This window comes from Rhizobium sp. 10N427, assembly GCF_056394605.1.
Window position 1 is genome coordinate 56679 of record NZ_JBFTID010000008.1, and the last position, 111617, is coordinate 168295.

Consider the following 111617-nt stretch of genomic DNA (forward strand, 5'->3'; position numbering starts at 1 on the left):
CAACGTTGCGGGTGCCGATCCCGAGGGTCGGGCCGGCCAGTCCACCAATGGCGCCACGCATCTGATCAAAGTCGCCTGCGAAGCGGCTCTCGGCAAGCGCGACAGCGTCGCCGTCTATGGCATCGACTATCCAACGCATGATGGCACCGGTGTGCGCGACTACATCCACGTCACCGATCTCGCCGAGGCGCACCTGAAGGCGCTACAGCACCTGCGCAAGGGCAAGGGTTCGCTGGTCGCCAATTGCGGTTACGGCTCGGGCTATTCCGTTCTCGATGTGCTGAACATGGTCACCCGCGTCCACGGCCACTCGTTCAAGATCCACATGGCGCCACGCCGCCCGGGCGATTCCGCCAGCGTCGTTGCCGATGCAACGCTGGCGCGACGCCTGCTCGATTGGGCTCCGAAGCATGACTCGCTGGAAACCATCGTTCGCAGCGCGCTCGATTGGGAATTGGAACTGACCCAGCGCCGCGTCGGCGATCTTCAGGGCATCTACCGCGAACTCGCCGCCGCATCGTTCTGATCGCGCTAACATGGTGTTTACCATCTGTCTGAGGATAGAGGGCTAGCGCTGGCGTAAATAAGAAAAAATCAAGCTTTCTCTGGCTGTTTTATGGTCAAGGGAAAAGGGACAATGAAAAGCTTCATCGCTTCGCTACGGCTGCAAAAAGACAACCCGAAGTTCTTGATGGCACAGTTTCAGGCTCTGTCCACACAGATCCCGATTCTCTATGTCCTGCTGATCATCAATTCGCTGGCTGTCGCGATCACCCACATCAAGACCGCGCCGCTCTGGCTGTCGCTCTATATCCCGACCGGCCTCAGTGTCGCCTGTCTGTTCCGCCTCTGCTGGTGGGAGATCAACGGCAAGGAAAACGTCACGCCTGAACGCGCCTACAAGGTGATGCGCGTGACGATCGCCGGCTCCTGCATTCTCACCATCGCCTTCGGCGCCTGGGCCGTCGCGCTCTACAGCTACGGCGATGCCTACCAGCAGGGCCAGATCGCCTACTTCCTCGTCGTGACAGGTATTTCCTGCGTCTTCTGTCTCATGCACCTGCCGGTCGCGGCGATGATCACCACGGTCATCACCTTCACGGCCATGGTGCTGACCTTCCTGTCGTCAGGAAATCCTGTCTTCATCGCCACCGCCGTCAGCGGTCTGTTCCTGATCCTTCCGTTCCTGCGGGTGATCAACAGCTACTTCCAGAATTTCGCCGGTCTCGTGCAGATGACCGAGGAGCTGGAGAAGAAGCAGGCCGAAGCCCATGAGCTGAACCTCGTCAACAGCCGCAACGCGCTTCAGGATCAATTGACCGGCCTTGCCAATCGCCGCAGCTTCTTCCTATCGCTGGAGCGCATGCTGCAGGAGCAGCCGAAGGAACCGCCGGTTATCGGCATCATCGACCTCGATGGCTTCAAGCCCGTCAACGATATCTTCGGCCATTCGGCGGGCGATCTGGTGCTCAAGGAAACCGCTCGCCGCTTCACAGCGCTTGCCGGCAGCGAGGCTGTCGTTTCCCGTCTCGGCGGCGATGAGTTCGGTATCATCTTCCCGCAAGGCATCAGCCGCAGAGCGACTGCCGATCTCGGCCAGGCTCTCTGCGCTTCGGTCCACGAGGCCTTCGAAATCCCCGACGGCTCGGTGCGCGTCTCGGGATCCTGCGGCATCGTCTATCCCGAGGGTGGCGATCTCTCCGCCGAAGACCTCTACGAGAAGGCTGACTTCGCGCTCTATCAGGTGAAGAGCAAGCGCCGCGGCGGCGTCGAGTTCTTCTCGTCGGAACACGAGAAGATACTAACCCAGCGCTATCTCATCGAGCTTGAGCTGCAGGCCAACGATTTCGCCAGCGAGCTATCGCTCGAATATCAGCCGATCATCGAACTGAAGACCGGCCGCGTTGTCGGCTACGAGGCCCTGGCGCGCTGGGACAGCGCCCGCTTCGGCCGCATCAGCCCGGATGCGTTCATCCCTGCCGCCGAGCGCACTGCCGTCATCGGCCGGATGACCCGCGTGCTGTTCGGTCAGGCGCTCGACGCGCTGAAGCAGATCCCCGATCATCTGCGCCTGTCGTTCAACCTTTCGGCCCGCGACATTTGCGACCACGAAACGTCGATGGCGCTCCTGGCGATGATCCATCGCTCAGGCGTCGATCCCAAGCGCATCGAGTTCGAGATCACCGAGACGGCGCTGCTTTCCGATTTCGACACGGCCGACCAGGTCATCGGCGTCCTGCGCGCCGCCGGTATATCGATCGCGCTCGACGATTTCGGCACCGGCTTCTCCAGCCTCAGCCACATCCATCGTCTCGCCTTCGACAAGCTGAAGATCGACAAGGCCTTCGTGATGAATTTCGATCGCGATATCCGTTCGATGAACATCACCCGCTCCGTCGCCAATCTCTGCCAGAACCTCGGCATCGCATCGGTTGCCGAAGGCGTGGAGAGCGAAGAGGTTGCCGACGGTCTTCGGGCGATGGGCGTGCGGCTGGCGCAGGGCTACCATTTCTCGCGACCGCTGAAGCTCGATGCGGCGATCGACTATGCGCTGCAGCGCGACGGCCTGATGATCGGCCAGGAACCTCTGCACGCGATGCTGCCTTACTGATCCCACTGGAACGAAGTGCCGCGCCTGTCTATTGATATCTGATCAACAAAGGCGCGGTGACCATGCACAAAACATCCGACCGGGAAGTCTTCATCGAACGGCGCGGCAGCGCGGGCATCATCCGCCTCAACCGTCCCAAGGCGCTGAATAGCCTGACGCTGACCATGGTGCGCATGCTGGACGCGGCGCTCGACGAGTTCGAAGCCGATCCTGCCGTTGCAAGCATCGTCGTCACAGGAGAGGGCGAGCGCGGCTTCTGCGCCGGCGGCGATATCCGCGCTCTCCACCAGAGCGGCCTTGCGGGCTCAGAGGAGGCTGAAACCTTCTGGCGTGAGGAATTCGCGCTCAACCATCGCATCGCCAATTTCACCAAGCCCTACATCGCGGTCATGGACGGTATCACCATGGGCGGCGGCGTCGGTCTTTCGGCGCATGGCCGCCACCGGGTTGTAACCGAGCGCACGCGGCTTGCCATGCCGGAAACCGGGATCGGCTATTTTCCGGATGTCGGCGCCACCTGGCTGCTGCCGCGCATGCCCGGCGAAACCGGCACCTGGGCAGGGCTGACCGGCCTGGAAATGAATGCCACGGACGCGCTCTATGCCGGGCTTGCCGACGTCAAGATTGCCTCCGCCCGCTTGCCGGAGATGATCGATGCGCTGGCCCGCATGCCAGTCGGATCGTCGTCGACCACCGTCGATGCCATGCTGAAACATCTCGCCAATCATCCCCATGCCGGCCATCTGGAGCACAACCGGGCGATCATCGACCGCGCTTTCCGCTTCGACAGCGTCGAGGACATTCTGGCGGCACTGGAGGCAGAGGAGGGAGCCTTCGCCGCCGAGACGCGCACCGTCATCGCCAAACGCTCGCCGACCAGCCTGAAGCTGACGCTGCGTCTGCTGCGGGCGGGCAGGGCGAGCGCCAGCCTGGCAGAATGTCTGAACCGGGAACTGGCTGCCTGCATGCAGATCCTGAAGACGCCCGACTTCTATGAGGGCGTCCGCGCCGCCGTCATCGACAAGGATCGCAATCCGAAATGGAAACCGGCGGATGTCTCGGCGGTCGGCCCTGAAGCCCTCGCGCCGTTTTTCGGCCGCGTCGAGCCCTTGGCCCTTTAGCGCCACATGCCGCGCATGCGTGCGCCGACATCGATCCGCACCTGGCGCGCCTGCTGGCTGGCCGCCGTTTCGGCCTTCGCTTGCTGCCAACCGCAGACCTCGAAGAATTGCAGCAGCGTTGCCGGGATGAAGCGGGTGCGGGAGGCATAGACATGCCGGTCACCCTGCGCATTCTGTCCGTGGGTGAAGAAGCGCTGCGGCACGACGAGATCGAGATTGTCCTTGGCCCGCGTCATCGCGACGTAAAGCAGCCGCCGTTCTTCCTCGATCTCAGCACTGCTGCCGACTGCCAGATCGGATGGTATGCAGCCATCCACGACGTTCAGCATGAACACCTTGGTCCATTCCTGGCCCTTGGCCGAATGGATGGTGGAAAGGATCAGGTAATCCTCGTCGAGCAGCGGCACGCCGGCCTGATCGCTGGTCGCGTCCGGCGGATCGAGCGTCAGTTCCGTCAGGAAGCGCTCGCGGGACGGATAACCCGCCGCGATCTGCTCGAGCTGCAGCAGGTCGGCCTGGCGCGTCGAGGCATCCTCATGCAGCCGTTCCAGATGCGGCTGATACCATTCCCGCACCAGCCCGATTTCGGCAGGCCATCCGGCCTTGCCGGTCTTCAGCTCCTGCATGACGGACACGAAAGCCGTCCAATCGTCGCCCGAGCGCGGCGGTGCGGTCAGTTCGGCAAGCGCCTGGATCGGGCTCGGATCAGCGGCCATATGATCCAGCGTCTTTTGCGCCGTCGAGGGGCCGACGCCCGGCAGGATCTGCATCAGCCGGAACCCGGCGACACGGTCGCGCGGGTTCAGCGCAAAGCGCAGCGCCGCGAGCATGTCCTTGACATGCGCGCTGTCCAAAAACTTCAGCCCGCCGAATTTGACGAAGGGAATGTTGCGCCGTGTGAGTTCAACCTCCAGCGCGCCGCTGTGATGCGAGGCGCGAAACAGCACCGCCTGGCTCTTCAGCTTGACGCCTTCTTCGCGGTTCTCCAGCACCTTGTCGGCGACGAAGCGCGCCTGATCGGCTTCGTCGCGCACAGTGACGAGACGCGGCCGCTCGGCCGATTGCCGCTCCGTCCAGAGGTTCTTGGTGAAACGCTCGGAGGCAAGGTCGATGACGGCATTGGCGGCTGCCAGGATCGGCTGCGTCGAGCGGTAATTGCGGTCGAGCGTGACGATATTGGCGGCAGGCGTAAACGAGGCCGGGAAGTCGAGAATGTTGCGCACCGTCGCGGCACGGAAGGAATAGATCGACTGCGCATCGTCGCCGACGACGGTCAGTCCCTGTCCGCCCGGCTTCAGCGCCAGCAGGATCGAGGATTGCAGCCGGTTGGTGTCCTGATATTCGTCAACCAGAACATGATCGAAGCGGCTGCCGATATCCTCGGCAATCATTGGCTCTGCCACCATCTGCGCCCAGTAGAGCAGCAGGTCGTCGTAATCGAGCACGTTTTGCGCCTGCTTGGCTTCGACATAGGCGCCGAAGAGATCGCGCAGCTGGTTCTCCCAGGTGGCGCACCAGGGAAAGGCATCGCGCAGCACCAGCGGCAGCTCACCCTCCGAATTGACCACCCGCGAATAGATCGCCAGGCACGTTCCCTTGGTCGGGAAGCGGTTCTCGGTCTTCGAGAAGCCGAGATCGTGCCGGATGATGTTCATCAGATCGGCGCTGTCTTCGCGATCGTGGATGGTGAAGGCCGGATCGACACCGATCTGCTCTGCATAGTCGCGCAACAGCCGCGCGCCGATACCGTGAAACGTGCCGCTCCAGGCGAGCGCATCGGCCATGATGCCGGAATTGGCGCCGAGCACTTCGGCGCAAATGCGCTCGACGCGCCGCGCCATCTCGGAGGCGGCCCGGCGCGAGAAGGTCATCAGCAGGATGCGGCGCGGATCGGCGCCCTTGACGATCAGATGCGCGACACGGTGCGCCAGCGTGTTGGTCTTGCCGGAACCGGCACCGGCAATGACCAGCAGCGGTCCCGCGACATGGCTGCCCTCGGTGAGGGTTCCATGCTCCACGGCCATGCGCTGTTGCGGGTTGAGCTTCTCGAGATACATCCAGCCGTCCGGTTGGCGCCCGCGCGGCAGAGCGGCACGGACAAATAAGACGTTCCTTGAATGTTCTTGATAGTGATTCCTGTCAAGCGCGCGTCAGTAGACGAAGTCGGAAACCACTTCCTGGCGCGTCAGTTTCAGTGTCCTGTCCGGCTGCAGGATATAGGTCTCCTGCACCTTCTGGCCGCTCGAATTGTAGAAGCTGTTATAGACATAGCTGCCTGGTGGCGATTTCGTCAGCTTGGAGCGGGCAGGGCCGCCATAGGTGAGGCTGCCCGGGATAGGCGTCGGCCCGGCGCCGCTATCGGCAGCGCTGCAGGCCACCAGCATGGCGGCGGCGGTGAAAACCGGAACGATGACCTTGAACATGACAGTTGCCCCTTCAGCCCCTTCATTGATATGGCGCCAGAGATCCGCTTCGCCAAGTAGAGAGCGTTGAAATTTGCGGGGGCAGAATGGTGCGCTACTTTGGCTCCGGCTGCTGGATCGTTTTCGGCGGCGTGTCATCGTTGCTGCCGCCCTGCTCGAAGGGCTTGATGACGAGAATACTGAGAACGGATGCCACCATGAGCGCGACGATGATCAGCATCAGTGTTTTCATGATTAATTCTACTTCGTCCGGTCACGTTGTTCTCAACCCTATTGAACAGACCGGCTGCCCGAAAAGTTCCGGCAAGTGCGCGTGAAATCGTGCGAAGAAAAGCGGGGAACCAAAGCCGCCCTTCAAGGGTTGATTGGGCGGATTTCAACGCTGGAGATAGTCATGAGGACCTGCATCCGTCTGGGGGTTCCAGCCCTGTTTATTGCATGCGCCGCATTTGCCATTCCCGCATCCGCCTCTCTCGAAACCGATGTCGATTATTACTCGGCCCTGCCTCAGGATCAGATGGCGCTCAACGAATATACCAGCACCGTCGCCTGCCAGCCGGCCGAGGCGCATTACGTGCCGTCCTTCATCCGCGCACCTGATGGCACGATCATGGGCGTCGGCTATGTGGAAGTCGAAAGCCAGAGCGATACCGGCTGCTGAAAGCGTGAAATATCCGAAGTATTTCCGCAAATTATCTCTGTTCGAGGCTCGTCTGCATAAGCAGAGGGTGACGAGCCTCTGACCATCATCATGATGGCTGCCGATGTTTTATTGTCGGCCTGCGCCGGCGCGCAACGGCAATACTTGGGCTATCCAGCCCGTCCTTCACCGTTGGTTAAATGAAAATAAACAGCCGTCCCGTTCCGGCACGCAGCCGTCAGGGTCGCTGTTTAGGGCCGAAGCTGTCGCCGGTCAGTGAAGCCTGAGCTTCGCCTCTTCGGCCGCCGCCACAAACTCCAGCCGCGCCTCTTCCGCCGTCTTGCGGCCATCGAGTGCTGCACGGCAGGTGCTGCGGGCTTTCAGATAGCGCAGACCGCGCGCCGCGGGCCAGAGATCGGCAAGGCACTTCAATGCATCGAACGGACCGTTGACGGTACGGGCATCGGTATCCTCGAAGCCGACCTTGACCGGACTATCCCATCTGTCAGTTGCCATAGGCGTATTCCTCCAGTGTTTACGCCAAACGCGCACAACGCCCCTCGTGTTCCTCCCGAAAGGCTCGTGCTGAGAGTATATTAGCGGGTTATTCATTGGTCGCAATGGGGGATTTGAACTGAACTTGGCCAGATCGGCCATCTCACATTGGAGGAGATGCCGAGGGCGAACGTGTGGCCGTGCTCCGTGTGGGAATTGTGGCCCGGCAAAAGCCGGGCCCCCGATCCTAGAAGACAGCTAGGTATTTCAGCAGCGACACGATACCGATGATGATCACGATAATCTGCACGATCTGCCGTGTGCGGCCATCGATCGGCAGGCGTTGAACCAAGTACAATACGAGAATGATGACGAGAAACGTGATCAGAATACCGATCAGTATCGAAGCACCCATTTATCCCCACTCCTATCCAAAAAGCCTTTCGGCGACAGGGATTTAACTATGGGGCAACAAGTCAAAGAAAAGGGGGAGGTCTGAAACTTGATAAATTGCTTTGTCGGAGCGGTGCCGCCATTCATGTTGGCGACGGCACATTCCAGGTGACCGTGCAGGATCAGCCTAAGCCTAAGCCTAAGCCGGGGGTGCGTGGATTATCTGAAGAAAAACTGGTGCTGCCGAGTGGGATTGAACCACCGACCTCACCCTTACCAAGGGTGTGCTCTACCACTGAGCTACGGCAGCAGGACCAGGAACGCTTCGAGCCATCAGGCTGTGTTGCGTGGACGGGGCGCCTATTGCCACAGGTTCCGGACAAGCGCAAGCCGCAATTTCGAACTTCACGTGGATTAACGAGGAAGGCCTTTTGGCGGGAGCGGGAATCCGCTAAGCAGAATGCATGGAAGACAATAGCGAAAAGCCTGTAAATGGCCGCAAGGCGGCAATCGAGGAGCAGGCGCGGCTGAGGCGCGAGCGGGCTGCGGAAAAACTCCGGGAAAATCTTTCGAAGCGCAAGCAGCAGGTCCGTGCGCGCCGTTCCGGGCAGGCCGACGAGACGATTGGCCTGCCTGCCGCAAAAATGGACGAATCGTAATGTTGGCTCCGCGGCGAATTGAAGCGTCGCGGGAATTCGTCTAAAGACCCCCATCCCTTTTAAAGGCAGAACTTTCAGGAAAGGCGGGCGCAGCCCGTAAGCCCCCATGGATCGTATCAGAATTGTCGGCGGGAATGAGCTTAACGGCATCATCCCGATTTCCGGCGCCAAGAATGCCGCACTGCCGCTGATGATCGCGTCTCTGCTGACCAGCGACACGCTGACGCTCGAAAACGTGCCGCATCTGGCCGATGTCGAGCTGCTCATGCGCATCCTCGGCAATCACGGCGTCGACGTTGCCGTCAACGGCCGCCGCGAGCGCCAGGACGACGCCTACTCGCGCACCATCCATTTCACCTGCCGCACCATCGTCGATACGACCGCCCCTTACGAGCTGGTCTCGAAGATGCGCGCCTCCTTCTGGGTCATCGGTCCGCTGCTGGCGCGCGAGGGACAGTGCCGCGTTTCGCTGCCGGGCGGTTGCGCCATCGGCACGCGTCCTGTCGATCTCTTCCTCGAAGGCCTGACGGCGCTCGGCGCCAACCTGGAAATCGACAGCGGCTATATCAACGCGACGGCGCCGAAGGGCGGCCTCATCGGCGCCAAGTACACCTTCCCGAAGGTCTCGGTCGGCGCCACCCACGTGATGATGATGGCGGCAACGCTTGCCCGCGGCACGACGGTGATCGGCAATGCCGCCCGCGAGCCTGAAGTCGTCGATCTCGCCAACTGCCTGATCGCCATGGGCGCCAAGATTACCGGTGCCGGCACGCCGACCATCACCATCGAAGGCGTGCAGTCGCTCTCGGGCGCCCGCCACCGGGTTCTGCCGGACCGTATCGAAACCGGCACCTATGCCATGGCCGTTGCCATGACCGGCGGTGACGTCGTTCTCGAGAACACCGACATGGCGCTGCTCGAAACCGCATTCGAAACGCTGCGCCGCGCCGGTGCCGATGTGTCGGCGACGAATAGCGGCGTGCGCATCAAGCGCAATGGCGCCGGTATTAAGCCCGTCGACGTGGTCACCGATCCCTTCCCGGGCTTCCCGACCGACCTGCAGGCACAGTTCATGGCGCTGATGACCCGTTCGTCCGGCGTCTCGCATGTCACCGAAACCATCTTCGAAAACCGCTTCATGCATGTGCAGGAGCTGGCCCGCCTCGGCGCCAAGATTTCTCTGTCCGGCCAGACGGCGAAGATCGAAGGCGTTCAGCGGCTGAAGGGTGCGCCTGTGATGGCGACCGATCTGCGCGCCTCCGTCTCCCTCGTCATCGCCGGTCTTGCGGCTGAAGGCGAGACCATGGTGTCGCGCGTCTATCACCTCGATCGCGGCTTCGAGCGGCTGGAAGAAAAGCTCACCCGCTGCGGCGCCATCGTCGAACGCGTCAGCGAATAAGGGAAGGGCGGTTTCCGCCCTTTGCTTTCCCCTGCGGGCATTGCGCATAGCTGTTGCGCATTGCCCTCAGGCGTCCTATTTCCCTTGTCTAACGCATCGCCATACCGGCGATGCGGCATCATCGACCGGGGGTACAGCCTGCATGACCGATCTGAAGCTTCTTGCACTCGACAGTGAAGACCTCGCCGTGGTCTCCGCGCATCTGCAGGACGCCGTTTTCAAGATCGGCGACATCGCCTGGTCCCCCAAGGACGGCCAGTTCGCCTTCGCCGCGAACCGCTTCGTCTGGGAAGAGGCTGGCGGTAAGCGCAAGGGCTTCGAGCGCCGCCGCGCCGCCCTCGTTTTCAAGCGCGTTCTTGCTGTCCGCTCCACCGGCATCGACCGCAAGCGCCGCGACGAAGTGTTGTCGCTGCTGTCAGTCGTCTTCGAGCCGAAGGGCGAGGGCCCCGAGGGCACGATCGAAATCACGCTGTCGGGTGCGGCCGAGATCGTTCTCGATGTCGAATGCATCGAAGTTCAGCTTGCAGATATCGGCGGAGCATGGGAAACCGCCTCCAAGCCGCGCCATCCGGGCGCTTGACGATCGTCTCTGCGCGGTTTGATGTTTAGCGTTGGTTTGGAAGGAAATTGAGCGTGGCAATCTGGCTGGATCAGGCATCGGATGGTTTCGAGCAGCGTTTCGCCGCTTTTCTGACGACCAAGCGCGAGGTCTCCGAAGACGTCAACATCGCGGTGCGCGCCATCATCGATGACGTGCGCGCCCGTGGCGACGTGGCCCTTGCCGAATATTCGAAGAAATTCGATGGCATCGACTATGCCAAGGTGCCCATGCGCGTCACCGAGGCCGAGATCGACGCTGCCGTCGAGGCGGTTCCCGCCGAAGTGCTGGGCGCGTTGAAGGTCGCCGCTGTCCGCATCGAATCCCATCATGCCCGCCAGCTGCCGAAAGACGATATCTACGAAGACGCCATGGGCGTCGGCCTCGGTTCGCGCTGGACGGCAATCGAAGCCGTCGGCCTCTATGTTCCAGGCGGTACGGCGAGCTACCCCAGTTCGGTGCTGATGAATGCCGTTCCGGCCAAGGTCGCCGGCGTCGATCGCATCGTCATCGCCGTTCCGGCAACCGGCGGCGTCGTCAATCCGGCCGTATTGGCCGCTGCGAAGCTCGCAGGCGTCTCCGAAATCTACCGTGTCGGCGGCGCGCAGGCGATCGCCGCACTCGCCTATGGCACGGAAACCATCGCACCCGTCGCCAAGATCACCGGTCCCGGCAATGCCTATGTCGCCGCCGCCAAGCGCCATGTGTTCGGCACCGTCGGCATCGATATGATCGCCGGTCCCTCCGAAGTGCTGGTGATTGCCGACAAGGACAACAATCCGGACTGGATCGCGGCCGATCTGCTGGCCCAGGCCGAACATGACGCCAGCTCGCAGGCAATCCTCGCCACCGATGATGCCGAATTCGCCAAGGCCGTCGAAGCCGCTGTCGAGCGCCAGTTGAAGACGCTGAACCGCGCCGAGACCGCCGCCGCCAGCTGGCGCGATTTCGGTGCCGTCATCCTCGTCAAGGATCTGAAGGACGCTATCCCGCTTGCAAACCGCATCGCGCCGGAGCATCTGGAGCTGGCGGTCGTCGATCCCGATGCGCTTCTCCCGGGCATTCGCAATGCCGGCGCGATCTTCATGGGCGCGCATACGCCTGAAGTGATCGGCGATTATGTCGGCGGCTCCAACCACGTGCTGCCGACGGCGCGTTCGGCGCGCTTCTCGTCCGGCCTTGGAGTGCTCGATTTCGTCAAGCGCACATCGATCCTGCGCCTCGGCCCGCAGCAGCTGCGCGAGCTTGGCCCGGCGGCGATCGCTTTGGCGGTGTCCGAAGGCTTGGACGCTCATGCGCGATCGGTCGCGATCCGCCTCAATCTCGAAAGGTGAGGCATGGCGAAGGGCGACTTCCGGCTTTCTGATGTCGTCCTCGACGACACGATCGGCCGTTCGACGCCCGATGTCGAGCACGAGCGCGCCGTCGCCATCTTCGATCTGATCGAGGAAAACACCTTCGAGCCCGCCGGGCACCCGGGCGGACCATACAAGCTCAACATCTCGCTCGTCGACAGCAAGCTGGTCTTCGTCATCAGGACGGAGGAGGGCGGTGATGTTGCCACCCATATCCTGTCGCTGACGCCGTTCCGCCGCATCGTGAAAGACTATTTCATGATCTGCGAAAGCTATTACGAAGCGATCCGTTCGGCCTCGCCAAGCCGCATCGAAGCGATCGACATGGGCCGTCGCGGCATCCACAACGAGGGCTCGCAAACGCTGAAGGACAGGCTGAAAGGCAAGATCGACGTCGATTTCGACACGGCCCGGCGCATCTTCACGCTCGTCTGCGTGCTCTACTGGCGCGGATGACCGGGATGGAGCCCGCTCCGCTCACCGCAGAAGGCAAGGCGCCGGGCGCGATCCTCTTCATGTGCGGCATGAACGCCATCCGCTCGCCGATAGCCGAGGCAATCGCCCGGAGCATTCTGCCTGCCAACATCTATATACGCTCGGCAGGCGTTCGCGCCGGCGAGCGGGATCCCTTTGTCGATGCCGTGCTTGAAGAGATCGGCCTTTCGCTTGGCCGCCACCTGCCGAAGACGCTGGACGAACTCGAGGACGACTATTTCGATCTGATCATCACGCTTTCGCCGCAGGCTCATCACGCAGCGCTGGAACTGACGCGTGCCAACGCCGTTGAAGTGGTGTATTGGCCGACCATGGATCCGACCGGCGAAACCGGCAGCCGCGACCAGATTCTCGATGCCTACAGAGAGGTGCGGGATCACATTGCGGCGCTGATCGAGAGCCGGCTACTCAGACGAAACGGCATTGCCGCGCAATCGGCCTAAAACAAAAGGAAGAAAGCCCGATCAACAAGGTTCACAAATGACCGTTGATTGTGTAGTTTCCGCCCAAATTTTAAGGTGGCGCAAGTCCGCCATCTCAACCGACAGGAAGAAAAGCCTTATATGCCTAAAGAAGAAGTCCTTGAATTTCCGGGTATCGTGACCGAACTTCTGCCGAACGCGACCTTCCGCGTGAAGCTTGAAAACGAGCACGAAATCATCGCCCACACGGCCGGCCGTATGCGCAAGAACCGCATCCGCGTTCTGGCGGGCGACAAGGTTCTTGTGGAAATGACCCCCTACGACCTCACCAAGGGCCGTATCACCTACCGTTTCAAGTAAGCTTGGGCCGCAAGCCCTCGAGGCTTCCTTTCCGGTCGAGGTTCCATGGCGCTCACATACAAGCTCATCCTGGCTTCCGGTTCTCCGCGACGTGTCGACCTGCTCAATCAGGCAGGCATCGAACCGTCGCGCCTGATGCCGATGGATATCGACGAGGCGCCGAAGAAATCGGAGCATCCGCGCTCGCTGGCCCGCAGGCTCTCGACCGAGAAGGCCGAGGCGGCGCTGTCGGCGATCAAGGGCGATCTGGCCTGGAAGGGCAGCTATATCCTCGCGGCCGATACGGTCGTTGCCGTCGGCCGCCGTATCCTGGGGAAGGCCGAGTTTGCGGATGAGGCCTCCGCCTCGCTCAATCTGCTTTCCGGCCGCAGCCACTGGGTTTATACCGGTGTCTGCCTGGTAACGCCCGATCGCAAGGTCCGCCAGAAGATCGTCGAAACCAAGGTGCGCTTCAAGCGCCTCTCCGGTTTCGAGATCGAGAGCTATCTGGCCTCGGGCCAGTGGCGCGGCAAGGCGGGTGCCTATGGCATCCAGGGTCTTGCCGGCAGCTTCGTCCAGAAAATGGTCGGTTCCTACACCAATGTGGTGGGCCTGCCGCTTTATGAAACTATCCTCCTGCTGACCGGCGAAGGCTTCGATGTGCATAGCCGGTGGCCTGAGGGCTAAGCCGGGGGCATCGTCATGTCCGAAGACGAGAATAGAACCACCGCCAAGGTCGAACCGCTTCGCAAGACGCGGCCCTGCCCGGAATGCGGAAAGCCATCTCACCGCGAACATTATCCGTTCTGCTCGAACCGTTGCCGTGAGGTCGATCTCTCACGCTGGCTGACGGGCGCTTACGCCATACCCGTTGCCGACGATGAGAAGAAAGCCGAGTACGACGACGAGGAATAGCCTGTAAAACCACTGGCGAAGTCATTCAATTCACTCAGGAATTTGGAAAAATTCCACAAGCCTCAAAAAACTGTCATTTGACGCTTGCCATGTCCCGACAAGATGCTATAACCCCGCTCGCTTCCGGGGCACACCAAACCCTCCGGTTCTTTCTTCGAAAGAATGCAGGCCGAAGCAGGAATGCCCAGATAGCTCAGTTGGTAGAGCAGCGGATTGAAAATCCGCGTGTCCGTGGTTCAAATCCGCGTCTGGGCACCACTCTTTCTCCTCAAAAAAGCTTGATCAGTCGCTTCGCATTTCGCGGCAGTTGCATATCGCGGATTAGCCCATTTTGTACTTTTGGCTGAATTGCGCCCGCCCGCCATCGGCCTACCCTTCACCCATGAACAAGATGCTTCTCGTGAGAGTGGCCGCCTGGCTGTCGCTGGCCGCCGTTATCTTTGTGACCGTGTGTCCGATCGAGTACCGGCCGCACGATATCATCGACGTCGATGTCGATCGCGCCATGGCCTTCATGGTGATGGGCATATTGTTCGTCACCGGTTATCCGCGGCGGGTCGTTCTATGCGCGGTGCTGCTGGTCATCGGTGCCTTCGCGCTGGAGACGCTGCAATTCCTGTCTCCGACGCGTCACGCGCATTTCGAGGATGCCGCGACCAAGAGCATGGGCGCGCTTTTTGGCGTCTTCCTGGCGGAGGTCGTCAACCGCATCAGGGGTATCCGGCACAAGGCGGGATAGGCGCGGGCAGTGTTCAGTCGCGGTCCAGCCACGCAAGCATACCCTGCGCTGCCGCCTTGCCCGTCGCCATGCATGCGGTCAGCAGGTAACCGCCTGTCGGAGCTTCCCAATCCAGCATTTCGCCGGCGGCGAAGATGCCGGGGATGGCCTTCAGCATATAGCCGTCATCGATAGCATCCAGCGCAATGCCTCCGGCCGACGATATGGCTTCGGCAATCGGCCGGGTCGCGGTCAGCGGGATCGCCAGCGCCTTGATCCGTGCAGCAAGTTGCTGCGGGTCCTTCAGCACGTCGTCGCCTGCAAGCTCCCGAATCAGCCCTGCCTTGACGGGGTCGAGACCGGCGCCCTTGCGCAGCCGGTTGGAGAGGCTTGCTTTCCGGTCCTGCCTGGCGAGGTCGGCTGCCAGCCGTTCGACCGATCGCCCGGGAGCGAGGTCGACAAGCAACGAGACAGCGCCATCGCGCTCTAGATCGTCGCGAAGGGCCGCTGCATGGGCATAGACAAGGCTGCCCTCGATTCCATGCTCCGAAATCACAAATTCACCGGGAAATGTCCCGGCCGCCGAGGTGGCTGTCACCGCCTTCAACGGCGCCCCGGCAAAGCGCTCGCGAAACACTCCGCTCCAGTTGACATCGAAGCCGCAATTGGCAGGGCGGAAAGGGGCCATATCGACGCCTCGCTCACGCAGCCACGGCACCCAGGCGGCATCGGAACCGAGCTTCGGCCAGCTCGCGCCGCCAAGCGCCAGCAATGCCGCATCCGGCTGGATGACCATCCGGCCTTCCTGGGTTTCGAAAATCAGGCCGCCATCAGCAAAGCCGATCCAGCGGTGGCGTTTTGCGATGACCACGCCTTGCGTCTCCAGACGGGCTAGCCAGGCGCGAAGCAGCGGCGAGGCCTTCATGACCGTCGGGAAGACGCGCCCCGATGACCCCACGAATGTCTCTGTGCCGAGTTCGCCGGCCCAGCGGCGGATATCGTTGGGCGTCAAGGCATCGAGCGCGGGACGAAGGCGCCCCGAAGCGCTGCCGAAGCGGGCGGCGAACTGCGCGTAGTCCTCGGAGTGCGTTATGTTCAGCCCGGATTTTCCAGCCAGCAGAAACTTCCGCGCCACCGTCGGCATGGCGTCGTAGACGGTGATCGCGTGGCCGGATCCGGCCAGCGTTTCCGCCGACATCAGGCCCGCCGGGCCGCCGCCGATGATCGCGATCTGTTTTTTCTTCATGGGCTGCCTGATACAGCATTCAAATGCGTCCGTCTCCGGATTTGAGAGAAGCCGTTTCGTTGCGTGTCGCGGCCAAACTCACTATCTCAATCCCATCTCAAATGGAGTGTCGCGGCATGGCCGATCTCAAAGCAAGACCCAGACCCACAGGCGCCAAGGCCGTCCTCGGCCGAACCGGATTTCCGCATGTCACCTCGGCGACGAAGGGCGAGATCGATATCGTCACCAGCCCGTCTCAGCCAGGCTTCAATCCGCTCGATCTTCTCTATTCGTCGCTTTCGGCCTGCCTGGTGCTGAGCGCCCGTATCGCCGCCAGCAATCTGGGCGTCCTCGACAGGATCACCGAGATCACCGCTGACGTCACAGGCGAGAAGGCTGCCGAAGGCCTGTCGCGCGTCCAGAAGTTCAACATCGCCTTCTCGATCAAGGGGGATATCGACGAGGAGACGCGGCAGAAGATCGCGCATCTGGCCGAAGACGAGATCTGCACGGTCAGCAACACGATCCGCGGCAACCCGGAATTCTCGACGGTTATTTCCGGTTGAGCTTTTGTGTCGCGGGTGTCGTTCCCGCGCTATCCTCTTTCGGTCCGATCTGATAATTCGCATCCCGGCTGGCGTCTCAATCATGGCTGGCCGGGAAAGCATAGAGATCATGTCGCAGGCCGCCGCCCCTTCCACAGAAGCCGCTCCTTCACAACGTTTCGCGCTGACGGCGCTCATCCTTGGCGGCGCTGCCATCGGTGGTTCGCCGATCTTCGTGCGGCTCTCCGAAGTGGGGCCGATGGCGACGGCCTTTTGGCGCGTCGCGCTGGCGCTGATCCCGATCTTCATCTTCTCGCTGATCAAGAAGGATTCGGGCCCGAAGCCTGAAAAGCTCTCCGATTATGCCATGCTGATCCTGCCGGGCGTCATCCTCGCGGCGGATCTCGCGGCCTGGCACCTGTCGATCACCATGACCTCGGTTGCCAATGCGACGCTGCTCGCCAACCTCGCGCCCGTCTTCGTCACCGTCATCGGCTTCGTCGCCTTCCGCGCGCCCGTCTCCCGCATTTTCGTGCTGGGACTGGCATTGGCGCTGGCGGGCGTGGTGATCCTCAAGGGCGGACCGGCGGCACTCGGCAACGGCGATCTGCGCGGCGATGGCGTGGCGATCATCGCAGCGATCTTCTATGCAGGCTACATCCTGGCAATCGGCCAGCTGCGCAGCCGTTTCGATACGATCCGCATCATGCTGTGGAGCACGGCATCGGCCGCTATTTGCGTCTTCCCGCTGGGCTTCTTCTTCGAGGCACATATGCTACCCCCGACGGCCTATGGCTGGGCGATCGTCTTCGGCCTCGCCTTCATCAGCCACGCAAGCGGCCAAGTGGCAATCGCCTTCGCGCTCGCCTATCTGCCGGCCGCCTTCTCGTCGCTGACGCTGCTCCTGCAGCCGGTCGTCGCAGCCATTCTTGCCTGGGTGCTGCTCAACGAGGCGATTGGCCCGATGCAGGCCATCGGCGGCCTGGTGGTGCTCGCCGGGATCATGATCGCCCGGCGAGGCTGAGCCTCAGGCGACGGCCGCCGGCTGCATGCGCCGCGCATCGAGAATACCGAGCGCTTCGTCGACGGTTGCCGCGATCGCCGCCTTTTCCGTATTGTTGCAGGTGCCCCACGCCTCGATGAAGCTGCTGGTCTTGCCGTAGCTGTTGTCGAGCACGCAGTGATCGGCGCCGATCAGCACGCACATGATGTGGCCGTGCATGCGGTCGGTAATCACCTGCCGGGCAGAACCCAGCAGCGCCACGCCGCGGTCGAAGCGCTGCTGCGCCCGCTCGCGATAGGCAAGCTCGGTCATCCGGGCACGTCCGCCGATTCGGCCGGAAAGCAGCCCCTTCAGGATCGCCGCACGCTTCGTCTGCTTCTGGAAATCGGCAGGCTCATCCGGCCAGTCGGATTTCACCGTGCCCGGGCGGCTGGTCGCCGCCGTCAGGTCCTGCGGCGCGCCCACTTCCTGGTCCTCGCGCAGATTGAGCAGCAGCTCGTGCTGAGGCGCCGGGCGAGTGACCGGGCCGATGCAGAAGGCCATGTCGGGGCAAAGCCTGACATCGCACTGGAACCAGCGCTTGGCGAATTGGAAGCTCTTGTGGTCGCGTACCAGCAGCGTGAAATTGCCGTGCTTCTCGATCGCGCGGGCGGTGCTGTCGATCCCGGCCTGTTCCTTGAAGTGGATGGTCTGCGGCATTTGGACGATCGGCCGGCCCTTGTATTTCGTCAGCATGTCCTCGCGGAACTGCCGGTAGCCCGCCCAGATATCCCCGAAATTGCCGCCACCATGCAGGAATATCCGGCCATCGCCGATCGCTGCCAGCATGCGCTCGTCGTCATAGGTGGGGATTTCGGTCACATAGGCCGGCCGCGTCTTGCGGCGGTCGAAATAGGCAAGCTCCCCGAGCCAGATGGCGCTGTCACCAATATTGTAGTGGTTCGGGAAATCGAGCAGCGCAAAGCGCTCGGCCGGATCGACGAGGTCGGAAAGGCAATTTGCGATCAGTCCCTGAAGGCGGTTGATGATCGTAATGTTGGTTTCCTGCATATAAGGCTCCTGTTGAAGAGTCTGGCCCAGCCCCGGCGGCTAGGCCTCGGCCCGTTTTCCGAACGGCAGCAAAGACTTGCCGAGCGCGATGTAAGGGCGGATGGCGGATCTGCCGAAGACCGGCAGAAAGGCGAGATAGACGACGGCGCCGAGACCGATGCTGAGACCAAGCGACAGCCATCGGCTCTGCAGATGTTCGGCGATGACGGGATGTGCAAACCAGACGCAGACAGCCATGACGGCGCTGCCGCAGAAGGGCAGGGCGACCGACTTGAAGGTGCCGAGCGAATCGATGCCGGCATAGCGATGCAGCACATATTGCTGATAGGGCATGGTCAGCCAGGCGCGCAGCACGTAGCCGGCGGCAACGGCGAGGATGCCGTAGGGTACCAGCAGCCAGGTCAGCAGCAGGGTCGCGGCAAACTGCAGTGCTGCGACCGAGAGGATCGATTCTGCGCGATTGACTGCCGATAGCGCCGACGAGGCAAAGAAGTTGGTCACGAACGGCACCGACATCAGCACCAGCACGGTGGCGATATCGCCGGCATTGCCCCACTTGTCGCCGAAGAGCAGCGCGATCATGTCGTTCGACAGCGCGCCGAAGCCGAAGAGCAGCGGAATGGTGCCGAGTGCGGCGGCGCCGACGATCTTGTTATAGGCGTTGCGGAAGGCGACGCGATCGTTCTGCAGGCGTGACAGGGTGACCAGCGAGACGCTGCCGATCGGCGCCAGAACGGCCTGGCCGATGAGTTCGATCAGCCGCCAGGCGATGCGGTAACGGCCGACTTCGACGGCGCCGTACCAGCGGGAGATGAAAATGTCCTGGACGCGGGCGAGCAGCATCCACATCAGCTGGGTGACGACGAGGCTGACGCTGAACAGGAAGACCGAGCGGAATTTCGCAACATTGAACCGCAGGCGCGGCATCCAGGGATAGGCGACCCAGCCGAGAACAACTGTGACCGCAGCGTTGACGGCGGTCTGCGCGACCAGTGCCCAGATGCCCCATCCGAGATAGGCGCAGACGACGGCAGTGATGCCGGACAGGAGGCTGGCTGCGATGCTCTGCGCCGCAAGGTTCTTGTGGCCGAATTCACGGGCGAGACGCGCATTGTGGATGACAGCCAGCGACGAGACGGGCAGCAGCGGCGCCAGCCAGCGGAGAATGCCAGACACGGATTCGTCGCGCACCAGCTCGCCGTAATAGGGCGCGAACACGAAGACCACGGCGGCAATGATGGCGCTGAACGCAACTGTGGCCCAGAAGCAGGTATCGGCCAGCTCCTCATCGAGATCCAGCTGCCGGGTGATGGCATCGCCAAGCCCTGCATAGGCAAGCACACGGCCGATTTCGACGAACAGGCTGGCGAGCGCAAAAGTGCCGAAGTCGCCGGGCCCGAGAATGCGCGCCAGAATGACGAAGATGACGAAGGTCGCAATCGTGCTCCAGGCTACGCGAACGACCGACCAGAGGACGGATAGTGCCGTCTTCTTCTTCAGATCGGCATGCGCAACTGCATGTTCTGCCATTCATCATCCTATCGATTGCAGCCGAAGCTTGGGTCATCGGCGCAAAGAGTGTGCGGGGTGTCAGGTGCGGACTGTGTTGGGCGACTTGCGGCGGGTGCTCTGCCAGTAGGCGATCATTCCCGTCAGGTTGTCCCGGAGCTGCCGGCGATAGGTCAGTCCCATCTCCTTGCTCATCGGCTGGCCGCCGATCGCTTCGCGGACAGCCTGGCGGATATCCCAGCGCAGCATGCCGCGCATGTTCGAGCGCTTGTCGAACAGATATTTCGCGTAGAGCGCACCGTTGCCGAAGGCATAGCCGGCATGCAGGCGGTGGATGTCCTCGATCTTGCGGCGGCCGTGGAAATGCTTGACCACCAACTCGGGCACATATTCAACCCGGATACCGGCATTGAAGGCGCGGTGAATGTAGTCGGTGTCCTCGCCGGAGCGGAATGCGGCGCCAGCACCGAAGCGCGGATCGAAATCGCCGACGCGATCGACCAGCGCGCGCGGGAAAACCATGTTGCAGCCATGTATGAAGCCGCCCGCATGCAGCTCGTTGTTCAGCACGGCCGGTTCCAGCTCCGTCTTGATGGTGACAGGGAGGTCGCGGGCATCGCCAAGCTCGACCCGGCCGCCGCGCATGACGATCGCATCGTCGGCAGCAAACAGAGCCGCGATGGTGGTGAAGTAGTCCGCAAACACCTCGCAGTCGTCATCCGTGAAGGCCAGCAGGTGGCCGGTTGCCGCCGCGATGCCGGAATTGCGGGCATTGGCCAGCCCCGGCAGCGTCTCATGGACAAGATTGGTGTGAAGAGGCGCGACAGCCGCCCACCGGCGAAAGACCTCGGACGTATCGTCCGTCGAGCCGTTGTCGACAAACACGAGTTCCAATTGCAAATCGCCCGCCTGCCGGGCGGCATTCGCAATGGCATCCAGGCAGTTCAACAGGCCGCCAGCCCGATTTCTCGATGAGATAATCAGGCTGATATCAACGGGCCGAGGAGGCATGCAATTTCCCCTTCTGCGATCGATGTCCGGGCCAAGATAGGTCTGATATCAGAACTCGGCAAGGACTTTTTGCAATGCAGCAAAATAGAACAGGCGCAGAAGAAACAGAAAGAATGAGGTAATTTATAGGCGAGTGAATTTTAGGTAATTAAATTCACGAATGTATTGTCAGACTATTGTAATAAATCGTGATAAGTATGGTTACAATTGCTGATTTGATATTTTCACTATCATCAGCCATTGAAATTATGGTGTAACTACGCAGGAGTTTTGCTGGAGTATAAATAGAAATATGAGAATTTTACATGATGAGAATGCCGTAAAATATCTCCCTTTCTTTGGTGCCGCTTTGCGCTGCACAATAGAGAGTTGCAGTCCGTGAAGGCCGAAGATTTAGCGCATGGCGCGCAGTGTAAGCCAAGCTTTCCGGCGGTGATCGCACCGGAAAAGCTTCCGCAAGAGTAGGGATGAAAGAACAAATTCCGTCATCGCAAGTCTTTCGCGCCGCGGCTTGCTACTGGCTTTCCTTCAACAGCCACTGCTGAATGATCGGCACGTCGGCATCGCCGAGATCGTGACCGCCGGGGATGACGTCCGAATCGACGGTCGCGCCCGAGGTTTTCAACCGTCCCTCGAGATCGTTGGCATATTTTCCATAGGCGTCGGTCTTGCCGCTGATGACGAGCAGGTCGGTGCCCTTCAGATCGGCATGCGGATAATTCGTCAGAACCGGCATGGAGCGCAGCAGAACCGCCTTATGGATCAGCGACGGGTGCAGGTAGATCAGCGAGTTCAAAAGATTCGCGCCGTTGGAATAGCCGACGAAGACGATCTTCTTCGGATCCAGCCCATAGGATTTGACCGCGCCGTCGATGAAGGCGGCAAAGGCTTCCGCTTCGCTCTTGATGTCGTCCTGGTCGAAGGAGAAGGGCGTGATCCGCTTGTACCAGCGCGGAAAGCCTTCTTCGGTCGCCCGGCCGCGCACCCCAAGCAGTGTTGCCCGCGGCGCCACCTTGTGCAGCAGCGGCATCAGCGTCGTCTCGTTGCCGCCGGAGCCGTGCAACAGCACGAAGACGCTGCCATCCGGATCCGGCGGCGTGTAGAAGCGGTGCACGAAGGGCAGATCGCGGTAGTTGACCCTTGGCTCGCCTGGCATCGAAAATTGAGGCAGCACGACCTTTAGATCCTTCAGATCCTTGATCGAATCCTTCGGGGGCAGGAAAAGCTTGGTGCCGAGCGTCGGCGCCGGCTCATCCACCAGCATGCCCGGCTTGTCGGTCGCAAGCTCGATCAGCGTGCCGCCGGGCTCGCGGACATAGAGCGATTTGAAATATTTCCGGTCATGCATGTTGGTTGCCGAGTCCATCGACGTGGCAAGCGCATCATGAACAGATGTCAGCTCGGCCTCATCCGCGGCGCGGAAAGCAACGTGATCGATCGTCCCCGTGCCCGGCGCACCGGACCAGAAGCCCTTTGCGTTGCGCACGTCCATGACATCGCCGGAATCGGAGACCAGCCTGTCGATGGCGCCCTTGTTTGCCTGGAAACGATAGCCGAAGTGGCTCTCGATGAAGGCGCGGCTGGCATCGGGCGTTTCGGTCAGCATCGTCGCGCCACGGACCCGTTGTACCGCGTGTTCGATCGGAACCGGTCCGTTTGCCCAGGCTGCGGCGCTTTTGAGCCCCTTGTTGCCGGCAAGCTTCAGGATGATGTTGTCGGGATCCTTGAGGCGCAGCACCGGCTCGCCAAATTCGTCGGACGGGCCTTCCATGCGGATCCCGAAGCTCATGGCCCGCGTCAGCCAGTAGCCGATGCTGGTCGGGTCGATTGCCAGCGCGATCTCGCTGATCTGACCGAAACCAGCGCGACCCTGCGAGCCGTCTTCCCAGGCAAGGAAAGTCAGCAGCGAGCCGGGCGTACCCTCTCCATCGCCATAGAAGAGATGCAGTTGGGTTTCGTCCTCGAAACCGGCGGTCTGCTTGACGAGCCGCATGCCGAGAAAACCGGCATAGAAATCCACATTCGCCTGCACTTTGCGGGTGATGGCGGTGATGTGATGTATGCCAGAAATCATCGAAAGCAGTCCGTATTGCTGGGGAGTGGCGAGAAGCGCCAGAACTAATGCGGATACTAAAGTCATACCAGTGCCGTTGGAGATTGCCTCGATTGTTCTACACAAAGAACTAGGGCATCGCCGCGCGGCTGCAATTCCAAACTATCGACATCTGCCAAGGCCTGTTCCAGCTGCTGCAGCGTCGGCGGTTTGATCATGTAGGCGAGAGCGCCGAGTTCCTTGGCCCTCTGCATGTCGCTCTCGTCGCTGGATGTGCTGAGGATGCAGACCGGTATCTGCTTCAGCCGGATATCGGCCGAAAGCGCGTTCAGCACCTCGAAGCCGTCCATGATCGGCATGTTGATATCGAGCAGCATCAGGTCCATCGGCGGCTGGCTGAGATCGATGGCTCGCTCCTCCAAAAGCCGCATGGCCTCGCGCCCGTTGGTCGCCACATGCAGGTTGAAGCTCACTTTCTCCCGCCGCATCAGCTTGAGCTTCAGAAGCTGTATGTCGGCGGGGCTGTCTTCGACGAGAAGCACTTCGGCAAGACGGCCCTTGGCTTCCTGAGGCTGTTCGATTGCCCGGACCGCCTGCGGCCCCGTCTGCGCTGCAGCCTCGGCGGACATGCTGTTTGCGAGCGGCAATTCGAGCACAAAGGTCGCGCCGCGTCCCGTCTTCGCCTCGCACCAGATCGCGCCGCCATGCAGCTGCGCAATGCGGCGGCAAATCGCAAGGCCAAGCCCCGTTCCTTCGATGCCGCGTCCGACCAGACGCTTGAAGGGCTGGAAGATCAGCTCCCGGTGGTCGGGATCGATGCCCGGTCCATTATCGCTGACCAGCAGACGGCAGAGCCCTCCGCCGGCAGCCGCGGCACTGACGCGCACCTGAGGGCGCTGGTCTTCGCAATAGCGGATAGCGTTGGAGATCAGGTTTTGCATCAGCTGGATCAGCAGCGTCCCGTCGCCCATCACCTCCGGCAGATCGCCGCTGACGATGGTTGCCTGCCTGCTCTCCATCTGTTGGTGCAGATTGTCCTCGACCTGCCCGAGAACGGCGGCGAGCGATACGGGCTTCAGTTCCAGTTCGCCGGAGACATCAAGCTTGGTGAAGCCTGAGACCTTGACGATCAGGTCTTCCATATGGTCGGCGGCACTCAGGATATAGTCGAGAAGCTCGCGGTCCTCGGCCGGCAGCGAAGCCGAGCCGTGCAGGATCTTGCTGAACGACTTGATGGTGCGTAGCGGCTCCTTGAGGTCGTGCGCCATCGCCCGGGTGAAGATCTCGAGCGATTGCCGCTTCTGCTCCAGCTTCTTCTCCAGCGCGCCATGCATGACGGCATTCTGGACGCAGCGGTGCAGCGTCTCGGGCGACAACGCGTCCTTGGTCAGGTAGTCGCGTGCCCCGTTCTTCATCACCTCGACGGCGACAGTCTCGTTGCCCTGTCCCGTCAGCATGATCACATTGGCGGTCGGATCGAGCTTCAGGATTTCGGCAAGCACCCCAAGTCCGTCGCGGCCGGGCAGCGAATAGTCGAGCAGGATGCAGCTTGGTCGCTTGCTGGCGGCAAGCTCCAATCCTTGGTCGCCGGTCTCGGCCTCGGCTACCACGTAGTTCGTTCCGGCGACGCGCGACAGCATCCGCCGGTAGACTTCGCGGTCGTCGATATTGTCGTCGATGATCAGTACCAGGCAGTCTTCCGCCAATCGTTCAATCCTCGTGCGGCAGGATGGCAATCTCGAACCAGTATTCCTTCAGCCGCTGGATCGCGGAGAACAGCCCGTCGAGATCGACAGGTTTTTGCACATAAGTATTGGCGCCGAGTGCATAGCAGCCTTCGATGTCGCGCTCGTCGTCCGACGTCGTCAGAATAACCACCGGGATCTTGCGCCACTGCGGATTGGATTTGATCGCCTCAAGCGTCTTGCGGCCATCGAGGCCCGGCATGTTGAGATCGAGCAGGATCAGGCCGGGGCGCGGGTTCATGCCGGCAAGCTCATCGAGCGCTTCCTGGCCCGAAGCGGCCCAGCGGATCGGGTTGCGCAGGTTGGTGCGCTTGAAGGCACGCATCGTCGCCTCGAAGTCGTCCTCGCTGTCCTCAACAATCAGGATCGGCTGCATATCACGCGGCTGCATTGTGGCCCTCTCTGTTGCTTCCCAGCGTAAAGTAGAATGTGGTGCCTGCACCCATCTCGGACTCCAGCCATATCTCGCCATTGTGGCGGCCAATGATCTTTCGCACGAAGGTCAGTCCGGCCCCGGTTCCATCATCCGAATCCTGCGATTTTTCAAGCCGTTTGAAAATCCGGAAAATGTCCTCGTAAAATTCCGTCGCGATGCCCTTGCCGTTGTCCTTGACGAAAAACACGCCGCGCGCCGTTGCACCATCTTTGCCGGTGTATTGCTCCAGATAGCCGATGGTGACCAGCGGTTCCGGCTTGTCGTTGTATTTGACGGCGTTGGTCACCAGGTTCCGGAACACCTCGGTCAGCCGCGTCGCGTCGCAGACAACCTCTGGAAGCTCTCCGTCCACCACGACCCGTGCGCGCCGCTCTTCCAGAAACACTTCCAGCGTTGCCACCACGTCCTTGATGACGAGATTGATGTCGGTGCGCTTTACGGCCAGCTGCTGGCGTCCGATGCGGGAGAAATAGAGAAGATCGTTGACGAGCTTCTCCATCCTCTGGCTGAGCCGCACCAGCCGGTTGAGACGGCGAACGCCGTCCTCGTCGAGCTGGTTTTCGTAGTCCTCGAGCAGGAAGCGTGAGTGATTGTGCAGCCCGCGCAACGGCTCCTTCAGATCGTGCGAGGCGATGTAGGCGAATTCGTCGAGATCCTGGTTGCTGCGCTCCAGATCGGCCGTATAGGCTTCGAGCTGCGCCAGCGTCGTCTTCAGACGCTCTTGCTGCTGCACCCTGTCGCTGATGTCGCGCACGATGCCGACGAATGTCCGCGCGCCGCTTGTCGGCACCACGCTGACGGACAGATCGAGCGGAAACACCACGCCATTCTTGCGGCGGCCGGACACCATGCGCGTCGTGCCTATGATCCGTTCTTCGCCGGTCTCATGGTAGTGCTGCAGATAGCGGTCATGCTCAGAGTGATAGGGCTCCGGCATCAGCATATTGATGTTCTTGCCGAGCGTTTCGGATGGCAGGTAGCCGAACATCTGCTCGGCCGCGGGATTGAAGCTGGAGATCACGCCGCGCTGATCCATGGTAATCACGGCATCCGGCGTGTTGCGCACCAGTGAGCTGAAGCGGATGCGCTCCGTCTCCAGGCTGGCGCTGTTGCGCATGTAATTGTGCACCAGATAGCCGATCAGCCACAGCAGGCCGATGGTGATCGCGCGGTTGGCAGCCTCGGGCCAGACGACCGTGTCGCTATGGTTGACGGCGAAGAAGCCGAGAAGGATGAGGACCGTGCAGACGAACGCAAGATAGAGCGGTGCGTTGCGATTGCCGAACCAGAGGGCGGTCAAAATCAGCGGCACATAAAGAATGCCGTTCGCCACCCCGAGCGGCGTATAGAGGTCGGCGAGCAGTCCGGTGAAACAGACGACGCCGGGGATCCAGAGCGGCACGCTGGCGCTGCCCTGCGGCTGGCGCCACCAGGCGGCGGCGAGCAATCCGCCGCCGAAGAACGTCACCCCGATCGATGTATGCAGCGCCATCGCCGCATAGGGACCCCAGCGATACCCCTCCTCGGCGCTGGTGACGTAAGCAGCGAAGGCGACCATGCCGAGCGTTATGATCACATAGCCCGTCAATTCCTGGAGCAGGGGAGCCCTGTCATCCTTCCAGTTCCGGCCGGCAAGCAGCGCAAGATTGCCGATCAGGAAGCAGAGCGTCGTATTCGGCCCCATACCGCCGCCGATCAGGTCGGAAAATTCCCGCGAGACGAGGAGGTTGGTCAACACGCGATCGACCATATGCGAGGTGCGACCGAGCGAGATGATCTCAGCAAACCGCGTCACGGTGATTGCCGCCACACACAGCGAGATCAGGGACGCCGCCATGTTCAGACGCTGCAGCTTCGATACCGATCCCGCCAATGCTAGACCGGAGAGCACGAAGCAGAGCGCCGTATTGAATGCCATCGCCGGAAATTCCGGCACGACGGAGACGATGACCTCGACTTCCAGCAGCCAGCCGGTGATCGCGCAGATGCCGAGAAGCGTGATGAGCGTTCCGATGGCGATCGCGGCTACGCGGTAGCGGCCCTTCTTCTGCGCTTCGTCCCTCAAGCTGGCGGCATTCCACACGCGGTCGATCCTCCTGAATTCGGGTCATCTTTTCCGAAATGGCCGAATACACAATAGGAAACGTAAGGTTGTGTACGTCTTTCCTCTGCCGATTCAGGGGAGGTTGATAACGATTCTTAGCGAAGTATCTTTATTGTCGCATCGCGAAACAGGCGGGACATCGCCGGTGGCGACCGGGTGAAGCAGCTATGCCTTTGATATTCTACATCGATGATAGCAAGGATGATCTCTTCTATCTCGATTACATGCACCGGAAGGGCGCCTTCACCGCCGAGCTTGTGTCGTTTTCCCAGGCGCAGCCGGTTTGGGAGATGCTGGAGGCGCGTCATGCCACGGGCGAGCCGCTTCCCGATCTGCTGATCGCCGATCTCTACATGCCTCTCGACGACGGTCTTGCTTTGGTGCGCAGGGTCAGCCTCGATCCCCGCTTCGCATCGGTGAAGCTTGGCATATGCAGCGGTTCGGACGCCGATGAGGACCGGGAGCGTTCGCTGGAAGCCGGCGCCCATATCTACCTGCAGAAGCCTTTGAATTTGAACGATAGTCTTCTCAATCAACTGGTGTAGGCGCCAGGTGCCCGGACACGCGGCAGCACGCTGAAACGCCAATTGACAAGGCTTGTTCAGCGTCCCAAGATACAACCAAGAGGAAGAGGAGTGATTTGAGCGCTGAGAGAGCCGACTGACCCATATTCGCCGCCACGAACTTCAGCCAACCCCTTAGCTGAATGGATCTATCGGCTCTCTCGCGCTTACTTCCGGCACTTTTCCCGCTACTCATGAGATCATGAACAACGAAAAATGCGATACCTAGGTAAGACTACGATTTCAGTATATCTGCCTTTGCATCACTTGCGGTTGAGAAATTGATGGGCTTGTTTGCCTTGGGATACTGGGAAGTCCCCGTCCCGTTATCCCCATCAACTGTCTCGGTTTTTTTGTAACTGTTCGCGTTTAGGACGTATATCCCAAGATTTCGGGATGGTGTGGAGTGACTTCTGGAAGTTTCGAGGTAAGGTTGCCGGAATGACCAATGCTGCGGCTGTTCCTTTTCATACTGGGCCCGAGCTGAACCGGGCCATCAACCGGACCGATTTCTTCCGCTTGTTCAAGGCGGCGGCGCACCACTACCATTTCGACAATTTCGTTCTGGCAAAGATTTCCGAGGCGGCAGCGCCGTTCGGAGAGCGTGAAATCGTCATCACCAACGTGGCGGAGCGGCGTGCGACGCTGTTTATCCGGACGCTGAAGGAGGCGCTGGGGGCGATCAAGGCGAAATCCGCGCAGTTCCTCACGTCCCCGGTTTTCGGCAAGAGCGCACAGCTGGAAGGCTATCCCGCCGATCTGGTGTTCAACGAATTCAACGGCAACACGTTTTTGTTGATTCCGCTCTTTACGCCTGAGGGACGGCGATACTGTCTGGTGCTCAGCGGCGTTCGCCAGGAGCCGGACCAGAGCGAGATCGCCGACGTCCTGCTTGACGTCATGCGTATCTTCGACAAGCTGTACGAGGAAATCTTGACCCAGGAAATGTCTGGACGTCTGACGCAGCGCGAAGCCGAGATCGTCAAATGGACGAGCGAAGGCAAGACCTCTGCTGAGATCGCCATCATTCTCGGTTTGTCGGAGCATACGGTGAATTCGCATATTACGGCGGCAGTCAGAAAGCTCGACGCGGTCAACCGCGTACATATGGTAGCCATAGCGCTCCGGAACGGGCTCGTTTCGTGACCGGAGGGGATGGTATGGCAGCCGAGACAAGCGCCGGGCGGACCGTGAAGGTCCTGTTCGTGGACGACGAGTTCATTGAATTCCGTTCACTGAAGAAGAAGATCGGCAGCCTCTCGGAGCCGGCCGTCGATGTCGAATACGCCCAGTCGATCGGTGACGCCCTCGAGAAGATCAAGGCTGCGCGCTACGATCTGATCCTGCTCGACAACCGTCTGCTCCCGAATGCCGATTTCCGCGAGACGGTGCCGGAACTGCGCGGCATCGGCTATACCGGCCCCATCGGCGTGATCTCGACCGATATTTCCGATGGCTATTTCCAGCAGTTCCCGGATTATGGTGTCGATTTCCGCATTGGCAAGGACGAGATGGATGCGCGGACGCTGCAATACATCATCCGCGAATACGTGACCTACGACGTCCCGGATTTCTGGAAGGACGACTACACGATCTGACGGCTCAGGCAGGCAGACGGACTTCGAAGCGGCTGCCGCTGGCGGATGATGCTGCAAGCGTCACCGTGCCGCCAAGGGCAGCGACCAGCTCACGGCAAACCGTCAAGCCAAGTCCCGGCCCGGGAACTCTTCCGGATTTCGGCAGCTTCCAGAACGCCTCGAAAATGCGTGCCTGATGCGCGGGATCGATGCCCCGGCCGTTATCGGCGACGGAAATGACAAGCTCTTCGCCATCGCGCACAGCCCCGACTTCCACCCGAAGGTCCTCTCGCTCGCCATGGGCAATCGCGTTGACGAAGAGCTGCTTCAGCACGGCCGTCAGTAAGGTGGGGTCGGTTCGCAGTTCCGGCAGCCCGCCATGAGCCAGCACGGCTTTGGTCTCTGGAAACTCCGCCGTGGCATCAGACCACGCGGTCTCAGAAGCGATTGTCAGATCCACATTCTCGCGTGCGGCCTGCGGGGTGCCCGATGCAAAAGTCATCAGCGCCTTGGTCAGCTTCTGCGCCGTTTGCACCTTTTCGAGAATGGTTGTCAGGCTTTGCTTCTCGTCGGCGCTGATCCGGCCTTCGAGATCTTCAAGCAGGATTTCCGAATACATGGCGATGTGACGGAGCGGCGACTGCAGGTCATGAGAAGCCACGGCCAGGAAGCGGCGGATCCGCTCCTCGGTGCTTTTGGTCTCTTCCGGCGTCGTGCTGGATGACATGGCGGTATCTCCCCTCGACCTTGGGAGCACCATAGAAAGCGGGCGCCGGTTCTGCAACCGGCGCCCGCCTCAAGCTTTTGTTAGCAACCAGTTTTTAGCCGATCGACTTGCGCGGCTCTGCCGGTGCCGGAGGAATGATCTCGGCTTCCGGCTTGGCATCCGCTGCCGGCTTGGCGTGGCGGCGGCGCCAGTCGCCAAGGAACAACAGGATCGGCGCCGCGATGAAGATCGACGACGCGCCGGCAACGAGAATGCCGAACACCATCGGGATCGCGAAGCTTTCGACGGCACTGCCGCCCCAGATTGCCATCGGCAGCAGCGCGAGGAAGGCCGTCGCGTTGGTGTAGAGGCTTCGGGCCAGCGTCTCGTTGATTGAACGGTCGATGATCTCGCGCAGCGGCATCGACTTGTAGAGACGCATGTTTTCACGCATGCGGTCGTAGACGACGACCTTATCGTTCACCGAGTAGCCGACAAGCGTCAGGATCGCGGCGATGGCGGTCAGGTTGAAGTCCAGGCCCGTCAGCGCGAAGAAGCCGATGGCCTTGGTCACGTCGAGAACGAGCGTGACGATGGCGCCGACCGCAAACGGCCATTCGAAGCGCGCCCAGATATAGGCGAGCATTGCCAGGCTGGCGATGACAACGGACAGGATGCCGGCCCATGCGAGTTCGCCAGAGACCTTCGGGCCTATGACGTCGGTGCCAGTCACCGTCGCCGACGGATCGATCTTGACGATCTCGTTCTTCAGCTTCTCGACAGCAACGGTCTGGGCTTCTTCGCCGCCGTCCTGGCGCTGTGCGCGCACGGCCATGGTGTTGTTGTCACCATAGGACTGCAGGGAGACTTCGCCGAGGCCAAGGCTGTTCAGACCTTCGCGGAACTTGCCGAGATCGGCCGCCTCGGTCGTCTTGACCGACATCTGGATACCACCACGGAAGTCGACGCCGTAGTTGAGGCCAGGATGGATGAAGAGGATGACGGATGCGATCGACAGCAGCGCCGAGACGCTGACGCCGAAGAAGCGTGCCTTCATGAACTGGATGTGGCGGCCATAGGGGTTGAACATCATCGGCAGCAGCGGCTTGATGTTCAGAACCTTCAGCTTCTGGCGGCGGGTAATCTCGATCATCGTGACGCGAACGAAGGCGACCGAGGTGAACATCGAGATGATCAGGCCGAGTGCCATGGTAACGGCGAAGCCGCGGACCGGGCCGGAGCCGAACCAGAACAGGATGGCGGCGGCAATCAGCGCTGTCATGTTGCCGTCGATAATCGTGGAGTAGGCGCGGCGGAAGCCGGTGTCGATAGCGGCAAAGGCGCTCTTGCCCTTGCGCGTTTCTTCGCGGATGCGCTCGTTGATCAGAACGTTCGCGTCAACGGCCAGACCGATGCCGAGCACGATACCGGCAATACCCGGCAGTGTCAGCGTCGCGCCGACCAGCGTCAGGGCCGAGAAGGTCAGGATCGTGTGGATCAGCAGGGCGAAGTTCGCGAGGAAGCCCCACTTGCCGTAGAGGACGAAGATGAAGAGGGCGACGAGGACGAAGCCGACGATGCCCGAATAGATACCCATGCGGATCGCATCGGCGCCGAGGTCGGCGCCGACGGTGCGCTCTTCGATGACGGTCAGCTTGGCGGGCAGGGCGCCGGCGCGCAGCATGGCTGCAAGCGTCGTTGCGGTATCCGCCGAGAAGCTGCCGGAAATCTGGCCGGAGCCGCCGGTGATCGGTTCGCGGATGACCGGGGCGCTCAGCACCTTGTCGTCGAGAACGATGGCGAAGGGATTGCCGACATTCTGGCGGGTGATATCGGCAAAGCGGGTTGCGCCGGCGCTGTCGAAGCGGAAGCTGACGATCGGCTCATGCGTGTTCGGGTCGAAGCCGACACGGGCATCCGAGAGGCGGTCGCCGGAGATTTCGACACGGTCGAGAACCGGATAGCTCTCGCCCTTGTCGTCCTTCAGCATGGTCACACCAGGACCCGGCTGGTTGTTCGGGGCGAGCATGTGGAACGACATCTTAGCAGTCGAGCCGAGGAGCTGGCGCAGACGCGACGGATCCTGCGCGCCCGGAAGCTGCACGAGAACGCGGTTCGCGCCGATGCGCTGGATCGTCGGTTCGGCCACGCCAACCTGGTCGACGCGCTGGCGAATGACTTCAAGGCTCTGCTGGACAGCGGAATCGACATGGCTCGCGAGACCGGCCGGCGAGAAGGCGACGATCACGTTGCCGCCGTTGGTCGTGACCGAAAGATCGGACTGACCGGCGCTGAGGCCTGTGCTGATCGGGTTGCCGAGCGTCTGCAGCTGGGTAACGGCTGCGCCGCTCTGTTCCGGATCAACCGGGGTGACAACGATCTGGTTGTTGTTGAGAACGATCGACTTCGTCTGGATGCTCTTCTCGCGCAGAACGCGGCGGGCGTCCTGCAGCAGGGTCTGCAGCCGTTCCTTGGTCAGGTCGGCTTCGTCGACTTCGAGAACGAGGTGCGAGCCACCGCGAAGGTCGAGGCCGAGGGAGACCTGGCTATGCGGCAGCCAGGCCGGCAGCTTGCTGAGGGTACTTTGCGACAGCACGTTCGGCAGCGCGATGATGAGGCCGAGCACGATGATCACCGAATAGGTGAACACCAGCCATGGTGAATTGCGCATTCTATCTGATCCTTGAATAAAAGTAGGCCGGCGCAAGGCGCTGGCTGTGTCTCTGCATGTTCTTGAAGCGCGAGTGGCGCGGAAAATCAGGCGAGCGGCGGTGCGCGAGGCTGATGGGCCGCCGTGGCGGCGGGCCGGGTGGCCGTATCGGTGACGCCCGCAGTCGCAGGTGCCGGCCATTCGGCGAATTCGAGATGCGGAAGAAGCGGCAGCGCGGCTGCATCGGAATCGTGCAGCGTCTGCTTCGGCGCGATCTTGCGGTCGGTAGCAAGCAGTCCGCGAACGGCTTCACGCGCCGTCAGCTGCAGCGGCTGCGTTTCCTTCCCAGGTGCACTCAACGCATTGTTGGTCTGGGAATCGGGTCCGAGAATGAGGTTGCCGCCAAGCAGCAGGCCAAGATAAGCAAAGATTGCAAGCACGAGGGAAACGGCGATGCGAGCGCTCAGGCGGCGCGCATCCGGCATTCCCTCATCATTCCTTGCGATCTCGCTCTCAAACCGGCTCAAAAGCGCAAAAACCCGTCATTCTTTCGCTGGCGGCTCTGTGACCGCTGGCGGAATTGTATCAGTCTCCGGCCCATCTTCATAGGCTGGACTGTCATGATGCACTTGAGCCAGCCGGTCAACCATTCCCATGGCGATTTCTCGTTCGCCCATGATCACGGTATCGGCGCCATACTGCTTCAACGCCTCGACCTCTGCATCCGAATGGGCGCGCGCGACGATGAGGATGGACGGGTTGACCGCGCGGCCAAGCTCGGCGACGTGGCATGCCTCAAAGGCGTTCGGAATGGCGATGACAAGGCTGCGAGCGCCCGTCAGGTTGGCTAGATCGAGCACTTCGCGAGCGGCGGCGTTGCCCATCACGGTTTCCACGCCCTGTGCCTTCAGCTCCTCGATCCGCTTTTCCGCATCCTCGATGACAAGGAAAGGCGTGCCCGAGGATTTGAGGTTCTGACCGACGATGCTGCCGACGCGGCCATAACCGACAAGGATAGCGTGGCCGGACAGTGCCGTTGGAAGGACCTCGTCTTCGGGCTCGGCGGGTTCGGCCGGTGCGGCCTCTACAGGTGCTTCCTCGCGTTTCGGCCGCTCCAGCAACGGCTTGATGCGATCGCAGAGATAGAAAAGCGCCGGATTGAGGATGATCGAGATGATCGCACCTGCAAGGATCAGGTCGCGGCCTTCTTCCGGCAGCAGGCCGAGATCGACGCCGAGAGCCGCCAGAATGAAGGAGAATTCGCCGATCTGACCAAGGCTTGCGGAAATCGTCAGCGCGGTGCTCACGGATTTCCGGAACAGCAGCACGATCAACAATGCTGCAACCGATTTGCCGATGACGATGATGAAAACGGTGGCCAGAACCGGCAGCGGCTTTTCGATCAGGATGTTCGGATCGAACAGCATGCCGACGGAAACGAAGAATAGAACCGCGAAAGCGTCGCGCAGCGGCAGGCTTTCCTGGGCGGCGCGGTGGCTGAGCTCGCTTTCGGCGAGAACCATGCCGGCGAAGAAGGCGCCGAGCGCCAGCGACACGCCAAACATCTTCGAGGCGCCGAAAGCCACGCCGAGCGCGATGGCGAGAACGCCGAGGCGGAAGAGCTCGCGCGAGCCGGTGTGGGCGATGCGATGCATCGTCCAGGGGATGAGCTTGCGTCCGAAGATCAGCATCAGCGCCACGAACAGCGCTACTTTGACCAGCGTCATGCCGATGATGCCGCCAATGCCGAGATCGAGGCCAAGCAGACGGTTGAGACCAGCGGACAGTGGCTCGACTGTCGCATGCTCGCCGCCACCGATGCTGGCGGCAGCCGGGATGAGTACGAGCGCCAGAACCATCGCAAGGTCTTCGACGATCAGCCAGCCGACGGCGATCTTGCCGCGCTCCGTCTCGACGAGCCGCCGCTCCTGCAATGCTTTGAGAAGGACGACTGTCGAGGCGACGGAGAGAGCGAGACCGAAGACCAGACTGCCGCCCGTCGGCCAGCCCATCAGCCAGCCCAGACCCCAGCCGAGTAGTGTCGCAAAACCGATCTGCGCGATCGCGCCGGGAACCGCGATGCCGCGAACGGAGAGGAGGTCTTTCAGCGAGAAATGCAGACCGACGCCGAACATCAGCAGAATAACGCCGATTTCGGCAAGTTCGGGCGCAAGATTCTGGTCAGCCACATAACCAGGCGTGTGCGGGCCAACGAGGATACCGGCGAGCAGGTAACCCACGAGCGGCGGCAATTTCAGCCTGTTGGCAATGGCGCCGAAGATAAACGCCAGCACGAGACCCCCGACAATTGTCGAAATCAAAGGTGTATCGTGCGGCATCGCAATCTCCCGATCTGGCATTCCCGTTCAAAACATGACATATATGGCTTATGTTGACCAATATGGGTGACTTAAAATCATGGGTCAAGGCGCGAAAGAAACAATTCTGACGCCTGCTTTATGCCGCGCAGCACGTGGCCTGCTCGATTGGACGCAGAGCGACCTTGCAGACAAGGCCGCGGTCTCGCGCAGCACGATACGCGACTACGAGGGACGGCACCACGAAATCCATAGGGCGACCGAGGCACAGCTGCGCCTCGCCTTCGAGGATGGCGGCGTGAAATTCGTCGATGTCGAGGGGGCGGGGACCGGCCTATGCCTGCCCCCGCGAAATGCCGATTAAGCTATCTGCTAGGATTGCTTGTCAAAGCAGGTGCCCGGCGTCTTGTAGGCATAGATAGTCTTGCCGCGATAGTAGCCATTGGCTGGCTGCCAGCTCTTCACGAGCTCAGCGGTGCCGCCATTGGTGCAGGTGAGTTCGTAACGGCTGACGAACAGCACCGGCTCCTGAGATCCCGCGGGCAGGGCAAAATTCTGCTCGTAGTAGCTCTTCGGGAAATCGGCCGGCGGCCGGGCGTATACCTTCACCGGATCGGCGCGCAGCGTGTGGAACATGTCGGCGATGAAATCACGGTTGTCGGTGACGATTGCCGCGGCGCCCGCCTGCTTCGCCAGCTCGGCGGCCTCGCGGCTGATATCGGCACGGCCGAGATAGCGTTTCATGATCTCATTGCCGCCGGGCAGCACCAGTTGATGCGCGAAGATCGTCGCCAGCGGGAAGACGATGCTCGCAAATGCGCCGATGCCGAGCGAAATCTTGAGGCCCTTCGGCCATAGCTGCGCAAGGATGGAGACGGCAAGCACGGTGCCAGCGACATAGGCCGTGACGCCCCAGTTCGCCTCGGCCTTGGCGACGAAAGCCTGCAGCGTGATCAGGAAGACCACCGGCAGCGAGAACCAGATGAGCAGTTTCTCGGTTTCGCCGCTTCTGCCTCTGATCATCCGCCACGCCGCCCAGAGCATCGCGAAAAAGATGATCGGTCCGACGACGCCGAATTGTGCGGCGAAGAACTCGCCGGCTCCGGCGAAGTCGAGCTTCATCTGATCCCATTTGGCGATGTCTTCGGTGTGGCGAACGGTGGTCGCATCATGCGTGAAGTTCCACCAGAGGTTCGGCGCCGCAAAAACAAGCGCCGTCACCACGGAAATGAAGAAGTCGCGCCAGGCGATACGCGCGGCCGGCACGAAAAGCAGGGCGATGAGCCCGCCGGGAACGACGAAAAGGATCGCGTATTTGGATAGGAACGAGCATCCGAACGCCGCCCCCATCAAAAGCGCCAGGCCGACCGACGGCTTTTTCGTCAGGCCCGCATAGGCCAAGAGGCCGATCGTCATGAAGAACAGCAGCACGACGTCGGTGGAGAAGAACACGGACGACAGCGCCACCGCAGGCATCGTCACATAGATCGCGCCCGTCCAGCCTTCGATCTCGGGCCCCACGAAGTGCTTGGCAAGCTTCATCAGCAAAACGGCGGTTGCCGCATGCACGATCGGGCCGCCGACACGCACCCAGAAGATATCGCTCGACCCGCCGAGAGCAGTGAAGGCGCGGATGAACCAGGCGATCATTGGCGGCTTCGAGTAGTAACCGAAATCGAGATTTTGCGACCAGAACCAGTATTGCGCCTCGTCGACGAAGAAATCCGTCGTGTCGAAATGCAACGTCACGATGCGCCACAAGGTGACGGCAAGAATGATGAAAAGGCCGGTTCTGGCTGACATATGGTACTTCCGCTGGTTAAGGCGCCTGCCATACATCAGCCGGGCAGGGCTGCCAACAAGGGCAGCTCAGAAAGCCGCACTATGCCGCAGCGAAAGGCTTTTCAGAGAACGCGCAGATCGCTTGAGCCGCGGCGTGCTTCGATTTGATCGAGCAGGGCAACGGCGGCCAGCGTAGCGATTGCGATGAGGCAGGATCCCAGTCCGAGAACAATCATTGCTCTATCCTTAACGACATCATGTCATGTCTTAAGGGTGGGATATAACACAAAGCTTGCGCAGGACTTGTAGCATGCCTGCAACTCCTTGGGACTATTTCGTTTGTAGGCTCAGGAATGCTTTTAAAAGCTTGGCTGATTAAAATCCGCATTAACCTTCAAGCAAGGAATTAACCATAAACATTGCGATACACGTCGGAATGGGAAATGTTGCTCGTTCCCACCAGGCATGACGCCGTCCCGCCGTACCGGCTCGATCCGGTATCCATCTCTTTTCCGAAACAGATTTCTGTTGATGGGAGACGCCTGTTCTCCGGCCATATGCCGGTGACAAGGGCCTCCCTGCATTGTGCTCGTCGGATGGAGCAAAACGGTTTTTTCACCGGACAAGGTCCGGATGTTGTTGGGGACAGGCATTGCGGCAGGATATGCCATCAGATCAGGCCAAGGGCGCACAGGCAGGCAGCCTCCGCGACCGCCTGCGCTTTGCCGGCCTCGATGCCGAGCAATGCGAGCTTGTCCGCCGTCACCGCCCGCTGCTCGAAGGCCAGCTGAAGAGCGGCCTGCGCGATCTCTTTCAGCGCTTCCAGGCTTTCCCTGATGCGGCAGAGAATTTTCAGAACGACCGCCAGCTCGACCGGCTGCACGACCTGCAATCGTCGCACTGGGATGTGCTGACCGATGCCCGGTTCGACAGTCTCTATGCCGAGCGCGTCAAGGTCCTGTCCGATACCGAAAGCAAGATGGGCCTCGACCCGCGCTGGCACGTCGCCGGTCACGGCGTCATGCTGGAACATCTGATCTCGGGCCTCGCGGGCGATCTTGCCGGCAAGCCGCTGCTTCCAGGTGCAAAGCGTCGCGCCAGGGAAATCACCGGGATGATGACCGCGATCATCCGCCTGGTCATGGTCGATGTCGAAATCGCCGTGTCGCTTCGCTTCAATGCTTTGCGTGCATCGCAGGCACACCTGCTCTCGGAACAACGAGCCAAGGACAAGCAAGACGTCGCCCGCATTTTCGCCGATGTCATCGACGGTCTCGTCGCCCGCGATCTCACGGTGCGCGCACCTGTCGAGACTGACGGCGCTCATGCCGAAATTGCCGCCGCTCTCAATGGTGCGCTCGACACCCTGCAGGCAGAATTCACGCAAATCTCCGACCGGACACAGAGAGCAGAGCTATCGACGCGCTCGCTCTCCGATGTCTCGAAGGGGTTTGCTGGACGCGCTGCCGGGCAAGCTGACGAGCTGCAGTCGTCGGCCGCTGCACTGCAGGCCATCGCCGAAAGCGTCCGCCAGGGTGCAGCGGGAAGCCGCGCTGCCGAACAGGCCGCAGCCTCGACGCGTGTTGCCGCCGAGGAAAGTGGAGCTGTCGTCGGCCGGGCGATATCCGCCATGGCCGATATCGAGCAGTCGGCGGAAAAGATCGGCCAGATCATCGGCACGATCGACGAGATTGCCTTCCAGACCAACCTTCTGGCGCTCAATGCCGGTATCGAAGCGGCGCGTGCCGGTGACTCCGGCCGCGGCTTTGCCGTCGTCGCTCAGGAAGTCCGGGCTCTGGCGCAACGTTCGGCGGAAGCAGCCCGTGAAATCAAGACGCTGGTCTCTACCACCAAGGCGCAGGTCGATGCCGGCGTACAGATGGTCGGCCGCACGCAGGATTCGATCGGCAGCATCGTCCGCCAGGTCACCGGCATCAACGAGGCGATCACCACGATTGCAGCAAACACAGGTGAGCATGCGGCGAGCCTCGATGCGCTGACCGGTGACGTGAAAAGCCTCGGGGCCGATGTTGCGGCAAGCGCAGGCGTTGCCCGCAATTCGGCCGATGGCGCCGACCATCTGCATACCGTCATCCTGGAGCTCGGCCAGACGATCCGCGAATTCCGTATCGCTCGCGAAAATGCGCAGCCGGTGCGCCAGCAGATCGCCCGTCCGGCGGTCCAGCCGCGTGTCGAGATCGCCGCCCGGCCGGTGACGCTCGACGAGCAATACGACAACGAAGATTTCGGTTTTTCCCGCCAGGTTTCAGGCCTCGGAGGGCGGAATGTTTACTAACCTATCTGAATATGAGGGCCGCTCGCATTCGAGAGCGGGACACAAGGAAACAAGGACAGGCTGATGGCAGCGAAGAAGAGCGGCAAGACGCTTAATCTTGCAGCGATACTCGACCTCAATGAAGCGGCGCCACTGCGCGACAAGCTTCTTGCAATGCGCGGTAGCGACATCGTTATCGATGCGTCCAGCGTCGAGCGGGTCGGCGGTCTGTGCACGCAGGTATTGCTGGCAGCAGAGAAGACCTGGGATCAGGACAAGCTGTCGTTCAGCTTCTCGAAGATGTCTGATGCATTCGAAAAAACCATGCAGCTGGTCGGCGTCGATGTAGACCACCTGCTTGCCAAGGAGATCCGGCAATGAAGAAAAAAGTGCTTACCGTGGATGACTCACGGACGATCCGAAACATGCTTCTCGTGACGCTCAACAATGCGGGCTTCGAGACGATCCAGGCGGAAGACGGCGTCGAGGGCCTCGAAGTCCTCGAAGAATCCAACCCTGACGTCATCGTCACCGACATCAACATGCCGCGTCTCGACGGTTTTGGCTTCATCGAAGGCGTTCGCCGCAACGAAAAGTACCGTGCGATTCCGATCCTGGTGCTGACCACCGAAAGCGACGCTGAAAAGAAGAACCGTGCCCGCCAGGCCGGTGCGACAGGCTGGATCGTCAAGCCTTTCGACCCTGCCAAGTTGATCGATGCCATTGAGCGTGTAACCGCTTAAACCCAGGAACTTCTCCTATGGATATGAACGAAATCAAAGAGATCTTTTTTCAGGAGTGCGAGGAACAGCTCGCCGAACTGGAATCCGGTCTGCTGAAACTGAATGATGGCGATCGCGATCCGGAAACCGTCAACGCGGTGTTCCGTGCCGTCCACTCGATCAAGGGCGGCGCTGGCGCCTTCGGTCTGGACGATCTCGTCGCCTTCGCCCATGTGTTCGAGACTACACTTGATTGCGTTCGTTCCAACAAGCTTGAGCCCAACCAGGACGTCCTGAAGGTCATGCTGAAGTCGGCCGACGTTCTGGCGGATCTGACCAACGCTGCCCGCGACGGCGGCAGCGTCGACGAAACGCGCAGCCGCGGCCTGGTGAAGGAACTTGAAGCGCTGGCGCACGGTGAAATGCCGTCGGCCGCCGCTGCTGCCGAAGCTCCGGCCCCGAAGCCTGCCGCAAAGCCCGCTCCGGCACCGGTTGCTGCAGCGCCCGTACCGACCGACGACAGCGGCTTCCAGCCGATCCCGTTCTCCTTCGGCGATTTCGGCGATGAAGAAGAAACCGGTTCCGATCTTCCGGCCTACGAGATCGTCTTCAAGCCGCGCTCGGATCTCTACTCGAAGGGTAACGACGCTACCCTCCTGCTGCGCGATCTTTCCCGCCTCGGCGAGATGAGCATCTACTGCAACACGGACGCTCTCGTCGGCATCGACGAGATCGACCCGGAAGCGGCCTATTTCTTCTGGAACGTTACGCTCCGCACGGACAAGGGTGAAGACGCCATCCGTACCGTCTTCGAATTTGCCGAGTGGGATTGCGATCTGACGATCACCCCTGTCGAAGACGCCAAGGCCGCCGAAGCTTCCAACGACGAACTGCCGATGGTGCCGGTTCCCTTCGATCTCTCCGTTCTCGACGAAGGCGCTGAAGCACCTGCCGAAACGGCAAAGTCGGATGCCGCTGCTGCTGTTGCCGCCGCCGAGACGGCTTCCAACGTCACGCAAATGGCTGCTGCCGCCTCCCGCGTCGAGAAGAAGGAATCGGCCGCCGCTGCCAGCGCTGCTGCCGCAGCCGCTGCCCAGAACAACGCCGCTGCCGCCAGCGCCGGCCAGACGATCCGCGTCGATCTCGATCGCGTCGACCGCCTGATCAACCTCGTCGGCGAGCTCGTCATCAATCAGGCGATGCTCTCGCAGAGTGTCATCGAAAACGACGCGACCGGTACGTCTGCCGTCAACATGGGCCTCGAGGAGCTGCAGCAGCTCACCCGCGAGATCCAGGACTCGGTCATGGCGATCCGCGCGCAGCCGGTAAAGCCAGTCTTCCAGCGCATGTCGCGTATCGTCCGCGAAATCGCCGACATGACCGGCAAGTCGATCCGCCTGATCACCGAAGGTGAGAACACCGAAGTCGACAAGACGGTTATCGACAAGCTTGCCGAACCGCTGACGCACATGATCCGTAACGCAGTCGACCACGGCGTCGAAAGCCCGGAGAAGCGCACGGCGCTCGGAAAGAATCCGGAAGGCACGGTTCGCCTGACGGCAAAGCATCGTTCGGGCCGCATCCTGATCGAACTCGCCGACGACGGCGCCGGCATCAACCGCGAAAAGGTCAAGCAGAAGGCAATTGCCAACGAGCTGATCCCGGCCGATGCCAACCTGTCGGATGAAGAAATCGACAACCTGATCTTCCTGCCGGGCTTCTCCACGGCCGACAAGATCTCCGATATCTCCGGCCGCGGCGTCGGCATGGACGTCGTCAAGCGCTCGATCCAGGCGCTCGGCGGCCGCATCAACATCACCTCGAAGCCGGGCCATGGATCGGTCTTCACGATGAGCCTGCCGCTGACGCTCGCCGTCCTCGACGGCATGGTCGTCACGGTCGCCGGCCAGACGCTGGTCGTGCCGCTGACGGCAATCGTCGAGACGCTCCAGCCGGAAGCCGCTGCGATCCACTCCTTCGGTGCGAGCCATCGCCTGATCTCGATCCGCAACTCCTTCTGCCCGCTGGTGGATGTGGGCCGGATCCTCAACTTCCGCGCCACCCAGGCAAATCCTGTCGAAGGTGTCGCCCTGCTGGTGGAATCCGAAGGTGGCGGCCAGCGCGCTCTGATGGTCGATGCCATCCAGGGTCAGCGCCAGGTGGTCATCAAGAGCCTGGAAGCCAACTATACCCACGTTCCGGGTATCGCGGCTGCAACGATCCTCGGAGATGGCCGCGTAGCGCTCATCCTCGATGTCGATGCGGTGGTCGGCGCATCGCGCGGTCAGGCCCTGAAGCAAGAAATCTCCTTGGCGGCGGCAGGTTAAGACAATGTCCTACGGCGTGAAAAATCTGAACCAAGGGGATAGCGAACTCATCGCCTTCCGCATCGGTGACCAGGAATTTTGCGTGAATATCATGTCGGTCCGCGAAATTCGCGGATGGACGCCTGCGACAGAAATGCCGCATGCGCCCGGCTACATGAAGGGTGTCATCAATCTTCGTGGCGCGGTCTTGCCGATCATCGATCTGTCGGCCCGCCTCGGAATGAGGGCGACCGTACCGTCGGCCCGCCACGTCATTATCGTGGCGCAGGTCAAACGGAAGGTCGTCGGTCTGCTGGTCGATGCCGTGTCAGACATTCTGACGGTGACGGATGAAAACATTCAGCCGACGCCTGAAATCTCATCCGATATCCAGCGCCAGTTTGCCCGTGGCATCCTGGCGATCGACAAGCGGATGATCTGCCTTATCGAACTTGAAGCCCTCTTCCCGGAAGCCGAAAGCGAAGCCGCATGACCGTAATGAGTGCAAAAGATGTGCGGCAGGGAAGTCCTGACGAGGTTCTGGCGAGCGGCGAATATCCGCTGACCCGCCGCGACCTCTCGGAGATCGCCGCCATGATCTACTCGGACGCGGGGATCTTTCTCAACGAAACGAAGGCGTCGCTCGTCTATTCGCGCCTGTCAAAGCATATCCGCAGCCTTGGCCTGTCGGGTTTCCGTGAATACTGTTCTCTGGTGGCTTCGCCCTCGGGTGCTGCGCCGCGCCGTGAAATGCTGTCGCATCTGACGACCAATTTCACGCGTTTCTTCCGCGAGAACCATCACTTTGATCATCTGCGCGACAACGTCCTGCCGGAGCTCCTGCATCGCGCAAAGATGGGCGGCCGCGTTCGCATCTGGTCGGCTGCCTCGTCGGATGGTCAGGAGCCCTATTCGATCGCGCTGACGGTTTTGGCGATGATGCCCAATATCGCCGACTACGACTTCAAGATCCTGGCGACCGATATCGATCCGAAGATCCTGGCGATTGCCCGCCAGGGCGCCTACGACGAGAGCGCGCTGGAAACGGTGTCTCCCGCCATGCGCAAGCAGTGGTTCTCGGAAGTCGATATCCAGGGCCGCCGCAAATTCCAGGTCGATGACCGCGTCAAGCGCCTCATCACCTACAATGAATTGAACCTGATGGCGCAGTGGCCCTTCAAGGGCAAGTTCGACGTCATCTTCTGCCGCAACGTGGTGATCTATTTCGATGAGCCGACGCAGATGAAGATCTGGTCCCGTTTCGCCGAGTTTCTGCCGGAGGGTGGCCATCTCTACATTGGCCATTCCGAGCGCGTGTCCGGTGACGCCAAGAATGTCTTCGACAATATCGGTATCACCACCTACCGCTACACCACGAAGGGTGTTGGGAGGAAGGCATGAGTGCTCCTGCAAGGGTCCTCGTCGTCGATGATTCACCGACCATGCGCGGCCTGATTACGGCTGTGCTGAGCGCCGATCCGGATGTCAGCGTCATCGGTCAGGCCGGCGATGCGCTCGAAGCCCGCGAGGCGATCAAGAAGCTTAATCCCGATGTCGTCACGCTCGACATCGAAATGCCGAACATGAACGGCCTCGATTTCCTCGAGAAGATCATGCGCCTGCGTCCGATGCCGGTGATCATGGTATCGACCCTGACGCATCGCGGTGCCGAGGCGAGCCTCGCAGCCCTCGAGATCGGTGCGTTCGACTGCATCGGAAAGCCGGCGCCCGGCGATCTGCGCCCGTTCGGCGATCTCGCCGAAAAGGTCAAGGCTGCGGCCCGCACCCAGCGCCAGTTCACCCAGCGCCCGGCCGCGGCTCCCGTCGCGCCGCCGGCAGTTGCCGATTTCCGCGTCGGCCGCAAGATCGTCGCGGTCGGCTCATCGACCGGCGGCGTCGAGGCGCTGATTGCCGTGCTGCAGAAATTCCCGGCCAATTGCCCGCCCACCGTCATCACCCAGCACATGCCGCCGACCTTCACCAAAAGCTTCGCCGAACGGCTGAATCGCCTCTGCGCCCCTGTGGTCGAAGAGGCGACGGACGGCGCCCGTTTGGAAATTGGCAAGATTTATCTGGCACCAGGAGGTGAACGACACCTGCAGGTCGCCAATGTCTCGGCGCCGCACTGCCGGCTCGTCGAACGCGACCCTGTCAATGGCCATCGCCCTTCTGTCGATGTGCTGTTCGATTCCGTCGCAGAACTTGCCGGCCGTAACTCGGTCGGCGTGATCCTGACAGGCATGGGCCGCGATGGCGCGGCTGGCCTGCTGAAAATGCGCCATGCTGGCGCACGCACCATCGGTCAGAACGAAAAGACCTGCGTGGTCTACGGAATGCCCCGTGTTGCCTATGAGCTTGGCGCCGTTGAGCATCAGCTGCCACTGAATGCGATCGGCGAAGAAATACTGRAAATGACAGCCGCCCGGAAGGAAGGGACAGAATAATGTCGATAGCGGAGAAAATTAAGGTTCTGATCGTTGACGATCAGGTCACCAGCCGCCTGCTGCTCAGCGATGCGCTGACCCAGCTCGGTTTCAAGCAGATCACCTCTGCTGGCGACGGCGAACAGGGCATGAAGATCATGGCCCAGCAGCCGCACCACCTGGTCATCTCGGACTTCAACATGCCGAAGATGGATGGTCTCGGTCTGCTGCAGGCCGTGCGCACCAACCCGGCCACCAAGAAGGCAGCGTTCATCATCCTGACGGCGCAGGGCGACCGCGCGCTGGTCACGAAGGCCGCAGCCCTCGGAGCCAACAACGTGCTGGCAAAGCCGTTCACCATCGAAAAGATGAAAGCGGCCATTGAAGCCGTGTTCGGAGCACTGAAATGACAGTCGAGGCAGCAGCCCGCCGTGTCCACATTATCCAAGGCGAATGGAAAGTCTTGAATGATCCGAACGCGGTTCTGACGACCATTCTTGGCTCGTGCGTGGCTGCTTGCCTGCGGGATCCAGTGGCAGGAGTGGGCGGTATGAACCATTTCCTTCTGCCGGGGACCGGAAATACGCCGATGACCGGCGGGGATGCGACGCGCTACGGCGTGCATCTGATGGAATTGCTGATCAACGGCCTTCTGAAGCAGGGCGCGCGCCGCGACCGCCTTGAGGCCAAGATCTTTGGAGGGGCGAAGACCATCTCGACCTTCTCCAATGTCGGCGAGCAGAATGCCGCTTTTGCCGCGCAGTTCCTGAGGGACGAAGGAATCCCCGTGGTCGGTTCCAGCACCGGCGGCGACCATGGCCGCAAGCTGGAATTCTGGCCGGTTTCCGGCCGTGCCCGTCAATACCCGCTGACTGGTGCTGAAACGCAAAAGACTGTGGCTCTCGAACAGCGTCCTGCTGCTCCGCCGAAACCGGTTGAAACTAGTATCGAGTTTTTCTGATACCGAGGATTTTTATATGACTTTTAGCGCCCCCATTGAACCGCCCTCGCCATTGGAGGCGTTGCCGGACCTTCTCATGCGCATCGTTTCTGAGCTGCATGATGTTGCATATCTCATTGAACGTATCGAGCCGCAGCTCCTCGAAATCGGCGGCGCAGACATATTGAACGCCCCTGACAGCATGAAGGTGATGCAGGGCATCGATCTCGCTGTCCAAAAGACCCGCGGCCTTGCCGAATTCATCGACACGATCACCGGAGAAATCCCGCAGAACTGGACCGTCGATGTTGCGACGGCACTCAGCCTCGTGAAGCTTGCAGAGATGCAGAAGGCACTCGGTGGCGGCACCCGCCACGGCCATTCTCAGCCTCTCAGCAAGGCAGCAGGCGACTTCGACTTTTTCTAGTCTCTGCCTTCCAAGCATGCCCTGACGAAACGCTCGCACAAGTTTCGGTCTCTATCAAGGAATGAGGCAATAAGCCTGTTTTGTCTTTGACGGATCGTGCGAGAACAGAATGAATCTGTTAAATCAATTAGTTCAGGTCATGAAGAACCTCGGTTCGCTAGGCCGGACCCGCTTGCTGGCGCTTGCGGGTGTAGGTGTTCTTTCAATAGCAATTGTTTTGGCTGCGGCTCTTTTTGTTAATAAGCCTGCCCAGGAAACCCTTTACGTAGGTCTCGACAGCCCCGATCTCAATCAGATCAGCATGGCGCTGGCCGAAAACAACATGTCTTTCGAAGTCGGCACCGACGGCTCGAGCATCACCGTTCCGGCTGGGATGACGGGCAAGGCCCGTCTGTTGCTGGCCGAACGCGGTCTGCCGAACAGCGCCAATGCCGGCTATGAGCTGTTCGACAAGGTCGGCTCGCTCGGCCTGACGTCGTTCATGCAGGAAGTCACCCGCGTTCGCGCGCTTGAAGGTGAAATCGGTCGCACCATCCAGTCGATCTCGGGCATCAATGCCGCCCGCGTCCACATCGTCATGCCGGAGGTCGGAAACTTCCGTAAAGCCGAGCAGAAGCCGACGGCTTCCGTTATGATCCGTGCAAGCGCTACGGCGGGTCGAAGCGCTGCGAGCTCTATCCGTCACCTCGTCGCTTCGGCCGTGCCGGGGCTCGACGTCGATGACGTCACTATTCTCGATTCCACGGGCCAGTTGCTGGCATCCGGCGACGAGGCCGGCAACAACTCGCTTAATCGTTCTCTCGGGATCGTCCAGAACGTTCAGCAGGAAGTCGAATCCAATATCGATAAGGCCCTCGCACCCTTCCTCGGCATGGACAACTTCCGCTCCAGCGTCACGGCAAACCTGAACACCGACGCGCAGCAGATCCAGGAAACGACATACGATCCGGAATCCAAGGTCGAGCGCTCCGTCCGGACCACCAAGGAAGCCAACCAGTCTTCCCAGAAGCAGTCCGATAACGCGACGACGGTCGAGCAGAATGTTCCTCAGGCCGCACCTGAGGCTGGCGGTACCGCAGGTCCGCAGTCGGAAGACAAGTCGGACAAGAAGGAAGAGCAGACCAACTACGAAATCAACAGCAAGACCACGGCCACGACCCGCAACAGCTACAAGATGGAGAAACTGTCCATCGCTGTTGTCGTGAACAAGGGCCGCATTGCAAAGATGGTCGGCGAGCCCGCTGACCAGGCCAAGATCGACGCCTATCTCGCTGAAATGAAGAGCATTGTCTCGTCGGCAGCAGGTATAGACGCGAACCGCGGCGACGTCGTCACTGTGACGGCAATGGACTTCCTCGAAAACCAGCTTCTGGATGATGGTACCTCCGGCGGTGTCCGCATCCTCGACATGCTGAGCCGCAACCTCGCGACGATCATCAATTCGCTGGCCTTCCTGGGTGTCGCCTTTATCGTGGTCTGGATGGGCATGCGTCCGCTGGCTCGCACGATCGGTGTCGGTGGGGCAGGGGTCATCGGCGACAGCTCGCAGGAATCGGCCGGTCTCGAACTGCCCGACTTCGCACCAGCCGGTGCAGCCGGCGGCGGAGGTGCCCTCATGGACGGCTTTGGCTCGGACTTCGGCTTCGACAGCACGGAGGATCTTCTCAGCCTCGGCGACGACGACGGCAACTTCAATCGCCGCGTCAAGGAAGGCCCGGAGCGCAAGCTGTCGCGAATGGTCGAGATCAACGAGGAGCGCGCTGCGAAAATCCTCAGAAAATGGGCGGTCGACAACGCCGCGTAAGATCAAAGGCCGGGCAACCGGCCTTTTTCTTTGTCCGCAGGATGTGTTGGTCGTCCCATGCCGGTCCGTCAGCTTGACTGACCTTTTTTGGGGGAATGTGTCCGTGGCGCAAGCAGAACACATTTTGTCCGATTGTGGCAAAATGGCCTTAATCCCCAGGCAAAGCATATACTCTTGATTGCGTGATATGTGGAAATACACAAGAATATCGAAAGAGTTAATCTGGAGATATTTCAAGTATGTTTAGAGTTGTTATTGCAATTTTTGCTGATGATTATACGTTTCAGTGGATATACATTATATATTAGTGCGATATTTGGTCTTTTCTTCGCTCGCGTAAGGCGCGAATTGTGTTGCGGCAAGCGGAGAATCAATTTAGTTTTACTAGAAATTAATCGAGCGATCACTGCCTGCGAATCAGCGCATGGAATGCGGCAAGAGTAAATCCCCAGAACTCGGAGATGGCGGTTTAGAGCGCTTCGCCTAGGCTTGAGTGATTCGTGTAAGGGTTGCCGTGGGCCGGCGTTGGACCTGCGCAGTTAGTGCATTTGCAGAGATTGGTTTCAGCCGCAGGACGCTGCCTATGGATATGCATATATTGCAGTCGCTTAAGGGCGAAAATCAGACGGCGAATTTCATTGGCCTTCAGGCCTCTAGCCTGTGTTCGCGCGACGAGCTGATCAAACAGCTCGGCGAGATCGCAGAAACCGGCCGGATGCAACCTGCGATGCGCACGCTGACCGATTATGTTGGCGCCTCCCACTATCTGCTTGCCCGCTCAGACCTTGTGCAAGAAGAGGGCCTGGATTTCATCGTGTCCTCCGATTGGCCCTTCGATCTCGTCAAGGACCTGGCCAGCGCCATCGTCGGCGGTTACTCGCGCACGACCGAGCTCGAGAAGTCGATGCAGCTTTTCCAGCCGAGTTTCGCTCTGCTGCCCGACAGTGCCGATGTGCCTGATGGCGCCAGCCGGCAGTATTGCTCGCTCTCCTTCAATGTCGGGCGTTCCCGCCTGTCGCTGATGTTCCTGTTCGACGACGGCTTCATCCTGTCGCCCGAGCGTCTTCGCGACGTTGGTCTGCTTGCCGGATACTTCGCAAGCTTCCTGCGCTGCGGCGGTACCAAGGCCGACCGCGATTTCGAACTGACCGAACGCGAACTCGAATGCCTGTTCTGGATTGCCGAGGGCAAGACCAGCGACGAGATCGCGATGATCCTCGGCATCTCGCGCAACACGATCAACAACTACATCACAAGCGTGATGCGTAAGACCGCCACCAAGACGCGGTCCGAAGCGATTGCATTTGCGGTCAGGAACAGTCTGGTCTGAGAGGGATACATGGGGCAGACGTCAACCAGAACGATGGGAAATGCAGAGCAGATAAGATCGATGCGGATGAGCAGGGTATCCAGCCGTTCGGATCTGTTTCCGCGCCTGGTCGCCATGCAGAAGATGGCCGACGCACAGAATTTCGGCGTCTACCGCGTCAGCGGATCGGGCGTACCGGCCAAGCAGCGGCTCGTCTGCGAGCTTGAGAACTGGGGACCATCCAGCGGGGCCGCGAAGGCCTTCGTCGATGCCTACGGTGACGTCCTGCTCGAACATATCGACAAGTCTCTGTTACCGCTGACATGGGCCGGTGGGCACGACCGCGCCGCTCCGGGCCCCGCAGCCTTTGCGCCGTTCATGACGCGCCTGAAGGACGGCCTGCTGCCGTTCTCGGGCATGGCCTTCCCGGTGCGCCTTGGCGCCAACGGTAACGGCTACGTGGTCTTCGTCGGCGACTACATGGAGCCCGGCAGCGATACGATCATCGAGCTCCACGGCCGCAGCAGCCATATCATGATGGACCTGCTGTCGCTGGACGAGCGGCGCGCGGCAGTCGCCGAAGCGTTGAGCGAACGCGAGATCGCCTGCCTGCAGCTCGCCGGTGACGGCCGCATCAGCGAAGAGATCGCCGACAAGCTTGGTCTGTCGGTTCACACCGTCAACGCCTATCTCGGCTCGGCGACGATCAAGCTGGATTCGGTCAACCGCATCCAGGCGATCGCCAAGGCGATCCGCCTCGGCTACATCAGCTGAGAAAGAAGTGCCCGGCGCGAACATGCCGGCCGGGCTGCGTTTCGATCAGATGAAGGACTAGCCTGCGAGGGCGTGAAGCGCCGGACGCACGTTATAGCGCGACTCGTTGAGGCTGCGCTCCAGATACGCCGTGTTCTCGTCCGGATCAGCGGACGGATCCTGGAAGGCGATGTGGTTGATCTCGATGCCGGCATGGTCTTCGGCAAGCGTCAGCTGTGCGTAGACAGTGACGCCGCGCGGCTTGATCTCCAGATCGAGCACGACTTCGGGCTTGCCGCCCCATTCCAGCGTATAATTGCCGCCAAGGCCGAAATTCACGGTGCCCGGGTGGAAAAACAGCTCGGCAGCGGACGCCACCAGATCGGCGAGATTGCCGTAATACTCGAATCGCAGCAGCGAAATCAGATCGGAGGCGTCAAGAAGCCGAAGCTCCGTTGCAACCGGGCTGATCGCCTCAGCAAGAATTCTTTCACGCTGCGAGGAGTAAGGGCATTTCTTCATTCGACTTATCTGACCCGCTTGTTCTTGGCTTGTGCGGCATACACCCGGTGGATGAGCTCCGCGACGGCCTTGTAGAAGACTGACGGGATGACACTATCTATCGAGACTTGCGCAAACATGGAGCGTGCAAGCGGCGGATCTTCGAAAACCGGGATTCCGTTCTTCTCGGCTATCTCTCTGATTTTCAACGCAATGAGGTCTTGACCCTTGGCAATGACGACAGGCGCGTCGTTTTCTTCGCGCACATAGCGCAGCGCCACGGCAAAGTGGGTCGGGTTGGCGATCACCATCGTCGCGCGCTCCACATTGGCGATCATGCGGCGGCGGGCGCGGTCGCGCATCAGGGAGCGCTGGCGTCCCTTGACGAAGGGGTCACCCTGCGACTGCTTGTTTTCTTCCTTCACTTCGTGGCGCGTCATCTTCAATTCGCTGAACCAGTGATGGCGCGTCCAAAAGAAGTCGGCGATGGCAACAAAGGCGGTTGCAAAGAGCACGATCAGCACGATCTTGCGCATGATCGTCATGGCCCGATCGAAGAACGTCTGCGGGTCCGAGAACATCGAGTCGATCGAGCTGAAATATTCGCTCTTCAGCACGAAGAACATGACGATGCCGACGATGACGACCTTGAACAGGGATTTGCCGAATTCGATCAGGCCCGGCAGGCTGAACATGCGCGACAGGCCCTTGGCCGGCGACAGGCGCGAGAACTGCGGACGAATGCGCTCGAGAACCAGGCTGGGAAGGTTCTGGCTGAGCGAGGCGATCAGGCCGAACGACATGAAAAGCAGCATGGCCGGCGTCAACAATACGGCGCTCACCCAGCCAAGATGGACAAAAAGCGACAGCGCATCCGGCCCGGTCTCGATCTTCCACTGGTCCGGTTGCTCGAAAATATCGCGTAACTGCTCGCTGACCGTACTGATACCGTCCGGCAGGTAGAACGTCAGATAGACATAGGTTGCGAGAACAGTGGCAAAGATCGGCACCTCGCGCGAAAAAGGCGTATTACCTTTCTCGGCAGCGTCCGACAGCTTTTTGCCTGTCGGGGCTTCTGTTTTGCTGTCCTTGTCGTCATCGTCAGCCAAGTCAGCCGCACTCCCTGAACGCAAAAGGCCGCGACAGATCGCGGCCTGATGTTCGAAGGGTAGTCCCCCGGGGCATGGCGATCAACCGCGCAGCGCCAGGAGCAGAGATTTGTCAACAGCTCCGATGGCTTAGGCCGCCGCCGAAGCCTCGCCCTCGGTTTCCTTGAGCTGAATCTGGCCGGAATTGGCCAAACGAATCGCTTCCTGGGCAACAGCGCGCCGGGCAATCGCGATTTCGCGCGGATTGATGCCGGCGGTGCCGCTCTGCAGGTCCGATTCGATCATGCGGCGCTGGCGCGGGCTGATCGAAGCGAGAACCGATTCGCGGATCTCCGGAGGAGCGCCGCGCAGAGCCATCGTCAGAATGTCCGCCGAGATGTCGTTGAGCAGCATGACGCGGCTGCGCTGCGGCATGTAGAGCAGATCCTCGAAGAGGAAGATCTTCGGACGAACCTTGTTGACCGCTTCGCGGTTGATCGATTCGAGCGAGGTGAGCAGCGTATCGACCTGCGGCTTGTCCATCTCGTTCATCAGCTCGGCGACCTTGTTGGAGCCGCTCGAATTCTTCTCGGCGTCGATCTCGGCCAGCAGCGTCATAACCTGCTTTTCGATGATCTGCGCCGCCTTGGGGCTGACGGTCTTGAGATTGACGGTACGGTTCATGATGTCGGCGCGGCGGCTGTCGGGCAACTGCATCAGCACCTTGGCGCCGAACGACGACGGCATCATGGAGAGGATATAGGCGATGGTCTGCGGATGTTCGCGCAGCAGGAACTTGCCGATGAAGGCCGGGTCGCCTTCGCCCAACCTGTCCCAGATCGATGTCTCATAGGCCTGGAACGCCGTGCGGCGTCCGAGCAGGCTGTCGACTTCGTCGGGGGTGAGGCCTTCTTCAAGAATGCTCTCGATTGCCTTGGCATTGTCCATCAGGCCTGCGCCTTCGGTGAACAAGTCCTCAAATTCGGCAACGAGGCCAAGCAGTTCATCCGGCGGAATCGCGCGAAGCGCCTGCGCCGAAGAGATGATCGTCTGTAACTCAGCCTGCGTGAAATATTTTAACAGCCGGCCAGCGACGCCCTTTCCCATTGCGAGAAGAACAGCCGCTGCCTTTTCAGCCTGGGTCAACGGTTTCCCGGCAATGGCGCCGCTGAAATCGTCAAAGTCCATCATGGTCTAACCTCTCCGTCCCTAAAACCGGGATCAGGCTTTTTTGGTACTTAAAACTTCTATCAGTTTAACGCCGAAACGCGTGTCGTCATTCTCAAGAACGGTGATCTCGCCACGTGCAATCTTGCGGCCATTCACCATGATATCAACCGGCTCGCCGATCCTCTTGTCGAGCGCGATCGTTGCGCCCTCGTTGAGGTTCATCAGGCCGGAAACCTGCATGCGGCTGCTTCCCAGCATGATCTGGACATCGATCGGAATGTCCATGATCAGTTCGAAATTCGAAGACAGCGCGCTGCCAAGTGGAGCAGGTTCGCCGCTCGATGCCGAGAAACCGGTATCACCGAAATCCGAGTCGCCGCCGAAATCACCGCCGCCAAATGCCGGAGCTGCTTCGTCTTCGCCACCGAAGTCGCCGAATGCCGAAAGATCCGTGCCCGTGCTAAATGCGTCGGTGTCGCCGCCGAAATCAGCAAGGCCGCCGTCGGAATCCTGCTTCAGGACCCCGCGAAGATCATCGATCGCCTGATCGAGGTCAGCCTCGTTGCCCGGAAGCTCCAATGACAGATCGTCGTTCTGCTGTGTTTTCTTCGTAGCCATGAAATCACTATTCCAGTTGAAACTTGCCTCAAGCTGCCGTGGCAGCCAAAATGGCGGGAACCGATTAATTCATTAAGTGACGGATGAGCTCGTCGTCGGAGCTCATCGTATCCTTCACCCGGACGGTATAATTCTCGCCGGAACGCCCGAACTCGCACACATACAATTCCTTGCTGTTGGCGCTGACTTCGACGCGGACATCCTGCTCGTCGCGGAACGGAATGACATCGCCGGCAGCAAGCTTGGAAATCGTGCGCAGCGTCAGATCCTGAAGGCGGATCTTGGCTTCGAGCGTCACATGCGAGCGGCGGACCTGGTGCCCGATCTGCTCGGCCCATTCCGAGGACTTCGACGACTGGCTCTTCGCCTTCGGCGCCGAAATCTGCGTCTTGAGCAGCGCCGACTGCAGCACGATCAGCGAAAATTCCGACGTCATCCCGGCAAGTGTGATCGACATGTTGATCGCCGCCGCAAATTCGTCCGGCTTGTCTTCGGAAGGCTTTGCGCGGTTTTCCAGTGCATGCGGCAGTTCCAACATCGGCTCGAAGCCGCCAGGCGCGTTGACTGCGGAACGCAGCACGCTGGCGATCTTGTCGAACACCATGACGCCTAGTTCCAGCTCGATCACCGAAAGCAGACGGTCGGCTGGCTGCTCGATCGTTTCGGGTGCGGCACCCAGCAGGCTTTCCATCAGTGTGATGATGAAGCCGTTGCCGCAGGAAAGCGTGATATCCTGTGACCAGTTGCGCAGCGTTGCATCGACGAGTGTCGAGTTGGCGCCGAGATCGGCAATCAGGTCGTTCTTGTAGCCGGAATCGCAGCCGAGATAGCCGATCGTCACTTCGAGGCCCGTCTCGCTCTTGAAGATGTCGGGCATGAATTCGATGTAGACGTCCGCAAAGGCGGCACAGAGTTTGTCGATGGTCGCCTTGTCGCCGAGACGGCCAGTAAGCTTGGCCAACAGTGCGGCATTCATTGCCGGTTTCTCTAGTGCAACGTTGTTCATGGTCGCTTAGGCCGCCTTGTTCTCGCCACCCGGGTTCATCATTTCCTGCTCGACTGCATCGATCGACGGACGCTCGTAAGCCGAGATCGTCTTGCGGCCGTATTCGAGAGCAACCTGCGGCACCGAGCCGTTCATGTAGGCGAGCAGCGTCTGCTTCACGATGACATAGAGACGGTGCTGCTTGGAACGAACGATCTTGATCTGTGAGCAGATCGGCGAGCAGACGCAGTAAGAGAGAAGAATACCAAGGAAGGTACCGACAAGCGCCGAACCGATCAGGTGACCGAGAACTTCGGGCGAGTCGTTGATGTGCGCCATGGCCTTGATAACGCCGAGAACGGCCGCGACGATACCGATAGCCGGGAACGCGTCACCCATGGTCTGGATCGCGTGATAGGGCTTCAGCTTGTCGTGCAGGATGGTGTTGATTTCTTCGTCCATCAGCGCCTCGATCTCGTGAGAGCGGGCATTGCCGATGATGATCAGGCGGACGTAGTCACAGATGAACGCCGTCAGCTCCTTGTTTTTCAGCACCGTCGGGGCGGTCTGGAAGATCGAGGATTCGGCCGGGTTGTCGATATGCGCTTCGATTTCGTTGCGCGACTTGGTGCGCAGGTCGCGCATCAGCGAGTAGAGCACACCGAGCGTATCGAGATAATTGCGTTCCTTCGGAACCGTATGCTTGAAGGCTTCACCGAGCGCCTTGCCCGAATCCTTCACGACTTTCATGGGATTACCCATGATGAAACTGCCGAGACCGGCGCCGCCGATGATAACAAGCTCGAACGGCTGAAATAGCGCTTCGAGATGGCCACCCATGGCCATGAAGCTGCCGATGATGCAGCCGATCGTAATCACAAATCCGATAATGATATTCATCGTCAGTCACACCTGATCGTTATTTTCAGCTGATGGGATAGGGTTGCTGGCTTGCGTGAGGCTGATGGTTGTCCCCGCTGACAGGATTTTCGCGTGCCAGTTTCGCACAAGGAACTGCTGTCAGATTGGAGATGACGAATGGGCGAACTACGCCCGTTTCTGAGATGCCGCCTCAGCGGAAATCGGGTCGCACACCAGGGAACCCGATCTTCGTACCGTTCATCGCCAATGCCAGGAGCTTACCCCGATGCAATCCGGTCTTTATGTTTCTCTGTCATCACAGATGGCACTCGAAAAGCGTTTGACGACCATCGCGGACAACATGGCAAACGTGAACACGACGGGTTTCCGCGGCACGGAAGTGAAGTTCAACCAGATCCTCAGCAACACCGACAACAAGCTGAATGCCAAGGTTGCCTTCGTTTCGCAGGGTAATGACTATCTCTCTGGCGATACCGGCGAGCTGCAGCACACCGGCAACATGCTGGACTTCGCCATCAAGGGCGACGCCTGGTTCTCACTCGACACGCCGGCCGGTCAGGTTCTGACCAAAGACGGCCGCTTCACGATGAAGGACACCGGCGAGCTGGTTTCGATCCGTGGCTATCCCGTTCTCGATGCCGGCGGCGCGCCGATCATCCTCAACACGGCCGGCGGCGAGCCGAAGGTCGGCGCCGACGGCGGTATCTATCAAGGCAACCGCCAGGTTGGCTCTATCGGTCTGTTTGAGGCCGATATCTCCAAGGGTTACCTGCGCTATGAGAACAGCGGCGTCATGACCACGGAAACGCCGCGCGCCGTTACCGACCGCTTCAACGTCGGCGTCGAGCAAGGTTATCTGGAGAATTCCAACGTCAACGCGATGCGCGAGATCACCCAGTTGATCGAGGTCAACCGCGCCTTCGAAAGCATCGCATCGCTGACGACCGATAGCGAAAACTCGTTCAACGAGGCGATCAAGACGCTTGGTGGCAGCCGCTAAGCGGAAGGTCTGAGACATGAACACCGTGCCGCTGACAAAAGAAGCACTTTCGCCCAAGCTCGAGCATCTCGCCGCTCTCGCCGCCCGTTATACGAAGCCCGAATTTTCCGTGGCCCATGGCGGCCATGTGCAGACCATCGCGGCGGGCCACTACACGGTTACAGGTCTTTCCAGGCATGTGCGCCTTGGCGAATTCGTGGCGCACAAGTCGGCAACCGGCATTCATCTCGGCGAGGTTGTCCGCGTCGAACCGGATCTCGCCTATGTCTGCCCGATCGAGCCGGGCGAGCCGATCGGCATCCACGATACCGTCATCCGCAAGGGTGCATTCCGCATCGCTCCCTCCGACAGCTGGTGCGGCCGGACCATCAATTCGCTCTGCGAGCCGATCGATGGTCTGGGTCCGATCACCGAAGGGCTCGATCGCCGTTCCATCTCCAACACCGCGCCGCCGTCGATGACCCGAAAGCGCGTCGACAAGGGCTTCAAGACCGGCGTACGCGCCGTCGATATCTTCTCGCCGCTTTGCCATGGCCAGCGCCTCGGCATCTTCGCCGGTTCTGGCGTCGGCAAGTCGACACTTCTCTCGATGCTCGCCATGGCCGATGCCTTCGACAAGGTTGTCATCGCGCTGGTCGGCGAACGCGGCCGCGAAGTTCGCGAATTCATCGAGGATACGCTCGGCGAAAACATGAAGAAGTCGATCGCCGTCGTGGCAACCAGCGACGAGAGCCCGATGCTGCGCAAGATGGCGCCGCTGACGGCGGTAACGATCGCCGAGTATTTCCGCGACCGGGGCCAGAACGTCCTCCTGATCGTCGACAGCGTCACCCGTTTTGCCCACGCAATCCGCGAAGTGGCGACCGCATCGGGTGAGCCGCCGATCGCTCGCGGCTATCCGGCCTCGGTCTTCACCGAACTGCCCCGGCTTCTGGAGCGCGCCGGCCCGGGACCTGAAGGAACCGGCACGATCACCGCGATCATCTCGATCCTCGTCGATGGCGACAATCACAACGATCCGATCGCCGACTCGACCCGCGGCATTCTCGATGGCCACCTCGTCCTGCAGCGTAGCCTGGCTGAAGAAGGCCGTTATCCGCCGATCGATCCGCTCGCCTCGATCTCGCGTCTCGCCCGCAAGGCCTGGACGCCGGACCAGGAAAAGCTGGTCTCGCGTCTGAAGTCGCTGATCCACCGTTTCGAAGAGACCCGGGACCTGCGTCTGATCGGCGGTTATCGTCCGGGCGCTGACCCGGATTTGGACATGGCGGTCAAGCAAGTACCAATTATTTACGATGTTTTGAAACAGTCGCCGGGCGATTCGGCGTCGCCAGACGCCTTCGCCGATCTGGCCACTGCCCTTAAGGCGGCAGCCGGAATGCCGAACCAGCCAGGGGCTCCGAGAAGAGGTTGAACGTGACCGGGTTTGAAGACGACGACGAGCGCATTGCTCCGCTGAAGTCGAATGAGAAGCGGCAGTCGATGATGCTCGACCGCCTGCTGACCGTGACAGGTCTCGCGCTCGCGGGTGCCGCCGCGATTTTCCCCTGGTATGTCTTCTTCAACGAGGACAAGTTCAGCATCAATGTTGCCCAGGGCGATCGCACGCGGGATCTTCCCGACTGGCCGGCACGCAACGTCTTCAGCGTCTCGCCGCTTGCCATGGTCAACAAGAACGAAGTCCAGAACAAGCCGGAGCCGCTGGACCAGCTGACCACCGCAACGGTCTCCAGCGTCGGCAAGGAAGTCGAAAAGGGCCTGGTGCCGGAAGACCAGCCGTTCCCGGCGAGCTCCGGATTCAAGCTTCTGCATGTGGCGAACGGCCGGGCGCTGATCGAGGATACGACCGGAATGTATGTCGTTCGCGTCGGATCGGTCCTGCCGGACGAAAGCCGCCTCGCGACGATCGAGCAGCGCGACGGCAAATGGGTGATCGTCACCTCCAAGGGCGACATCTACCGCTAATTCCAGACTGCAAAGCTCAGAACATGAAGAAAAGCCCCGGCCGCACCTGGGGCTTTTTTGTTGATGCCCGAGGCATAACGGGCACGCAGGCCGAAAGCCGCGTTCTCCGTAAGTCTGACGCAAGATTACCGCCCTAGGGTCCTCTTAGTAAAAACGGAGAGTTCCCATGCAACCGATTCAACTGTTCGACTTGGCCTCGCGGCAGGCGGAATGGCTGACAGTCCGTCAGGAGGTTGTGGCCGGCAACATCGCGAACGCGAACACCCCGAAGTACCGTGCGAAGGACGTCTCGCCCTTCCAGTCGGTCCTCGAAAACGCTGATGTTTCCATGGCGCGCACCAATCCTGCGCATTTCAGCGGCAACGATTTCAGCACCAGCGGCAGCATCGACGTCAAGGAAGCCGCACTCGATCAGGAGATCGGCGTGCAGGAATCCGGCAACACTGTCGGTCTCGCTGAAGAACTCTCCAAGTCAGGCGAAATCAAGCGCCAGTACGAGCTGAACACCTCGCTGGTCGGCTCTTTCAATAGAATGATGTTGATGACTGTAAGGAAGTAAAATCGTGGATCCTTTATCAGCAGCCATGAAGATTGCTGGGTCGGGGCTTGAGGCTCAATCGACTCGCCTGCGCATTGTCTCGGAAAACATCGCCAACTCGCGGTCGACTGGCGATACGCCGGGCGCCGATCCCTACCGCCGCAAGACGGTAACCTTCGGTGAGCAAGTCGATCGTGCCGGGGGCGTCACAACAGTTGGCGTCAAGAAGCTCGGTGTCGACGAGACGGAATTCACCACCGAATACGATCCGAGCAATCCTGCAGCGGATGAGCGTGGCGTGGTGAAGATGCCAAACGTCAACATGCTGGTCGAAATGGCCGACATGCGCGAAGCGAACCGGTCCTATGACGCCAATCTGCAGACCATCAAGCAGACGCGCGATTTGATCTCCTCCACCATCGACCTTCTGAAGAGCCAATAATGATCAGCAACGTACAGAGCATCGGTTCGCTTTCCGGCACACGTGGCCTTGGAAGCATCACGGACGAGAATTCATCGTCGCAGGTCACTTCGGCCGCAGAAAGCGCAAAGGCCGGCCAGAGCTTCTCCTCGATGCTCGGCAACATGGCAACCCAGGCCATGGACTCGGTCAAAGGCGCGGAATCAATGTCTTTCGCCGGCATCAAGGGCACGGCAACGACCCGTGAAGTCGTCGATTCCATGCTGCAGGCCGAGCAGACACTTCAAACGGCAATCGCCATCCGGGACAAGGTTGTATCGGCCTTCCTCGACGTCACCAAGATGCAGATGTAACCGGATAAGGACGAACAGATGAGAGCGCTTGCCATTGCGGCTACGGGCATGGATGCCCAGCAGACCAATCTCGAAGTCATCGCGAACAACATCGCGAACATCAACACGACAGGTTTCAAGCGCGCCCGCGCCGAATTCACCGACCTGCTGTACCAGACCGAACGCGCAAAGGGTGTCGCAAACCGCGCCAACCAGGCAATCGTTCCTGAAGGTGCAAATATCGGTCTCGGCGTTCAGACCGCCGCCGTTCGCAACCTGCATATCCAGGGCGAACTCAGCCAGACCGGCAACGACCTCGACGTCGCGCTTGTCGGCCGCGGGTTCTTCCAGGTCCAGACACCTGACGGCACGACGCTCTATAGCCGCGCCGGCGCCTTCAACAAGAATGAAACCGGCCAGCTGGTCACCACCGACGGCTATACGGTCGTCCCCGGGATCACCATTCCGACCGGTTCGACGCAGCTGACGATCAGCCGTTCCGGCGAGGTGTCGGCAGTGCTCGCCGGCCAGACCGATCCGACCACTCTTGGCCAGCTGACGATTGCCGATTTCGTCAACGAAGCCGGCCTGACGCCGATGGGCGACAACCTCTTCCAGCAGACACCTGCCTCCGGCGAAGCTGTCGTCGGCACCCCCGACGAAGAGGGCTACGGCTACATGAAGCAGGGCTACCTGGAATCGTCGAACGTCGACCCGGTGAAGGAAATCACCGAGCTGATCTCCGCGCAGCGCGCCTATGAAATGAACTCGAAGGTCATCACCACTGCCGACGAAATGGCCTCCATCGTCAGCAAGAACCTGAAGTAATCAAGGAAAGGGCCGAACATGATGTTTCGCCGGGCGAGAAATACCGTCGCTCTGACGGCACTGGCTGCGATCGCATATGGCGGTGTCCTTGTGACATCGCCGGCAAGCGCAGGCATGGGTTACGCGGTCGTCCCGACCGCGACGATCTATCCCGGAGAAACGATCAGCGCCGGCCAGCTTCAGGAAGTCGAAGTCACGAACCCCAACCTCTCGGGAGACTACGCAAAGTCGATCGACGAGGTCCGGGGAATGATCTCGAAGCGCACGCTTCTTCCCGGCCGGACCATCAATGTCTCGGCGCTGCGCGAAGCCTATACGGTGACGCGCGGCTCGCAGATCCGGCTGGTATTCAATCTTGGCCCGATGACCATTTCCGCGGCCGGTTCGCCGCTCGAAGATGGCTCGACCGGCCAGGTCATCCGCGCCCGCAACATGGATTCGGGCGTCATCATCAGCGGCACCGTGCTGGCTGACGGCACCATCCACGTGGCGGCAAAATGAATATCGTCTCTCGCATCCTCGCCGCGCTCGCGGCTCTCTCCATGTGCATGACCACCGTGACGCCTGCCGTCGCGATGTCGTCGCGCATCAAGGATATCGCTTCGCTGCAGGCTGGCCGCGATAACCAGCTGATCGGCTACGGCTTGATCGTCGGCCTGCAGGGAACGGGTGACGGTTTCCGTGCCTCGCCGTTCACTGAACAGTCGATGCGCGCCATGCTGCAGAATCTCGGCATCTCGACGCAGGGCGGCGAATCCAATGCCAAGAACACCGCAGCGGTCATGGTCACCGCCAATCTTCCGCCGTTCGCCAGCCCAGGCAGCCGCATCGACGTCAATGTCAGCTCGCTGGGCGATGCCTCGTCGCTGCGCGGCGGTACACTGGTCATGACCTCGCTGTCGGGCGCCGATGGCCAAATCTATGCCGTTGCCCAGGGCTCCGTCGTGGTATCGGGCTTTCAGGCGCAGGGTGCTGCGGCAACCGTTACCGAAGGTGTCACCACCGCCGGCCGCGTTCCCGGCGGTGCGATCATCGAACGCGAACTGCCATCGCGCTTCAAGGATTCCGTCAATCTCGTCCTGCAGCTTCGCAACCCGGACTTCTCGACCGCCGTGCGTATTTCCGATGTCGTCAACGGCTATGCGTCGTCACGCTTCGGCGGCCCCGTTGCCGAAGCCAAGGACGCCCAGGAAGTCATCGTACAGAAGCCGCGTGAAGCCGACCTGACGCGCCTGATGGCCGATATCGAAAACCTCGTCGTCGAGACCGATACGCCTGCCAAGGTGGTGGTCAACGAGCGAACGGGCACCATCGTCATCGGCGCCGACGTCCGGGTGTCACCGGTTGCTGTCAGCTATGGTACGCTGACGGTTCAGGTCACCGAGACGCCGCAGGTCATCCAGCCCGAACCCTTCTCCAAGGGCCAGACGGCTATACAGCCGCAGACCGACATCGCCGCACAGAAATCCGGCGGCCGGGTGGCAATGCTTGATGGTCCCGATCTGCGCACCCTCGTTGCCGGTCTCAATAATATCGGCGTGAAACCGGACGGCATCATCGCCATCCTCCAAGGTATCAAATCTGCAGGTGCGCTGCAGGCGGAGCTTGTGCTGCAATGATCAGGCTGAACAGGGACATGACGGTTGCCGAACTGTTGCGGCGCTCGGCGCTGCCGGCGGCAGCCGTGCTGCTGCTTTCCATTCCTGGCGCCTTCGCACAGGAAGCGCAGAAGCCGGAGGGCGACATCACCTCCGAGGATGAAATCAAGCAGTTCTGCACCAACATCGCCGATCCGGCCCGCGACCAGCGTTATCTTCTGCAAAAGCAGGAGCTCGAAAAGCTGCGCGCCGATATCGATACGCGCGTCGCCGAAATGGATAAGCGCAAGGCCGAATACCAAGACTGGCTGAAGCGCCGTGATGTCTTCCTCAAGCAGGCCGAAGCCGGCCTGACGGACATCTACAAGAACATGAAGCCGGATGCTGCTGCACTGCAGCTCGAGAAGGCCAAGACCGAAATTGCGGCCGCCGTGATCATGCGGCTTGGCCCGCGCCAGTCGAGCCTGATCCTCAACGAGATGGACCCTGAGAAGGCCGCCGTCATCGCCAACATCATCGCCAGTGCATCCGATCCCAATACGTCGAAGGATCCCTCATGAACAAGCGTTTCCCGGCTGCCATTGCCGCCGTCGCCCTTCTCGCCGGCTGCCAGTCGCCGCAGTCCGTGAGGGAGATCGGCCGGGCGCCCGCCATGAGCCCGATCGGCAGCGGCCTGGCTTACGGCCAGACGCCGCAGATGGCGCTTTATCCGAAGCAGCCGCGCCAGGTCGCGCAGGGCTATTCGCTCTGGAGCGATAGCCAGGCCGCGCTCTTCAAGGACGCACGCGCATTGAATGTCGGCGACATCCTGACGGTCAATATCCAGATCAACGACAAGGCGAAGTTCGAGAACGACACCAGCCGTAGCCGCACCAATTCCAGCGGCATGAACTGGGACGTCAATGCCAATATTCTCGGCTGGAATCCGGCTTCGAAGACGGACCTGACCTACGGCTCCGACACGAGCACCGACGGCAAGGGCAAGATCGACCGGTCCGAGACGCTGAAGCTCATGGTCGCCGCCGTCGTCACCGGTATCCTCGAGAACGGCAACCTTGTTATCAGCGGTTCGCAGGAAGTTCGCGTCAACCAGGAAATCCGCATCCTCAACGTCGCCGGTATCGTGCGGCCGCAGGATGTCAATTCCGACAACCAGATCTCGTATGAGAAGATCGCCGAAGCCCGCATCTCCTACGGTGGCCGTGGCCGCCTGATGGAAATGCAGCAGCCGCCGCGCGGCCAGCAGGCCGTCGATCTTTTCTCACCGCTTTAAGGCCGGAACCATGGCAGACGAAGAAGCAGGCGAAGCCAAACCGAAGAAGAAATCGGCAGCGATGATGACGATCGTCGGCATCGCCATCCTGACACTTCTCGGCGCCGGCGGCGGCTGGGCCGTGGGCACGATGATCGCCCCGAACGTCAAGAGCGCCGAGCAGGCGAATGAGGCAGCTGCCGAACCGAAGCCCGCCGGCGGCGAGAAGAAGGAAGGCGAAACCGGCCTCCCGCATGTCTCGACCGAAGCGAACAACGTCGTTCAGCTCGAGCCGATCACCTCCAACCTCGCTTACCCCTCCGAAAACTGGGTGAGGCTAGAGGTCGCACTGCTCTTCAACGGACCGCCCGACGTGAAGGTCGCCGAAGATATCCATCAAGATATAATGGCTTACATCAGAACGGTTTCGCTGCAGCAGATCGAAGGTCCGCGCGGCTTTCAATATCTACGGGATGACATCCAGGAACGTGTTGACCTGCGCTCTCAGGGGCGCGTATCCAAGGTCATGTTCAGGACCTTTGTCATCGAATGATTCGATTCATAATTTTCTTGGCCGCCATGATGGCGGTACCGGAATTGGCGGTGGCTCAGCAGCTGCCGACAAATCTGTTAAATCTTCCTGTCGATGGTTCGGTCGCTGCCTGGATCATCCGCACATTCGGCCTTCTGACCGTTCTTTCGGTCGCGCCGGGCATCCTGATCATGGTGACGAGTTTTCCTCGCTTCATCATCGCTTTCTCGATCCTTCGCACCGGCCTCGGCCTCTCGTCCACGCCATCCAACATGATCCTGCTGTCGCTGTCGCTGTTCATGACCTTCTACGTCATGGCGCCGACTTTCGATAAGGCATGGCAGGACGGCGTTCAGCCGCTTCTCGCCAACCAGATCCAGGAGCAGGAAGCCGTCCAGCGCATCGCTGAGCCTTTCCGCACCTTCATGGCAGCCAATACCCGCGACAAGGATCTGGCGCTCTTCGTCGATCTGGCCCGCGAGCGTGGGCAGAACGTTCAGACAGGCGCGCTCATCGACTACCGCGTCCTGCTCCCGGCCTTCATGATTTCCGAAATCCGCCGCGGTTTCGAGATCGGCTTCCTGGTCGTCCTGCCGTTCCTGGTCATCGACCTGATTGTCGCCACCATCACTATGGCCATGGGTATGATGATGCTGCCGCCGACGTCGATCTCGCTGCCCTTCAAGATCCTGTTCTTCGTGCTGATCGACGGCTGGAATCTTCTGGTTGGCAGCCTGGTCCGCTCCTTCAGCTGATACGCTCACGATCTTTCATTCGTCCGCATAAAGAAAACCCGCCGGGAGCAACTCCGGCGGGTTTTGCGTGTCTCCGGTCTCGGGCCGCTATTATGCGGCCGGGAACGGTTCGGTCCGTGCCGGCAGGGCAGGGACGTCGAAGTGATCGGGTGCTTCGCCTTGCTTGGCGCGTTCGGCCATCGTCTCGTAAGCCTGTTCCAGATGGCGGCAGAAGCGCTCGGCGTCGAAGAGCGGGGCGATGTAGCGCTGTTCGGCAAGGTGCGCCTTGTAACCGGCGATCTTTTCCGGCTGCGCCGCCAGTTCGACAGCGAGATCTTCGTAGCCCTGCAGGTCCGCACCGACGAGTTCGGGCAGTCCGATGGCATTCAGCAGGCTCTCGCTGACGCGTGAGGCGAAGTTGGTGCCCTTCCTGGTGAGAACCGGCAGACCGCCCCAGAGCTGCTCCGACGTCGTCGTATGGCCGTTGACGGGGAAGGTGTCGATGCCGATATCGGCAGCCTGCAGACGGCTGATATGTTCCTCATAGGCGCTGCGCTTGCAGAAGACGATCCTGTCGGTGGGCAGGCCCTCTGCCTGGAAGGCCTTCCGCAGGTTGCCCTCGTTGCGCGGCGAGGTCGTCATCAGCCACAGCACGCTGTTTGGCGCACGCTTCAGGATGCGGGCCCAGCTCGCAATCGCTTCCGGGGTGATCTTGCGATTGCCGTTGAAGGAGGCAAACACGAAGGCGTCTTCCGGAAGACCGAACTGGTCGCGGGTGACCGGACGCGGCTGCGGACGGTTCGCAGGGTCGTTCGGCTGGTAGCTCTCCGGCATCCGGCAGAACTTTTCGTGATAGAAGGGCTTGGCGACGTCAGGCAGCACGAAGTGGTCGCCGATGACATAGTCGAGATCGATGCCGAGGGTGCTTCCCGGGAAGCCGAGCCAGGCGACATGCACTGGCGCCAGCGGCATGTTGAACGTGTGGGCGCGGCTGTCGGCCGTGTGTCCCTTGAGGTCAACCATGATGTCGATGTTGTGGTCGCGAACGACCTGCAGCACGTCCTTGTCGGCGATGCTGTGAATATCGACGACGGTACCCCACTTGCTGCGGTCCGTCTTGTTGGTCTGCAGCGCCAGCGGTCCGCTGTGGTCGAACAGCACGATCTCGAACTTGTCGCGGTCGTGGAGTTCGAGCACGCGCTGCATCAGCTTCATGGTCGCGTGGTTGTCCCAGAAGTCCGAGGACATGTAGCCGACGCGGATCTTGCCGGCCCACGCATGCGGCAGACTGCGGCGAAGTGCGATCTTTTCGGGATCGAGTTTCGGCACACCGACCGTCGGATAGCGATTGTGGTCTTCGTTGCCGCACCAGTGAAGGTGATAGAATGGGTGATCCTTCTGCAGGACCTCCGGCCGTCCGCCGGCAACCAAGTCGTCGACGACCTTCTGGTGCTTCTGCGCCTCTTCGTAATCGTTGAATTCGCGCAGGAAGATCAGATAGAGGAAGCGTGCCGAATAATCCTTCGGGAAGCGCTTGAAGATATTGCGGGCGAGAAGCTCGTTGGAAGCGTCGCTGAGATCGTTGGAAACCAGCTTGGCAGCGGCGGCAAGGTGCTCGCGGTTGCTGCTCTCGGAAAGGACGTTCTTCAGCGGCTGGATCAGATCGCGCTGCTGGCGGCCGAGGAATACGGACACGAGAATGAATGCGAGGTCGGGGTCGCGCTGCGCCTTTTCGAAGTTGCGCATGCAGATCACCAGAGCCTCGTCCTCCTCGCCGCATTCGAAATGCAGCCGCGCGGCGAGCTTGTGATACTCGTAGGAGTTCGGGCCTTCGGATTTGGCCGCAAGAGAATAGGATTTCGCCGCGTCCGACTTGAAACCGAGCTGAAGCAGGTTCTTGGCCAGCAGCGCGTAGGTCTTCGCATCTTTCTGGACGTCGATCAGCTGGTTCAGGGTTGCGAGAGACTTTGTGTAGCGCCCCATCTGGTATTCACGGGATGCCACCGAAAACGAGACTTTGCTGTTCAAAACCGAACTCCGTTTGGAAATGCTCTGATCAAAACGCCGATGCAGCCGCGGCACAGAAGACCGTCACCTCGAAATGGAACGAGTTCACCTGCTTCCCGGCTTTGCCATATTCGCACGCGAAGCCTGCTCGAAGCTGGTGGCGCAGGGGCGGCGGGCGCTCGGTGAGTGCAACCGAAAATATCTTGCGGAAGATTTAACTATACTTGGCATGGGTCCTGTCGGCCCCCGCACATTTAAGGAGTTGGCAAGCATTGGCTGCGAGATTGCCCTGGACATGACGGGTTTGGGGCCACACAGAAAAGGCGCCCAGTAGCATGAAGCGCATCCGCCATCGCCGGTAATCACAGTCCGGTATGTCCTCGTTTTTGTATCTAGTTTTCTAGGGGACAGACTTATGACAAGCATTAATACCAACACTTCCGCAATGGCAGCACTCCAGACGCTGCGTAACGTCAACCAGAACCTCGGCAAGACCCAGGATCACGTTTCGTCGGGTCTGCGCGTTGGCAAGGCTGCCGATAACGCAGCTTACTGGTCGATCGCAACGACGATGAAGTCGGACACGAAGGCCCTCGGCGCCGTATCTGACGCTCTCGGCATGGGCGCTGCCAAGGTTGACACGGCTTACACCGCTGTCGAAAGCTCCATCGACGTCGTTTCCGAAATCAAGTCGAAGCTCGTTGCTGCGACTGAAGACGGTGTCGACAAGTCGAAGGTTCAGGACGAAATCACCCAGCTCCAGGCGCAGCTGAAGAGCATTTCTTCTTCCGCTTCGTTCAACGGCGAAAACTGGGTTGCCAACTCGACCGGCGAAACGATGAGCGTTGTCTCCTCCTTCGTCCGTAGCAGCTCTGGTTCGGTATCGGTCACCACGTCCGAATACACGGCCGGTGCAACCGATCTGCTCTACACCGATGCGACTGCCGGTACCGGCGGTATTCTCGGCACGGCCGGCGCGTCTTCGGGCAAGTCGATCACCGAGTTCACGATCGACTCCTCCACGACCAAGGGTGGTATCGACAACCTGCTGAGCGACGTTGAAACCGCTCTGAAGGACATGACCTCGCTCGGTTCGAAGTTCGGTTCGATCTCCTCGCGTATCGACATGCAGTCGAACTTCGTCTCGTCGCTCAGCGACTCGATCGAATCGGGTGTTGGCCGCCTCGTCGACGCCGACATGGAAGAAGAGTCCTCGAAGCTGACCGCTTTGCAGACGCAGCAGCAGCTGGCTATCCAGTCGCTCTCGATTGCAAACTCCTCGTCGCAGAACATCCTGTCGCTCTTCCGTTAAGAGCTGGCAGCAAGTACCGAAAAATCGAAATGGCCGGTGTCTCACCGGCCATTTTTGTTATTAAAAATGGATTAACAGGATTTAACCTAAGTTACCGATTTTTAACGATTTTTTTTAACCGTGTTTAGCTTCTTTTAACGATGATGCTGTTTTCTAAGCACATCGAAACGGCGGTCGGTCAACAGACGATCGGCAGGCATGACGCTGAGCGCCGTTCCCGGTGAGACCGGAATGCCCTTCATCACGTAGCCAATTAGGGGCACATTTAAATGACCAGCATTCTTACCAACAATTCCGCAATGTCCGCTCTGCAGACCCTGCGCAACGTCAACCAGAACCTCGCCGATACCCAGAACCACGTTTCGTCGGGTCTGCGCGTTGGCAAGGCTGCTGACAACGCAGCTTACTGGTCGATCGCAACGACGATGAAGTCGGACAACAAGGCCCTCGGCGCCGTTTCTGACGCTCTCGGCATGGGTGCTGCCAAGGTTGACACGGCTTACACCGCTGTCGAAAGCTCCATCGACGTCGTTTCCGAAATCAAGTCGAAGCTCGTTGCTGCAACCGAAGACGGCGTTGACAAGTCGAAGGTTCAGGACGAAATCACCCAGCTCCAGGCGCAGCTGAAGAGCATTTCTTCTTCCGCTTCGTTCAACGGCGAGAACTGGGTTGCCAACAACGCCGGCGAAACGATGAGCGTTGTCTCCTCCTTCGTCCGCAGCAACACCGGCGCTGTATCTGTTACGGTCACCGAATACACCGCTTCCGACACCGATCTGCTCTACACCGATGCGACTGCCGGTACCGGCGGTATTCTCGGCACGGCCGGCGCGTCTTCGGGCAAGTCGATCACCGAGTTCACGATCGACTCCTCCACGACCAAGGGCGACATCGACGGCCTGCTGACCGACGTTGAAACCGCTCTGAAGGACATGACCTCGCTCGGTTCGAAGTTCGGTTCGATCTCCTCGCGTATTGACATGCAGTCGAACTTCGTTTCGTCGCTGAGCGACGCAATCGAATCGGGTGTTGGCCGCCTCGTCGACGCCGACATGGAAGAAGAGTCCTCGAAGCTGACCGCTCTGCAGACGCAGCAGCAGCTGGCCATCCAGTCGCTCTCGATTGCAAACTCCTCTTCGCAGAACATCCTGTCGCTCTTCCGCGGCTAATAGGATTAGCGATACAAGCCCTCCGGTATTGTCCGGTCGGCCCAGGAAAACGAAGCCGCGCCTTAACGGGCGCGGTTTTTTGCTGTCCGCGTTAACGTTTTGTTAACCATTTTGCCGTCTTCTGCGCTCAACGTAACGGTGAGTTAACCAAGTTTAATCCCAGGTTAACAGGCATGAGCGCTGGTTCCCGTTCCCGGTAGGCCGGAATGTCCCTTCTCGACGTATTGCCAATAAGGGGCACTTTTTCATGACGAGCATTTTGACGAACGTCGCAGCCATGGCTGCGCTTCAGACACTTCGTACGATTAACAACAGTCTCGAAACCACCCAGAATCACGTATCCTCCGGTTACCGTGTCGCCAAGGCTGCCGATAACGCCGCCTACTGGTCGATTGCGACGACCATGCGCTCCGACAACAAGGCGCTTTCCGCCGTGTCCGACGCGTTAGGTCTTGGCGCAGCAAAGGTCGACACCGCCTATTCGGCGATGGACAGCGCCATCGACGTCGTCACCGAGATCAAGTCCAAGCTTGTCGCCGCAACCGAAAAAGGCGTCGACCGCACGAAGATCCAGGAAGAAGTGAAGCAGCTTCAGTCTCAGCTTCTGAGCATTGCGCAGTCCGCATCGTTCTCCGGCGAAAACTGGGTGGCGGGCAACGAAACCAAGAGTGTGGTCTCGTCTTTCGTTCGCGACGGCAACGGCAACACTTCGGTCACCACCACCGAATATGTGCTGAACTCCGCTTCGACCGGCAACGTGCTGTTCGGCACCAGCAACGGATCGATCGATACCTCGACTGGCATCATCGGTAGCTCCAACGGCACGATCGGCTCGATCTTCTCGTTCGACATCTCCAACCTGTCGACGGATGACATCGGCCTCGCCCTGAATGCTGTGGAGGCAGGTCTTGAATCAATGACGAAGGCGGCTTCGCAGCTCGGTTCGATTTCGACACGCATTCAGTTGCAGGAGAATTTCGTCTCGTCTCTGAGCGACTCCATCGACTCGGGTGTCGGCCGTCTCGTCGATGCCAACATGGAAGAGGAATCGTCCAAACTGACTGCGCTTCAGACACAGCAGCAGCTGGCGATCCAGTCGCTGTCGATTGCGAATTCGAGCGCGCAGAACGTTCTGACGCTGTTCCGCAGCTAAGCCGGAAATTGAAGCTGGACCGAATCTTGCGGCGCTGTTTTCAATCCGTCAAAAACACACAGAAATCGCGCTCGAAAGGCGCGATTTTCGTTTTAAAAACATGTACTTAAATGCGTTTTCAAGTTTCGGCGTCCCGAGGGGCCTCAACCCTTGAAACTATGATTAAAGTTGGGTTAATTTCACCAACGAGTTGATTTGTTACTGCGACGCACCGGCCGCTTTGCCGGGGGCATGAAGCCATAATCTGTCGCTGCCGGTTACCGGTCTGTCCCTTTCCCATTCATTCAAGAGATCGACAGATGGCCTATACCATTCAAGACCCGGCTGCCCTGACCGCACTGAACATCATGCGGGGCCTCGGCAAGGACTCCGATAAAATTCAGCAGCAGATTTCATCGGAACTACGGATCCAGACTGCTGCGGACGATGCCACATACTGGTCCTACGCGCAGACCCTGCGCACCGACGGCAGCTCGCTGAAGACGATCGATGATGCGCTTGGCCTTGGTGCGGCGAAGGTCGATACGACCTATACGACCATGGACTCGCTGATCGACCTGGTCAGCAATATCAAGGCTACGCTCGTTTCCGCCGCCGACCCGGCGAATGACCGTGACAAGCTGAACACCACACTGCAGCAGTATTTGTCGCAGCTCCAGTCGGGCGTTACCGGTACCAGCTTCTCGGGCGAGAACTGGCTCTACAACAACAACTCGGTCATTCCGGATACCCGCTCGGTGATCGGTGGCTATATCCGCGGCGCTAACGGCCAGTTCTACCCGCAGAACATCAGCTTTCCATCATCGAGCCTGGTCATGATCGATACGCGCGACGCGTCAAAGGGTCTGCTGACCAAGGACATCGATCCGGGAACTGGCAGCGGCAACCAGTACTTCCTGCTGAACGCAAACTCGACGACCCCCGCGACCGGCAGCCAGATCTCGCTTTCTGACAGCACGACACCGCAGAATCTGGCCGACATGCAGGCTGTCGTTGAAAAGGTCCTCTCCGGTCTGAACACCACAGCGGCCGGTCTCGGCATCATGAAGAACCAGGTCGATGCCCGGTCGGACTATGTGAACAAGATGATGGACTCGCTCGACACCACGGTGGGTGCGCTTGTCGATACCGATATGGATGAGGCATCGACTCGTCAGACGGCAATCCAGGCACAGTTGAACATCGCGACCGAAGCGATGAACATTCTTAACAATTCCGCCGGCAACATCCTGATCCTGCTCGAATAGTAATCTGGCTCAGCTGGCGGGCAAGTGCCCGCCATTCATCCTCGCGCAAGTTTGACTTTCTAGGTTCCAGGCAAGGCTGCCTCAGTTCTGTGAAGCGGCGGTCAGAATTGGTTTGAACGGGGCGCAGGCATGCCGCAGCTTTTTGCAGATACCGGGTGTGGTCGATGAGCGCGATGCTATCCCGCTATCTCAAGGATTTCAGTGATATTAAGCCGGTCGCCCCGGCACCCGAAGCGTCCGACTTCGCCGAAGAGGCGTTTGGGGGCTTTGCAGATTTCGCAGAAGAACCTGCAGTCGATCTCGAGGCTGAACGCCGCTCTGCCTATGCCGAGGGCCACGCCGCGGCAACGTCTGCTCTCTCCAAGACCCACGCGGACCAGCTGCAGGCTGCCGAGCTTGGCTATCAGCGGCAGCTCGATGAGCTGAAAGAGAAGTATGAGCAGGAACTCGCGGTCCTTCTCGCTGCCAGATTGTCGGGCATCGCCTTCGAAGTGGCGGAACTTGTCAGCGCCGCCGCCGCCAAGGCGATCGCGCCCGTTGTGACGGAGGCTGTCGCGGAGCAGGCTGTCGCAGATCTTGCGGTGCTTCTGAAAGAGGCAATTCTCGATGGCGCGGCCGGCGTGGTGATCGTCAAGGGTCCCGCCAATCTTTTCGCATCGCTGGAGAAGGCGCTCGGAGAAAAATCCGGCCTTCTGCGGCACATTGAGACGGATGACGTCGACCTCATTGTCGAGGTTGATGGCTCCGTTCTCGTCACACGTATTTCTGCCTGGTCTGCCAGCTTGAAGAAAGTTCTGGAATGAGTGAGAGCGAAAATCACCACCACGGCAAAAATGAAGTCATCATCATCAAGAAACATGGTGGTGGCGATCATGATGGCGCGCATGGCGGCGCCTGGAAGATCGCTTACGCCGACTTCATGACCGCCCTGATGGCGTTCTTCCTCGTCATGTGGCTGGTCAATGCTGCAAACGAGGAGACGAAAGCCTCCGTTGCGACCTATTTCAACCCGATCAAGCTTGCCGACGAAAAGCCCACCGAAAAGGGGTTGAAGAAGCCTGTCGATACGGCTGAGGGCGAGGAGACGAAGGACAAGTCGAAGCAGAAGGAAGAGCAGCAGACGCAGGGCGCCTCTGCCGCCAGCGGCGACGACCAGACCTCGACGTCAGGCGATCAGACGAACTACTCCGAAGCCGACTTCTTCGAGAATCCCTATTCCGTTCTGGCCGAAATCGCCCAGGAAGTCGGACAGCAGGCTAACGTCAGCGCCAAGGGCGAGGGCGGTGCGGCCGATTCCGGCCCTGCTACCGGTGCCGACGGCGGCGAGGCCTATCGCGATCCTTTCGATCCGGATTTCTGGACCAAGCAGGTCGAAGTGACGCGCGCCGACAATCCTGGCAAGACGCCGGCGACCAAGGACGTCAAGGAGCAGCCGGATGCTGCAGAGCTTGCCAAGCTCGAGGAGCAGAAGCCTGAAGACCAATCTGCCGATGCCAAGCCTGCCGATCAGCCTCACGAAAAGGCGGCCGACAAGAAGTCCGATCAGAAGCCGGCAGATACCGAGGCCGACAAGCAGCAGGATGCGCAAAAGCAGGCCGAAGAGCAGAAGCAGGCCGATGAGCTGAAGCAGGAAATTACCAAACAGATCAGCGGGGTCGGCGGCAAGCTCGCCGAAGGCCTGACGGTAACCCCGTCCGAAGGTGGATTGCTCGTCAGCCTGTCCGACCAGGGCAATGACTCGATGTTCAACGTCGGCTCGGCCGTTCCCCGCAAGGAAATGGTGCAGGTCATGGAAAAGCTGGGCGAGATCCTGAAGGCGCGCCAGGGCGCGGTGGTGATCCGTGGCCATACCGATGGCCGTCAGTATAAGGGCGCAGACAACGAAAACTGGCGCCTGTCGATGGATCGCGCTCAGGCGGCCTATTACATGCTCGTTCGTGGTGGCTTGGGCGAGCAGCGCGTCTCGCAGGTATCCGGCTTTGCCGATCGCAAGCTCAAGCTTCCAGATGATCCGTTGAACGCCGCAAACCGCCGTATCGAAATCCTCGTTCAGGCGGACCAGGGATAAACCATGGCGCGCAGCAAGCACCATCATCTTCTCTCCCTCATGCTCGGACTGGCGCTTGCAGCGCCGGCCGTAGCCGTTGCGGATGAGCAGGAGGATTTGGCGCCCTACAAGATGCTGCGCTCGCTGCAATTCGTGCAGGATTCCGTGGTTCTTGGCGATCATTCTGCTGCCGAAATGCAGCGCTTCATGCTGGGCACGATCGATCAGCGTCTGCGCTCGGTCGATGCGTCGGTCTATGACGATGATCGCAACGTTGATGCGGCGCTCGTCTACGCGATGAGCGGCGGCAATCCGGCGACGCTGGAATACCTGGTGTCGCGTGACGTCAACGGCTATTTCGACAATCGTGTCACCGACGTGTTGCGGAAGTATCTGAGCGGCAAGGGACTGCTGGTTGCCAAGACGCTGGTCGAAACGGCCAACGAATACCGCGACAAGAAAATCGGTCCCTATCTGTCGCTGGTTGGCGGCAATGTCATGGTGGCGCGCAGCCCGCTCGAGGCATTGAAGCTCTACGATCAGGCGCGGCTGTCTGCGCCCGGCACCATTGTCGAGGAGGCGGCCTTGCGCCGCTCGGTGGCGATCAGCGTCGAGGCCGGATTGGTCGACAAGGGCATGGCCTACTCGCAGCGCTATGTCCGCCGCTTCCTGCATTCTCCCTATGCGAGCCAGTTTGCCGACCTGTTCGTCAAGCTGATCGTCGATCACGAGCATGACGTGAAGCCGGAGGACGTCGTCAGCATTCTCGGTTTCATGGATGATGCGCGTCAGCGCGAGGTTTATCTGCGTATCGCCCGCGCGGCCGGCATTGCCGGCAAGGTGGAACTCGCCAAAACTGCTGCCGAGCACGCACAGACTCTGTCTGGGGGCGACACCGATCCGCTTGGCGCCCTGGCAAGCTTCTACGGCAACATGGCGTCGGTCTCGACGCCGGATGTCGATTCGGCCGCCCAGCACATCGGCAAGGTCGCAGACGGCGATCTCTCGGATCGCGACAAGGCTCTGCGCGCCGCAGCCCGCTCGGTAGCCGAACAAGTATTGAAAGCGCCTGACCCTGCAAGCTTGACGCAAGCCAAGGATTCTACTTCTTCTAATGAAGCGAATACTTCAGAACAGGCAGCTGTTACTACGGACGCCGAATCGCAGTCGCCGACCGCCCCTTCGGAGGTGGTTGACGATGGCGCGGCGCAGGCACTCCCGGCAGACAGCAGCCAGGGTCAGCAGAATGCCGATCCTGCCTACAAATCCTTTATGGCTGCGAGCCGGTCCAAACTTGACGATATCGACAAGTTGTTGAGCCAAGAAAGCAATTGAGATGATGGATATCAGCGTTTCGGGGGGAGCGGCACCGGTTGAGGCGCCGTCAGCGAAATCCAATCGCCCGGTTGGGAAAGACGACGACGGCCGCAAGGGCGGCGGCTTTTCCGACGTGCTTTCGAAGGCCGGCGACAACGGGCAGAATCCGAATGATGCCAACGCTGCGTCGAATGCAGGTGGGCCCAGTGAGGCCGATGCTGCCGCACTTGCCCGCTCTCGCCCCCATGCCAAGCCTGTTATCGATCTCAGCGACGCGTCGCTGAAGGAGCAGGCGGCGGTGAAGCCGGAAACGGTCGCGATGGGCAAGTCGCTGAAGGATCAGGTCAAGGAAGCGATCGAACAGGCGAAGGACGCCATCAAGAAGGACGCGGCGGAGACGCTCGCCGATGACGCGCTGCCGCATGCGACGAAGAGCACCAAGCCTGCAAAGGGCGACGAGACAAAGAAGACAGATAAGGGTGACGGCGAGGACGCCGCAAGCGATGCGCTCGATCTCCTGCAGAAAGACGGCCCGCAGGTGCCCGTCGTTATCGCTGCGGCTGCGCAGGGCTCGTCCGTCAAGACCAGGGATGACGGCGCCGTCGGCAAGGACAAGAAGGCCGATGCCATCGACGCTGGTGGTAAGGCCGCATCGCATGTCAGCGACGCGCTGGCTGCGGTAGGTGTTTCCAAGGCAGCCGACAATGCCGTTCCCGGTACCGAGGGTGCCGAGGCCTCTGATGGCAAGACATTCCGCCTGAGCCGCGCCGATGGCCGCGGGCAGTCGATGGATATCCACATCGGCACCGAAGATCATGGCGAGCAGGGCGTGAAGAGCAAGGGCGATGTCGAGAACGTCACCGTGCTTGAATCGCGCCGCTACATCGGTTTGGCTCAGAATTCCGCTTCCGTCACCGCGGCGATCAGCGGCGACAAGGAGTGGGCGCAGGCCATGCAGCCGGGTTCGGCGCTGTCCAATGCAGCCGAATGGACCAGCACGGGCAAGGTCGTCAACACGCTGAAAATCCAGATGACGCCGATTGATCTCGGTCTGGTTACGGCGACGATGCGCCTGTCCGGCGATGCGCTGAATGTCGATCTCAAGGTCGAATCGGGAGCGGCCTACCGTCAGCTCAAGGAGGATCACAGCAAGATCCTCGAGTCGCTGCGCAGCCAGGGCTATACGGTCGACAACGTGACGATCAGCATGGCGCCTGTCGAAAAGGCCGATACCGGCACTCAGGCAAACGCACAGAGCCAGTCGGGTCAGCAGTCCCTGCAGCAGGGCCAGGGCGGCGAGGCGCGCGAGCGTCAGTCGCAGACAGCACAGCGAGGGAATGGAGGCTTCGATGGCGCAACTGAGACCGGTGTGGAAGACGTTGCTTCTGGCGCCGCTGGCAGCGGCAGCTCTGGCAGCGTTTACCTCTGAAGCGGCTGCCTATAACGGCGCCTGCGAGAAGGAAATCCAGTCGGCCGCGGCCAAGTACGGTATCCCCGAAGGCATTCTCTATTCGGTGGGTCTGACGGAGACGGGACGCAAGGGATCGTTGTATCCCTTCGCTCTCAATATCGAAGGCAAGGCGGTGTTTCCGCCTTCCGAAGAAGATGCCATGCGGCAGTATTATTCGGCCACCAAAGCGGGCGTCAAACTCATCGATATCGGCTGCATGCAGATCAACCATTACTTTCATGGCGAAAACTTCCGCTCTGCTGAAGAGATGTTCGACCCGCACACCAATGTCGAATACGCAGCGAAGTTCCTCCGCAACCTTCACGATCGTCACGAGACCTGGACGATGGCGGTAGCCAGATACCACGCCGGACCCAACAACGACCCCGCGCAGAAGCAGTATGTGTGCCGGGTCATCGCCAATCTGGTCGCCACCGGCTACGGCAAGTGGACTCCTAATGCGAGCAACTTCTGCCAGAATTGATGCAATCAAAAATAGCAAAAAGAGAACAAAGCGGAATCGTGTCAAAATGTGGCAGGAATCCGCCAGAATCTGGCCACGCAAGACCTAATTTACCGGTCGTTAACTTTTCCACGAAATTTTTGTGTGCATAACTGAGGTGGCCTACTATATGTAGAGCAAATCGGGACACAAAAGTTAATCAACTATTAATTCCCGCCATTAACTTCCAACACCTTGTTCCAGATTCACGCGATTCGTACCCATAGATCATTGAAGTGCCACACTGATTCGGAGGCGGACGAATGATCGTCGTGGTTGATGAGCGAGAGCTCGTTAAAGATGGATATACATCTCTATTTGGCCGGGAAGGCATCCCTTCGACCGGTTTTGATCCAAGCGAATTTGGTGAGTGGGTACAGACGGCGGCGGATTCGGATATCCAGGCCGTCGAGGCGTTTCTGATTGGCCAGGGCCAGCAAACCTTCGAGTTGCCGCGGGCCATCCGCGACCGTTCGCAGGCGCCGGTGATTGCAGTCAGCGATCAGCCGTCGCTTGAAACGACGCTTGCACTTTTTGATTGTGGCGTCGATGACGTGGTTCGCAAGCCCGTCCATCCCCGCGAAATTCTCGCCCGGGCCGCGGCTATCCGCCGCCGCCTGAAAGCGATTGCAAGCCACACCGATATCGGCGGCATCCGCGTCTTCTCGGACGGCCGCGATCCCGAGATCCACGGTGAGGTCTTTGCGTTGCCGCGCCGCGAGCGCCGCATCCTCGAATATTTGATCGCAAACCGCGGCCGCCGCGTTACGAAGACCCAGATCTTCAACGCCATCTACGGCATCTTCGACGAGGAAGTCGAAGAGAACGTCGTCGAAAGCCACATCTCGAAGCTGCGCAAGAAGCTGCGTAAGAAGCTCGGTGTCGATCCCGTCGATTCCAAGCGCTTCCTCGGTTACTGCATCGACTGGAACTGATTTCAGCGACGGGCCTCGCCGCGCGGCAGCGGTGCTTAAGATTTCCAAAGCACCGCCCGCACCAGACAGCTTCACGCAAGGCCCGCCAAATACTCTCCGGACTATCAAGGAAAACGAGGTTTTCAGATGAGCATTTTTGGCAGCATGAAGACGGCAGTGTCCGGCATGAACGCCCAGGCGAACCGCCTGAGCACCGTCGCCGACAATATCGCGAACGCAAACACCACGGGCTACAAGTCGGTATCGACGGCATTCTCGTCGCTCGTCCTGCCCTCCACGGCCGGGAACTACAATTCCGGTGGTGTTCAGACGTCCGTCCGCCAGTCCGTGACTGCCCAGGGTGACCTCTCCTACACGACTTCAGGCACCGACCTCGCCATTTCGGGCGACGGCTTCTTCATCGTCCAGAGCCCGGACGGAACCTCGGTTCTGACCCGCGCCGGCGATTTCACCAAGGACAAGAACGGCAATCTGGTCAACGCCGCCGGCTTCACGCTGATGGGCTACCCCTACACGGCCGGCCCGCCGGCAGTCGTCGTCAACGGCTTCGATGGTCTGGTTCCTGTTAACGTCAACCAGACAGGTCTGACCGCGATCGAATCCACGTTGGCAACGTTCTCGGGCAATCTGAATTCTGACATGCCCGTCGTTGCTGCAACCGATCTGCCAAGCGCCAACCAAGATCCGGGCGCTACGGCAGCCGGCGTGTCCAACACCTTCAAGACCTCGATGGTTGTGTTCGACAAGCTTGGCGGCAAGGTTCAATACGACTTCTACTTCACGAAGTCCGCCGCAGCGACGGCTGCCGACAATACGACGACTCCGCCGACATCGGCGACATCTGGCACTTGGGACGTTGCTATTTATCGTAAGGATGGCGCAGCAGCATCGGGCACAAGTTCGTTCCCCTATTCGCCGATGCCCGATTCGCTGGTCGCTTCTGGCACAATGGCCTTCAACGCCACCGGCGGTCTGATCACCGACGCTGCGGATCCTGCTGCCGGCACGATCACCGGCAATCTCGCAATCGCCGATACAAAGAGCGATCTCAACATCGATCTCGATCTCTCGAAGTACACACAGAAGGCTTCTGCCAGCAGCGGCACCGGTTCGCCGAATGGCCAGGCCGCAAGCGAAGTAACCGGTGTCACCATCGACAAGGATGGTACGGTCTACGCGAACTACAAGGAAGGCGACCCGAAGCCGGTTTTCCGCATTCCTCTCGCAACCGTTGCAAGCCCGGACGAGCTGACGCTGCTTAGCGGCAACGTTTATCAGGCGAACGGCCGCTCCGGCGTCACTGTCACCGGCTTCCCGCAGACCAACGGTCTCGGCACCCTCCAGGCCGGCGCGCTCGAAGGCTCGAACGTCGACCTCGCCGGCGAGCTGACCGAAATGATCGAGTCGCAGCGCAGCTACACGGCCAATTCCAAGGTCTTTCAGACGGGTTCGGACATCATGGACGTCCTCGTCAACCTCAAGCGATAAAATCAGGGTAACCGGTAAGCCATGTCGCTCACGTCAGCACTTAATACGGCACAAAGCATCTTCAACAACACGGGCACGCAGAGCGCGACCGTGTCGGGGAACATCGCCAATGCCGGCAACAAGGACTATGTGCGCCGGCAGGCGATGATCACCACGTCGTTGAACGGCGCATCGGTGGTCAAGATTGATCGGGCGCAGGAGGATGCTCTCCTAAAGCAGTACCTCGCCAGCAATTCGCAGGACAGCGCCCAGCAGACTCTGCTAAATGGTCTGGAAGACGTGAAGAGCGTTCTCGGCGGCAACGACTACGAGACCTCTCCGTCTGAATATCTCAGCGCCTTCCAGAAGAAGCTGGCCGCATTTCAGACGTCGCCGAACAATGTCGTCGCCGCGCAGGGTGCGATCAATGCGGCGCAGGATCTCGCCAACTCGCTGAATAACGCTACGGCTTCCGTCCAGAACACCCGGGCCGCTGCCGACAAGTCGATTGCGACCCAGGTCGACACGCTGAACTCGTTGCTATCGCAGTTCGAGACGGCCAATAACGCCGTCAAGAACGCGGTGAACACCAATTCCGATCCGTCGGACGCGCTCGATCAGCGCGACAAGCTGCTGAAGCAGATTTCCAGCATTGTCAGCGTCAAGCCGGTATCGCGCAATGGCAGCGACATGGCACTCTACACCTCCGATGGTGTCGTTCTTTTCGATACCATTCCCCGCGAGGTAAAATTCACGGCGACCCCGACCTATCAGGCGAGCGACAAGGGCAACGGCGTCTATATCGACGGCGTGGCGCTGGCCATGGGCCAGGGCGGCACGACCTCCGGCCAGGGAAGCCTCCAGGCGCTGCTGCAGATCCGTGACGATGTCGCGCCGAAATTCCAGAGCCAGCTCGACGAGATCGCCAAGGGACTCGTCAACATGTTCGCCGAAACGAAGACCGACGGCAGCTCGACGACGCCGGGACTATTCGTCTGGACGCAGTCTCCGAGTGGTGCCGCGGGCGGAATGCCGACCGTCGACCCGGTCACGGGGCAGTACGCTATCATCAATGGGATGGCGGGATCGATCAAGGTAAACTCGGCAGTCATCACCTCTCAGGGTGGCGATCCGATGAAGCTGCGCGACGGTTCGATCAACGATCCGGACCCGATGCCGGCGATTCCTCCTTACGTCCCCTACAGCACCAATCTTTCGGGCAACGGCGGTTATACGGATCAGCTCGACAAGTACTACAACGCCATGGGCGCCAAGATAGATTTCGATCCTGGCACAGGTGTCTCTGGCTTCAACACGGGCTCGGGTCTCGATTCTAACGTCAGCATTATGGATTTCGCCGCCAACTCCATCGGTTGGCTCGAGCAGTACCGCAGCAGTGCCAGCGATGCGTCCGAAAACACTTCTGCTGCCCTGGCGCGCTCCGATCAGGCCTATTCCAACGAGACGGGCGTCAACCTCGACGAAGAGCTGACTCTGATGCTCGACATCGAGCAGTCCTACAAGGCGGCAACGAAGATTTTGAATGCCGTCGACGAAATGCTGAAGTCATTGCTGGATATTGCGAGTTAAAAAATGAAAAGCTCTTTTATTTCTAGTTCAGCCATTCAAAACGCCATGCGGCTGACGATCCGTCAGTCGCAGAACCAGATGGTGCAGTCGGCGGTTGAGGCCAGCACGAAGATGTACGCCGATGTCGGTGTTGCGCTCGGCGTGAATACGGCCAAGAGCGTCGATTTCAACCGCGAGATCGACCGCATCAAGTCGATCAAGGATAGCAATTCGGTCGTCAACCTTCGTCTGGAGATGTCGCAGAACGGTCTCGACGCGATGAACGGCGCCGCCGATGACCTTGTTGCCAAACTGACGGCCTTGAAGGGAAGCCAGAGCGCAGACACGATCACCGTCACGCTGCAGCAGGCATCCAGCGCGTTCTCGCAGCTGATGGATACCGGCAACTCGCTGACGAACGGCGAATATCTGTTCTCGGGCATCAACACCGATGTCGCGCCGCTGACCGACCAGAGTGCTGCGGCAATGTCGGCGATGCAAACCAATCTGAAGGCCTATGCCAGCGGGCTGACCGATCCGGTGACCGGCAATCCCAAGACCGTTGCCGACCTCGATGCCACGGACATGAAGAACTTCACCACCATGTTCGTCGAGCCGATGTTCATGCAGGATACTTTGCCTACAGGATATCCCGTTGGTGCTCCCGCTCCAACAGGTGGCCTGACCTACGATACGACGCCGCCGGCTTGGGGCAACTGGTCGTCGGCATCCAACCAGAACATGACGAGCCGCATCAGCAACTCGGAAGTCGTCACGTCTTCGACCAATGCCAATTCGGACGGTATGCGCTATTTCGCCATGGCGACGGTCATGACCAAGGCGCTGACCAATCAGGGATTGGGTACGGCAGGCATGTCGGGTCTCTCTGATGCCGCCATCGACTACGCCGGCCGCGCGACCACCGGTATCACCGGCCAGCAGAGCCAGCTCGGCCTGTCGCAGGAGCGCGTGACTAAGTCGAACGCCGCACTCGACGCGCAGTCCAGCATTCTGCAGGGCAAGCTTATCGATCTGACAGGCGTCGACCCGGTTGAAGCCACCACGATCGTCAAGAATATGGAGACGCAGCTTCAGACCTCTTACACGATCATCTCGAAGATCCAGCAGTTGAGCCTTGTAAATTACCTTTGATGATCAAAGGCGCGCATTACAAAGAAGGATGCATGAATGTATCAGTTCTCTTATGCCGAGGTCATGCAAGACTCGGTGACCGATGCGAAAGAGAGAGAGCGGCAAGTTCTCGATCGGTCTATCGAAATGCTTGCTGCGGCGCGCGAGAAAACAAAATACGGCCGGGAAGCCATTGAGGCTCTGTTTTACACCCGCCGCGTTTGGGTGAGCTTTATCGAAGACCTGAAGCACCCCGACAATCAGCTTGAAGTCGAACTGCGTGCCAATCTCATCTCCATCGCGATCTGGATTCTCAAGGAATGCGACAGGATCAGGCGGCGTCAGTCCGATAACTACCAGGGCATTATCGACATTACCATCATCATCAGGGATGGACTTAAATGAAAAGTACACTTCGCATTTCGCTTAAAGCCGGAGAGAGAATCTTCATCAACGGCGCGGTCTTGCGCGTTGACCGCAAGGTCGCGCTGGAATTCCTGAATGATGTGACATTCCTTCTCGAAAACCACGTCCTGCAGCCTGAAGACGCGACGACGCCTCTGCGCCAGCTCTACTTCATTGCCCAGATGATTCTGATCAATCCTGAGGGCAAGGAGCAGTCGACGGTGATGTTCCGCAAGTCGATCACCATGCTGCTGAGCTGCTTCCGCAATGAAGAGATCTTGGCTGAGCTGAAGCGCATCGACGGTCTGGTCTCGACAGGCCGCGCGTTCGACGCTCTGAAGGCCATCCGCTCGATGTACACGCTTGAGGACAGCATCCTCAACAACCAGGAAATGGCGCCGGCGATGGTCGAACAGATTCGCAAGGAGATTGCACCATGGCGGTAGACGCACTCTCGGGCGTAGGCTCTTCCGCGTCGGGCAACACATCTTCTGCACAGCAGAAGGCGACGTTGAACTACGACAACTTCCTGCAGTTGCTGATCGCGCAGATGAAGAACCAGGATCCGACGGATCCCGTCGATGCGAGCCAGCAGATGGCGCAGCTTGCCAGCTTCTCGCAGGTCGAGCAGACGATCCAGACGAACACCAAGCTTGACACGTTGCTGTCCAGCTCCAGCCTCACCCAGGCCGGCAGCTATATCGGCAAATACATGGAAAGCGCCGATGGCAGCGTCAAAGGTGTCGTATCGTCGGTCAAGGTTTATTCCGACGGCATCATTGCAACGACGAAGGATGGCGGTAAGATTCTGGTACAAACCGGTGTCACCATCTCTGATTCGGCACCAACGACGCCGAGCACTGATACCGGCAGCTCCACCTAGTCGAGCTGGTTTGAACAATGAAGACGTACAGTCCGGTTTGTGCCGGGCTGTTTCTCCAAGGCGATATGAGGTTGCCTGATGAATGAAGCTGACGCACTCGATCTGTTCCAGGCAGCCATCTGGACCGTGCTGGTTGCGGCTGGCCCGGCAGTTGCCGCTGCCATGGTCGTGGGTCTCGTCATCGCTCTTTTTCAGGCACTCACGCAGATCCAGGAAGCGACACTGACCTTCGTCCCGAAGATTGTCGCCGTCCTGATTACCGTCGGCATCTCCGCGCCCTTCGTCGGCGCGCAGATTTCGATCTTTACCGACATGGTATTTTCGCGCATCCAGTCAGGCTTCTGAGCCACCCTCGCGCAAGCTTCGCCATTTAACTGTCGATCCGAATAGGGCGGGTCCCGGTATCCGCCTCCTCTCATGAAGAGACGGAACCAGTTATGGCGCAACCACCTGCACTACCCCTTCCGAAAGTCGCACCGAGTTTGCGCGATGTCGGTTTTGCCTTCGGCATCATCGTCATCATCTGCATACTCTTCCTGCCGATACCGCCATTTCTGATCGACCTCGGCCTGGCATTCTCGATCGCCTTCTCGGTGCTGATCCTCATGGTCGCGCTTTGGATCAAGAAGCCGCTGGAATTCTCGTCCTTCCCGACCATCCTGCTGATCGCGACGATGACGCGACTGGCGCTGAACATCGCGACGACGCGCGTCATTCTCTCGCACGGCAACGAAGGCCACGATGCGGCCGGTGGCGTCATCGCCGGCTTTGCCAGCCTCGTCATGTCCGGCGACTTCGTCATCGGTCTGATCGTCTTCCTGATCCTGATCACCATCAACTTCATCGTCATCACCAAGGGCGCGACACGTATCGCCGAAGTCGGCGCGCGTTTCACCTTGGACGCCATCCCCGGCAAGCAGATGTCGATCGATGCCGATCTTTCGGCCGGTATCATCGACGAGCGCGAAGCGCAGCGCCGCCGTAAGGAGCTGGAAGAAGAAAGCTCCTTCTTCGGCGCGATGGACGGTGCGTCGAAATTCGTGCGCGGTGACGCGGTCGCAGGTCTTCTCATCACCGGCATCAACGTCTTCGGCGGCATCATCATCGGCTATTTCCGCCATGGCATGCCGATCGGCGAAGCGGCCGACGTCTTCGTCAAGCTGTCGGTCGGCGACGGTCTGGTGTCGCAGATGCCGGCGCTTATCGTCTCGCTGGCCGCCGGTCTTCTCGTCTCCCGCGGCGGCAATGTCGGCTCCACCGACGAAGCGGTTATCGGTCAGCTGTCCGGATATCCCCGCGCGCTCTCGGTCTCGGCGGCACTGATGTTCATTCTCGCCCTGATGCCTGGTCTGCCGACCATGCCCTTCACGCTGCTCGGCGGCCTGATGGCCTTCGGCGCCTGGTTCATCCCGCGTCAGATCGAAGCTGAAAACAAGGTTCGCCGCGACCAAGAAGAAAAGAAGGTCGTCGCGAACAAGGAACTGGAGAAGGACTCGGTCAAGTCGGTCCTTCGCACCTCCGAGATCGAGCTCGCGCTCGGCAAGATGGTCTCGACCCGCCTGCTCGGTGCCCACCAGGAACTGGCGTTCCGCGTCGGCAAAATGCGCAAGAAGTTCGCGACGCAATACGGCTTTGTCGTCCCCGAAATCAAGGTCACGGACGATATCGCCATTGCCGAGAAATCCTACCAGATCCGCATTCACGGAACGACGATCGCCGCCAACCAGCTGCGTGTGGGCGAAGTGCTCGTCGTCACCGGCTCTGGCCGCAAGCCACGCATTCCGGGAGACGAGATTCGCGAACCCGCTTTCGGCATGCCGGCTGTTTCCGTTCTCGAAGCCTTTACCGAGGATCTGAAGCGCGAGGGTTTCCAGCCGATCGACAACGTCTCCGTCGTCCTGACGCATATGAGCGAAGTCATTCGCAACAACCTGCCGCAGCTTCTGTCCTACAAGGACGTCAAGGTGCTGATCGACCGGCTCGACCCGGAATACAAGAAGCTGGCGGACGAGATCTGCACCTCGCACATGTCCTATTCGGGTCTGCAGGCCGTCCTCAAGCTGCTGCTTGCCGAGCGCGTCTCGATCCGCAACCTGCACCTCATTCTCGAAGCCGTCGCCGAACTGGCGCCGCATGTCCGCAAGACCGAACAGATCGTCGAACACGTCCGCATCCGCATGGCGCAGCAGATCTGCGGCGACCTTGCCGACAACGGCGTGCTGCGCGTGCTGCGGCTCGGCAGCAAGTGGGATCTGGCCTTCCACCAGGCTCTGAAACGCGACAACAAGGGCGAAGTCGTCGAGTTCGACATCGATCCGCGCGCGCTTGAAGAGTTCAGCGAGCAGGCGACGAAGGTTATCCGTGAATTCATGGACCGCGGTCTGCCTTTCTGCCTTGTCACATCGCCGGAAACGCGCTCCTATGTGCGCATGATCATCGAACGTCTGTTCGCGACGCTTCCGGTTCTGTCCCACGTCGAGTTGGCGAAGGGCATCGAGATAAAGATTTTGGGCTCGGTTTCATGATAACAGACCCGCAGGGCACCATCCTTGCGCTCTTTCTGATTTTTTGCCGGATGGGTGGCTGCGTCCTGGCAATGCCGGGTTTTTCCTCGGCGCGTGTGCCTGAAATCCTGCGGGTCTTTGTTGCTGCCGGTCTGTCGCTTGCCGTTCTGCCGCTGCTCTGGGATACGGTTTATCCCGCGGTCAGCGGTACCAGCGCCAGCTATATCGGGCTGATTTTCAGCGAATCGCTGATCGGCGTCATGTACGGCCTCTTGGCGCGGCTCTACACGATGGGCTTCCAGTTTGCCGCCACCATCATTGCCATGATGGTCGGCTATACCTCGCCGGGCGGCCAGGATGTCGTGGAAGATACGCCGGAAACCAGCCTGTCCGGTTTTATCACTTTCGCCGGCATCATGATCCTGTTCCTGATGGACTTTCACCACATCGTCTTCAAGGCCCTGATCGATTCCTACACGACGATGCCTTTTGGCGGCTTGACCGATGTGCGCGCCAACCTCATCTCGCTGACGGACACGCTGGTCTCGACGACCTCCATCATGCTCAGGCTTTCCAGCCCGTTTCTGCTCTACAGCATGATGTTCAACGTCTCGATCGGCTTCATCAACAAGCTGGCGCCGCAGATCCCCGTTTACTTCATCTCGACGCCATATCTGATACTTGGCGGGTTGTTCCTGTTCTATTTCTCCGTGGCCGCGCTGATCAGTCAGTTCGCGGAATCCTTCCCGTCCGTCTTCATAGGCATGTAGCGAAATGGCGGAAAAATCCCGTTCGCAGAAACTCAAGCGCCTTGTCGCCGTTCAGCGCCACCTCGAGCAGATGGCCGAGTACGACCTTGCCGAAACCACACGGCAGCGCGCCGAAGTGAACGAATCGATGGATACGGTCATCACAGCACTTGGCTCGGTCGATCCGATCCACCGGGTATTCTCGCAGAATTACGCCGACCGTTTCGAGCGCCTCAGCACCAAGGACAAGCAGCTGACGGGCATCCAGCAGCTGCATGAGATGCGTCTGCAGCATGAGCGGGCGAAGGGCGACCGGCTGGAGGAGGGCATGAAAGAGGCCCAGGAATCCGAGCGCCGCGAGGCCGATGACAATGCAGTCTATGATATCATCGATCAGAAGTTCGCAACGCCAGCCTCCAGCAAGCTTCAAAAATAATAATCGCCGCAACCTTACATTAGAGGATTGTGACGTTGGCTATTTCGCCCCCTAGTGATCTCGTCCTGGACGTTGTCAAAGCTGCGGACCCGACCGAGGTTCAGGCTGCCCAGGAAAAACTCATGGCGACGCGCGCCGCCTTCAGGGCAAACAGCCTTGCTGACGCCGGCAACGGCTTTTCGTCCAAGGTCGATGTTCTCGAAAACGCTGCCGCCAAGACCGGTCTCAACGACGTCAAGAATCGCAGCAAGACCGAAGAGATTCCCGAGACCTATCGGAAGTTCGAATCGATGGTTCTGCAGAACTTCGTCAAGAACATGCTGCCGAGCGATAGCGAACAGGTCTACGGCAAGGGCGCCACGGGCGATATCTGGAAGGGCATGATGGCCGAGCAGCTCGGCAACGTCATGTCCAAGGGCGATGGCATCGGTATCGCCAAGGAACTTTATCACGACGCTCTTCGCAAGAAGGAAGGCGCCATCGTCAACGCCAGCGCCGATCAGAACGACCGCAAGGTCGCCTTCAGCATGGTCGACGAGTTCCAGCGCAAGACATTTGGCACCCCGACTGCGGATGCCAAGACCAATAATGAAGCATAACCGAGGATAAAATGGAAATAATCTCAAACGAATATCGCATCAAGTCGGTCCTCGGCCGCCTGGAGATGATCATCGACAACGAGAACACGCGGATCGGCAACGACCCGCAGTTCGATCTCAAGGTCTCCAACGCGCACAAGAGCCGTTGCCTCTATGAGCTGTCGATGCTGTTCAGCGATACCGATCCGGCAGAGCTTGCCGCTTCGCATCTTGAGCAGTTGCATGGCCTGAAGAAGAAGCTGACGCTGAACGCACGCCGTGTCGAGGCTCACCTCGAAGCCGTTCGTGCTGTCGCCGATATTCTGAAGAACGCCGTGCAGGATGCGGATGCCGACGGCACTTATTCCCAGGAACAATTCGTCGCGCGTGATGCCTGATGCTTAAACTCGTCTTCACAGGCGTCTGGGTCTGCGCGATCACGCTGGCTTCGGTCTATTTCTCGGTGAAAATGGCCACCGCGCCGGCACCGCCGCCGGATGATTCCAAGCAGGCGCAGCTCGAGCTTGTCAAAGGCGAGACCGTCACCATCCCGATCATCGGCGATGGCGCCGTCACCGGATATTTCATCGGCCAGCTCTCCTTCATGATGAACAAGGATGTCGTCAAGGGAGCCACTTTGCCGCTGACCGAGATGACCACCGATCAGCTCTTCACGCTGCTCGTCGGCAACAAGATGGTCGATATCAGCAAGGTCAAGTCTTTCGATCCGCAGGCGTTCCGCGATGCGATCAAGAAGGGCATGAACGAACGGCTGGGCGGCGAATACATTGCCGACGTTATGCTGCAGCAGCTCGACTATCTGTCCAAGGAAGATCAGAAGGCGGCGACATCGGGCCAGCAGCCGAAGATGGGCAAGCCGGTCAAGATCGTCGAAGCGGCGCCTGCCGCCGATGCGGCGGCCGCGCCGGCGCACTGATCACATTGACAGTCAGGATCAAAATGGCGCCCTCGGGCGCCATTTGCGTTTGGGAGCTGACGGTTAACCAATGCTTTCTCCGGTTCCCGCAATGCAACGGATTTTCCTAAAGGTTGTTTGAAGTCAAGCTGATATACCCTCGGTTAGGACAGTTTTGGCGAGGTGCCCGGGATAGCGGGTATCGTCATGACAGCCACACGCCGGCGGGCAGCTGCCGGTTCGGATATTTGTCGCTCGTTTTCCGGGATGCTGGGCGCATGAAGCACCCCTTGCAGGAGGTTGGGATGAATTTGATCGCGAATTTCGCGGTTATGGCCTCGCGCCGCACGATTTTCGACGTGCCGGTCTGCGATCTCGGATGGGACGATGCCCTCGTCTTCATCAACGAGCTGGCGTCACTGCCGGTTGGCCAGACGGTCATCTCCTTCGTCAACGCGCACAATATGCTGATGACGCTGCGCGACCCTGAATATCGCGAGATCCTCGAACACAACCTCGTCCTGCCTGACGGTATCGGGCTCAACATCGCCTCGCAGGTCTCGCATGGCGGTCCGTTCCCGGCCAATCTCAATGGCACAGATTTCGTGCCAGCTCTGCTGACGTTCATGGAAACGCCGCGGCGTGTCGGCCTGATCGGCGGCAAGCGCGATGTCGTCGAGCGGGCGGCTGAGAACTTTGCCAGACACGCGCCTTGGCACGAGTTCATTGTCATTTCGGATGGCTATTTCGACAAGGATAATCCGGTCGATGTCATCAGCGAACTCGATGCCCAGCAAGTCGACATGCTGATCGTCGGCATGGGCACGCCCCTTCAGGAGAAGTGGGCGCATCGCCATATCCGTCCGGAACATGCGCGTCTGGTGCTGACGGTCGGTGCTCTTTTCGACTTCGTCTCGGGCGAGATACCGCGCGCGCCTGATACCATCCGCATGATGCGCCTCGAATGGGCCTACCGGCTTGTTCAGGAGCCGTCGCGCCTTTGGCGCCGCTACGTTGTCGGTATCCCGGTCTTCCTGTTTCATGTGCTGCAATACCGATTCAGCCGCCGGGAGCGGATCATGAAGCTGGAAGGCGACCGCAGCAGTCAGCTGCCGCTTCAGAAGCGCAGCGGCTCACAGCGCTGACCGCGACCTTGGTCTTCTGTTAACCATTTCTTTGCCATGAATCTTTAGGCTGGATTAATACTCGCGCGAGTGCGGGCAACCAGCCGGATCATCACGTGCATGAGAAATGGCGTCCATGTATGACAACAAGGCATTGAACGGCAGACGAGCCAGCGCGCCGGATCTCCGCGCGTCACCGCATGCGCCAAATTCGGGCGCTGCTGTCCTTCCTTCGGAAGCCGAGCTTCTTCGTGTCATCGAAAAGGCGCTTGACGAGCAGCGCCGCGCGCGGGCAGCAGCTGCAGCGCCGCTGACAAGCCGCATCGAAGCCATTCTCTCCCCCCGGTTCGAAGCCGCCAACGATGTCAAGACGCCGCCGCCAGCTGCGCCGGTCGTGACGCAGCCGGCATCGGTACCGCACGAACCGGCCTTCATTCCCGCCAATACCAACGATATTACCTTCCTTGAGATCGGTGATGCGCCGCGCCGCCTTCCGGTCAAGCCGGTGGCGTTCGCGATGCTCGGCCTGATGCTGGGCGCCGCCTTTACGCTAATGATGCCACAGGCGCCGGTACGCTATGTGGCCGAAATGGCGTTGCGTGTTGCAGCCGATACCGCCACACGCCCGGCGCTGACATCGGCTGCGGCCAAGAAGCTCGTCTCGGCGCCGGCCATTGCCGCCACGGTCGCCGCTCTGAAACTTGACCGGGATCCCGAATTTGCAGGCGACCAGCCAAATGCGGTTGGCATCGCTGTCGATCTGCTCTCTGGCAGCGGTGCTGCGGCAGACGCGGCATCCCGCGCAGAAACGGCCGTCGCCGCTGCGATCGACGCCGTGCCGGATGGCAGCACTGGTCTTGTGACGCTCAGGATCTCCACCTTGGGCGCCGAAAAATCCAGGCAGATCGCAAATCGCCTTTCGGCAATCTTGACCGGCGCACCGGCAGGCAATGCCATTGAGGCCAATGGCACACTTCGCAACGCCTATGATCAGGCGCGCGCCGAACTTGATGCCTTCACGGCAAAGGCCGGGGAGGGCAATGTCAAAGTCGCCGCCGATCTTCAGCAGCGCATCAATCAGCGCGATGCCGATCTCAAGATCGCCGAGCAGCGTATCACCATCTCCAAGGAACGTGCCGATCGTCTTAAGACTGCAAAGGCAAACGACGTGATCAACGGCGTCTTACCTGCGGAGATGATGTCACCGGTCCTGCTGGATGCACGCGACAGATATGCGGTCGAAAAGGCGTCGCTGTCGCAACTCTCCATCGATCTCGGCCCCCGCCATCCGAAGCTGCTTGCGCAACAGGCGATCGTCGATGGTCTGCGCGACAAGCTCACCCAGGAACTGTCGCTGCAAGCCAAGGATGCTACTGCGGATGCCAAGGCCGCCGTCGATGCGCGTCGCAAGCTCAGCGACGAGCGCAACGGCATGATCGCCCAGAGCCGTGACACCGGTGTCGATCTCGCCAAACTTACGGAACTGCGTGACAAGGCCGGTGCCGCCAAAGCCCGCCTCGACAATGCCTTGCCATCCGCGACAACGCCGTCTGCATCGGTCACGGTCCAGAGCCCGCCAAGGGTGACTGCGGCGCAGGCTGGCTACGCAACGCCAATGCGCTCGGCAATCGGCGGCGGAATCGGTCTGCTTGTCGGGCTCGCCACCTCGCTGGCATTGTCGCTCGTGCGCAGGCGCGACGAGGATGCATTCGATATTCCGGTTCTGCCGGAGACGGTGGAGCCTGTGGTGCTCCAGGAGCCCCAGGTCGAGGAAGCGGCGGCGGAGCCGGATGAGCTCGAGCGCCTGCGTGCGGAGCTTGCAGAACTGCGCAGCAAGTTCCAGACCTATGCGGCAAGTGGCCGCTGACCTTCATCTTCTTGGCAACTGGCGGCATCATTGCCCTTGCATTTGCCGCTTTTAAACAGGATAGGGCGTTCTGAGGCAAACGGCGCTGCTGGCAAAGTCCTAGCTTTGCGCACGAACGCACAGGCGGGAGAGACGCGTGACGACAGTGATCGATGGCAAGCAGGTAGCCGCTTCGGTAATCGAAACCGTGAAGATGGCGGCGGGATCGCTTGAAAAGCAGAGTGGCGTGAAGACCGGTCTTGCCGTGGTGATTGTCGGCGACGATCCGGCGAGCCATGCCTACGTCAATTCCAAGAGCAAGATGGCCAAGGAATGCGGCTTCAAGTCCGTGCAGTACACACTGCCGGCTGAAACCAAGCAGGAAGAACTCGTAGCCCTCGTCGCATCGCTCAATGCCGATCCGTCGATCCACGGCATCCTGGTGCAGCTGCCGCTGCCGAAGCCGCTGAACAGCGAGCCGATCATCCAGTCGATCCTGCCGGAAAAGGATGTCGATGGCCTTCACGTCGTCAACGCCGGCAAGCTCGCCACCGGCGATCTGGAAACCGGCCTGGTTTCCTGCACACCGGCCGGTGCCATGGTTTTCGTCCGCCGCACCCATGGTGAGGACTTGTCCGGTCTCAACGCGGTCGTCATCGGCCGCTCCAATCTCTTCGGCAAGCCGATGGCGCAGTTGCTGCTGAATGCCAACGCCACCGTGACGATTGCCCATTCGCGTACCAAGGACCTGCCCGCGGTGTGCCGTAAGGCAGATATCCTCGTCGCGGCCGTCGGCCGTCCGGAGATGGTCAAAGCTGACTGGGTCAAGCCCGGCGCCACGGTGATCGATGTCGGTATCAATCGCATTGCCGCACCCGAGAAGGGCGAAGGCAAGACCCGTCTTGTCGGCGATGTCGCATTCGCTGAGGCAGAACAGGTCGCTGCGGTGATTACGCCCGTCCCGGGCGGCGTTGGCCCGATGACCATTGCCATGCTGATGGCGAATACCGTGATCGCAGCGCACCGCACCGCCGGCCAGACGCCGCCGAAGTTCTGATCAGGGCTTCGGGGCAGGGCCCGTCGACCCCCTGACGATCAGTTCGGTCTTCCAGAGTTCCTGCTCCGGGAAACTCCCGGTCTGCTTGACAGTGCCGATCAGCCGCTGCGCAATGCGGGCGCCCGCCGCGCGCAGCGAAGAGCGCGTCGTCGTCAGCGGCACCGAGAAATTCTCGGGCTTCAAGAGCGGCAGCACGTCGTCATGGGCGATCAGCGAAATATCCTCGCCGAGCTTCAGTCCCGCCTGATTGACGGCGCGGATGGCGCCGAGCGCCAGAACCGTACTGGAACACAGGATCGCGGTCGGGCGGTCCGGCAGCTGCAGGAACTGCTCCATCGCCACCAGTCCCTGCTCATCGGTCATCAGCGTATGGCTGATACAGTCCTCGTTCAGATGCAGGCCGCGCTCGGCAAGCGCCGACTCCAGGCCCTGTTTCCTGCGGATCGCGAAATCCAGATGTTCTGGGCCATTCATCAGCGCAAAGCGCTTGTGCCCCAGCTGGAGCATCAGCTTGGCGGCGTCATAGAACGCCGCTTCATTGTCGATGTCGAGATAGGGATAATCTGGCTCCGTCCCATGCGAGCGGCCATGGACGACGAAGGGCGTCGACAGCGATTTCAGCATCGGCAGGCGCGGATCGTGTCCACGCATGTAGGCAACGAACAGCGCATCGACATTGCCGCTGATCGCCAGGCGCCTGAGTGCGGCAACCTCGTCGTCGGGATCGGCAGGCATGATCACGAAATGGAAGTCGTGGCGCACAGCCTCTTCGCCGAGGCCGGCGAGAAACTCGCCGAAATGCACGTCGGACTGATGCCCCGGAGCGGTCGGCATCACCAGGCCGAGCGAGCCGGCCTTACCGGTGGCCAGACGCTGCGCCGCCTTGTTCGGTCGGTAACCGGTTTCCCGCACAGCTTGCAGCACGCGCTCACGCGTCGCCTCGTTGACTTCGGGATAGCCATTGAGGGCGCGGCTCACAGTCGTCTGTGAAAGACCAAGCAATTCCGATAGCTGTTTGAGATTCACGTGTTATGCTTCCTCCCGGGATCAGCGCACGCTGCGGTTTCTCCCAGACCGCCCAAAGCGCTTTCAAACTATGTAGCACCTGGCGTGCTTGACTCAAGAAAAATCGCTCCATATTCCCGTTTAAGCGTTGCTGCACCGCGATATTTGCGTCTCTTTTAGCGGTATTCGCGAAATGGCTTGACTCCTTTCACGCGAGAGTGAGATGAGTTGTTTGTCAAAGCGCTTTGAAGTCCTCCGGTGAGAGGTTGAAAGTGCCGTTGGGATTGTGATGGGAGGTTGATCACATGAAAAAGACTTTCTTGATGAGCGTCGCCGCGGCGGCGCTTTTTGCAGGTGGTGTTTCTGCCGCTGATTTGAAATTTGCTCCGGGCGAAGACGCCAAGTTCAATTGGAAGAGCTACGACGAATTCAAGGCATCGCATGCCGACCTGAAGGGTCAGCCGCTGACCATTTTCGGACCGTGGCGCGGTGAGGACGAAGCCTTCTTCCGCAGTATTCTTGCCTACTTCACCGAAGCGACCGGCATCGAAGCCACCTATTCGTCTTCGGAAAACTACGAACAGCAGATCGTCATCGACACTCAGGCCGGTTCGCCGCCGAATGTCGCGATCCTGCCGCAGCCGGGCCTCTTCGCCGATCTGGCCAGCAAGGGCTTTCTGACGCCGCTCGGCGACGACACGGCCAAGTGGGTCAAGGATAATTACGGCGCCGGCGACAGCTGGGTCGGTTACGGCACCTACAAGGGCAAGGACGGCAAGGAAGGCTTCTACGCTTTCCCCTACAAGGCCGACGTGAAGTCGCTGGTCTGGTATGTTCCTGAAAACTTCAAGGAAGCCGGTTACAAGGTGCCGACCACCATGGAAGAACTCCATGCGCTGACGGATCAGATCGTCAAGGACGGCGGCGTGCCCTGGTGCATCGGTCTCGGTTCCGGTGGCGCGACCGGCTGGCCGGCAACCGACTGGATCGAAGACATCATGCTGCGCACGCAGAAGCCTGACGTCTACGACAAGTGGACCACCAACGAAGTGAAGTTCACCGATCCGGCCGTCGTTGCCGCGATCGAGGAATTCGGCAAGTTCGCCAAGAACGAAAAGTATGTCGATGGCGGTGTCGCAGCCGTGGCTTCGACCGACTTCCGCGATAGCCCGAAGGGCCTCTTCGCCGTTCCGCCGAAGTGCTACCTGCACCACCAGGCTTCGTTCATCCCGTCCTTCTTCCCTGAAGGCACGAAGCTCGGCACCGATGCCGACTTCTTCTACATGCCGACCTATGCTGCGCATGCCGATCTCGGCAAGCCGGTTCTGGGTGCCGGCACGCTGGTGTCGATCACCAAGGACTCGAAGACGGCTCGCGCCTTCGTCGACTTCCTGAAGACGCCGATCGCACATGAAGTCTGGATGGCACAGTCGAGCTTCCTGACGCCTTACAAGGGTGTCAGCACCGCGGCTTACGCCAACGATCAGATGAAGCGCGAAGGAGAAATCCTGACGACGGCCACGACCTTCCGCTTCGACGGTTCGGACCTGATGCCCGGCAAGATCGGCGCTGGCGCCTTCTGGACCGGCATGGTCGATTTCGTCGGCGGCAAGTCTGCCGAAGACACCGGCAAGGAAATCCAGGCTGCCTGGGACGCCATCAAGTAATCATCCTTGAACGCTGCTGCGGATTTCCCGCGGCAGCGCCGGAATGCAGGGCCGGATCCGCAAAAGGATCCGGCCGGCACCGGAACTGTGGTCAAACGCCGAGAAGAAGTTGACGCAGGCCGGTGTAAGCCCTTCAGATAGACTAGGGTAGCAGGGGAGGGACGAATGCTATCGCAGATAGTTTCCGCTTTGGGCGTGGTGGTCGTGGCGGTTTTCGCCTGCTCGGCCTATTTCTATTTCTCGAACAAGATTTTGGATCTGGCGCTGCCGGTCAGGGATGGTGATATCCATTCCGCCGCGCGCAATCTCAATCTTCGCGGCATGATCCGCCCCTGGCTGTTTCTCGGCCCGGCGCTTTTCCTGCTGATCGTCTATCTCGTCTATCCCGTGATCGCGACCTTCATTCTGTCCTTCTATGACAGATCAGGTTCGAATTTCGTCGGTTTCGCCAATTACACCTGGGCGCTCAGCGACCGCGAATTCCGCCAGTCGATTTTCAACAACATTCTCTGGCTCGCCGTCGTGCCGGCCGCCTGCACCTTCTTCGGTCTCGTCATCGCCGTGATGACCGACCGCATCTGGTGGGGCAATATCGCGAAAAGCATCGTCTTCATGCCGATGGCGATTTCCTTCGTCGGCGCTTCGGTCATCTGGAAGTTCATCTACGAATATCGCGGCGGCAACGACGTGCAGATCGGCCTTCTGAACGCCATCGTCCAGATGTTCGGCGGCACGCCCGAGGTCTGGATCTCGGTGCCTTTCTGGAACAATTTCTTCCTGATGGTCATCCTCATCTGGATCCAGACCGGCTTCGCCATGGTCATCCTGTCGGCCGCCCTTCGCGGTATCCCGGAGGAGACGATCGAGGCGGCTGTCATCGACGGCGCCAATGGCTGGCAGATCTTCTGGCGCATCATGGTGCCGCAGGTCTGGGGCACGATCGCCGTCGTTTGGACAACCATTACCATCCTCGTCCTCAAGGTCTTCGACATCGTGCTGACGATGACCAACGGCCAATGGCAGACCATGGTGCTTGCGAACCTGATGTTCGACTGGATGTTCCGCGGAGGCGGGGATTCCGGCCGAAGTGCGGTTATCGCGCTGATCATCATGCTGGCCGTGACGCCAATCATGGTCTGGAACGTCCGCCGCGCCAACCGCGAACTCGGAGGGCACTGAGATGACCTTGTCAGGAAGCTTCTTCAAGATAGGCCCGGCCCGTCTCTTCGTTCACGCCTGCGTTCTCCTGATAGTCATCATCTGGTTGATCCCGACCCTCGGCATCTTCGTCAGCGCGCTGCGCGATAAGGATCAGATCGTCGTGTCGGGCTGGTGGACGTCCTTCGTCGGCTCCACCCGCACGGTGGCCGCCCGCGTCGGCGCCGCTGCCGATCAGAAGCAGGAAGGCCCGCTCTACGTCATCGCCGGCAATGTGCTGCAAGGCGATCTGGCCGGTCGCGCAATCAGCGCCTTCGGCACGCGCATCCAGCAGCCGTCGGCCTACAAGGTCGGCGAGAACGCCGATCTCGGCGACGGTCTCAACCTGCAGGTCAACACCGACGGCACCTACCGCTATACCAAGACCGCAGCCTTCACCGATGACGATGCCGGCCGCCGTGTTTACGTTGCGATCTCGACCCCGCCGGAATTCACGCTTGATAACTACAAGACGGTTCTGACGGGCGAGGGCATCGGCCAGTCCTTCATCAATTCGCTGACGGTGACGATCCCGGCGACGATCATCCCGATCCTCATCGCGGCCTTTGCGGCCTATGCGCTGAGCTGGATGGAGTTTCCGGGCCGTGCGCTGATCATCGCGCTGGTGGTGGGCCTCATCGTCGTGCCGCTGCAGATGTCGCTGATCCCGCTGCTCCGGCTCTACAATATCGTCGGTGCCGCACTCGATGCGCCGTCGAAGACCTATCCCGGCATCTGGCTGGCTCATACCGCCTTCGGCATGCCGCTCGCCATCTATCTGCTCCGCGCCTATATCGCGGGGCTGCCCAAGGAGATCATCGAATCCGCCCGTGTCGACGGCGCGACCGATTTCGAGATTTTCGTCAAAATCGTTCTTCCCTTGTCCTTCCCGGCACTCGCGTCCTTCGCGATCTTCCAGTTCCTGTGGGTGTGGAACGACCTGCTCGTCGCCATGGTCTTCCTCGGCACCGACAGGCAGCATCTCGTGCTCACCGGCAGCCTCAACGCGCTGCTCGGTTCGCGCGGCGGCAACTGGGAAATCCTGACGGCCTCGGCCTTTGTCACCATCATCGTTCCGCTGCTCGTGTTCTTCGGGCTGCAGCGATATCTGGTGCGTGGCCTGCTGGCGGGTTCGGTCAAGGGCGGCTGATCCAATCCCAAGACCTGACTTCGCATAGGAAAAGACATGAGCGTGGCATCTCAACCCAATTTGGCTGACGACAAGGACTGGTGGCGTGGCGCGGTGATCTATCAGATCTATCCGCGCTCCTACCAGGACTCAAATGGTGACGGCATCGGCGACCTGAAGGGCATCACCGCCCGGTTGCCGCATGTCGCTGCTCTGGGCGCCGATGCGATTTGGATCTCGCCGTTCTTCACCTCGCCGATGCGCGATTTCGGCTATGACGTATCGGATTACGAAAACGTCGATACGATTTTCGGCACGCTCGTGGATTTCGACACCCTGATCGCCGAGGCCCATCGTCTCGGCATCAAGGTGATGATCGATCTCGTTATCTCGCATTCGTCGGACCAGCATCCGTGGTTCGTCGAAAGCCGGTCGAGCAAGACCAACGCCAAGGCTGACTGGTATGTCTGGGCCGATGCCAAGCCTGATGGCACGCCGCCCAACAACTGGCTGTCGATCTTCGGCGGTTCCGCGTGGGCGTGGGATCCGACGCGCATGCAGTATTACATGCACAACTTCCTGACGTCGCAGCCGGATATGAACCTCCACAACCCGGAGGTTCAGGACCGCCTGCTCGATGTCGTCCGTTTCTGGCTGAAGCGCGGCGTCGATGGCTTCCGTCTGGATACGATCAACTTCTACTTCCACGACAAGCAGCTGCGCGATAACCCGGCGCTGGCGCCCGAGCGCCGCAATGCATCCACGGCACCGGCCGTGAACCCCTATAATTTCCAGGAGCATCTGTACGACAAGAACCGCCCGGAGAATATCGACTTCCTGAAGCGCTTCCGCGCCGTGCTCGAAGAGTTTCCGGCAATCGCCGCCGTCGGCGAAGTCGGCGACAGCCAGCGCGGCCTTGAGATCGTGGGCGAATACACGTCCGGCAATGACAAGATGCACATGTGCTATGCCTTCGAGTTCCTGGCACCCGATCCGCTCTCGCCTGAGCGGGTCGAAGAGGTGATGAAGGATTTCGGCGCTGCGGCGCCCGATGGCTGGGCCTGCTGGGCTTTCTCCAACCACGACGTCATGCGCCATGTCAGCCGTTGGGGCTCGCTGGTGTCGGACCACGACGCCTTCGCCAAGCAATATGCATCCCTGCTGATGACGCTGCGCGGTTCCGTCTGCCTCTATCAGGGCGAAGAGCTTGGTCTCACCGAGGCTGACCTTGCCTATCAGGATCTGCAGGATCCCTACGGCATCCAGTTCTGGCCGGAGTTCAAGGGCCGCGACGGCTGCCGTACCCCGATGGTCTGGGACAGCCAGGTCGCGCAGGGCGGTTTCTCCACCGTCAAGCCATGGCTGCCGGTTCCGGTCGAGCACATCCTGCGCGCTGTCAGCGTGCAGCAGGGCGATGAGAACTCGGTGCTCGAGCACTACCGGCGCTTCCTCGCGTTTCGCAAGCAGTTCCCGGCCTTCGCCAAGGGCGAGATCGCTTTCGAGGAGCCGCAGGGTGACGGCCTGATTTTCACGCGCGAATACGGCAACGAAAAAATGCTTTGCGTGTTCAACATGGGTGCTGCTGAAACGATCGTTACGTTGCCGGATGGTGACTGGCAGGCGTTGACGGGCCACGGCTTCACCAGCAATAACTATGGCGGAAAAATCGATATTCCGGCGTGGGGCGCTTATTTCGCCCGGCTCGCCTAAAAATCAGAGGGAGGCACTGATGACAGGACTGTCGCTTAAGGAAATTCGCAAGTCATATGGTTCCGTGGACGTTCTCCACGGCATCGACCTGGAGATCAAACAGGGCGAATTCATCGTCTTCGTCGGTCCCTCCGGCTGCGGCAAGTCCACGCTGCTGCGTATGATCGCCGGCCTTGAGAACATCACCGGCGGCGACATGTATATCGATGGCCAGCTGGTCAACGATGTGCCGCCGTCGAAGCGCGGTATCGCCATGGTGTTCCAGTCCTATGCGCTCTATCCGCATATGACCGTTTACGACAACATGGCCTTCGGCATGAAGATCGCCGGTGAGAACAAGCAGGAGATCGATCGCCGCGTCCGCGCTGCCGCCGACAGCCTGCAGCTCGGCAAGTATCTCGACCGTCTTCCGAAGGCTCTGTCCGGTGGCCAGCGCCAGCGTGTTGCCATCGGCCGTGCCATCTGCCGCAATCCGAAGGTCTTCCTCTTCGACGAGCCGCTGTCCAACCTCGACGCCGCGCTGCGTGTTGCCACGCGCATCGAGATCGCCCGGCTCAACGAGCAGATGGCCGATACGACGATGATCTACGTCACCCACGACCAGGTCGAGGCGATGACGCTGGCGGACCGCATCGTCGTGCTCTCGGCAGGTCATATCGAGCAGGTCGGGGCACCGCTGGAGCTCTACGAGCGTCCGGCAAACCTCTTCGTCGCCAAGTTCATCGGCTCTCCGGCCATGAACATCATCCCGGCGACGATTGCCGAAGCGGGCAGCACAACCACGGTCACGCTCACCGGTGGTAAGTCGGTTGCTCTCGATATCCCGACCGCCGCTTCCGAAAAGGGCAAGTCCGCCAGCTTCGGCGTCCGCCCTGAGGATCTCGAGATCGCCAGCGGCGATGCCTACCTCTTCGAAGGCGAAGTCTCGATCGTCGAAGCGCTCGGCGAAGTGACGCTGCTTTACATCGAAGGCCTGGTTCCGGGCGAGCCGATCATCGTCAAGCTGCCCGGCACGATCGACATCAAGAAGGGCCAGAAAATGCGCTTCTCGGCCGATCGCCAGAAGCTGCATCTCTTCGATGCCGAAGGCCGCACCTACCGTCGCTGACAGCCAAAATTGGGGGCTTTTTCACGAAGCCCCCGAAGCCCTCCATTCGACACTTTCTGTTAAGTCGGCGCTGCTAGCATTTCCCCATTGTATCGAGTGGGGAATAAGGTCGTGGGTGTATCAAATCCATCGCCATCAGGGCATTTTTTGAACAAGGAAGAATCCTTCATGTATGACCGCGAACAGCGGTTCAAAATGGAGGACACGATGAACGCGGCGCGTCTCGAATATACCGAGAAAGGCGTCATGCACATGGCCTCGCGCCGTTGCGATATCGTTCGCATCTCGGTGAGCTCGGCGGTTCTCGCCATCCTGACGCAGTTCAATCTGCCCAAGCAGTTCTATCTGGACATCCCGGATGCACGCATCACCAAGGTCGGCTGCATGCTGATGCGGGTGAATGCCAACAACACGGTGGAAGTCCGCTTCCTGCGCCTGCTGACGCAGAAGGAGCTCAACAAGATCTTCGTCTACAGCACGCATCCGGCGCATCGCGACTACGTCCTCGACGTCCGCGGCTGATCGGGGCTGCACGACCTGAAAAGAGAAAAGCCCGCGAGTCGATCGCGGGCTTTTTCGTTTAGTGGAAGAGGACGCTCGCTCCGTGATCGGAGGCGCCGACCGCGCGGCGGAACGGCGCGAAGAGCTCGCGGCCCATGCCCCATTCGTTTTCCGAGAGATCGGCCGTCACCGGCTCGCGTTCGGCCATGGTTGCGGCATCGACAAGCACCTCAAGCGTGCCGCGGATGGCGTCGAGACGAATGATGTCGCCATCCTGGATGCGGGCGATCGGACCGCCTTCGACGGCCTCGGGCGTCACATGGATCGCTGCCGGAACCTTGCCCGATGCGCCGGACATGCGCCCGTCGGTCAGCAGTGCGACGCGGAAGCCGCGGTCCTGCAGCACGCCGAGCGGCGGCGTCAGCTTGTGCAGCTCCGGCATGCCGTTGGCCTTCGGACCCTGGAAGCGCACGACGGCGACGAAATCGCGGTTGAGCTTACCTTCCTTGAAGGCGTCCTGCAACTCCTGCTGGCTGTGGAAGACGATTGCAGGGGCCTCAATGATATGACGGTCCGGCTTTACGGCCGAGATCTTGATGACCCCCTTGCCGAGATTGCCGCGTAGCATCTTCAAGCCGCCATTCGCCTGGAAGGGCGTCTCGATGCTCGCAAGCACCTTCGGGTCGTGACTCTTTTCGGGGGAGGGCTCGCGGACGACCGTGTTGTTGTCGCCGAGGCGGGCATCGATCGTATAGGCTTCGAGGCCCTGACCGGCGACGGTGCGCACGTCACCATGCAGCATGCCCTGCTTCAGAAGCTCCTTGATCAGGAAGCCCATGCCGCCGGCAGCGTGGAAGTGGTTCACGTCGGCGAGGCCGTTCGGATAGACGCGGGCAAGCAGCGGGATTTCTTCCGAGAGCTCGGCGATATCCTGCCACGTCAGCTGGATACCGGCGGCACGCGCCATGGCGACGAGATGCAGCGTATGGTTCGTGGAACCACCCGTCGCATGCAGGCCGACAACGCCGTTCACCACTGACCGCTCATCGATCATCTCGCCCGCCGGCGTGAATTCGTTGCCGAGCGCGGTAATCGCCAGCGCCCGCTTGGCGGCTTCGCGCGTCAGCGCTTCACGCAGCGGCGTGCCGGGATTGATGAAGGAGGAGCCGGGCATATGGAAGCCCATGATCTCCATCAGCATCTGGTTGGAATTGGCGGTGCCATAGAAGGTGCAGGTACCCGGCCCGTGATAGGACTTGGATTCGGCTTCCAGCAGCTCTGCGCGGCCGACCTTGCCTTCGGCATAGAGTTGGCGCACGCGCGACTTCTCGTCGTTCGGCAGTCCCGTCGTCATCGGCCCTGCAGGCACGAAGATCGACGGCAGGTGGCCGAAGGAGAGAGCGGCAATGACGAGACCCGGAACGATCTTGTCGCAAACACCGAGGAAGAGCGCCGCGTCGAACATGTTGTGCGACAGGCCGACGCCCGCCGACATGGCGATCAGGTCGCGCGAGAAGAGCGAGAGCTCCATGCCCGGCTGGCCCTGGGTCACGCCGTCGCACATGGCAGGAACGCCGCCCGCGACCTGCGCAATGCCGCCAGCCTCGGCAGCTGCCTCGCGGATGATCGCTGGGTAGGTCTCAAACGGCTGATGGGCCGAGAGCATGTCGTTATAGGCGGTGATGATACCGAGGTTCGGAACGCGGTCGCCGGCGAGCGCATCCTTCTCGGCGGGGGAACAGACCGCGAAGCCGTGCGCAAGGTTTGCGCAGCCGAGGATAGACCGGACGGCACCCTTCGATGCCGCGCCGCGCAGGCGCTCCAGATATCGCTCGCGTGTCGGCTTCGATCGCTCGACGATGCGGGAGGTAATCGCAGAAATGCGTGCGTTAGCGGACATGGGAGTTATCCTGCCTTGGTTGCTGTTCAAATTGTCTGTTCGCGGCTCGCCCGAAGGCTTGGTCTTACGGAGCCCAGTAGATATCGACAGGCGTTGCCGCCCGCCGCAGCACGGCCCGGATCGGCATCTCTGCCTCGTCTCCGGCGCCTTCAGCCTTCGTCAGCACGTCCTTCTTGCCCTGGCCTTCGATATGAAGCACCAGGAGCTTGGCGTCCTGAAGGCTGGAGAAGGTGAAGGTCAGGCGCGGCTCGCCGGCATCCTGCGCTTCCATGGTGATGATACCGCGCGGCGTCTTCGGATCGAGCGCGACCGCAAGATTGTTGCCGCCCGGGAAGAACGAAGCCGTATGGCCATCGCCCCCCATGCCGAGGATGACGATATCGAACGGATTGCCGACCGATGCCGTCTCCGTGGTGGCAAGCTTCGCGGCTGTTTCCGCGGAGCCCGCGTCGTGGAAGAGCGGCAGGAACCGCGCTGCCTTTGCCTTGTTCTGCAGCAGGTTGCTGGCAACCAGCAGATGGTTCGAGCGGTCGCTGGTTTCAGGCACGAAGCGCTCGTCGACGAGCGTGATCGTTACCTTCGGCCAGTCGAGGTCGCGCGTCGAAAGCGCCTGGAAGAAGGCTTTCGGCGTGGAACCGCCGGAAACGGCGATAGTCGCCGTTCCCTTCGCTGCAATCGCCTTGGAGAGCGTGTCCGCAACCTTGTCTGCAAGGTTGGCGGCCAGTTCCGCGGCATTGGCAAAAGCATGCATGGTCGCTGCCATCGCTCTCAATCCTAGATGTTGTCGTGCCAGGTGCGGCCGTCGCGCTCGATCAGCGCGATAGCCTGGCTCGGGCCCCAGGTGCCTGCGGTGTAACCCTGAACCAGCTGACCGGTGGATTCCCAGCCCTTCAGGATCGGGTCGACCCAGTCCCATGCCGCCTCGACTTCGTCGCGGCGCATGAACAGCGTCTGGTTGGAACGGATGACGTCCATCAGCAGGCGCTCGTAGGCGTCCGGGTTGCGGACATGGAACGCTTCGGCGAAGCTCATGTCGAGCGAAACGTTGCGCAGGCGCATGCCGCCCGGGCCCGGATCCTTGATCATCAGCGACTGCTTGACGCCTTCGTCAGGCTGCAGGCGGATGATCAGCTGGTTCTGGCTGATGCGGCCAGCCGACTGGTCGAAGACCGAATGCGGGATCGGCTTGAAGGTGATGACGATCTCCGACATGCGGCCGGCAAGACGCTTGCCGGTGCGGATGAAGAACGGAACGCCGGCCCAGCGCCAATTGTTGATCTCGGCCTTGATGGCGACGAAGGTTTCCGTGTTGGAAACGCCGCCTTCGAGTTCTTCGAGATAGCCCTTGACCGGGCCGGTGCCGGAGGCGCCGGCGCGGTACTGGCCGCGAACGGTCATCTGCTCGACATTCGATGCGTTGATCGGCTTCAGTGCGCGCAGCACCTTCAGCTTCTCATCGCGCACGGCTTCGGAATCCATCGAGGAGGGAACTTCCATCGCGGTCAGGCAAAGCAGCTGCAGGATATGGTTCTGCACCATGTCGCGCAGCGCGCCTGCCGTGTCGTAGTAACCGGCGCGGCCTTCAAGGCCGACGGCTTCGGCAACCGTGATTTGCACGTGGTCGATGTAGTTGGCGTTCCAAAGCGGCTCGTAGAGGGCATTGGCAAAGCGCAGCGCCATCAGGTTCTGCACCGTTTCCTTGCCGAGATAGTGGTCGATGCGGAAGATCTGCTCTTCCTTGAAGGCCTTGCCGATGCTGTCGTTCAACGACAGCGCCGATGCGAGGTCGCGGCCGATCGGCTTTTCAACGACGATGCGGGTCGACTTGGTGATCAGCTTGTGTTCGTGGATCTTCTGCGAGATGTCGCCGAAGATGCCAGGCGCAACCGCGAGGTAGAAGGCGCGAACGCGATCCTTGCCGTCGTCGAGCAGCTTCTTCAGCTTGTCCCAGCCGGCATCCGAACGGGCGTCGACCGATACGTAATGCAGACGCTTGCAGAACTTTTCGACTTCCGCTTCGTCATATTCGCCCTTCTTAAGGTGCTCCTTGAGGGCGTCCTGGGCGAACTTGCGGTATTCTTCGTCGGTCAGCGGGCTGCGCGAAGCGCCGATGATGCGCGTCGGTTCGGTGAACTGTCCCTCGATCTGGCGGTGGTAGAGGGCGGGCAGGAGCTTGCGCTCGGCAAGGTCGCCGCTGCCGCCGAAGACGACATAATCAAAGGGTTCAACGGGAATGATCTGGCTGCTCATGAGCTTTTCTCTCAATCAGTCTGGTTGGCGGCCGTTTTAATCTAATCGATTTAAAAAAGCCAGTGTGCGATGCAATGAATCTCTCGGGTCCCGGTTTTAAAGCGAATTGACCCGAGAGGAAATCCCGCAATCGCCCTAAAACTTGTCGCGCAGCGCGAACCAGGACAAGGCTAGGAAAAGCAGCGGTGCCCGCATGGCTGGTCCGCCGGGAAAGGCCGGGATATCGAGCCCTTTGAAGAGGTCGAGTTCCCCTGATTTTCCAAGAACCGTTTCTGCATAAAGTTTGCCGCAGTAATTTGACAGCATCACGCCGTGGCCGGAATAACCGCCGATCGATGTCACATTCGGCATCACTTCGCGCACGAAGGGCTGCCGCGGCAGGGTGATGCCGACCGAGCCGCCCCAGGCATGGGTAATCTCGACGTCCTTCAATACGGGGTAGATCTCGGCGATCTGGCGGCGGATGTGCTCCGTGATGTCGCGCGGGTTGTCAGAGGTATAGGCCTCGCGCCCGCCAAACAGCAGCCGCCCGTCCTTCGACTTGCGGAAATAGCGCACGACGAAGCGCGAGTCGGCAACCGCTTCGCCGCCCGGCAGCACGGAGGGGAAGTTTTCCAGCGGCGCGGTGGCGCCGATGAAGGAGCGGATCGGCATGACGTGGCTGGCCGTCACCGGCTCAAGATTGCCGATGTAACCGTTACAGGCAATCAGCGCCTTGTCGGCGGTGATCGCTCCCTTCGCTGTATCGATCTTCACCTTGCCGCCGTCATTGCGGACGGCGATTGCCGGCGTCATCTCGAAGATCTGAGCGCCGGCATTGGCGGCGACGCGGGCAAGCCCGACCAGCAGTTTTAGCGGGTGGATATGTCCGGTGCCGGTGTCGCGCACGCCACAATGATAGCGCTTCGACCCCAGCCGCTCCTGCGTCTCTTCCCTGTCCATGAAGCGCACATGCGGATAATCGTAGCGCGAGGCTGCGATCTCGGCATTTTCGGCATAGGAGCGCTTGTAGCTCTCCTTGTGCGCCACGTTCATCTGCCCGGGCATGAACTCGATGTCGATCTGATGTTCGTTGGCGAAATCGAGCAGGTGCTTCTTTGCACCCTCCGCCAGGTCGAACAGCGCCTTGGAGCGTTCGTAGCCGATCTTCTCTTCGAGTTCCTCCGGCCACCAGCGCTGGCCGGTGCCGAGCTGGCCGCCGTTGCGGCCGGATGCACCGTCGCCAAAGCGGTTGGCATCGATCAACACGACCGATACCCCCGCCTTGGCGAGATTGTAGGCCGCCTGCAGCCCGGTATAGCCGCCGCCGACAATGGCGACGTCACAGGTTCTGGATCCGTCGAGTTCCGGATAGGTCGGCCGCTCGCCCGCTGTCGCCTGATACCAGGAAACGCCGGGCGCGATCGGGCTCTGCCAGTCTTGCTTCACCGCCATGAGGAATGCCTCCTCACACGTTGAGCAGCAGGAACTCGCGCTCCCAGGGGCTGATCACTTCCATGAAGGTCTCGAACTCGCCGCGTTTGACGCCGGCATAGAGTCCGATGAACTCCGCGCCGAACACCTCTTCGAAGGCCGGCTCGTCTTCCATCAGCGCCACGGCTTCCAGCAATCCGCGCGGCAGGTCGATCGAGCCTTCGTTGGCGGCATCTTCCGTCGGTGCAGTCGGCTCGATTTCCTTCATGATCCCCAGCAGACCCGAAGCCAGCGAAGCCGCTAGCGCCAGATAGGGATTGGCATCCGAGCTCGGCAGCCGGTTCTCGACGCGGCGCGCCTGCGGATCGGAAACCGGAACGCGGAAAGCCGTCGTGCGGTTGTCGTAGCCCCAGGCGTTGTTGACCGGGCAGGACATGTTCGGCGCCAGGCGGCGGTAGGAATTGACGTAGGGCGCCAGCATCGCCAGAGCGCTCGGCACGTATTTCTGCATGCCGCCGATAAAGTGGAAGAACTCCTTCGACGGCGATCCATCCGGATTGGAGAAGACGTTCTTCCCCGTCTCCTCGTTGACCACCGACTGATGGATATGCATCGCCGAACCCGGCTGCCCCTGCATCGGCTTGGCCATGAACGTCGCGAAGATGCCATGCTTCAGCGCCGCTTCGCGGATCGTGCGCTTGAACATGAACACCTGATCGGCAAGCTCGATCGGATTGCCGTGGCGCAGGTTGATTTCGAGCTGCGCCGGACCTTCTTCGTGGATCAGCGTATCGATCTCGAGACCCTGCTTCTCCGAGAAATGGTAGATGTCGTCGATCAGTTCGTCGAACTCGTTGATCCCGGCGATCGAATAGCCCTGTCCGCCGAGGATCGAACGGCCGGAGCGGCCCTTCGGCGGATGCAGGGGATAGTCGGGGTCATCGTTGGTGGCGACCAGATAGAACTCGATTTCAGGCGCGACAACCGGCTTCCAGCCACGGGCGCTGTAAAGGCCCATGATGCGCTTCAGCACGTTGCGCGGCGTGTAGGACACTTCGCCGCCATCGGAATTGACGATATCGCAGATCACCTGCGCCGTCGGGTCGGTTTCCCATGGCACGACGGAGAGCGTCGAAAGATCGGGAACGAGCTTGAGGTCGCTGTCGCGCGGCTCATAGCGGAAGCTTTCCGTCTCTTCGGGATAGGCGCCCGAGATCGTGTGGCGGTAGATTGCCGAAGGCAGTGCGAGCGAGGTGTTCGAGGTGAATTTCGATGTCGGCATCATCTTGCCGCGCGGTACGCCGGCGAGGTCAGGGGTGATGCATTCGATATCTTCGATGCCTCGTGCCCGTAGCCACTGTGCCGCTTCCTTCCAGTTCGCTACACCGCGCGACGACCCAGGGTCAGGGGGAGTCTTGATCGTGGGGCTAACGTTCTTGGCAGGCTTAAGCGTTGTCTTTTTTGGAGACATGACACACCGGTTACGTTGATCGGAAGGCCATAATAGCCAGAGTTTGGCAATTGGCGAGGGGGGTAGAGGCGTTGACTTTCGCCATTTGATAGAAAAAGAAGGCACACTTTACGGAAGGAAACCGGCTTGAGACGGAAGAGCGATGTGATCGTCATCGGCGCGGGCGCCGCCGGCATGATGTGTGCCATCCGCGCCGGTAAGCGCGGCCGCTCCGTGCTCGTTCTCGATCATGCCAAGACCCCCGGCGAGAAGATCCGTATCTCCGGCGGCGGCCGCTGCAATTTCACCAATATCCATGCCGGGCCGAAGAATTTTCTCTCCGCCAACCCGCATTTCTGCAAATCGGCCCTCGCTCGCTTCACCCCCGCCGATTTCGTCGCCATGGTCGACAGGCACAAGATCGCCTGGCACGAGAAGACGCTCGGCCAGCTGTTCTGTGATGACAGCGCCAAGGATATCATCCACATGCTGCTCGACGAGATGCGGGCGGCCGGTGCCGAGTGGCAGTTGCGCACGGAAATCCTCGGCGTTGAAAAGACCACCGAAGGTTTTCGCGTCGATACCTCGGAAGGCGCCTATGAATGCGCCTCGCTGGTGATCGCCACCGGCGGCAAGTCGATTCCGAAAATGGGCGCCACCGGCTTTGCCTATCGCATCGCCGAGCAGTTTGGGCTTGCGATGACCGAGACCCGTCCGGGCCTCGTGCCGTTGACCCTCGATCCGGTCCTGCTGGAAGCGATCGCTCCGCTTTCCGGCATCGCCGCTCCGGCTGAAATCCGTCACGGCAAGACGGCCTTCCGGGAAGCGCTGCTTTTCACCCACCGTGGCCTCAGCGGCCCGGCGATCCTGCAGATCTCGTCCTATTGGCGCGAAGGCGAGGGGATCACCGTCGATATCGAACCCGATGTCGATCTGCTCCAGCATCTGAAGAAAGCCAAGCAGACGAATGGCCGCCAGTCGGCGCAGACTGCGCTGGCGGACATCCTGCCGAAGCGTCTCGCCCAATACCTCGTCGAGCGCGAAGGCATTTCCGGCAACATGGCCGACCTCTCCGATAAGGCGCTGACGCGGCTTGCGGACGCCGCGCAGAACTGGACGGTCAAGCCGTCCGGCTCCGAAGGATACCGCACCGCGGAAGTGACGCTCGGTGGCATCGATACATCAGCGCTGGACTCGAAGACGATGGAAGCGAAGGCCGTTCCTGGCCTCTATTTCATCGGCGAATGCGTCGATGTCACGGGCTGGCTCGGCGGCTATAACTTCCAATGGGCCTGGGCCTCGGGTTTTGCTGCAGGTGAATCCTTATAGGCTCGAATCCGGGCAAATAGATTCAAGACTTCTTAAGCCGGGTGCGCCATCGTGTCTCAATGGCAACGATGGAACAAGCTTCCCATTTAAAGCTTTACCGCACAGCCATTTTGATGGATTGTTACAGTATTGAGAAAAGTGAGGTCCTTTAGATGAATAGGAACACACGCCGCGCCCGCGCCATCGCAATCGCCCAGGCACAGCCTGATGCAAAGCTCGCGACGCTCCGCTTTCTCATGCTTGCCACCGGCGCAACCGCTGCGATTATCGCCTTGGTGATCGCGCACGCCGTCTGACCTTTCCGAATTATCATATAATTTGCGGTCTGCCCTTGGCGTGCAGCCGCATGGCCTTGATCGGAAAGGCCATTTCAAACGATCTGGCTTATCCGAAAATTAATATCTCTTCTGTCACACTTGCTGAAACTATGGGCATCCCGTTTCGCGCGGCGATGACTTGGCAATGATTGCCGCCTGAGCCCTCGGGTTTCCCATTATTCCAAAAAAGTCAGCTCGATGCACTCGACCGGCGCCGCAACAGCAGCCGGTGGGAGGAGTGGTGTATGGAAGGCCGGTATAGCCATGTTCATTGATAAGATCCTGTCGCGCTTCAAGATCAAGACGAAAGTCCTGATCTTCGTTCTGCCTTTCGTCGTCGCCATCTCGGCGGTCGGCCTCACCGGCCTTTATGCCTCCGGCATGCTGCAAGGGCGCATGGAGATCTCGAACAGCATCCTTCAGTCGCTGAGCGGCTTCAAGGATCTCTACGGCTCTATGGATGACTTCCTGCAGAACACCAACGAGCAGGCTCGCGATAAGCTCTACGCGGATATCAAGACACAGGGCGAAACTTTGAACGCCACCCTGTCTCAGATCGGCGAGAATGCCGGCCGCGACAATCTGCAGGCTGCGATGGACGGCACCAGTGCCATTTCGGGCACCGTCGGCAAGCTCTGGACGCTGCACGACCAGGAAGTCGCGCTGCGCAAGCAGATCGACGACGCCCAGAAGGTGATGATCACCAACCGCTTCAATGTCAGCTATGACGCGCGCCAGCTCGAAGAGAGCGTGCGCACGGACGAAGGCAACGCGACCGCAACCCTGCGCGCCGCCGACCGTCTGCTGAAGGGCGGCGATACGCTGGCGACCGCCATGAACGATTTCAACAAGGCGCAGCTTCCCGCCGACAAGCTGAAGGTCGTGACGACGGCGCTGCCGACGATCATCAAGGCTCAGCGCATGATCGAAATCTCGGTCCCGCAGAACCAGAAGAGCATGACGCAGTCGATGGCCCAGACCATCAGCGATCTGAAGACGCAGGCCGCCGCACCCGATGCCGGCTCCGATGACGGCGTTGCCAATCTCGGCCGTCTCGTCTCCCGCTTCCGCCAGATGTCCACCTACACCCAGCTGACCGCCACGCAGATGATGCGCGAAGCGACGACCACTTTTGTTCAGCTCGACAGCCGTATCGCCCAGACCAACTCGGTTCTGGAAGACACCCGCCGTCTGGAAACGTCGATCTATTCGCTGCAGCTCGTGCTCGGCGATTTCAGCGCCAAGCCGACCAAGGAGAACCGGGTTCGCCTGAACCAGGAAATCTCGACCCTCAACACCATGCTGAACACCCTGCAGGCCAGCGCCAAGGGCATGGACTTTGCCGGTGACATCATCTCGGCGATTACTCCCGCGCTCGTCTCAATGGACAAGGACGCGCAGAGCCTCGTTGATGTCATCAATCAGCGCATCAGCGATTACGCCGCTGCCCGCCAGGAGCTTGACAGTGTCTGGGGCCAGCTGACCAGCTTCGCCGAACTGCAGAAGCAGACGGCCGGCGCCGAGCGCGAGCAGGCGAACAGCATTTCCGTCGGCACCACCGGCCTCGGTATCCTGGTTTCGATCATCGGCGGCATCGCCCTGGTTCTGACCCTGCAGCGCCCGATCGGCCAGATCACCGCTGCCATGCGCCGCATCGCCGAGGGCGCGCTCGACACCAATATCTCCGGTGAACAGCGCTACGACGAAATCGGCGACATCGCCCGCGCCCTCGGGATATTCAAGGAGAATGCGATCTCCAAGATCCGCATCGAGGAGCAGAGCGACGAGGAGCGTCAGGCCGCCGAGCATGAGCGTCAGCGCAACGATGCAGAAAAGCGCGAGATGGACCGCCAGATCGAATATGCGGTCAACGAACTCGCCGCCGGTCTGCAGCGCATGTCGCAGGGCGATATCTCCACGACGATCGACACGCCGTTCATCGGCCGCCTCGAACAGCTGCGTGAAGACTTCAACGGCTCGATGTTCCGTCTCCAGGAGACCATGAGCCAGATCCGCGACAACGTGCAGATGATCCAGGGCAACGGCAACCAGATGGCCCAGTCGGCCGAAGATCTTGCCAAGCGCACGGAACAGCAGGCTGCCTCGCTCGAAGAGACCGCCGCTGCCGTCGACGAGATCACCGTTACCGTCCGCTCGTCTGCCGAGCGCGCCAAGGATGCCGACCAGATCGTCCGTCAGGCCAAGCGCAGCGCCGATGACTCGGCAACCGTCGTCGGCAAGGCAATCGATGCCATGGGCCGTATCGAAGATGCGTCGCGCCAGATCGAACAGATCATCGGCGTCATTGACGAGATCGCCTTCCAGACCAACCTGCTGGCGCTGAACGCCGGTATCGAAGCTGCGCGCGCTGGTGAGGCGGGCAAGGGCTTTGCTGTCGTCGCGATGGAAGTCCGCGAGCTTGCCCAGCGCTCCGCCGCTGCCGCGCAGGAGATCAAGGGCCTGATCAACAAGTCGACGACGGAAGTCAGCTCCGGTTCGCAGTCGGTGCAGGAAACCGGCACAGTGCTGGCGAAGATCAGCGCGCAGATCGTCACCATCAGCCAGCATGTCGAA

The 111617-nt window shown here is 60.3% G+C and carries 112 protein-coding genes and 2 tRNA genes (2 of these 114 cut by a window edge); 82 read left to right on the forward strand and 32 right to left on the reverse strand.

The window, feature by feature from the left end; genetic code table 11:
• The 3 genes from galE to AC1DIJ_RS18245 form a co-directional block, all read left to right on the forward strand.
• Positions 1–526 carry the 3' portion of a UDP-glucose 4-epimerase GalE gene (gene galE, locus AC1DIJ_RS18235; protein WP_112387703.1) on the forward strand. Its footprint begins 509 nt before the window's first position, so 526 of the gene's 1035 nt are visible here — the last part of the coding sequence; the start codon falls outside the window, past its left edge; it ends in the stop codon at positions 524–526.
• A gap of 111 nt (positions 527–637) precedes the next feature.
• On the forward strand, positions 638–2611 hold the full coding sequence (locus AC1DIJ_RS18240; RefSeq protein WP_112387540.1) for an EAL domain-containing protein: 1974 nt from the start codon (positions 638–640) through the stop codon (positions 2609–2611).
• Positions 2612–2673: 62 nt separating this feature from the next.
• On the forward strand, positions 2674–3732 hold the full coding sequence (locus AC1DIJ_RS18245; protein ID WP_112387541.1) for an enoyl-CoA hydratase/isomerase family protein: 1059 nt from the start codon (positions 2674–2676) through the stop codon (positions 3730–3732).
• Here the strand turns inward: AC1DIJ_RS18245 and AC1DIJ_RS18250 are convergent.
• From AC1DIJ_RS18250 to AC1DIJ_RS18260, 3 genes are all read right to left on the reverse strand, one after another.
• Positions 3729–5789, reverse strand: a complete 2061-nt coding sequence (locus AC1DIJ_RS18250) for an ATP-dependent helicase (protein ID WP_112387542.1) — start codon at positions 5787–5789, stop codon at positions 3729–3731. The genes AC1DIJ_RS18245 and AC1DIJ_RS18250 overlap by 4 nt on opposite strands.
• A 93-nt stretch (positions 5790–5882) precedes the next feature.
• Complete coding sequence (locus AC1DIJ_RS18255) at positions 5883–6116, reverse strand: hypothetical protein (protein ID WP_477831509.1); 234 nt, start codon at positions 6114–6116, stop codon at positions 5883–5885.
• A 133-nt stretch (positions 6117–6249) separates the two neighbouring features.
• On the reverse strand, positions 6250–6387 hold the full coding sequence (locus AC1DIJ_RS18260; protein WP_162698714.1) for a hypothetical protein: 138 nt from the start codon (positions 6385–6387) through the stop codon (positions 6250–6252).
• Between the two features lie 162 nt (positions 6388–6549).
• Between AC1DIJ_RS18260 and AC1DIJ_RS18265 the strand changes: the two genes are divergently transcribed.
• Entirely contained in the window at positions 6550–6816 is a 267-nt protein-coding gene (locus AC1DIJ_RS18265; RefSeq protein ID WP_112387544.1) for a hypothetical protein, read from the forward strand.
• A 252-nt stretch (positions 6817–7068) separates the two neighbouring features.
• Here the strand turns inward: AC1DIJ_RS18265 and AC1DIJ_RS18270 are convergent, their stop codons facing one another.
• The 3 genes from AC1DIJ_RS18270 to AC1DIJ_RS18280 all read right to left on the reverse strand — a co-directional run bounded on the left by AC1DIJ_RS18270 (position 7069) and on the right by AC1DIJ_RS18280 (position 7993).
• Complete coding sequence (locus AC1DIJ_RS18270; protein WP_112387545.1) at positions 7069–7311, reverse strand: DUF982 domain-containing protein; 243 nt, start codon at positions 7309–7311, stop codon at positions 7069–7071.
• Positions 7312–7537: 226 nt separating this feature from the next.
• Positions 7538–7705: a Thivi_2564 family membrane protein gene (locus AC1DIJ_RS18275; RefSeq protein ID WP_112387546.1), complete on the reverse strand. Its 168-nt coding sequence runs from the start codon at positions 7703–7705 to the stop codon at positions 7538–7540.
• 213 nt (positions 7706–7918) lie between these two features.
• Positions 7919–7993 (reverse strand) — tRNA-Thr (locus tag AC1DIJ_RS18280).
• 154 nt (positions 7994–8147) lie between these two features.
• Between AC1DIJ_RS18280 and AC1DIJ_RS18285 the strand changes: the two genes are divergently transcribed.
• The 11 genes from AC1DIJ_RS18285 to AC1DIJ_RS18335 all read left to right on the forward strand — a co-directional run bounded on the left by AC1DIJ_RS18285 (position 8148) and on the right by AC1DIJ_RS18335 (position 14604).
• Positions 8148–8342 carry a hypothetical protein gene (locus AC1DIJ_RS18285; protein WP_112387547.1) on the forward strand — a complete coding sequence of 65 codons (195 nt, stop codon included), beginning with the start codon at positions 8148–8150 and terminating at the stop codon, positions 8340–8342.
• A gap of 106 nt (positions 8343–8448) precedes the next feature.
• Positions 8449–9741: a UDP-N-acetylglucosamine 1-carboxyvinyltransferase gene (murA, locus tag AC1DIJ_RS18290; RefSeq protein ID WP_112387548.1), complete on the forward strand. Its 1293-nt coding sequence runs from the start codon at positions 8449–8451 to the stop codon at positions 9739–9741.
• Between the two features lie 142 nt (positions 9742–9883).
• On the forward strand, positions 9884–10321 hold the full coding sequence (locus AC1DIJ_RS18295) for a DUF2948 family protein (RefSeq protein WP_112387549.1): 438 nt from the start codon (positions 9884–9886) through the stop codon (positions 10319–10321).
• A gap of 53 nt (positions 10322–10374) precedes the next feature.
• On the forward strand, positions 10375–11673 hold the full coding sequence (gene hisD / locus AC1DIJ_RS18300; RefSeq protein WP_112387550.1) for a histidinol dehydrogenase: 1299 nt from the start codon (positions 10375–10377) through the stop codon (positions 11671–11673).
• 3 nt (positions 11674–11676) lie between these two features.
• Entirely contained in the window at positions 11677–12150 is a 474-nt protein-coding gene (locus AC1DIJ_RS18305; RefSeq protein ID WP_112387551.1) for a UPF0262 family protein, read from the forward strand.
• Entirely contained in the window at positions 12147–12632 is a 486-nt protein-coding gene (locus AC1DIJ_RS18310; protein WP_477831503.1) for an arsenate-mycothiol transferase ArsC, read from the forward strand. Before AC1DIJ_RS18305 ends, AC1DIJ_RS18310 begins: the two co-directional genes overlap by 4 nt.
• A 120-nt stretch (positions 12633–12752) precedes the next feature.
• Positions 12753–12971: a translation initiation factor IF-1 gene (gene infA, locus AC1DIJ_RS18315; protein ID WP_003545338.1), complete on the forward strand. Its 219-nt coding sequence runs from the start codon at positions 12753–12755 to the stop codon at positions 12969–12971.
• Between the two features lie 45 nt (positions 12972–13016).
• Positions 13017–13637, forward strand: coding sequence for a Maf-like protein (locus tag AC1DIJ_RS18320; RefSeq protein WP_112387553.1), 621 nt, complete (start codon positions 13017–13019; stop codon positions 13635–13637).
• A gap of 15 nt (positions 13638–13652) precedes the next feature.
• Positions 13653–13865 carry a DNA gyrase inhibitor YacG gene (yacG, locus tag AC1DIJ_RS18325; protein WP_112387554.1) on the forward strand — a complete coding sequence of 71 codons (213 nt, stop codon included), beginning with the start codon at positions 13653–13655 and terminating at the stop codon, positions 13863–13865.
• A 182-nt stretch (positions 13866–14047) separates the two neighbouring features.
• Positions 14048–14123 (forward strand) — tRNA-Phe (locus AC1DIJ_RS18330).
• 124 nt (positions 14124–14247) lie between these two features.
• A complete protein-coding gene (locus tag AC1DIJ_RS18335) occupies positions 14248–14604 on the forward strand; it encodes a VanZ family protein (protein ID WP_310293019.1) in 357 nt (118 codons plus the stop codon).
• Between the two features lie 13 nt (positions 14605–14617).
• Here AC1DIJ_RS18335 and AC1DIJ_RS18340 read toward each other — a convergent pair whose 3' ends face one another.
• Positions 14618–15829 carry a TIGR03862 family flavoprotein gene (locus AC1DIJ_RS18340; RefSeq protein ID WP_112387555.1) on the reverse strand — a complete coding sequence of 404 codons (1212 nt, stop codon included), beginning with the start codon at positions 15827–15829 and terminating at the stop codon, positions 14618–14620.
• 116 nt (positions 15830–15945) lie between these two features.
• On the opposite strand from AC1DIJ_RS18340, the gene AC1DIJ_RS18345 reads away from it, so the two are divergent.
• Together AC1DIJ_RS18345 and AC1DIJ_RS18350 are read left to right on the forward strand one after the other, a co-directional pair.
• Positions 15946–16374: an OsmC family protein gene (locus AC1DIJ_RS18345; RefSeq protein WP_112387556.1), complete on the forward strand. Its 429-nt coding sequence runs from the start codon at positions 15946–15948 to the stop codon at positions 16372–16374.
• Between the two features lie 109 nt (positions 16375–16483).
• On the forward strand, positions 16484–17377 hold the full coding sequence (locus AC1DIJ_RS18350; RefSeq protein ID WP_112387557.1) for a DMT family transporter: 894 nt from the start codon (positions 16484–16486) through the stop codon (positions 17375–17377).
• Positions 17378–17380: 3 nt separating this feature from the next.
• On the opposite strand, the gene AC1DIJ_RS18355 is transcribed toward AC1DIJ_RS18350, so the two are convergent.
• The 7 genes from AC1DIJ_RS18355 to AC1DIJ_RS18385 all read right to left on the reverse strand — a co-directional run bounded on the left by AC1DIJ_RS18355 (position 17381) and on the right by AC1DIJ_RS18385 (position 27243).
• Positions 17381–18406: a polysaccharide pyruvyl transferase family protein gene (locus AC1DIJ_RS18355; protein ID WP_112387558.1), complete on the reverse strand. Its 1026-nt coding sequence runs from the start codon at positions 18404–18406 to the stop codon at positions 17381–17383.
• Between the two features lie 39 nt (positions 18407–18445).
• Positions 18446–19936, reverse strand: coding sequence for a lipopolysaccharide biosynthesis protein (locus tag AC1DIJ_RS18360; RefSeq protein WP_112387559.1), 1491 nt, complete (start codon positions 19934–19936; stop codon positions 18446–18448).
• Between the two features lie 60 nt (positions 19937–19996).
• Positions 19997–20926, reverse strand: a complete 930-nt coding sequence (locus tag AC1DIJ_RS18365) for a glycosyltransferase family A protein (RefSeq protein WP_112387560.1) — start codon at positions 20924–20926, stop codon at positions 19997–19999.
• Between the two features lie 514 nt (positions 20927–21440).
• Complete coding sequence (locus tag AC1DIJ_RS18370; protein ID WP_112387561.1) at positions 21441–23000, reverse strand: VOC family protein; 1560 nt, start codon at positions 22998–23000, stop codon at positions 21441–21443.
• Between the two features lie 62 nt (positions 23001–23062).
• A complete protein-coding gene (locus tag AC1DIJ_RS18375; protein ID WP_112387562.1) occupies positions 23063–24685 on the reverse strand; it encodes a response regulator in 1623 nt (540 codons plus the stop codon).
• A gap of 4 nt (positions 24686–24689) precedes the next feature.
• Positions 24690–25115 carry a response regulator gene (locus tag AC1DIJ_RS18380; protein ID WP_112387563.1) on the reverse strand — a complete coding sequence of 142 codons (426 nt, stop codon included), beginning with the start codon at positions 25113–25115 and terminating at the stop codon, positions 24690–24692.
• Positions 25102–27243 (reverse strand): PAS domain-containing sensor histidine kinase, encoded by a 2142-nt coding sequence (locus AC1DIJ_RS18385; RefSeq protein WP_112387564.1) that lies wholly within the window; start codon positions 27241–27243, stop codon positions 25102–25104. Before AC1DIJ_RS18385 ends, AC1DIJ_RS18380 begins: the two co-directional genes overlap by 14 nt.
• A 188-nt stretch (positions 27244–27431) precedes the next feature.
• Here AC1DIJ_RS18385 and AC1DIJ_RS18390 point away from each other — a divergent pair, with 188 nt between their 5' ends.
• The 3 genes from AC1DIJ_RS18390 to AC1DIJ_RS18400 all read left to right on the forward strand — a co-directional run bounded on the left by AC1DIJ_RS18390 (position 27432) and on the right by AC1DIJ_RS18400 (position 29425).
• Positions 27432–27809 (forward strand): response regulator, encoded by a 378-nt coding sequence (locus AC1DIJ_RS18390; protein ID WP_112387565.1) that lies wholly within the window; start codon positions 27432–27434, stop codon positions 27807–27809.
• Positions 27810–28268: 459 nt separating this feature from the next.
• On the forward strand, positions 28269–28973 hold the full coding sequence (locus AC1DIJ_RS18395) for a response regulator transcription factor (protein ID WP_112387566.1): 705 nt from the start codon (positions 28269–28271) through the stop codon (positions 28971–28973).
• Positions 28974–28987: 14 nt separating this feature from the next.
• Positions 28988–29425: a response regulator gene (locus AC1DIJ_RS18400; protein WP_112387567.1), complete on the forward strand. Its 438-nt coding sequence runs from the start codon at positions 28988–28990 to the stop codon at positions 29423–29425.
• Positions 29426–29429: 4 nt separating this feature from the next.
• Here the strand turns inward: AC1DIJ_RS18400 and AC1DIJ_RS18405 are convergent, their stop codons facing one another.
• The 4 genes from AC1DIJ_RS18405 to ybaL all read right to left on the reverse strand — a co-directional run bounded on the left by AC1DIJ_RS18405 (position 29430) and on the right by ybaL (position 35099).
• Positions 29430–30131: an ATP-binding protein gene (locus AC1DIJ_RS18405; RefSeq protein WP_112387568.1), complete on the reverse strand. Its 702-nt coding sequence runs from the start codon at positions 30129–30131 to the stop codon at positions 29430–29432.
• 94 nt (positions 30132–30225) lie between these two features.
• Positions 30226–32781: a protein translocase subunit SecD gene (gene secD / locus AC1DIJ_RS18410; RefSeq protein ID WP_112387569.1), complete on the reverse strand. Its 2556-nt coding sequence runs from the start codon at positions 32779–32781 to the stop codon at positions 30226–30228.
• Positions 32782–32867: 86 nt separating this feature from the next.
• Positions 32868–33245 (reverse strand): hypothetical protein, encoded by a 378-nt coding sequence (locus tag AC1DIJ_RS18415; protein ID WP_310292980.1) that lies wholly within the window; start codon positions 33243–33245, stop codon positions 32868–32870.
• A 57-nt stretch (positions 33246–33302) separates the two neighbouring features.
• Positions 33303–35099, reverse strand: a complete 1797-nt coding sequence (gene ybaL / locus AC1DIJ_RS18420) for a YbaL family putative K(+) efflux transporter (protein WP_112387571.1) — start codon at positions 35097–35099, stop codon at positions 33303–33305.
• Between the two features lie 79 nt (positions 35100–35178).
• On the opposite strand from ybaL, the gene AC1DIJ_RS18425 reads away from it, so the two are divergent.
• Positions 35179–35442, forward strand: a complete 264-nt coding sequence (locus tag AC1DIJ_RS18425; RefSeq protein ID WP_112387572.1) for a helix-turn-helix domain-containing protein — start codon at positions 35179–35181, stop codon at positions 35440–35442.
• 8 nt (positions 35443–35450) lie between these two features.
• Here AC1DIJ_RS18425 and AC1DIJ_RS18430 read toward each other — a convergent pair whose 3' ends face one another.
• Positions 35451–36881: a glycosyltransferase family 39 protein gene (locus AC1DIJ_RS18430; protein WP_112387573.1), complete on the reverse strand. Its 1431-nt coding sequence runs from the start codon at positions 36879–36881 to the stop codon at positions 35451–35453.
• 643 nt (positions 36882–37524) lie between these two features.
• Here AC1DIJ_RS18430 and AC1DIJ_RS18435 point away from each other — a divergent pair.
• From AC1DIJ_RS18435 to visR, 13 genes are all read left to right on the forward strand, one after another.
• Positions 37525–39156: a globin-coupled sensor protein gene (locus tag AC1DIJ_RS18435; protein ID WP_112387574.1), complete on the forward strand. Its 1632-nt coding sequence runs from the start codon at positions 37525–37527 to the stop codon at positions 39154–39156.
• A gap of 63 nt (positions 39157–39219) precedes the next feature.
• Entirely contained in the window at positions 39220–39516 is a 297-nt protein-coding gene (locus AC1DIJ_RS18440) for an STAS domain-containing protein (RefSeq protein WP_112387575.1), read from the forward strand.
• Positions 39513–39878, forward strand: coding sequence for a chemotaxis response regulator CheY1 (cheY1, locus tag AC1DIJ_RS18445; RefSeq protein ID WP_003570362.1), 366 nt, complete (start codon positions 39513–39515; stop codon positions 39876–39878). Before AC1DIJ_RS18440 ends, cheY1 begins: the two co-directional genes overlap by 4 nt.
• A 17-nt stretch (positions 39879–39895) precedes the next feature.
• Positions 39896–42184, forward strand: a complete 2289-nt coding sequence (locus tag AC1DIJ_RS18450; RefSeq protein WP_112387576.1) for a chemotaxis protein CheA — start codon at positions 39896–39898, stop codon at positions 42182–42184.
• Between the two features lie 4 nt (positions 42185–42188).
• On the forward strand, positions 42189–42656 hold the full coding sequence (locus AC1DIJ_RS18455) for a chemotaxis protein CheW (protein WP_112387577.1): 468 nt from the start codon (positions 42189–42191) through the stop codon (positions 42654–42656).
• Positions 42653–43564: a protein-glutamate O-methyltransferase CheR gene (gene cheR / locus AC1DIJ_RS18460; protein ID WP_477831504.1), complete on the forward strand. Its 912-nt coding sequence runs from the start codon at positions 42653–42655 to the stop codon at positions 43562–43564. The genes AC1DIJ_RS18455 and cheR overlap by 4 nt, the downstream gene beginning before the upstream one ends.
• A complete protein-coding gene (gene cheB, locus AC1DIJ_RS18465; protein WP_477831505.1) occupies positions 43561–44607 on the forward strand; it encodes a protein-glutamate O-methylesterase CheB in 1047 nt (348 codons plus the stop codon). Before cheR ends, cheB begins: the two co-directional genes overlap by 4 nt.
• Positions 44607–44996, forward strand: a complete 390-nt coding sequence (locus tag AC1DIJ_RS18470; protein WP_112387580.1) for a response regulator — start codon at positions 44607–44609, stop codon at positions 44994–44996. The genes cheB and AC1DIJ_RS18470 overlap by 1 nt, the downstream gene beginning before the upstream one ends.
• A complete protein-coding gene (gene cheD, locus AC1DIJ_RS18475; RefSeq protein WP_112387581.1) occupies positions 44993–45547 on the forward strand; it encodes a chemoreceptor glutamine deamidase CheD in 555 nt (184 codons plus the stop codon). Before AC1DIJ_RS18470 ends, cheD begins: the two co-directional genes overlap by 4 nt.
• Positions 45548–45563: 16 nt before the next feature.
• Entirely contained in the window at positions 45564–45953 is a 390-nt protein-coding gene (cheT, locus tag AC1DIJ_RS18480; protein ID WP_112387582.1) for a chemotaxis protein CheT, read from the forward strand.
• Positions 45954–46062: 109 nt separating this feature from the next.
• Positions 46063–47757 (forward strand): flagellar basal-body MS-ring/collar protein FliF, encoded by a 1695-nt coding sequence (gene fliF, locus AC1DIJ_RS18485; protein WP_112387583.1) that lies wholly within the window; start codon positions 46063–46065, stop codon positions 47755–47757.
• Between the two features lie 583 nt (positions 47758–48340).
• Positions 48341–49087 carry a transcriptional regulator VisN gene (gene visN, locus AC1DIJ_RS18490; protein ID WP_112387584.1) on the forward strand — a complete coding sequence of 249 codons (747 nt, stop codon included), beginning with the start codon at positions 48341–48343 and terminating at the stop codon, positions 49085–49087.
• A gap of 9 nt (positions 49088–49096) precedes the next feature.
• The gene (gene visR, locus AC1DIJ_RS18495; RefSeq protein ID WP_112387585.1) at positions 49097–49840 is read left to right on the forward strand and encodes a transcriptional regulator VisR; all 744 of its coding nucleotides are present in this window, start codon (positions 49097–49099) and stop codon (positions 49838–49840) included.
• A gap of 57 nt (positions 49841–49897) precedes the next feature.
• Here visR and AC1DIJ_RS18500 read toward each other — a convergent pair whose 3' ends face one another.
• The 6 genes from AC1DIJ_RS18500 to motA form a co-directional block, all read right to left on the reverse strand.
• Positions 49898–50341, reverse strand: a complete 444-nt coding sequence (locus AC1DIJ_RS18500; RefSeq protein WP_112387586.1) for a hypothetical protein — start codon at positions 50339–50341, stop codon at positions 49898–49900.
• A 5-nt stretch (positions 50342–50346) separates the two neighbouring features.
• A complete protein-coding gene (flhB, locus tag AC1DIJ_RS18505) occupies positions 50347–51429 on the reverse strand; it encodes a flagellar biosynthesis protein FlhB (RefSeq protein WP_112387587.1) in 1083 nt (360 codons plus the stop codon).
• 129 nt (positions 51430–51558) lie between these two features.
• Positions 51559–52599: a flagellar motor switch protein FliG gene (fliG, locus tag AC1DIJ_RS18510; RefSeq protein WP_112387588.1), complete on the reverse strand. Its 1041-nt coding sequence runs from the start codon at positions 52597–52599 to the stop codon at positions 51559–51561.
• 30 nt (positions 52600–52629) lie between these two features.
• Positions 52630–53196, reverse strand: coding sequence for a flagellar motor switch protein FliN (gene fliN, locus AC1DIJ_RS18515; RefSeq protein ID WP_112387589.1), 567 nt, complete (start codon positions 53194–53196; stop codon positions 52630–52632).
• 64 nt (positions 53197–53260) lie between these two features.
• Positions 53261–54202 carry a FliM/FliN family flagellar motor switch protein gene (locus tag AC1DIJ_RS18520; protein WP_112387590.1) on the reverse strand — a complete coding sequence of 314 codons (942 nt, stop codon included), beginning with the start codon at positions 54200–54202 and terminating at the stop codon, positions 53261–53263.
• A gap of 6 nt (positions 54203–54208) precedes the next feature.
• Positions 54209–55081, reverse strand: a complete 873-nt coding sequence (gene motA / locus AC1DIJ_RS18525; RefSeq protein WP_112387591.1) for a flagellar motor stator protein MotA — start codon at positions 55079–55081, stop codon at positions 54209–54211.
• A 247-nt stretch (positions 55082–55328) separates the two neighbouring features.
• Between motA and flgF the strand changes: the two genes are divergently transcribed.
• From flgF to fliP, 13 genes are all read left to right on the forward strand, one after another.
• On the forward strand, positions 55329–56063 hold the full coding sequence (gene flgF, locus AC1DIJ_RS18530; protein WP_112387592.1) for a flagellar basal-body rod protein FlgF: 735 nt from the start codon (positions 55329–55331) through the stop codon (positions 56061–56063).
• Between the two features lie 16 nt (positions 56064–56079).
• Positions 56080–57477 carry a flagellar protein export ATPase FliI gene (gene fliI, locus AC1DIJ_RS18535; RefSeq protein WP_112387593.1) on the forward strand — a complete coding sequence of 466 codons (1398 nt, stop codon included), beginning with the start codon at positions 56080–56082 and terminating at the stop codon, positions 57475–57477.
• Between the two features lie 68 nt (positions 57478–57545).
• Positions 57546–58028, forward strand: a complete 483-nt coding sequence (locus AC1DIJ_RS18540) for a flagellar protein (protein ID WP_442207998.1) — start codon at positions 57546–57548, stop codon at positions 58026–58028.
• Between the two features lie 166 nt (positions 58029–58194).
• Positions 58195–58587 (forward strand): flagellar basal body rod protein FlgB, encoded by a 393-nt coding sequence (gene flgB, locus AC1DIJ_RS18545; protein ID WP_112387594.1) that lies wholly within the window; start codon positions 58195–58197, stop codon positions 58585–58587.
• 4 nt (positions 58588–58591) lie between these two features.
• Positions 58592–59008, forward strand: a complete 417-nt coding sequence (gene flgC / locus AC1DIJ_RS18550) for a flagellar basal body rod protein FlgC (protein WP_112387595.1) — start codon at positions 58592–58594, stop codon at positions 59006–59008.
• Positions 59008–59340: a flagellar hook-basal body complex protein FliE gene (gene fliE / locus AC1DIJ_RS18555; RefSeq protein WP_112387596.1), complete on the forward strand. Its 333-nt coding sequence runs from the start codon at positions 59008–59010 to the stop codon at positions 59338–59340. The genes flgC and fliE overlap by 1 nt, the downstream gene beginning before the upstream one ends.
• A gap of 18 nt (positions 59341–59358) precedes the next feature.
• Entirely contained in the window at positions 59359–60147 is a 789-nt protein-coding gene (flgG, locus tag AC1DIJ_RS18560) for a flagellar basal-body rod protein FlgG (protein WP_112387597.1), read from the forward strand.
• 18 nt (positions 60148–60165) lie between these two features.
• The gene (gene flgA, locus AC1DIJ_RS18565; protein ID WP_112387598.1) at positions 60166–60648 is read left to right on the forward strand and encodes a flagellar basal body P-ring formation chaperone FlgA; all 483 of its coding nucleotides are present in this window, start codon (positions 60166–60168) and stop codon (positions 60646–60648) included.
• Positions 60645–61766: a flagellar basal body P-ring protein FlgI gene (locus tag AC1DIJ_RS18570; RefSeq protein WP_112387599.1), complete on the forward strand. Its 1122-nt coding sequence runs from the start codon at positions 60645–60647 to the stop codon at positions 61764–61766. The genes flgA and AC1DIJ_RS18570 overlap by 4 nt, the downstream gene beginning before the upstream one ends.
• On the forward strand, positions 61763–62305 hold the full coding sequence (locus AC1DIJ_RS18575; protein ID WP_112387600.1) for a MotE family protein: 543 nt from the start codon (positions 61763–61765) through the stop codon (positions 62303–62305). Before AC1DIJ_RS18570 ends, AC1DIJ_RS18575 begins: the two co-directional genes overlap by 4 nt.
• Positions 62302–63018 carry a flagellar basal body L-ring protein FlgH gene (gene flgH, locus AC1DIJ_RS18580; protein ID WP_112387601.1) on the forward strand — a complete coding sequence of 239 codons (717 nt, stop codon included), beginning with the start codon at positions 62302–62304 and terminating at the stop codon, positions 63016–63018. The genes AC1DIJ_RS18575 and flgH overlap by 4 nt, the downstream gene beginning before the upstream one ends.
• A 10-nt stretch (positions 63019–63028) precedes the next feature.
• On the forward strand, positions 63029–63550 hold the full coding sequence (locus AC1DIJ_RS18585; RefSeq protein ID WP_112387602.1) for a flagellar basal body-associated FliL family protein: 522 nt from the start codon (positions 63029–63031) through the stop codon (positions 63548–63550).
• Positions 63547–64284 (forward strand): flagellar type III secretion system pore protein FliP, encoded by a 738-nt coding sequence (gene fliP / locus AC1DIJ_RS18590; RefSeq protein WP_112387603.1) that lies wholly within the window; start codon positions 63547–63549, stop codon positions 64282–64284. Before AC1DIJ_RS18585 ends, fliP begins: the two co-directional genes overlap by 4 nt.
• Before the next feature lie 90 nt (positions 64285–64374).
• On the opposite strand, the gene AC1DIJ_RS18595 is transcribed toward fliP, so the two are convergent.
• Positions 64375–66246, reverse strand: a complete 1872-nt coding sequence (locus AC1DIJ_RS18595) for an O-linked N-acetylglucosamine transferase family protein (protein ID WP_112387604.1) — start codon at positions 66244–66246, stop codon at positions 64375–64377.
• 439 nt (positions 66247–66685) lie between these two features.
• On the opposite strand from AC1DIJ_RS18595, the gene AC1DIJ_RS18600 reads away from it, so the two are divergent.
• The 26 genes from AC1DIJ_RS18600 (at position 66686) to folD (ending at position 92067) form a co-directional block, all read left to right on the forward strand.
• On the forward strand, positions 66686–67582 hold the full coding sequence (locus tag AC1DIJ_RS18600) for a flagellin N-terminal helical domain-containing protein (protein ID WP_112387606.1): 897 nt from the start codon (positions 66686–66688) through the stop codon (positions 67580–67582).
• A gap of 269 nt (positions 67583–67851) precedes the next feature.
• Complete coding sequence (locus AC1DIJ_RS18605; protein WP_112387607.1) at positions 67852–68751, forward strand: flagellin N-terminal helical domain-containing protein; 900 nt, start codon at positions 67852–67854, stop codon at positions 68749–68751.
• Between the two features lie 247 nt (positions 68752–68998).
• The gene (locus tag AC1DIJ_RS18610) at positions 68999–69904 is read left to right on the forward strand and encodes a flagellin N-terminal helical domain-containing protein (RefSeq protein WP_112387608.1); all 906 of its coding nucleotides are present in this window, start codon (positions 68999–69001) and stop codon (positions 69902–69904) included.
• 299 nt (positions 69905–70203) lie between these two features.
• The gene (locus AC1DIJ_RS18615) at positions 70204–71151 is read left to right on the forward strand and encodes a flagellin N-terminal helical domain-containing protein (protein ID WP_112387609.1); all 948 of its coding nucleotides are present in this window, start codon (positions 70204–70206) and stop codon (positions 71149–71151) included.
• Between the two features lie 164 nt (positions 71152–71315).
• Positions 71316–71954, forward strand: a complete 639-nt coding sequence (locus AC1DIJ_RS18620) for a hypothetical protein (RefSeq protein ID WP_112387610.1) — start codon at positions 71316–71318, stop codon at positions 71952–71954.
• Positions 71951–73219: a MotB family protein gene (locus AC1DIJ_RS18625; RefSeq protein ID WP_112387611.1), complete on the forward strand. Its 1269-nt coding sequence runs from the start codon at positions 71951–71953 to the stop codon at positions 73217–73219. Before AC1DIJ_RS18620 ends, AC1DIJ_RS18625 begins: the two co-directional genes overlap by 4 nt.
• A 3-nt stretch (positions 73220–73222) precedes the next feature.
• Positions 73223–74533 carry a chemotaxis protein MotC gene (gene motC / locus AC1DIJ_RS18630; protein ID WP_112387612.1) on the forward strand — a complete coding sequence of 437 codons (1311 nt, stop codon included), beginning with the start codon at positions 73223–73225 and terminating at the stop codon, positions 74531–74533.
• A gap of 1 nt (position 74534) precedes the next feature.
• Positions 74535–75944 (forward strand): flagellar hook-length control protein FliK, encoded by a 1410-nt coding sequence (gene fliK / locus AC1DIJ_RS18635; RefSeq protein WP_112387613.1) that lies wholly within the window; start codon positions 74535–74537, stop codon positions 75942–75944.
• A complete protein-coding gene (locus AC1DIJ_RS18640; RefSeq protein WP_112387614.1) occupies positions 75865–76449 on the forward strand; it encodes a transglycosylase SLT domain-containing protein in 585 nt (194 codons plus the stop codon). The genes fliK and AC1DIJ_RS18640 overlap by 80 nt, the downstream gene beginning before the upstream one ends.
• 281 nt (positions 76450–76730) lie before the next feature.
• On the forward strand, positions 76731–77402 hold the full coding sequence (gene rem, locus AC1DIJ_RS18645; protein ID WP_112387615.1) for a transcriptional activator Rem: 672 nt from the start codon (positions 76731–76733) through the stop codon (positions 77400–77402).
• A 126-nt stretch (positions 77403–77528) separates the two neighbouring features.
• Positions 77529–78890, forward strand: coding sequence for a flagellar hook protein FlgE (locus tag AC1DIJ_RS18650; RefSeq protein ID WP_112387616.1), 1362 nt, complete (start codon positions 77529–77531; stop codon positions 78888–78890).
• 21 nt (positions 78891–78911) lie between these two features.
• Positions 78912–80459, forward strand: coding sequence for a flagellar hook-associated protein FlgK (gene flgK / locus AC1DIJ_RS18655; RefSeq protein WP_112387617.1), 1548 nt, complete (start codon positions 78912–78914; stop codon positions 80457–80459).
• A 3-nt stretch (positions 80460–80462) separates the two neighbouring features.
• The gene (locus tag AC1DIJ_RS18660) at positions 80463–81590 is read left to right on the forward strand and encodes a flagellar hook-associated family protein (protein WP_112387618.1); all 1128 of its coding nucleotides are present in this window, start codon (positions 80463–80465) and stop codon (positions 81588–81590) included.
• Positions 81591–81626: 36 nt separating this feature from the next.
• Positions 81627–81974: a flagellar biosynthesis regulator FlaF gene (flaF, locus tag AC1DIJ_RS18665; RefSeq protein ID WP_112387619.1), complete on the forward strand. Its 348-nt coding sequence runs from the start codon at positions 81627–81629 to the stop codon at positions 81972–81974.
• Positions 81971–82420 (forward strand): flagellar biosynthesis repressor FlbT, encoded by a 450-nt coding sequence (flbT, locus tag AC1DIJ_RS18670; protein ID WP_112387620.1) that lies wholly within the window; start codon positions 81971–81973, stop codon positions 82418–82420. The genes flaF and flbT overlap by 4 nt, the downstream gene beginning before the upstream one ends.
• Positions 82411–82857 carry a flagellar hook assembly protein FlgD gene (gene flgD, locus AC1DIJ_RS18675; RefSeq protein ID WP_112387621.1) on the forward strand — a complete coding sequence of 149 codons (447 nt, stop codon included), beginning with the start codon at positions 82411–82413 and terminating at the stop codon, positions 82855–82857. Before flbT ends, flgD begins: the two co-directional genes overlap by 10 nt.
• Positions 82858–82935: 78 nt before the next feature.
• Positions 82936–83202, forward strand: a complete 267-nt coding sequence (gene fliQ / locus AC1DIJ_RS18680) for a flagellar biosynthesis protein FliQ (protein WP_112387622.1) — start codon at positions 82936–82938, stop codon at positions 83200–83202.
• 92 nt (positions 83203–83294) lie between these two features.
• Positions 83295–85382 carry a flagellar biosynthesis protein FlhA gene (gene flhA / locus AC1DIJ_RS18685; RefSeq protein WP_112387623.1) on the forward strand — a complete coding sequence of 696 codons (2088 nt, stop codon included), beginning with the start codon at positions 83295–83297 and terminating at the stop codon, positions 85380–85382.
• The gene (locus AC1DIJ_RS18690) at positions 85379–86131 is read left to right on the forward strand and encodes a flagellar biosynthetic protein FliR (protein WP_112387624.1); all 753 of its coding nucleotides are present in this window, start codon (positions 85379–85381) and stop codon (positions 86129–86131) included. The genes flhA and AC1DIJ_RS18690 overlap by 4 nt, the downstream gene beginning before the upstream one ends.
• 4 nt (positions 86132–86135) lie before the next feature.
• Positions 86136–86546 carry a hypothetical protein gene (locus AC1DIJ_RS18695; RefSeq protein WP_112387625.1) on the forward strand — a complete coding sequence of 137 codons (411 nt, stop codon included), beginning with the start codon at positions 86136–86138 and terminating at the stop codon, positions 86544–86546.
• Between the two features lie 35 nt (positions 86547–86581).
• A complete protein-coding gene (locus tag AC1DIJ_RS18700; RefSeq protein ID WP_112387626.1) occupies positions 86582–87145 on the forward strand; it encodes a rod-binding protein in 564 nt (187 codons plus the stop codon).
• A gap of 11 nt (positions 87146–87156) precedes the next feature.
• Positions 87157–87522 (forward strand): hypothetical protein, encoded by a 366-nt coding sequence (locus tag AC1DIJ_RS18705; RefSeq protein ID WP_112387627.1) that lies wholly within the window; start codon positions 87157–87159, stop codon positions 87520–87522.
• Positions 87522–88061 (forward strand): hypothetical protein, encoded by a 540-nt coding sequence (locus tag AC1DIJ_RS18710; protein ID WP_112387628.1) that lies wholly within the window; start codon positions 87522–87524, stop codon positions 88059–88061. Before AC1DIJ_RS18705 ends, AC1DIJ_RS18710 begins: the two co-directional genes overlap by 1 nt.
• A gap of 284 nt (positions 88062–88345) precedes the next feature.
• Positions 88346–89185, forward strand: coding sequence for a WecB/TagA/CpsF family glycosyltransferase (locus tag AC1DIJ_RS18715; RefSeq protein ID WP_112387629.1), 840 nt, complete (start codon positions 88346–88348; stop codon positions 89183–89185).
• 115 nt (positions 89186–89300) lie between these two features.
• Positions 89301–91031: a GumC domain-containing protein gene (locus AC1DIJ_RS18720; protein WP_112387630.1), complete on the forward strand. Its 1731-nt coding sequence runs from the start codon at positions 89301–89303 to the stop codon at positions 91029–91031.
• A gap of 136 nt (positions 91032–91167) precedes the next feature.
• A complete protein-coding gene (gene folD, locus AC1DIJ_RS18725) occupies positions 91168–92067 on the forward strand; it encodes a bifunctional methylenetetrahydrofolate dehydrogenase/methenyltetrahydrofolate cyclohydrolase FolD (RefSeq protein WP_112387631.1) in 900 nt (299 codons plus the stop codon).
• On the opposite strand, the gene AC1DIJ_RS18730 is transcribed toward folD, so the two are convergent.
• Positions 92068–93093 carry a substrate-binding domain-containing protein gene (locus tag AC1DIJ_RS18730; RefSeq protein WP_112387632.1) on the reverse strand — a complete coding sequence of 342 codons (1026 nt, stop codon included), beginning with the start codon at positions 93091–93093 and terminating at the stop codon, positions 92068–92070.
• A 284-nt stretch (positions 93094–93377) separates the two neighbouring features.
• Here AC1DIJ_RS18730 and AC1DIJ_RS18735 point away from each other — a divergent pair, with 284 nt between their 5' ends.
• The 6 genes from AC1DIJ_RS18735 to AC1DIJ_RS18760 all read left to right on the forward strand — a co-directional run bounded on the left by AC1DIJ_RS18735 (position 93378) and on the right by AC1DIJ_RS18760 (position 100405).
• The gene (locus tag AC1DIJ_RS18735) at positions 93378–94739 is read left to right on the forward strand and encodes an ABC transporter substrate-binding protein (RefSeq protein ID WP_112387633.1); all 1362 of its coding nucleotides are present in this window, start codon (positions 93378–93380) and stop codon (positions 94737–94739) included.
• A 165-nt stretch (positions 94740–94904) separates the two neighbouring features.
• Positions 94905–95918 carry a carbohydrate ABC transporter permease gene (locus tag AC1DIJ_RS18740; protein ID WP_112387634.1) on the forward strand — a complete coding sequence of 338 codons (1014 nt, stop codon included), beginning with the start codon at positions 94905–94907 and terminating at the stop codon, positions 95916–95918.
• A 1-nt stretch (position 95919) separates the two neighbouring features.
• Entirely contained in the window at positions 95920–97086 is a 1167-nt protein-coding gene (locus tag AC1DIJ_RS18745; RefSeq protein ID WP_112387635.1) for a carbohydrate ABC transporter permease, read from the forward strand.
• A 36-nt stretch (positions 97087–97122) separates the two neighbouring features.
• Entirely contained in the window at positions 97123–98775 is a 1653-nt protein-coding gene (gene bglA / locus AC1DIJ_RS18750) for a beta-galactosidase BglA (RefSeq protein ID WP_112387636.1), read from the forward strand.
• Between the two features lie 19 nt (positions 98776–98794).
• Positions 98795–99883, forward strand: coding sequence for a sn-glycerol-3-phosphate ABC transporter ATP-binding protein UgpC (locus tag AC1DIJ_RS18755; protein ID WP_112387637.1), 1089 nt, complete (start codon positions 98795–98797; stop codon positions 99881–99883).
• A 168-nt stretch (positions 99884–100051) separates the two neighbouring features.
• Positions 100052–100405: a hypothetical protein gene (locus AC1DIJ_RS18760; RefSeq protein ID WP_112387638.1), complete on the forward strand. Its 354-nt coding sequence runs from the start codon at positions 100052–100054 to the stop codon at positions 100403–100405.
• A 58-nt stretch (positions 100406–100463) separates the two neighbouring features.
• On the opposite strand, the gene edd is transcribed toward AC1DIJ_RS18760, so the two are convergent.
• From edd to AC1DIJ_RS18785, 5 genes are all read right to left on the reverse strand, one after another.
• Complete coding sequence (gene edd / locus AC1DIJ_RS18765; RefSeq protein ID WP_112387639.1) at positions 100464–102284, reverse strand: phosphogluconate dehydratase; 1821 nt, start codon at positions 102282–102284, stop codon at positions 100464–100466.
• Positions 102285–102348: 64 nt separating this feature from the next.
• Positions 102349–103047, reverse strand: a complete 699-nt coding sequence (gene pgl, locus AC1DIJ_RS18770) for a 6-phosphogluconolactonase (RefSeq protein WP_112387640.1) — start codon at positions 103045–103047, stop codon at positions 102349–102351.
• Between the two features lie 11 nt (positions 103048–103058).
• Positions 103059–104534, reverse strand: coding sequence for a glucose-6-phosphate dehydrogenase (zwf, locus tag AC1DIJ_RS18775; protein ID WP_112387641.1), 1476 nt, complete (start codon positions 104532–104534; stop codon positions 103059–103061).
• A 135-nt stretch (positions 104535–104669) separates the two neighbouring features.
• Positions 104670–105968 (reverse strand): NAD(P)/FAD-dependent oxidoreductase, encoded by a 1299-nt coding sequence (locus AC1DIJ_RS18780; RefSeq protein WP_112387642.1) that lies wholly within the window; start codon positions 105966–105968, stop codon positions 104670–104672.
• A 13-nt stretch (positions 105969–105981) separates the two neighbouring features.
• Positions 105982–107418 (reverse strand): glutamine synthetase family protein, encoded by a 1437-nt coding sequence (locus AC1DIJ_RS18785; protein ID WP_112387643.1) that lies wholly within the window; start codon positions 107416–107418, stop codon positions 105982–105984.
• A gap of 174 nt (positions 107419–107592) precedes the next feature.
• Here AC1DIJ_RS18785 and AC1DIJ_RS18790 point away from each other — a divergent pair, with 174 nt between their 5' ends.
• The 3 genes from AC1DIJ_RS18790 to AC1DIJ_RS18800 form a co-directional block, all read left to right on the forward strand.
• Positions 107593–108726, forward strand: a complete 1134-nt coding sequence (locus AC1DIJ_RS18790) for a BaiN/RdsA family NAD(P)/FAD-dependent oxidoreductase (RefSeq protein ID WP_477831510.1) — start codon at positions 107593–107595, stop codon at positions 108724–108726.
• A 152-nt stretch (positions 108727–108878) separates the two neighbouring features.
• The gene (locus AC1DIJ_RS18795; RefSeq protein ID WP_477831506.1) at positions 108879–109022 is read left to right on the forward strand and encodes a hypothetical protein; all 144 of its coding nucleotides are present in this window, start codon (positions 108879–108881) and stop codon (positions 109020–109022) included.
• A gap of 285 nt (positions 109023–109307) precedes the next feature.
• On the forward strand, positions 109308–111617 hold the 5' portion of the coding sequence (locus AC1DIJ_RS18800) for a methyl-accepting chemotaxis protein (protein WP_112444526.1). 219 nt of this gene lie beyond the right edge of the window; only the first 2310 of its 2529 coding nucleotides appear in the window; the start codon lies at positions 109308–109310; its stop codon lies beyond the right edge, outside the window.

Bases quoted from the DNA above. Each gene is read 5' to 3' on its own strand.
- AC1DIJ_RS18345 (WP_112387556.1), top strand. From the start codon at position 15,946: ATGGCCGATCTCAAAGCAAGACCCAGACCCACAGGCGCCAAGGCCGTC.
- flhA (WP_112387623.1), top strand. From the start codon at position 83,295: ATGGCGCAACCACCTGCACTACCCCTTCCGAAAGTCGCACCGAGTTTG.
- bglA (WP_112387636.1), top strand. From the start codon at position 97,123: ATGAGCGTGGCATCTCAACCCAATTTGGCTGACGACAAGGACTGGTGG.
- AC1DIJ_RS18660 (WP_112387618.1), top strand. From the start codon at position 80,463: ATGAAAAGCTCTTTTATTTCTAGTTCAGCCATTCAAAACGCCATGCGG.
- AC1DIJ_RS18780 (WP_112387642.1), bottom strand. From the start codon at position 105,968: ATGGCGGTGAAGCAAGACTGGCAGAGCCCGATCGCGCCCGGCGTTTCC.
- flgG (WP_112387597.1), top strand. From the start codon at position 59,359: ATGAGAGCGCTTGCCATTGCGGCTACGGGCATGGATGCCCAGCAGACC.
- fliP (WP_112387603.1), top strand. From the start codon at position 63,547: ATGATTCGATTCATAATTTTCTTGGCCGCCATGATGGCGGTACCGGAA.
- AC1DIJ_RS18650 (WP_112387616.1), top strand. From the start codon at position 77,529: ATGAGCATTTTTGGCAGCATGAAGACGGCAGTGTCCGGCATGAACGCC.
- yacG (WP_112387554.1), top strand. From the start codon at position 13,653: ATGTCCGAAGACGAGAATAGAACCACCGCCAAGGTCGAACCGCTTCGC.
- AC1DIJ_RS18690 (WP_112387624.1), top strand. From the start codon at position 85,379: ATGATAACAGACCCGCAGGGCACCATCCTTGCGCTCTTTCTGATTTTT.
- AC1DIJ_RS18295 (WP_112387549.1), top strand. From the start codon at position 9,884: ATGACCGATCTGAAGCTTCTTGCACTCGACAGTGAAGACCTCGCCGTG.
- AC1DIJ_RS18640 (WP_112387614.1), top strand. From the start codon at position 75,865: ATGGCGCAACTGAGACCGGTGTGGAAGACGTTGCTTCTGGCGCCGCTG.
- AC1DIJ_RS18760 (WP_112387638.1), top strand. From the start codon at position 100,052: ATGTATGACCGCGAACAGCGGTTCAAAATGGAGGACACGATGAACGCG.
- AC1DIJ_RS18620 (WP_112387610.1), top strand. From the start codon at position 71,316: ATGAGCGCGATGCTATCCCGCTATCTCAAGGATTTCAGTGATATTAAG.
- AC1DIJ_RS18705 (WP_112387627.1), top strand. From the start codon at position 87,157: ATGGAAATAATCTCAAACGAATATCGCATCAAGTCGGTCCTCGGCCGC.
- AC1DIJ_RS18710 (WP_112387628.1), top strand. From the start codon at position 87,522: ATGCTTAAACTCGTCTTCACAGGCGTCTGGGTCTGCGCGATCACGCTG.
- AC1DIJ_RS18540 (WP_442207998.1), top strand. From the start codon at position 57,546: ATGATGCTCGACCGCCTGCTGACCGTGACAGGTCTCGCGCTCGCGGGT.
- AC1DIJ_RS18570 (WP_112387599.1), top strand. From the start codon at position 60,645: ATGAATATCGTCTCTCGCATCCTCGCCGCGCTCGCGGCTCTCTCCATG.
- AC1DIJ_RS18715 (WP_112387629.1), top strand. From the start codon at position 88,346: ATGAATTTGATCGCGAATTTCGCGGTTATGGCCTCGCGCCGCACGATT.
- AC1DIJ_RS18795 (WP_477831506.1), top strand. From the start codon at position 108,879: ATGAATAGGAACACACGCCGCGCCCGCGCCATCGCAATCGCCCAGGCA.
- AC1DIJ_RS18250 (WP_112387542.1), bottom strand. From the start codon at position 5,789: ATGTATCTCGAGAAGCTCAACCCGCAACAGCGCATGGCCGTGGAGCAT.
- AC1DIJ_RS18310 (WP_477831503.1), top strand. From the start codon at position 12,147: ATGACCGGGATGGAGCCCGCTCCGCTCACCGCAGAAGGCAAGGCGCCG.
- AC1DIJ_RS18735 (WP_112387633.1), top strand. From the start codon at position 93,378: ATGAAAAAGACTTTCTTGATGAGCGTCGCCGCGGCGGCGCTTTTTGCA.
- infA (WP_003545338.1), top strand. From the start codon at position 12,753: ATGCCTAAAGAAGAAGTCCTTGAATTTCCGGGTATCGTGACCGAACTT.
- AC1DIJ_RS18335 (WP_310293019.1), top strand. From the start codon at position 14,248: ATGAACAAGATGCTTCTCGTGAGAGTGGCCGCCTGGCTGTCGCTGGCC.
- AC1DIJ_RS18355 (WP_112387558.1), bottom strand. From the start codon at position 18,406: ATGCAGGAAACCAACATTACGATCATCAACCGCCTTCAGGGACTGATC.
- AC1DIJ_RS18575 (WP_112387600.1), top strand. From the start codon at position 61,763: ATGATCAGGCTGAACAGGGACATGACGGTTGCCGAACTGTTGCGGCGC.
- AC1DIJ_RS18600 (WP_112387606.1), top strand. From the start codon at position 66,686: ATGACAAGCATTAATACCAACACTTCCGCAATGGCAGCACTCCAGACG.
- flgA (WP_112387598.1), top strand. From the start codon at position 60,166: ATGATGTTTCGCCGGGCGAGAAATACCGTCGCTCTGACGGCACTGGCT.
- secD (WP_112387569.1), bottom strand. From the start codon at position 32,781: ATGCGCAATTCACCATGGCTGGTGTTCACCTATTCGGTGATCATCGTG.
- AC1DIJ_RS18285 (WP_112387547.1), top strand. From the start codon at position 8,148: ATGGAAGACAATAGCGAAAAGCCTGTAAATGGCCGCAAGGCGGCAATC.
- AC1DIJ_RS18440 (WP_112387575.1), top strand. From the start codon at position 39,220: ATGGCAGCGAAGAAGAGCGGCAAGACGCTTAATCTTGCAGCGATACTC.
- AC1DIJ_RS18415 (WP_310292980.1), bottom strand. From the start codon at position 33,245: ATGCCGGATGCGCGCCGCCTGAGCGCTCGCATCGCCGTTTCCCTCGTG.
- AC1DIJ_RS18740 (WP_112387634.1), top strand. From the start codon at position 94,905: ATGCTATCGCAGATAGTTTCCGCTTTGGGCGTGGTGGTCGTGGCGGTT.
- AC1DIJ_RS18585 (WP_112387602.1), top strand. From the start codon at position 63,029: ATGGCAGACGAAGAAGCAGGCGAAGCCAAACCGAAGAAGAAATCGGCA.
- murA (WP_112387548.1), top strand. From the start codon at position 8,449: ATGGATCGTATCAGAATTGTCGGCGGGAATGAGCTTAACGGCATCATC.
- AC1DIJ_RS18430 (WP_112387573.1), bottom strand. From the start codon at position 36,881: ATGTCAGCCAGAACCGGCCTTTTCATCATTCTTGCCGTCACCTTGTGG.
- flbT (WP_112387620.1), top strand. From the start codon at position 81,971: ATGAAAAGTACACTTCGCATTTCGCTTAAAGCCGGAGAGAGAATCTTC.
- AC1DIJ_RS18270 (WP_112387545.1), bottom strand. From the start codon at position 7,311: ATGGCAACTGACAGATGGGATAGTCCGGTCAAGGTCGGCTTCGAGGAT.
- AC1DIJ_RS18240 (WP_112387540.1), top strand. From the start codon at position 638: ATGAAAAGCTTCATCGCTTCGCTACGGCTGCAAAAAGACAACCCGAAG.
- AC1DIJ_RS18425 (WP_112387572.1), top strand. From the start codon at position 35,179: ATGGGTCAAGGCGCGAAAGAAACAATTCTGACGCCTGCTTTATGCCGC.
- motA (WP_112387591.1), bottom strand. From the start codon at position 55,081: ATGAATATCATTATCGGATTTGTGATTACGATCGGCTGCATCATCGGC.
- AC1DIJ_RS18520 (WP_112387590.1), bottom strand. From the start codon at position 54,202: ATGAACAACGTTGCACTAGAGAAACCGGCAATGAATGCCGCACTGTTG.
- AC1DIJ_RS18605 (WP_112387607.1), top strand. From the start codon at position 67,852: ATGACCAGCATTCTTACCAACAATTCCGCAATGTCCGCTCTGCAGACC.
- AC1DIJ_RS18260 (WP_162698714.1), bottom strand. From the start codon at position 6,387: ATGAAAACACTGATGCTGATCATCGTCGCGCTCATGGTGGCATCCGTT.
- edd (WP_112387639.1), bottom strand. From the start codon at position 102,284: ATGTCCGCTAACGCACGCATTTCTGCGATTACCTCCCGCATCGTCGAG.
- fliQ (WP_112387622.1), top strand. From the start codon at position 82,936: ATGAATGAAGCTGACGCACTCGATCTGTTCCAGGCAGCCATCTGGACC.
- AC1DIJ_RS18500 (WP_112387586.1), bottom strand. From the start codon at position 50,341: ATGAAGAAATGCCCTTACTCCTCGCAGCGTGAAAGAATTCTTGCTGAG.
- AC1DIJ_RS18785 (WP_112387643.1), bottom strand. From the start codon at position 107,418: ATGTCTCCAAAAAAGACAACGCTTAAGCCTGCCAAGAACGTTAGCCCC.
- flgB (WP_112387594.1), top strand. From the start codon at position 58,195: ATGCAACCGATTCAACTGTTCGACTTGGCCTCGCGGCAGGCGGAATGG.
- cheR (WP_477831504.1), top strand. From the start codon at position 42,653: ATGACCGTAATGAGTGCAAAAGATGTGCGGCAGGGAAGTCCTGACGAG.
- zwf (WP_112387641.1), bottom strand. From the start codon at position 104,534: ATGAGCAGCCAGATCATTCCCGTTGAACCCTTTGATTATGTCGTCTTC.
- AC1DIJ_RS18625 (WP_112387611.1), top strand. From the start codon at position 71,951: ATGAGTGAGAGCGAAAATCACCACCACGGCAAAAATGAAGTCATCATC.
- visR (WP_112387585.1), top strand. From the start codon at position 49,097: ATGGGGCAGACGTCAACCAGAACGATGGGAAATGCAGAGCAGATAAGA.
- AC1DIJ_RS18470 (WP_112387580.1), top strand. From the start codon at position 44,607: ATGTCGATAGCGGAGAAAATTAAGGTTCTGATCGTTGACGATCAGGTC.
- pgl (WP_112387640.1), bottom strand. From the start codon at position 103,047: ATGGCAGCGACCATGCATGCTTTTGCCAATGCCGCGGAACTGGCCGCC.
- fliI (WP_112387593.1), top strand. From the start codon at position 56,080: ATGAACACCGTGCCGCTGACAAAAGAAGCACTTTCGCCCAAGCTCGAG.
- AC1DIJ_RS18305 (WP_112387551.1), top strand. From the start codon at position 11,677: ATGGCGAAGGGCGACTTCCGGCTTTCTGATGTCGTCCTCGACGACACG.
- AC1DIJ_RS18615 (WP_112387609.1), top strand. From the start codon at position 70,204: ATGGCCTATACCATTCAAGACCCGGCTGCCCTGACCGCACTGAACATC.
- flgH (WP_112387601.1), top strand. From the start codon at position 62,302: ATGAACAAGCGTTTCCCGGCTGCCATTGCCGCCGTCGCCCTTCTCGCC.
- AC1DIJ_RS18395 (WP_112387566.1), top strand. From the start codon at position 28,269: ATGACCAATGCTGCGGCTGTTCCTTTTCATACTGGGCCCGAGCTGAAC.
- AC1DIJ_RS18400 (WP_112387567.1), top strand. From the start codon at position 28,988: ATGGCAGCCGAGACAAGCGCCGGGCGGACCGTGAAGGTCCTGTTCGTG.
- rem (WP_112387615.1), top strand. From the start codon at position 76,731: ATGATCGTCGTGGTTGATGAGCGAGAGCTCGTTAAAGATGGATATACA.
- fliE (WP_112387596.1), top strand. From the start codon at position 59,008: ATGATCAGCAACGTACAGAGCATCGGTTCGCTTTCCGGCACACGTGGC.
- AC1DIJ_RS18450 (WP_112387576.1), top strand. From the start codon at position 39,896: ATGGATATGAACGAAATCAAAGAGATCTTTTTTCAGGAGTGCGAGGAA.
- AC1DIJ_RS18265 (WP_112387544.1), top strand. From the start codon at position 6,550: ATGAGGACCTGCATCCGTCTGGGGGTTCCAGCCCTGTTTATTGCATGC.
- AC1DIJ_RS18720 (WP_112387630.1), top strand. From the start codon at position 89,301: ATGTATGACAACAAGGCATTGAACGGCAGACGAGCCAGCGCGCCGGAT.
- AC1DIJ_RS18435 (WP_112387574.1), top strand. From the start codon at position 37,525: ATGCCATCAGATCAGGCCAAGGGCGCACAGGCAGGCAGCCTCCGCGAC.
- flgF (WP_112387592.1), top strand. From the start codon at position 55,329: ATGCAATCCGGTCTTTATGTTTCTCTGTCATCACAGATGGCACTCGAA.
- fliG (WP_112387588.1), bottom strand. From the start codon at position 52,599: ATGATGGACTTTGACGATTTCAGCGGCGCCATTGCCGGGAAACCGTTG.
- AC1DIJ_RS18610 (WP_112387608.1), top strand. From the start codon at position 68,999: ATGACGAGCATTTTGACGAACGTCGCAGCCATGGCTGCGCTTCAGACA.
- AC1DIJ_RS18745 (WP_112387635.1), top strand. From the start codon at position 95,920: ATGACCTTGTCAGGAAGCTTCTTCAAGATAGGCCCGGCCCGTCTCTTC.
- AC1DIJ_RS18370 (WP_112387561.1), bottom strand. From the start codon at position 23,000: ATGATTTCTGGCATACATCACATCACCGCCATCACCCGCAAAGTGCAG.
- visN (WP_112387584.1), top strand. From the start codon at position 48,341: ATGGATATGCATATATTGCAGTCGCTTAAGGGCGAAAATCAGACGGCG.
- motC (WP_112387612.1), top strand. From the start codon at position 73,223: ATGGCGCGCAGCAAGCACCATCATCTTCTCTCCCTCATGCTCGGACTG.
- AC1DIJ_RS18275 (WP_112387546.1), bottom strand. From the start codon at position 7,705: ATGGGTGCTTCGATACTGATCGGTATTCTGATCACGTTTCTCGTCATC.
- AC1DIJ_RS18390 (WP_112387565.1), top strand. From the start codon at position 27,432: ATGCCTTTGATATTCTACATCGATGATAGCAAGGATGATCTCTTCTAT.
- AC1DIJ_RS18790 (WP_477831510.1), top strand. From the start codon at position 107,593: ATGATGTGTGCCATCCGCGCCGGTAAGCGCGGCCGCTCCGTGCTCGTT.
- cheD (WP_112387581.1), top strand. From the start codon at position 44,993: ATGACAGTCGAGGCAGCAGCCCGCCGTGTCCACATTATCCAAGGCGAA.
- AC1DIJ_RS18595 (WP_112387604.1), bottom strand. From the start codon at position 66,246: ATGGGGCGCTACACAAAGTCTCTCGCAACCCTGAACCAGCTGATCGAC.
- flgD (WP_112387621.1), top strand. From the start codon at position 82,411: ATGGCGGTAGACGCACTCTCGGGCGTAGGCTCTTCCGCGTCGGGCAAC.
- AC1DIJ_RS18360 (WP_112387559.1), bottom strand. From the start codon at position 19,936: ATGGCAGAACATGCAGTTGCGCATGCCGATCTGAAGAAGAAGACGGCA.
- AC1DIJ_RS18350 (WP_112387557.1), top strand. From the start codon at position 16,484: ATGTCGCAGGCCGCCGCCCCTTCCACAGAAGCCGCTCCTTCACAACGT.
- AC1DIJ_RS18380 (WP_112387563.1), bottom strand. From the start codon at position 25,115: ATGCAGCCGCGTGATATGCAGCCGATCCTGATTGTTGAGGACAGCGAG.
- fliF (WP_112387583.1), top strand. From the start codon at position 46,063: ATGAATCTGTTAAATCAATTAGTTCAGGTCATGAAGAACCTCGGTTCG.
- fliK (WP_112387613.1), top strand. From the start codon at position 74,535: ATGATGGATATCAGCGTTTCGGGGGGAGCGGCACCGGTTGAGGCGCCG.
- AC1DIJ_RS18245 (WP_112387541.1), top strand. From the start codon at position 2,674: ATGCACAAAACATCCGACCGGGAAGTCTTCATCGAACGGCGCGGCAGC.
- fliN (WP_112387589.1), bottom strand. From the start codon at position 53,196: ATGGCTACGAAGAAAACACAGCAGAACGACGATCTGTCATTGGAGCTT.
- AC1DIJ_RS18255 (WP_477831509.1), bottom strand. From the start codon at position 6,116: ATGCTGGTGGCCTGCAGCGCTGCCGATAGCGGCGCCGGGCCGACGCCT.
- AC1DIJ_RS18695 (WP_112387625.1), top strand. From the start codon at position 86,136: ATGGCGGAAAAATCCCGTTCGCAGAAACTCAAGCGCCTTGTCGCCGTT.
- AC1DIJ_RS18340 (WP_112387555.1), bottom strand. From the start codon at position 15,829: ATGAAGAAAAAACAGATCGCGATCATCGGCGGCGGCCCGGCGGGCCTG.
- AC1DIJ_RS18320 (WP_112387553.1), top strand. From the start codon at position 13,017: ATGGCGCTCACATACAAGCTCATCCTGGCTTCCGGTTCTCCGCGACGT.
- AC1DIJ_RS18755 (WP_112387637.1), top strand. From the start codon at position 98,795: ATGACAGGACTGTCGCTTAAGGAAATTCGCAAGTCATATGGTTCCGTG.
- flgK (WP_112387617.1), top strand. From the start codon at position 78,912: ATGTCGCTCACGTCAGCACTTAATACGGCACAAAGCATCTTCAACAAC.
- AC1DIJ_RS18405 (WP_112387568.1), bottom strand. From the start codon at position 30,131: ATGTCATCCAGCACGACGCCGGAAGAGACCAAAAGCACCGAGGAGCGG.
- AC1DIJ_RS18455 (WP_112387577.1), top strand. From the start codon at position 42,189: ATGTCCTACGGCGTGAAAAATCTGAACCAAGGGGATAGCGAACTCATC.
- cheY1 (WP_003570362.1), top strand. From the start codon at position 39,513: ATGAAGAAAAAAGTGCTTACCGTGGATGACTCACGGACGATCCGAAAC.
- ybaL (WP_112387571.1), bottom strand. From the start codon at position 35,099: ATGCCGCACGATACACCTTTGATTTCGACAATTGTCGGGGGTCTCGTG.
- cheT (WP_112387582.1), top strand. From the start codon at position 45,564: ATGACTTTTAGCGCCCCCATTGAACCGCCCTCGCCATTGGAGGCGTTG.
- AC1DIJ_RS18365 (WP_112387560.1), bottom strand. From the start codon at position 20,926: ATGCCTCCTCGGCCCGTTGATATCAGCCTGATTATCTCATCGAGAAAT.
- flaF (WP_112387619.1), top strand. From the start codon at position 81,627: ATGTATCAGTTCTCTTATGCCGAGGTCATGCAAGACTCGGTGACCGAT.